This is a genomic window from Vibrio sp. Isolate34 (genome assembly GCF_022397915.1).
In the GTDB taxonomy this organism is placed as follows: domain Bacteria; phylum Pseudomonadota; class Gammaproteobacteria; order Enterobacterales; family Vibrionaceae; genus Vibrio.
In genome coordinates, this window is sequence record NZ_JAKEUO010000003.1 from 1 (window position 1) to 115,343 (window position 115,343).

Genomic DNA, 115,343 nt, shown 5'->3' on the forward strand with positions numbered 1-115,343 from the left:
GCTGCTTGCTGCCCTCTGTATGCGCCATTGTAGCACGTGTGTAGCCCTACTCGTAAGGGCCATGATGACTTGACGTCGTCCCCACCTTCCTCCGGTTTATCACCGGCAGTCTCCCTGGAGTTCCCGACATKACTCGCTGGCAAACAAGGATAAGGGTTGCGCTCGTTGCGGGACTTAACCCAACATTTCACAACACGAGCTGACGACAGCCATGCAGCACCTGTCTCAGAGCTCCCGAAGGCACACCTGCGTCTCCGCTGGCTTCTCTGGATGTCAAGAGTAGGTAAGGTTCTTCGCGTTGCATCGAATTAAACCACATGCTCCACCGCTTGTGCGGGCCCCCGTCAATTCATTTGAGTTTTAATCTTGCGACCGTACTCCCCAGGCGGTCTACTTAACGCGTTAGCTCCGAAAGCCACGGCTCAAGGCCACAACCTCCAAGTAGACATCGTTTACGGCGTGGACTACCAGGGTATCTAATCCTGTTTGCTCCCCACGCTTTCGCATCTGAGTGTCAGTGATGTCAAGAGTAGGTAAGGTTCTTCGCGTTGCATCGAATTAAACCACATGCTCCACCGCTTGTGCGGGCCCCCGTCAATTCATTTGAGTTTTAATCTTGCGACCGTACTCCCCAGGCGGTCTACTTAACGCGTTAGCTCCGAAAGCCACGGCTCAAGGCCACAACCTCCAAGTAGACATCGTTTACGGCGTGGACTACCAGGGTATCTAATCCTGTTTGCTCCCCACGCTTTCGCATCTGAGTGTCAGTATCTGTCCAGGGGGCCGCCTTCGCCACTGGTATTCCTTCAGATCTCTACGCATTTCACCGCTACACCTGAAATTCTACCCCCCTCTACAGTACTCTAGTTCACCAGTTTCAAATGCAGTTCCGAGGTTGAGCCCCGGGCTTTCACATCTGACTTAATGAACCACCTGCATGCGCTTTACGCCCAGTAATTCCGATTAACGCTCGCACCCTCCGTATTACCGCGGCTGCTGGCACGGAGTTAGCCGGTGCTTCTTCTGTTGCTAACGTCAAGAACTGCTGGTATTCCTTCAGATCTCTACGCATTTCACCGCTACACCTGAAATTCTACCCCCCTCTACAGYACTCTAGTTCACCAGTTTCAAATGCAGTTCCGAGGTTGAGCCCCGGGCTTTCACATCTGACTTAATGAACCACCTGCATGCGCTTTACGCCCAGTAATTCCGATTAACGCTCGCACCCTCCGTATTACCGCGGCTGCTGGCACGGAGTTAGCCGGTGCTTCTTCTGTTGCTAACGTCAAGATGCGCAGCTATTAACTACACACCCTTCCTCACAACTGAAAGTACTTTACAACCCGAAGGCCTTCTTCATACACGCGGCATGGCTGCATCAGGCTTTCGCCCATTGTGCAATATTCCCCACTGCTGCCTCCCGTAGGAGTCTGGACCGTGTCTCAGTTCCAGTGTGGCTGATCATCCTCTCAGACCAGCTAGGGATCGTCGCCTTGGTGAGCCATTACCTCACCAACTAGCTAATCCCACCTAGGCATATCTTGACGCGAGAGGCCCGAAGGTCCCCCTCTTTGGCCCGTAGGCATTATGCGGTATTAGCCATCGTTTCCAATGGTTATCCCCCACATCAAGGCAATTTCCTAGGCATTACTCACCCGTCCGCCGCTCGACGCCCATTAACGCACCCGAAGGATTGTTAGTGTCGTTTCCGCTCGACTTGCATGTGTTAGGCCTGCCGCCAGCGTTCAATCTGAGCCATGATCAAACTCTTCAATTTAAGATTTTGCCGACTCAACGAATACTGACTTCAAAACTATTNGGTGGTATTAGCCATCGTTTCCAATGGTTATCCCCCACATCAAGGCAATTTCCTAGGCATTACTCACCCGTCCGCCGCTCGACGCCCATTAACGCACCCGAAGGATTGTTAGTGTCGTTTCCGCTCGACTTGCATGTGTTAGGCCTGCCGCCAGCGTTCAATCTGAGCCATGATCAAACTCTTCAATTTAAAGTTTTGATTACCTAAATTAATAGGTGTGACTCAACGAATACTGACTTCAAAACTAATATTCATTCACCTATTCGAAAATAAACAAAGAACATGTAATTCTAAAGCTATTATCCCTCTCTTCTTAAATAAATAGGAACAGAAAGATAATGAATTGACTGTGCCAAGTCCTAAGACTTGATTGGTCACTCAGTTCATTGAAATCAATTTGTTACCGAAGTAACTGCCATTCCTGAGAATGACGTTTTGATATTCATCAACGAGTGCCCACACAGATTGATAGGTTTAAATTGTTAAAGAGCTTTGCTTGTCGAAACTTTCTTTTTACAAAGAAACCCTTGAAAGCGGACGTGAATTCTAGCGATTTAATCTTAAGTGTCAAACACTTTTTAAAATTAATTTTTTCGAACTTTCCGTCTTACTGATTACTGCTGAAGCCTTATGGCGTCTGCTGTGTCAGTGAGGCGGCATTATAGAGATCATCGAAAACATGGCAACCCCTTTTTTGATAAAAATTCAAAAAACTTGCTTAAGTGGCTACTTTTACGTCAAAAGGTTCTTTCGTCGCTCAAAGCTCATACAATAATGGGCATATTACTTAAAACTTTGCGATTAGATCTTTCGAAAAAGCCTCTATATCTAGCTCAATGCTCCATTTCTCACTCAGTTCTAGGATGTTATCTAGCGATTGCTGAACTGTTTTTATCGTCAATGTGTTGTTATCTAGGTCGTATACCTGTTTTTGTGTGGTGTAATAGAAGTAAAGGATGGTCAGCGCGTCTAGGTCACCTTGTTCAGCTTTGGGTTGAATACGCTTGAGCTTACGATAGATTTGATTATGGATTTGCTTAAGGTTCCATACATAAAGTGCTTCTTTGAAGTAATCATGCCCTTTTACACGACTCGCGATAAATGCATTCAAGGCGACTGATAAGATCACACCCAATACGTTCAAGTGGAAATTACCTGTCGATTCGCCAGCGATTGACTGTCCTGAACCAAATAAGTCAATCAGTATGGTTCCGAATACAATGGCGAACACGGCGAGTGAACCAACCAACGACACCAACAGCAGGTTCATCTTCTTTCTATATTCTTCTTTATTGATCTTCTGTAACTTCATCGACTACTTCCTTCTGCAAGCCACCTAATAATTTGCGCATACTATCTATGTAAACATTGGGTCGCTTCAACCCTTACCATCTTGTAATGTGGTCATTCTCTATTTAATACGCAGAGTTCTTCTGGTTGGCGCTATACGCAACTCTATTTGACTTCATTAATAGAAAAGAGTTACATACCGCCACAATTTTGGTTATTCATCAATTCATGTTGATAAAACTCGTTTCGCTTTATCACATACTGACAAGGTACATTCCATGCGTTCATTTGTATTACGCGCTCGCGCAGCCCCTACAGAGAGCAAACTTATCTTAGAAGGTGTTGGGCAAGATGCTCATACTGAGATTTTGGCTCATACTCTGATGAACACGATCTTCGTTGCTCAATCTCACCGTGAGAATGTCACCGTGCACCTTGTATTAGAAAGCACTAAAGACTTTTCACGTACGATTACATTCGATTCAAACGAGATCACCAACATTGGTGGCTTCCACGAGTCTGCACTGTTATCAGCGGTAGTAAGAGCGGTTGACGCTTCTCAAGGTATGAATAAAGAGCAGACGCGTCAGGTTGAACCGGGCATCACTGTTCGTACTATAAGTTTTGAAAAGCTGGTTAAAGAACTGGCTGAAGACCACCAGCTGTACATGATGGACAAGAAAGGCGACTTTATCCGTGATGCAGAGATTGCTGAAAACCCATGTTTCCTTCTAACTGACCACATTCCTATGCCGAAGAAGAGCTATAACAGCTTAAAGCGTCTGGGAACAGAGAAAATCAGTTTAGGTCCAAACATGCTGTTCGCTTCTCAGTGTGTCGTGTTGATCAACAATGAGCTTGATATTCGCGGCTTCTAACCTCCGAGCTAATTGTCTAAACACAAAGAGAGCTCAACAGTATGAGCTCTTTTTAATATCTATATCTTGTTATCAAACGGGTTATCTAGGAATCAGACCTGATTAACCAAAGATGAAGCTGTATAGGAAGCCTGCACCCATCGCCATGCTTAAGATAACGAATAAGAATGCTGCAATCATTTGGTTTTTGAAGATTGATTTAAGCAAGATAACTTCAGTCAAACTTGCACCCGCACTACCAATGATCAATGCCATTACCGAACCTAACGCCATACCTTTCTGAACTAGAGCAGCACTTAGTGGAATTACCGCTTCAGCACGAATGTACAGTGGAATACCAATCACAGCGGCTACAGGAATCGCATACCACATACCTTCACCAGCGTACTCGGCAATTAGGTCTGTAGGAATGAAGCCATAGATGAATGAACCAATCGCGATACCCGTCATTAGGTAAGGGAAAACTTGTTTGAAGTCTTTCCAAGTTGAGAACCAAATTCTCATCCAACGGCTAGGCTCTTTCTTCTCTACGATTTCAGCTGTTGCGCTTCCATCCGCTGAACAGCATGAAACGGTCACTTGTGGCTCTTCTTTTTTCGAATCACAGCAAGATGTTTCTTTTGCCATTACTGGTGCAGGTTCAGCACATGCACTTGTACCACATGAAGACTCTGCCTTCGCTGGCGCTGCTTTCTTAGGAGCAGAATCACCACAACTAATGCCACAGTTTGAAGCAGAACCTGTCGATTCATACGCTTCAGGTTTTACGTAGCGCTCAAAGCCCAGCTTCTCAAGTGCGTAACCTGCCACTACCGATACTGTCATTGCGACTAAGAAGTAGAACACAGTCACTTGCCAACCAAACGTAATCACGAACAAACCAATGATCACTGGGTTCAATAGTGGGCTACCAAATAGGAACACCATCATTGGCCCAAAACCCGCTCGTGCACGCAGCAACCCTTTTAAGAAAGGAATGGTCGAACATGAACAGAAAGGTGTAATTGCACCCAGTAGTGCAGCCACTACATACCCCTTACCGTTACGCGAGCTCAGAATCGATTGAATCTTTTCTGGCGTAAGAAACTCTTGCAGAATCCCAACAATGTAGCTGATCGCCAAGAAAAGGATGATTAGCTCTACTGCTAAGAAGGCGAACATATCAAGTGCGTCTTTTAGCATTGTTAACATTTCATTGCTCATAATTAACTCCAAACTGGATTGAAGGCCGGACTCTATGAGAAAAGTAACCAACCCTTAATTTCGAATATTCTCGAATTATAGAAATATCTCGTAACAGATCAATTTTTATTTCGATAAAAATCGAAATAATTTTCAAAGGGTTTATTTTTCAATGACTTAATAAATTACGGTCTTTACATTTGTATTTAGAGAATATTTCGACTAATATCGAAATTAAATCTTGAGGAGTTAATATGAACTTAGAAGTCGTAGCGAAAGCACTTAAAGAGTTGGGACACCCTATTCGCCTAACTATTTATAAGAGTGTCGTTAAAGCTGGCTACCAAGGCATTGCAGTTGGCGGCCTACAAGAAGAGCTAGGTATCCCTGGCTCCACCTTGTCTCACCACATTTCAAGCCTAGCGTCTGCAGGCCTCATCAGCCAAAGACGAGAAGGAAGAACCTTATTCTGCGTGGCAGAGTATGAATGCCTAGCAGGCGTGATTGATTTCTTACAAGACGAGTGTTGTGTGAACGAACAGTGCAATTAGTGCTTCTTTAGACGTAGAGCTGGTGTTGAAAATTTACTGCATGAGATCTTAATAGAGACCTTTCAGAATCTAGACAAAGCCCGAGATGCCAGCAATGTGATTAATTGATTGCGAGCGTAAGCCGAACGCCAACTGCGGCAAGTGTTAATCACTACATCGAACCCGTTATTCAAATAGAACAAAGCCAGCAATTGATGCTGGCTTTGTTGTTTTCATAATCTGAAAGTCAGTTGGCTTAAGCTAGCCTAGTGCTTGAGCGAACCAAGTGCATGTGCGGACTTAGCTACGCGGCTTCCGCTTTGACGACCGGTTGATAGCGCCCCGGTTTATGGTTCATCGCCAAAATCAAGTTGGTGACTATCGCGCCCAGTACAGACAACAGAACCAATGACACATCAACGATAAATAGTGACAGCACAACAATCGTGCAGTCTAGTGCCATCTGAACCTTACCTGCACGAATTCCAAAACGTTCTTGTAGGAACAACGCGAGAATATTGAAGCCACCCAAGCTCATCTTGTGACGGAAGATCACCAGCATACCGGTACCAATTAGTCCGCCGCCAAGTAATGCTGCATACAGTGCATGAATCTCGGCTATCTGAATCACATGATACAAATGATCCACGGCGAACGAAACAATCGAAACGGCAATAAAGGTGTTGATAGTAAAGCGCCACCCCATACGAGCGACCGACAAAATATAGAAAGGTAAGTTAAGTGCGAAGAACACTTGGCCAAAGCTCAAGTCCGTCACTTTGGTAATGAAGATAGCTAAACCAGCCGTGCCTCCCGTGAGCAAACCGACCTGATTGAAAAAGATAACGCCGAGTGATACCAATGCGCTACCTAAGATCAGCGCCAGTAAGTTTTCGCGAAGGTTATGATCTTTATCCATGTGAATGACTCTCCCTGAATCTTTTAACATCGCGTTTCAGTCAGTTGAAACGATTTACGCCCAAATTTACGATGTTTAGCAGATAAGTCGAGCGAACAGCCGATCTTGTGAGGTGATTAGTTTGTATATTAGTTTTTACAGTTTTGTGAAATATCTTAATAAAGCAACCAGTTACGAACATGAAATTAAGTATCCATTCTGAATTACACGCTTCTAACGTTGAATCGGTGAGCATAGCGTTTTCTTATTTATTGGTCATGTTTCATCCCTATTCCAGCAACGCATCAATCCATGGATAGGTCTATGCATAAAACGCATAGATTAAATCACAAATGGTCATTTGATACATATCTCACTCGTCATTATGATGCGCGACTTCTTACAACATATAGCGCATGTAAACACCTTATGTTTTCACAATCTCTTTTTGCCCAACTGGCCAGAATGACGTTATTCCTCGTCATTAGTTTGGTTATTGTGCATCACAGTCAGCCATTGATTGATCTCTTGGCTCAGCATGCCGTAAGCAGTGGTTGCCACCAGCAGTCAGGGCATGATCATTCTGGGCACGAACATCACCATGAGATGACTGACCAACACATGTCAGCGCAAGACCACTCACATCACCACCATTAATTTAAGAGTATTAGAATGAGCATTTTCCGTTTTCCTTTACTGGTATGGCTTGGGATCGGCACACTTATTATCAGTCTAGGGATCAGACAATCATTCGGCATTTTCATGATGCCAATTTCAGAGCATTTCGGCACGGGTCGAGAGTTTTTTAGCTTCGCTATTGCTCTACAAAACCTTTTGTTCGGTGTATTCCAACCTTTTGTTGGTATGGCCGCTGACAAGTGGGGAGCAAGACGCATCATTATTGCAGGCGCATGTGCTTACGGTTTGGGTTTACTTCTTACCTCAATTTCTACCGAATCAAGCATGCTTTACGTTTCACTAGGCGCATTGGTTGGCCTTGGACTAAGTGCAACAAGCTATGTGATTGTATTAGGCGCTGTCGCGAAAGTAGTACCCGCAGAGCATGCAGCTAAAGCATTCGGTTTAACCACAGCTGCCGGTTCATTTGGTATGTTCGCAGTGATTCCGGGCGCACAATACATGTTGAACGAATTTGACTGGCAGAGTGCGATGCAAGTGTTTGGCGTATTGTGTTGCTTGATGATCTCTTTTGCACTGTTCATGCGTGCGCCAAAATCGGCATCAAACAAACAGGCACAAGCAGAAGACAATCAAACATTGAAAGAAGCGTTGTCTGAAGCGTTCTCTAACAAGAGTTACTGGTTGATTCATGCAGGCTTCTTTGTGTGTGGTTTCCACGTGATGTTTATCGCAACGCACTTACCAAGTTATTTAGCAGATAAGAACTTGCCTGCGAGCAGCGCTGCGATGGCACTGGCTTATGTCGGTATCTTTAACATCTTCGGATCTTACTTCTGGGGTGTAATGGGCGATAGATTCAATAAGCGTCATGTGATGTCGGCACTGTACTTAGTTCGTACTGTGGTTATTGGCGCGTTTGTGACTCTGCCAGTAACGGAATCAACCGCAGCTATCTTTGGTGCAGCCATCGGCTTCTGTTGGCTAGGTACGGTTCCACTCACTTCAGGTTTAGTTCGCCAAATCTTTGGTGCTCGTTACCTATCTACTCTATATGGCTTGGTGTTCTTCACTCACCAAGTAGGTAGTTTCTTAGGCGCTTGGGTTGGTGGTCGTATTTACGATTACTACGGATCTTACGAGCCAATTTGGTGGTCAACGGTGGTATTGGCATTTGCAGCAGCGCTTATCCATTTACCAATCAATGACAAGCCGATTGAGCGCATCAAATTGGCAATGGCTTAACATTTAACGCTGACTCCCCCAGCAGCGAAAATCGATAAGCAATCCAATAAGAGAGTGGATATTGAAAGGAGCGCATCCTGAGATATTCACTCTCTTTTTTATTGGCCGTTGAAATCGACATTATAACTAGCGAAACTTGCATAAACCTCACTGAATAATAAGACTATTCCTGCCGTTTTACTTTATAGTATTCGTTCTTCCCTTTTGAACTTATTCGCAGGCTTATGGAATACCTAGATCAGACCGCCCTTATCGCGATGGCACTCATTTTTGTCGGCTCGTTTGTACAAACCGCAATCGGCTTTGGCTTGGCAATTGTGGCTGCCCCGTTGTTGTTTTTGGTCTCACCTGACTATGTACCCGCGCCTATCTGTCTTGTTGGTCTGTTCATTTCTGTATTCAACGCGTTTAAACACCGAGCAAACATCTCTATTGGCGGATTAAAAATCGCACTATTAGGCCGTATTCCGGGCTCACTGGCAGGCGGGGCTTTGTTGGTGATGGTTTCGACGAGTGTGCTGTCACTGTGGTTAGGCTTATTGGTAGTATTCGCCGTGATTGTTAGCTTACTTCCGTTTAGGTTAGAACCGACGCCTGCAAAAATGGGCATCGCGGGGTTCTTTTCAGGCTTCTTCGGTACCAGTTCAGGCATTGGTGGTCCACCTATGGCACTCCTTCTTCAACACCAAGATGCCAATCAACTTCGTGGCAACCTTTCTGCATTCTTTGTGTTTAGTTCTATCATTTCATTACTGGTACAGATCCCAATTGGCTTCTTCACCATGCACCATTTGATCATCACAATCCCGCTGCTTCCTGCCGCTTGGTTGGGTTACAAGGTGGCGCTATTGACGACGCAAAGCATTCCCAAAGAGAAGATACGTATAGGCTCTTTGTTACTATGTTCTATCAGCGGCTTTACTGCCATTTGGCAAGGCTTAGCTGGCTAATTCGAAGCAGAAGCTCGAAGCAGAAACATCGATAAAACAACAAACACAAATCCAAGACCAGACGATGAAAGGACGTTCTATGACATACGATGAGTTCAATGCATTCTGTGAATCACAAGCAGCCACCAGCTATGTGATGCAGTGGAATAACTCTCACGTTTGGAAAGTAGGTGGGAAGGTGTTTGCGATTGGAGGTTGGGGACCGAACGACGAGCCTGCATTTATCTTCAAAGCGTCGGATCAGAATTTCGACTTTCTAAAAGAAGAGCCTGGTTATAAACCTGCGCCCTACTTTGCTTCACGCGGTATGAAGTGGATTCAACTATTTGAGAGCACACCAAAAAGGGATGAGGAATTGAGATACTACCTCACTGAATCACACCGAATTGTGTCTTTAGGGCTAACCAAAAAGAAACAAGCAGAACTCGGGCTCAATCAATAGCCAGAAATTCTGCTTGTTAATAGGCCACCCAATACTAGATAACCTTTCAAAACTTAGGCTGCTATTAAAAGCTTAAATCGCTCTTAAAAACTTAGGCCGTTCTAAGGAACTTGGGCAATAAAGGCTCTATTTTTTGCGCAGGCACCAGTGGCACCAATAGATAGATTAAACCCGCAAAAGCAATAGACGCCGCTAAGTCTTCAGGGCGATGCATACCAAGCCAAACACGGCTATAGGCAACGCCGCCAGCCCATACCAACAAGCCACCCACTAAATAAAAGCGCTTCGCTTCTAAGAACAAGCCACCAAAGAACGCCAAACACACACCAACGAAAATCATGTGTCCAGACGGGAAAGAATAATCGGTTTCGCCAAGCCAGTGACGCATTCGCCACTCACTGACCTTATCTTGCACAGATTCAATCGCCACGTTCTTTTCTACCAATGGCAGCTCATAAAACAGCTCTGGCATTTCAATTACTTCTTGCGTAACCAAATACTCAGAGTAAGGACGCGGACTCTCTGTAGAATGCTTTAAGAAGGTCTTTGCAGCAAAGCTAAGCACCAACAAAATGCCTAGTTGCAGACCAAGGCTGACCAGTTTCGCTTTCGAAAACTTCATCGTGAGCACTACTAAAGACAAAACAGCGAGCGTTACCAAGAATCCTTGATTGCCTGCCGAGTAAGTCACGAAAGTCATGAAAGCGCCATAGAAAGGCAGAACCGCACTTCCAAGGTCGAAATCAGATCCAAAGATCAAAAAGGGTACGTGAGAATACAAACTTAGAACGAGCAGTAATAAGCCTTTGGATTTGTTAGAGAACAGAGAAGTCATGGCTAAGATCTTTTGGATAAAGTGGTCGATGTTATCGCAGCTTAGCATCGCCAATATCAATTTTATGTCAAAACGGTCAGTCAGCCGTTATGGTGTAACAATATTCAATTAATGCGGTGCTTGAGTATTGATTCGGTGAACCCTCACTTCACAATCAATAATCTTTACCATCCACTTCTGCGCATACCGACCGTAAAACCAACTAAAGACCAGCTGTACCTTACTAAACACAACGGTATTGTGTTCTGCTGATAAAGTGAACACTCACCAGATTATCAGGCCAGAATCTGAAAAACTTTGCTGTCAGTCCTTTAAATCCACTATTGAAAGGATTACCATCTGGTCTGCTTTCAAAGCAAAACAGATTATTAATTTTTATTCTCAGGGCGGGGCGAAATTCCCCACCGGCGGTATGTCCTTAGCAAAATCTAAAGATAAGCCCGCGAGCGCTCGATTTGTCGAGGTCAGCAGATCTGGTGAGATGCCAGAGCCGACGGTTATAGTCCGGATGAGAGAGAATGAAAACACACTCGTTTTAAGTTGGAAAGGCGTGCCCATTTATTGGGTCTATGCCTCCAACTCGAACGGGTGCATTTCGTTTTGGATAAAACCATAATGAACCGACTTGTAATGAGTCGGCTTTGTTGTGCTCGGTTGAGATCCCTCATACAGCCCTGATTCTGGTGATATTTTAGGAGTTTAACCATGAATCAGTCTTCACTACTTGCCGAATTTGGCGAACCAATCACTCGCGTTGAAAACGCACTGCAAGCTTTGCGCGAAGGTCGTGGCGTACTTTTACTCGATGATGAAGATCGCGAGAACGAAGGCGACATCATCTACTCAGTAGAACACCTAACGAATGCTCAAATGGCGCTTATGATCCGCGAATGCAGCGGCATTGTGTGCCTGTGTCTAACTGACGAGCAAGCAAACCAACTTGAACTTCCACCTATGGTTGTCGATAACAACAGCGCAAACCAAACTGCGTTTACCGTAACTATCGAAGCAAAAGTTGGCGTAACGACAGGTGTTTCTGCCGCTGACCGTGTAACAACGATCAAGACAGCTGCAAACCCAACAGCAAAGCCTACTGACCTTGCTCGCCCTGGCCACGTATTCCCACTGCGCGCTCGCAAAGGTGGTGTACTTGCTCGCCGCGGCCACACAGAAGGTACTGTGGATCTGATGCAAATGGCAGGTCTTCAGTCGGCAGGTGTACTGTGTGAAGTAACCAACCCAGACGGTACAATGGCAAAAGCGCCAGAGATCGTTGCTTTCGGTAAACTGCACAACATGCCTGTACTGACCATTGAAGATATGGTGATGTACCGCACTGAGTTCGACCTTAAGCTTGCATAACGTTTAGCCTTCAATGCTAAACACTTAGTAGTTAAGGCAACTACTGCGAAATGAACATTGAAAGGCCTCACTCTTACTGCTTTTTATAGTTAAAAGCATATAAGGGGTGAGGCCTTTTTAATTTCCGCAACTTAAAACGAACCAGAGATGGATCACCAAAGTGTCTGTACTTACCGAAACCTACCCAACCTAATCGCTAGAAAAGCGTAACCTCTCAAAAAATCCTGCAAAATATGAGAAACATTCACTCGAATGGTGAAGTCATGCACCATGATTGATCATCCATAATTAGACTAAAAACATAACTCAATGAAATATAACACTTATTTATTTTGGCACGGTGTCTGCACTACCACTAAGTAGATATACAAATATTAGGAGTTGAATATGTTTGTAGTTATTTCAGTGGGTTTATCCCTATTAGTACTTGCAGCCCTGTTTCATTTCTCAAGGAAGAGACAAACAGCGCTATCACACAGGTTTGAAACCTTAGTTCTGCTTAGGGAGTTATTGTTGTTATCACGCAAACACCGCGCGGCAACGCATTACGCTCTAGCATATAAATTGTCTAGCGACTCGATTCGTAAAGTAAATGAGATTTACGACAACATACTTGAGGTATCTGAGCTGCTTCAGTCTCATGTGTCGTTTGATAGTCGCCCTATGTATCGCATCTATCACCTTAAACTCATCGCCATGCACAGCGACTGGCAAAACCGTAGCTTGGTGCGTAACCAATCGATTCATGGCAAAACGATTCGTCACAGCATGTTCTTGATGGACGAAGTGATGATCATCTGGCTGATTCAATCTGAACGAGAAGACATGAGCCGTGAGTACCACATGAATTGGCAACAGATCTTGGATTGCATGGAGATCCTGACCAAGCTCAGAATGTGTATTCCTGATATGGAAAAGCCTGAGGAGTATTTGAGATTCAAATTCTACGCCTCTCAGACACACAGAAAACTCAACCAATTATCGATTATCTGCCCGATTAGTAGTGGGTCACCGGTTTGTACACGAGCGATGCATGCACTTACAGAGATCGCGTCAAGTAACGAAGCGACCCAACCGGCAGATAGCATGTACGAATTAACCAGTGATATCTCTAGCGTCGTGTCGCAAGTCTACGACCAAGTATTATCCGACATTACGAGAAGCTTGTATCAGCCTTTACCAGACATCAACGAAAAGGTGATAAATACTCGATTATCCGTACATCATTACATGTAAAGACTTCGTGAGAGGAGAGCGTGCTGGAACTCTGAATTATTGAGTTCAAATCCGATATCACCATTGATATCGGATTTTTGTATTTATGGGCTTTTAAATTTTTGTCGCTATGTATCATTGCCTATGAAGTTTCAAACATCACCAGACTTAATATCGCTAGCCCAAGCTTGTGCCGCAAAATCAATAAACTGACGAACAATCGGAAGCTGATAACTGCGAGACAAATACACCGCCCAAAGAACGCTGCTGGGCGAAACAAAATCATCCAATATTCGTTTCAATTTGCCGTTGGCGATCAGTGGATTGGCTAAGTCACAAGGTAAACGAACCACCCCTTTTCCATGCTGTGCCGCGCGAGTTAATACCCCAACATCGTTGGCCTTAATGGTGCCAGACACCTCAACCGAATAGTGCTGATTATCCTTAACGAAATCCCACTTAGAAACATTCAAGTGACGAAAACAATTGTGTTGTCTAAGCGCTTCGACCGTTTCAGGCTCACCATGTTTGTCCAAGTAGGCTTGCGAGGCACACACCACCGAATCAATTTCCATTAGCTTTCGTGCAATCAAACTATCGTCAGGTTGATCAGTATAACGAAGTGCAATATCGATCCTTTCATCCACCAGCTGAGTAAAACGGTCTGAAGCAAACAGCTCGACCGTGATATTAGGGTGGCGCTCAGTGAACTGTTCGACCACATCCAGCAGCATGTGCTGAGTTAAACCAATGGGTGCAGCAATTCGAATGGTTCCTGAAAGGTCATCGGTTTGATTGAGTGAAGTAACTTCTAGCTCAGCGGTTTCATAGAGGATTTTCTCACACCGCTGCAGAGCGATTTCCCCTGCCGATGTTAAGCTCACCTTTCGAGTCGTCCTATGTAATAGCCTCTGCTTCAACCACCCTTCTATCTCTTGAACATGACGTGAAACCTGTAACCGAGTCATGTCCAAATGCTCAGCCGCTTGAGTGAAACTGGCACAATTCGCAACTTCGACAAAGCTACGCATTGCCGTCAACCTATCCATCACGCTCTCCTTGAACTATTTCGCAGCTAATCGAATCTTATTAGATCACTATATAGATACAATCTACATCATTTTGCGATATTTATCGCAACCTAGTGAGCAATTAGACTGCAATGGCTGTCGAGAAAACGACTCAATAAATTAGATAATTGGAGAGACATTATGAAAATTGCAGTATTAGGCGCATCAGGTTGGATTGGTAGTCACATCGCTCAAGAGGCTCAATCTCGTGGTCACGACGTAGTTGCTATTGTAAGAGATGCAAGCCACGTGGAAACCCAAGGCATTGAAGTTCGTTCATTTGATTTACAAGATGAAGCCGCAAGTCTAGCAAACGCACTAGCCGGCGTTGATGCAGTCATTACTTCGATTGGCGGACGTGCTCTGGGTAATCACGACATCGTAAAAAACACTGCGACTAAATTGCTCGCAACATTACCAAGCATCGGTATCGAGCGCCTACTTTGGGTTGGCGGTGCAGGCTCATTAGAAGTAGCACCAAATGTACCGCTAGTGACCGTTCCTGATTTTCCAGCGGATTACAAAAACGAAGCGCTAGCACAAGGCGAAGCTCTTGAAGTGTTCAAGCAATCGAACAGCGAAGTGAACTGGACTTTTGTTAGCCCTGCAGCAGAAATATTCCCGGGTGAGAAACTATCGACCTACCGTACAGGTGGAGACCAACTACTCACCGACGAAGATGGCAACAGCAAAATTTCAGTGAGCGATTACGCTATCGCGATGATTGATGAGCTCGAAGCTGGCAAGTTCCCACGTCAGCGTATTGGTGTCGCTTACTAGTCAACTCATATATAAAAATTAAAAAAAGCCGCTTGTTCAAAACAGTGCGGCTTTCTCATCTTTATATTGAGCATTCCTTTAATCCAATGGCAGGTGACCTGTTTTCACTAGGATGACGGTTTCTTCTTCCACATAAGGGAAATGCTCGCTCATGTGAGGGCTACGCATCCATGTGTGTTTTGGATACTCGCCATGTTCATCTTTAAAAGTGCCCGACAACACAAAGATCTCTTCACCACCAAAGTGACGATGTGGCTGAAAGCGTTCGCCGACAGGCCACTTCACTAAAGCGACATGTTCGTGCTCAAACTCATGCAATGGCATGACTTGTAGGCCACCAATGCCCGGAAGCCATTCCGTTTCTAGTGTATTGATACGGACCTGAGTTAAGTCTCTCGCATCAAATTGATTAAGCTTAACCAAGATCGTACAGCCATTTTTGCTTGATGGGGAATGCGCACTACCCGGCGGATTACGGATATAAGTGCCAGCAGGGAAATCACCCGTTTCATCTGAGAACACGCCATCTAATACAAAGATCTCTTCACCTTGCGGATGCGGGTGCTCAGAAAACGAAGATTCAGGATCGTACTGCACCACGCTAGTCGTGTGACCCGATTCTTTCTCTTCTCTTTCAAGCGGCTTGCGCCAAACCCCTTTAGCAGGGCTTGCAATCCAGTCTAATGATTTGGTTTCAATAACCAGCTTTTTTGAAAAGTCCATGTTGAACATAATGACGACCTTACTCTTGTTATCGTTTTAATTATTCTTATTATCTTTCTCGCTTCTATTCTATGCGAATACTGACCGATGAGGCTACCTCTTAGCTAGTTGCCAATAAAGCCCCAACACATATTAAAATCTAGGCTTAATGAGTTGCGGCAAACACAATTAGCTCACGGGCATTTGCTCAAAGCGACCTTTTACGAAATCAATAAAGGTTCGAATTCGAATCGGTTGGTAGCGGTCTCGATGGTAAATCGCTGAAAAATCGACTTTAGGCACCACCCAATCATCAAACACTTCAACCAACTGCCCGCCGTTGAGTTCTTGTAAACAATAGATGGTTGGTACACGAATAATCCCATTCCCTGACTTCGCACCCTGTACCAATACTCGGCCATTTTTACATTGCAGCCTGCCCGTCACCTGCACATCGACCGTTTTCTTAGTGTCGTCCAACGCTTGAAAGCTCCACTTACGCACCGAGCCCGTTAAACAATCATGATGGATAAGATCCTTAGGGTGATTTGGCTTTCCTTTGCGAGCGAAATACTCAGGGCTCGCGAGTGTTCCCATCTCGATGTCTAATAGCTTTCTTGCGATAAAGCCCGCGTCTTCAAGGCTTCCCATACGAAAAGCGATATCGAAAGCATCTTCAATCAAGTCGACTCGGTTACTACTGAAATCAAGGCTAATGCTGATGTCTGGGTAGAGCTGCATGAACTCATTCACTAGATCCGCAATGATCACTTCACCCAAATAACCGCCGACACAGTTTACTTTTATGTCGCCGCGCACTTCTTCGACATCGTCCACAGCAGCAATCAAGGCTTGGTCTATATTATCTAAGGCTTGTTCGCATCTCGCGTACAGATCTTGCCCTGCGTGAGTCAACCTCAAGGTTCGAGTGGTGCGGATAAACAGCGTTACACCCATCTGCTTTTCTAAGCTACTTACTTGGCGTGACACATGAGAGCGTGACACATCAAGCTCCTCCGCCGCTTTAGTGAAGTTACCTAAACGAGCGATAAGCACGAAAGAACGAATATCAGACAGGTTAATTTGATTGAGCATAGTCGCCAGCTTACTTGTGAAATTTTAAGATAATGAAGCTATAGAGTTATGACGCTATAAAGCTATAAAGTGAACGCATTTATTGTTGCACTACAGCAACAGTGTTTCAAGTAAAGCGCTATATATCAACAATGCTATTTTCCTTAATATACCTCCATCGCAACGAAGCAAGGGAACAAGCACTTGATTCGAATGCACTTAAACAATACGTCGTAGCCAACCGACGCAATTAAAGTACAGAGGAAATAAAATGAAAAAACTAATCGTAATTACAGGTGCAAGCTCTGGTATTGGTGAAGCAATCGCTCGTCGTCTAAGCGATGAAGGCCACCCTCTGCTACTTCTAGCTCGTCGTGTTGACCGCCTTGAAGCGCTTAACCTACCAAACTCTCTATCTGTGAAAGTAGACGTAACAGACAAAGCGTCTTTTGATGCGGCAATCGCACAAGGTGAAGCGAAATTTGGCCCTGTAGACGCGCTTATCAACAACGCTGGTGCAATGCTTCTTGGTCAAATCGATACTCAAGACGCTCAAGAGTGGAAGACAATGTTCGATGTGAACGTGATTGGTCTTCTAAACGGCATGCAATCTGTACTTGCTCCTATGATGGAACGCAACACAGGTACTATCATCAACATCAGCTCAATTGCGGGTAAGAAAACATTCCCAAGCCACGCTGCTTACTGTGGTACTAAATTCGCGGTACACGCTATCTCTGAGAACGTTCGTGAAGAAGTAGCTGCTTCAAATGTTCGTGTTACGACTATCGCACCGGGTGCTGTTGAGACTGAACTTCTGTCTCACACAACATCTCAAGAGATCAAAGACGGTTACGATTCTTGGAAAGAAGACATGGGCGGTGTATTGGCAGCTGACGATATTGCACGCGCTGTATCATTCGCTTACCAACAACCACAGAACGTATGTATCCGTGAAATCGCTCTAGCACCGACTAAGCAACAGCCATAGGCCTTTGCTATCGCGACTAAATCAGCGATGAAATAAGCTATGAATTAAAAAAGCGCCACGACTTAACAAGTCGTGGCGCTTTTGTTTTTATTCAATCTAATTGCTAGCAATAAGCGAGATTAGAACTGAACGCGGTAAACTGATGTGCTACCACTTACTTCGTTGCCAACCGCAATAAAGTGGTTACCAGAGCGAGTGAAATACTTAATTGACTCTGGACCTAGGTCACCCGCTTTCGAGTTGTAAGTATCGTTGTCGCAATCACCGTCTTCATCAACCTTAGTGCACACTGGTTGTGTAAAGTCTCGATTGTTCAAGTAGCTGATGAAACTTGCGTTTTCAGGCTGTGTTACATCGTAAACCATGATGCCACCTTGGCGTTCAAGACCAATAAAGGCATAGTGCTTACCGTTAATCTCAGCCACTTCGATCGCTTCAGGTTCTACCCCTTTATCATCACTGCGATCGTCACCACTTTGGTTGTTATCATTGGTGCTATTGAAGTTTGCAGGATCTTGATCAAGAACGATTCGAGCAAAGTCATCACCGCTATCAAACACTAACTCACCAGACTCATCCCAAATAGAGAAAGAACGGCTACCGAATGCTTGAACCTTTTGATCAGCAGCAAGTGTTGCTTGTGGCTTAATCACTTTAAGACGAGCCAGTTGTTTGTTGTCTTTCAATGCACCAGCCAATGGGTGGTTAGCGTCAACTTCTAACTTCTTACCGCGCACTTCATCGACATAAGCGATACAAAAGTCTTTCTCTGTTGTGTAGTTTTCGGTGCCTTTATAGTCATCACCATCCCACTCAAAACCCTTATCATCACATACTTTTTGCGTCGTCTTGATGCCATACTCACGGCCATCGCCTTCATTCGCAGTTACGATGTAAGTGTTACCATCAACACTGTAGCTGGTGATGCTATCAGGCATGTAAAGCCCTTCTAACATTGCGTAGCTTTGCAGGTTGCCGATGTTTTTGTCTTTGTTCGATGCATCCAACTGAGCGGTATCCCAAGGCTTGCCGCCTAGTCCAAGAATCGCATCGACTTGTGCACTTGCTACGTCAATTGCTGCCAATGCATTGTTCTCTTGCAGGGCCACATAGAGTTTACCGTTATCAGAAAACGTCAGGTATTCAGGCTCCAAGTCTTGGGCAACGGTTGTATTAGGCGCCGAGATTCGAACCTTGTCGGTCAGTTCTGCATGGCGAGGCTGACCTTGATTGAATGCCTTGAAATCAATTTGAGTCACTTTTGCTTGTAAAGGACCATTAGCTAAATCAACCAGAGTCACCGAGCCTTCAGGATCAATGCTGTAATCTGCATTCGGCTCACCTTCGTTTGCTGATGCAATGTAACGGCCGTCTTTAGAAAAGCTCACCATGTCTGGTAATGCTCCAGCAATGTAAGTGGTGATCAGCTCTAGTGTGTCTGAGCGATACAGCGCAATAATGCCATTCTGTTGTTTGTCAGCATTTTCGATCGCGACAGCAACTAAGCCTTGATGAGTCGATACACTGTTCGCAGCACCGATATTAATACCCGAAGCCGCAGCGGCTGATTGAAGGTCGATAGAACCCTCAGATGTCGGTGTACTATCAGCGTTCATCGACAACACATCGACTTTCTGCGCTTGCGCGTTAACAACATAAAGCTTATCGGTACATGAATCGTAGCTGACGATTTCGGCTGCAGAAGTATCAAACGGAGCGTCAGCAATAGAGCTGCCCACCAAAGTAAGCCCACTTACCACCGCATCGCTCGCGATTGGCTGTTGGATGGATTGGCATTGAAGGCTAAAAGCATCAAGTGATGTTTGAGATGATGTTGTCGGCTTTGAAGTTGATTGAGAACAACCAACTAGAGCCGAGCTTACCGCGATAGGTAGTAATAAAGTCAGCTTATTAAATTTACGATTCATATATCCTCCATAATTTGAATCGCGATCATAGAGGCCGCTTATGACAATTATCTTTCCCTTTTATTAACAATAGGTGACGACAATCGGTTTCCTTTACCCATAACAACAGAGGATTGGAGTGAACATTCCATTAACAAGCAAGCAAAAAAAACGCCCAAGCTGGCTGGTGCTTGAGCGCCTTTAGTAAACTGAATAGGTGGATTAGAAGTTGTAACCACCACCGATCATGAATACCCATGGGTCGATATCAACGTCTGTTGAGTAGCTATTACCATTAACATCTTTATATTTTGCAGTTGTATCGATATCTGCATACCACACAGAAGCGTTCAGGAACCAGTCTTCATTGATCATGTAGTCGACGCCAATATTTGCTGCAAGGCCCCAAGAGTCATCAAGAGACAAATCACGTAAGTCAGCGTTTTTACCAGTTCCGTTAAACTCTTCGTCAAAGAAGAACGTGTAGTTGATACCAGCACCTACGTAAGGACGAATTTCACTATTTGCCTCACCAAAGTAGTACTGAACCATCAACGTCGGTGGAAGATGTTTAACATCAGCAATATCACCTAATCCACCCAAATTAGTAGATACAGTATGTGAAAAAGGAGTTGCTGCAAGAATTTCTAAACTGATGTTATCAGTAAACATGTAGCCAAATGTTAGACCAAGTTGAGTATTTGAATCTACAGATAGCTCTGAACCTGGTGAGTTTAGTACATCACCACTGCTGTCGTTTGGAGATACAATAGCCGCACCTGCACGGATGATGAAATCACCTTCTTTATGAGCAAGAACATTCGTTGACATAAGAGCCGCAATAACCGCAATACCACATACTGTTTTTTTCATTATAATTTCCTTTTGAGGGCTTAATTCTTTATTGGTGAATGAGTAATCATTTCTTATTTTGCGTGCAAGGTAGCATAGAATAACCCTACTTTATTGATGGAAATCAATTTGTGAAAAGTTGTGATTACTTATGTAAATTTATATCGACCCGATCACTTTATTCCTTCATTTTATTGACAGTTTTGTAATGCAACTTTTCCGTGCATCATTTTGTTAACTCTGCCCTTTCACTTTGATCTGATCTCTTTGGATCAAAATAGAGCAATCCAACATCCCGTACGCATCAATTTGGTGCAGTCTCGCAGAGTTCATTGTCACCTCGGTTAATATTCAATGAGTTACATTTGGCGTGGTGCTTGCAAGTCTATGTTCATAATCATAAATACATTGAGGTTCTGACTATGCAAGACACTCTAACAATCGTTCTGGCCGGCGGTGTTGGCTCTCGGCTTTCCCCTCTCACCGATAACCGCGCAAAACCTGCGGTACCCTTTGGTGGCAAATATCGAATCATCGATTTCACACTCGCGAACTGCCTTCACTCTGGGCTTCGCCAAATTCTGGTACTGACTCAGTACAAGTCTCACTCTTTGCAAAAACACTTACGTGATGGTTGGTCGGTGCTTAACCCCGAGCTCGGCGAATACATCACCAATGTTCCCCCGCAAATGCGCACAGGTGACAGCTGGTATAGCGGTACTGCCGATGCGATTTATCAAAACTTGTATCTGCTATCTCGCAGTGAAGCTAAGCATGTAGTGGTGTTATCTGGCGACCATATCTATCGCATGGATTACGCCCCAATGCTCAAGCAACATAAGCAGAATGAAGCTGACTTGACGGTCGCCTGTATGGAAGTGTCGATTGATGAGGCCAAAGAGTTTGGTGTGATGGAGATAGACGAGTCTCTACAAATCAATAACTTTACCGAGAAGCCACGTTACCCCGCGTGCGTACCCGGTAGACCGACCCGAAGTATGGCTTCAATGGGGATTTACATCTTTGATAAGGAAATACTGACTCAAGCATTACTTGCAGATGCAGAAGATCCAGACTCAAGCCACGATTTCGGTAAAGACATCATTCCAAAGTTAGTCGGTAACAACAGTGTTTACGCGTATAAGTTTGGTGACGAAGAAGGACGCGTAACTCAAGACGCTTACTGGAGAGATGTGGGTACGATCGACTCATATTACCAATCAAATATGGATCTGTTGAAACCGGCCTCGCCTATCGATTTGTACCAACCGGATTGGGCGATTCGCACCTATGATCCGCAACTGCCACCAGCACGAACCATCGCCTCTGTAGAAGGGAACCAAGGGATATTCATCAACTCGATGATCGCGAATGGGGTGGTGATTGAAGGGGGGTCGGCGCAAAACTCTATCTTCTTCCCTAAGGTCAAAGTCAGCAATGCCGCGATTGTAATTGATAGTATTCTGTTTGAAGATGTCGAGATCGGGCGAAACTGCCACATTCAAAACTGCATCATCGACAAGAACGTAAAAGTGCCAGATGGAACACAAATTGGCATAGATAGCCTTGCGGATGCCAAGCGCTTCCACATATCAAAGCAAGGCGTAATAGTGGTGCCCTCTTCTTACGAATTTAATGAGTAATCTTTGGCGTTGGAATCGCTTTTCTTTGAATATAAAAAGGCAGCGAGCTCACTGCCTTCTTATCTTTAGAAATAACCTTAACCGAAAGCTCAAGTTATCCGTCTTGAAATGAAATTTATAAAAACAGACTAGAATAAGTATTTGGAGTGATACCTAATTAGGGCGATAAAAAATAAGCAGAAGGAGTGATTTGGAGAAATACTTCAAAGATGAGGGATTTTTAAACACGTTTGAAATTCACGAAACATAATATGCGATCAGTTCATCGGACTTTCAAGGGACTAAGAGGAGATTATTTGATAACACTGAAGTGAATCACACATGTGCTATTTCGCTGTTGGTTAAACTATCCGATGTTTGCTACGTTTAAATGACACAGTCATTGGAAAGGTATGATTTATGAAAATAAACGTTCAAACACATCACGTATCAATTAACGACGACTCACGTAAAGACATCGAAGGTAAATTCGAAAAGATATCTAACCATTTTCCATCACTGATTAGCTGCGACATCATCATTACAAAAGAACATGGTCAACATCAGGTTGAAGTGTTCACCAACTACGAAGGTGTACGTGTAAGCGCAAAAGCTACAGATGACGTTATGTATCCAGCTATCGCTTCAGCACTCAAGAAACTTGAAGCGGGCCTAAGTAACCGTAAGGGACAATTAAAAGCAGACCTACACGAGAAACCAACAAGTACCAAGCCAGAGATTGCTTCGGACATCATCCAAGAGATGAAACTGGTATAATTACTCAAGTAGCTCAAGCTTACTAACGAATAGAAGCTTATAAAGAATTGCAAAGCCAGCACACGTTGCTGGCTTTTTCGATCTTGAGACTCAATCATCCCCTCTCATTACCAAATCGCTATTTCAGCTCAAATCCATATCGTCTTTAAGTCTCTAGTTGCTATAACAATCACGAATAGTATTTGATAGAGTTATCCGAAATCTAGATCAAAACGGAATATTTGTTATGAAGAAAGTCGCGTTGATACTTTTCCTAGCCACTCAATTAATGGCTTGTACCGAGGTTGGCAGTGAAGCTTGGTGTGCGGACATGAAAGAAAAGCCTAAAGGTGACTGGACGGCTAATGAAGCTGGCGATTTTGCCAAGCACTGTATTTTCTAAGCACGTTATCTTTTAGCTCTGCATTGAGCTTAATTAACACGCTCCATATAACACAATCAATGGAATAAGTGAGTTTGAATGAAACACCAACTAGACAATAACTGGAAGCACATCGAGTGGGTATTAACCGACGTCGATGACACGCTCACTTGGCAAGGTTCACTCCCTCCAGAAACCCTGATTGCGTTACAAAAGCTGAGAGATAGTGGAATCAAAGTGGTTGCGGTGACTGGCGCCTGTGCAGGTTGGTGTGATCATATTGCACAACTATGGCCTGTCGATGCCGTGCTTGGAGAGAACGGCGCCTTCTTATTAGAGAAACAAGATGCCGCATTACAGCTTTCATCGGAAACGCCGCTAGAACAAGTGCGCCAGACCCAAGCAAGGCTCAAACAACAAGTCGAGGAGATCTTGCTGAGTTACCCAGACCTATCCCTAACTTTGGACCAATCTTATCGCTTGTGTGAGGTCGCGATTGATATCGGACAGAATCGAAAGCCTGTTGATCCTGAAATAGTGCAAGCGGTACTCGAAAGAATACATGCTTTAGGTGCGCACGCGACAGCAAGTTCGATTCATATCAATGCTTGGTATGGCGAGCACTCTAAGAAAAACGCAGTGCACCGTTTCCTTACGAATAAAGGCTTATCACTTGAACAAATCCATAATCAAGCCTGCTATGTCGGTGACTCAATGAACGACCAACAGATGTTCGAGTCGTTACGTCTGACCGTTGGCGTGGCTAATATTAAGCACTATTGGGATAAGCTAGATCATCACCCAAATAAGGTTATGTCGCAGCCGGGTGGCTATGGGTTTGCAGAATTTGTCGATGCACTTCTGGCAGTAAAAAGCTAGACACTTAAAGGCTAACCTGCACTTCTAATAAGCTTTATGTCCGCTCAGATGACATAAAAAAACGACCGCTAGGTAGACCGAAGTACCTAGGGTCGTTTGAGCTTCAAAGTGCTAGATAAGCTCTCAACTTTCACACAAAACACATGTCACAAAAAACATAGTGCTCGCAACACTTCATTAGATCAGTTTGTTACGGATGTGGATCACCACAGCTTCTGCAACGATAACCACAGCAAAAATACTCACCAATACCATCGAAACCTTTTGCCATTCAAAAAGGTTTTGCGCATCGTTTAGCACCACACCAATACCACCAGCGCCCACCAAACCCAATACCGCAGATTCACGCACGTTGATGTCCCAACGGAACAATACGATGGAGTAGAACGCTGGCATCACTTGTGGCCAATACCCTTTCAGCAGAATACTCATCCACGAAGCACCCGTTGCGCGTAAAGCTTCAATAGGCCCCATGTTCACTTCGGCAATGGCTTCCGCTAACAGCTTCCCTACAAAGCCGATACTGCGAATTGCAATTGCCATGATGCCTGCGAGAACACCGGGGCCAAACAGTGCGATAAACAGCAGTGCCCAAACCAATGAATTCACTGAACGTGAAGACACGAGGAAGAATTGAGCGACCCAGTTCAACGCTTTATTAGGTGTAATGTTTGGTGCGTTTAACAACGCTAAAGGAATCGCAAATACCAAAGTAAACAGTGTTCCTAACGTCGCGATGTGTAAGGTTTCAATCATCGCCGCGTGGATCGATTCTGGATAGAAGCCGTAGTCCATTGGCACCATTCGCTCGAACATATCCGCAAACTGAGCAGGCGCGTCATAAAGAAATTCAGGAATCACTTCTACCGTCTGCCAAGACCACACGATGGCACACACAAGGCTGAGGTAAACGGCGAATCGAGCCACACGTTCGTTGGGTGTAAAGCGCTGCCACTCTCTATCGATAGATGCAGTTGTCATTAGAAGATTCTCCTAACAATGTTGGAAAGAAATTCACCGACAAGAATCAGTGCGATAATGGTGATCAAAATAGCGGCGACGAAGTCGTAGTCGAAACGTTGGAAGGCAGAGAAAAGTGTCCCGCCAAGGCCGCCCGCACCTACGATGCCTACCATGGTTGAGTTACGTAGGTTGGAATCCAACTGGTAGCTTGCAAAGCCAATAAAACGCGTAAATACCTGTGGCATAACGGCATACAAAATCACACTAGTAAAACTAGCGCCTGTCGCTTTAATTGCTTCAACCGGTTTAAAAGAGATCTCTTCAATCGCTTCGGCGAAAAGCTTCGCAATGAAACCAATCGATGCAAACACCAAGGTCAAAATCCCAGCCAGCGCCCCAAAGCCCACCGCTTTCACAAACAAGATAGCGATAATCACTGGGTGAAAAGAACGGCACAAGGCAATAAAACCACGTATAGGCGTTGATACGATTGACGGCATCATGTTTCTCGCAGCAAGCAAGCCTAAAAATAGCGAGATAACGATGCCGAAGAAACTTGAGATAATCGCGATCTGTAAGCTCTCTGCTAAACCACTTAACAACAAACTGGTACGCGAAAAATCAGGCGGAAACATTCTAGATAGTAATCGCTCACTTTCACCAAAGCCGATGATCAAACGGTCAAACGTCAGCCCTAATGTCGACAAGCTGTAGAACAGGTAAGCAATAATGCCAGCGATGATCGCACGGTTCGTCCATGACACCTTGAATGGGGTTTCATGGCTCGTTGGCGATGTGTTTGATGAAACGCTTGACGATGAGCTTGGGTTTAATCCAGCCATGACTCACCCCCATATATAATTTTCAGATCTTCCTCTGAAATGCCTTCAGGGCTGCCATCGTAATGCACCTTGCCATTGCACATACCGATGATGCGTTTGGCATAACGCTTGGCTAAGTTCACATCATGGATATTCACCAACACCGGGATGTTTTTCTGTTCAGCGAAGGTTTCCATTAACTCCATGATCTCAACCGCAGTTTTCGGGTCAAGTGATGAGGTAGGTTCGTCAGCAAGAAGAATATATGGGTCTTGCATTACTGCACGAGCGATACCAACACGCTGCCTCTGACCGCCAGATAAGCTGTCGGCACGTTGGTTGGCAAAGTCTTGCAGACCAACAAATTCCAGCAACTCAAAAGCCTTTGCTAAGTCTTGTGCTGAATAATTACGACGCCAAGCATTCCAAGCGGTCATGTAACCTAAACGTCCACTCAACACGTTTTCGATAACCGTTAAACGCTCTACCAAGTTGTACTCTTGAAATACCATGCCGATATGACGGCGCTGTTTACGAAGTGCTTGGCCTTTTAGTTGAGTCAGGTCGGCACCATCAAATATGATCTCACCTTGGCTTGGGTCATTAAGGCGGTTGATACAACGCAGAAGTGTACTTTTACCGGTACCCGACGGGCCAATAATCGCGATGATGCCAGGCTCGTCGATATCAATATTAATGCCTTTAAGGATTGGCTTGCCTGCCACATATTCATGAAATAGGTTGTTGATCTTTATTCCGTCATAGCTTGCTACGGCCATACTGCATTTCCTTGTGCGAATTTTAGAATGATCTATGCCCTACCCGCTAGGGCATAGATACTTAATTGAAGTAAGTGTTCTGGGAGACCTAAGCTTAATATGAAGCCAAAGTCTTCTTTGGAACTAAGAATTAGCCGTTGTTTACTTGCTTTGCTAGCTCAGCGGCTTTTTTCTTTGCACGTTTAGCGGCGTCTTTTTCAGCCAGTTTTTTTAAACCTGCTTTGGTGTAAGCCGTGCCTGTCGCGTGGGCGATATCACGAATCACATCCCACTCTTCTTTGTAGCTGATTGGCGAGAAACGGTCTGCACCTTTGAATGATGCACTCATCTCTGGTGTGAAGCGGTAGCTGAAGAAAGCTTCGTTGATCTTCTCAACTAGCTCTGGTTTTAGGTTGTAAGCGTAACCGAAAGCAGACGTTGGGAAGCGTGGGCTACGGTAGATGATCTTGAGTTCAGAATCATCAACACGACCTGCTGCCACCATACGGTCGTACACGTCAGATGCCACAGGTGCTGCATCATAGTCTCCGTTGAAGACACCTAGGATAGATTGGTCATGCTTACCTGAGTAAAGCACTTTGTAGTCTTCATCTGGTACTAACCCTTTAGCTGGAAATAACGCACGAGGAGCTAGGTTGCCAGAGTTTGATGATGCAGAAGTGTGTGCAACCTTTTTGCCTTTTAGATCAGCCATGGTGTTGATGCCACTGTCTTTACGCACAATGGTGATCAGATTGTAGCCTTGGAAACCAGACTCATCGCCTTTCACTGCAATTGGAACGTAACCCGCTAGGTTAACCGCGTAGCCAGTTGGGCCCGTAGAGAAACCAGCTACGTGCAAACGACCAGAACGCATCGCTTCTACTTGTGCAGAGTTCGAGTGCACCGTGTAGTAAATCACTCGCTTACCTGTAATTTTACTTAGGTGAGCTTGGAAGTCGGCAAACGCATCTTTGTATAGCGCAGGGTCTTCTACTGGTGTGTAGGTGAACACAAGCGTACTTGGGTCATTCCACTCATCTGGATTCTTTGGCGAATCTGCCACCAAATCTTGGTTTTCATCACAGTATCGATCGTCTAACACACCACGGCTAGAGCAGTCGCTTGCCATAGCCATTGAAGGAAGTAGTAATGAGCTAGCGATTAACAGTCCTTTAACACTGATTTTCATATTCAAACCTTACTTTTACTTATTGTTGAAAGTCACCGTCACTATTGCAGCCTTTGTGCCATATTTTTATTCATTTAAATTCAACAACTTAAATAAACAACCAAATTCAACAATCTATTTTGAGTCATTCATGTCCAACCCAGATGCTTGTATTTGGGTCATTTATGTCCCATCGATTTTGTGGTAAAAAAAGAGCCCGAAGGCTCTTTGGTTCACTGCTTTTTCTCTTATTATTCTTCAATAATCCAGATAACTTAGGCGTCGCTATCCATGCAGTTTGCGTAGTAAGTTACCGTTGCTGGCCAGTCACTGAATACGCCCATCACACCTACATCTTGTGCCAACACATCGAGCATTTTCATCATGTCGCCATCATTGTTGATGCCATCTTTCACGCTCTTGTAGTACCAACCGCCGCCTTGCGCTAGTGGGCCTGAACGCTCCAGAGTCCATGCGATAATGTCGAGGTCTGCATCTTTAGCGAGCTTAGCGTAATTAGATGCAACCAGTTCGTTATTCTCATCTAAATCAACCAGAGCAAACAGAGGTGGCGCGATGATGTTTACACCCGCATCGTGCAGCTCTTTCATGTTCTCAACAGAAGCGACAAAGTCCGCTTGCTCGTATACACGGTCATCAAGATACACGGCTTGTTTACCGAATTTTGGGGCTGCTTTGATCCAGTACTTCACGTCATCCAGGTTGAACGATTGCAAGTAAGCCTCTGAAGGTGCAAAGCCCGCTTCTTTTAATTCATCCACCAACTTTTGCGCGTACATCTCTTGGCTGAAACCATTGAAAGGCATTTCAACCGCTGCCGATTTCAATTCAGGAGTCACCTTTACGCCGTGCTCTTTAAACAGCGCCGCACTTTCTGCGTGTGTCATCAACGTCCCGCTCTGGCTGTATAGATCCGTTCGCCAACCCGGAGTACCGTTCATGTACTCTTCGACTGTGGTTGCTTTCGGGTTCGCCCCATCCATTTTTCCTTTTAACGTCTTAAACTCCGCCAGCGTGAAATCGGAAGTACGACACTCAACCTGAGCATCTTCACCTGTCGCAGGGTTCGCAGGTTTAAATGGAACTGAACATTTCTTAACAAGCTCTGGGTGAGCCAATACATCGGTCGTGGTGTGCAGGTCACTTTGAGAATGTCGACACACCAATTCCTTATCTTTAGTGAAAGTGACATCACACTCTACGACACCGGCTCCCATCTGAATCGCCGCTAAGTAAGATTCTTTAGTGTGCTCGGGAAACTGCATTGCAGCTCCACGATGCCCAATAGAAAAATCACTACGATGAAAAGGCCCTTCGCTACAACTGAGCAGCTTGGTTTTCAAAGGGCTCTCGTCCATATTGTTGACTAAAAAGAGGGGACGAGGTCCTAGGTTTGCTGACTCTGTCGCCGCCCATGCTGTCATTGAGCTAACGCCGAGTATCAGAGCAATCGAACCTTTCAGTATTTGCTTCATGTTTGTATCTCCTTGCAACAAGCAATTATTTTTCTAATTTCCTTAATCCGGTCATTTCTATTTTTCTGAGATGACCTCATGTGGGCTGATGCCACAATGTTGGGATTGCACGCTTTGTGCCAAATATTAAAACTCTTTTATTACAATCACTTGAAAAGGTTAGTCATTCGACTAAATGATAAATGGGTCATTGTTGTCTTGTGCTTTTTCTTCCGCTTTGTCTTTTGGTTTATGTTTGCTCTTTGCTCCTCAAGAACCAAGTTAATGAATTAGGCTTTAAAGCTCTCTTTATCCAACTGGTGTTTCTTCATTTTTCGATAAAGCGTTTTTCGGGGCAGATTCAGCTTGCTTGATACCTCATTGATATTGCCTGCGCTCTCTATCAAGGCTTCGGTTAATACATTTCTCTCGTACTGCTCCATCTGCTTTTCAAAGGCGAAATCTTCCCCAGTCGATTCACAAATTGGCGATTGCAGATCAAAGCCATCGCCGACAATACCGAGTACAAATCGGTCGGCAACATTACGTAACTCACGTACGTTTCCAGGCCATTCATGTCGGCATAGCTGCTGAATTTGTTCCGGATAAATCGTCGAAGGACGTGTCTTGTATTTGTGGCTTGCTTGAATCACAAAGTGGCGGAACAATACCTGAATGTCCTCTTTGCGTTGGCGCAGTGGCGGGAGGGTAAGGCTGGCAATATTTAAGCGATAGAAGAGATCGGCTCTAAATTCACCGGATTCACTGAGGCTTGCGAGGTCAGCTTTACTGGCAGCGACGACTACAATATCGACAGGTATCAATTCATTGCCACCAACACGCTCGATCACTCGTTCTTGAATCACACGTAGCAACTTAATCTGCACTGCAATCGGCATGCTTTCAATTTCATCAAGGAAAAGAGTGCCACCATTGGCTTGTTCTATTTTGCCGATGCGTTTCTTATTGGCACTGGTAAACGAGCCCGCTTCATGACCAAACAGCTCACTCTCAATAATGCTCTCTGTCATGCCACCACTGTTTATTGCGACAAACGGCTTTGCCTTACGACGGCTAAATTGATGTAAGGCGCGAGCAATCACCTCTTTGCCCGTTCCAGTCTCGCCGTTAATGATGGTGTCGACGCCAGTATGAGAGAGCGCAAGCACTTGCTTACGTATGGTGGCCATCGCTTTGGATTGCCCGATAACCACAGATTCAATCGGTAGTTCTGTATCCTGTGCGTCGTCTAACGTTGCAGGGCTGTTGTGCTGACACTGTGCCAACGCCAAGTCGAGCTTTTCTACCAACTCACTGGCATTGAGGGGTTTCTCCAGAAAGTCGAACGCACCCAACTTCATCGCCTCGATTGCCATAGGAATATCACCATGCCCGCTCATCAGTAATACCGGAACATTGGCTGCGCGATGTTGGATTGAGCTCAACAACGTAAGCCCGTCGACTTGTGGCATTCGCACATCACACAACACCACCGACAGACTGTTTGCTTTGAGGGATTTTAGGCCAAGGTTTGGGTCGGTAAAGCTAGTGACACGGAAACCCTCGAGTTCCAACATTTCACTCACGGCTTCAACGACGTCGGTTTCATCGTCGATAAGAACTATGTGTTTTTCTGAAGTCATGAGTTTGTGCCTTTTGGTAGAGTGACGATAAAAGTGGTGCCTTGGTGTTCAACCGATTCGACGTGAATCGAGCCACCAAAGTCTTTAATTATGTTGAATGCGATAGACAAGCCGAGGCCGAGTCCTTTGCCTGTGGTCTTGCGGGTATAAAACGGATCAAACAGGTAAGGAATGTCTTCTTCGGGTATCCCTAATCCATTATCTTTAACTGATATCTGAATGGAGTTCAGGTGCTCTTGAGTGGAGATGTTAAGCTGAGGTTGATCTCTATGTTCAACTGCATCCAGCGCATTGCTGATCAAATTCACCAGCACCTGCTCTAAGCGAATGCTGTTAGCTCGCACCAATTGGTCGCATTGTGGGGAATAGTGAATTAACACTCTACTTTGTCGAGTTTCAAAGAGATCTATCGCATCGCCAATCACCGTATCCAACTCAACATTATCAATTTTGCCGTCACTCTTGCGTGAGAAGGCTTTCAAGTGACGTGTAATCGCAGCCACTTTATCTAATAGGATCTCGATCTTTTTCAGGTTCTCTTCTGCTCTGTCTGGCCTTTGCTTACCTAACCATAATTGAGCACTTCGAACGTGACTGTTTACTGCGGTCAGAGGTTGATTGATCTCGTGCGTGATCCCGACACTTAATTGCCCTAACGCGGCCAGTTTTCCGGCTTGAATGAGCTCATCCTGAGTAACACGTAGCTTGGCCTCAGCTAAGGTGCGTTCTTCCACCTCAGCCTCCAATTTGCGGTTGGTTTGCTTGACCACTTTGGCTGTAGTTTGAAATACCTTTAGGTACTTAGCCATTTGCGTCACTTCATCTTTGCCACGAATCGCGACTTCGGTATCTAAATGGCCTGTAGAAATCGCGAACATGTTGTCTTTAAGCTGTAATAGCCTTTCTAAAATACTCTTGCGCACATAGAACCATGAAATAGCTGCAGCGGCTAAAACACTAAAAAGAGAGAGAAAAAGTGATAAACGTTGGTTGGATTGCAAAGAGTGTTGCGCCTGCTGAATCGACTGATCAATATTGCGGTTCACTTGGCTGGTGTTGCGTTCGATTTGCACCGTTAACTGATTCAAATGCTCACGGCTGTTTTGTAAGAAATACTGCTCTTGATAAAGGTGATCGAGCGCTTTGTTTTTCAGCCCATACAAGCTGCTATCACTTGAAGCTAGGTTGTAAATTACGGTGAGCTGATGGTCCAGTGTTGGAAATTCACTTCTTAGATCGCCACTTACCCAAAGCTGCCACCACTCTTCTCCAACCTGCTCTAATCGTAAGCTGGTGTAATCCAGCTCATTAAAGCTCGAGTCGTTATACAGTTTTTCTACCAAGCCTAATTGGTAGTACAGCAGGGACTTTAATTGCGTGTATTGAACCTGCTCTTTGGCTGAATCAGGCAAGCTATCGAGGGAATCACTGGCTTGCTGCAATAAGGGATAAAAACCTTCGAGTAGATTACGAAGTTCTTGGTTGAGCTGCTCTGATTCAATCTCACTTTGGTACAACAGACTGAGGCTATTGTTAACTTGGGCGATAAGATCTTTAAAATAGGAGTGGTAATCGGTGAATTTCACCATAACGCTATTCATGACTGAAATAGCATCTTCAATTTTGAGCATCGCTTGTTTGCGCTCTAAATTGGATTCGGCATCACTGAGTTGCGATGAGGTTGTGATAATGACACGCACCATGTCATTGAGGCGAGCCGCGTTATCTAAAGCGGGGATTTCACTCTCTTTTAGCTCAACAAGGCGTTGATTTAGGTTATCAAAGGTGAAACTGGAGACTACCGAGAGGAAGATGGTAGTCATCGATAACATGGCTAACGCCAGCACCAAACGCAACTCTATGCCTTTCCAGCCAAACCACTTACGACGCGGAATCTTGATCGGAAATGGACGTTCAAAACTGTCCTTGTTGTCTACCACCTCTGAGACACGACTACTCACTCGCCCCACCTTCTTCTCATCAAAAACAAACAGTAAAGGTCAATGATTCAATCAGTTAGGTGGTTAGCCTGACTTAAAGCCACTTCAAATAGTTTTAGTGAAACTATGAAAGCAAGAGTAATCATTAACATTTCACATAAAACACCATAACAATTATTTTATAAACCCCAGACTGTCTATTTTGAGAGAGAAGAAAGTGACTTCACCGACAGAAACGTGATTACTTTATCAATAGAAAAAATCGCATAGGCTTTCACCTATGCGATTTCATTAGTATTACGTCAATTTAATGGTCGAGACTCAACGAGTTAAAGAATGATCATCCCATCTCGATAAGTCAGTGCTGGCGAAACGTCTTGACCAAGTAATACAGGGCCGTCGAGGTCGACAATCTCAGATTGTACGGCGATAGGCAGCGCAGCACGCATGGCAAGTGAAGTGCCAAGCATACAGCCCGACATCAGAGTAAAGCCAAGCCTTTGCGCTTCTTCGGCTAGTGCTAATGCTTCTGTCAAACCACCTGTTTTATCAAGCTTGATGTTGACCATTTCATACTTGCCCAACAACGAAGACAGTTGAGAAGTGGTATGGCAGCTTTCATCAGCACACAGTGGGATAGGATGCTTGATGTGTGCCAGCGAGGCATCATGCTGTTGTGGTAAAGGTTGCTCGATCATCGCGATATCAAGCTCAGTCAGTTGATTGAACAATTCTTCGAGATTCAATCCAGTCCACGCTTCATTAGCATCCAGTACAATTTTAACACCTGGTGCAGCTTCTCGGACAGCGCGCACGCGTTCTACCACTTGCTCACCATCAAGCTTCACTTTTAAGAGTTTCGCACCGTTTGCCACATAATCTCGAGCTTGAGTTGCCATCGCTGCTGGTGTGCCAATCGAGACTGTCATAGCAGTAACAATCTTCGTTGGTAACTCGAACAAGCTATTAGGAAAGTTCTGGTCGTTCTGCTGCGCTTCAAAATCCCAAAGCGCACAATCGACCGCATTTCGCGCTGCCCCTCCGGTCAATAAAGACTGAAGATGATCTCTCAACTCAGCGGGATCGGTAATGCCTCGTTCAAACATGGCTTCAAGTGCGCTAGACGCTTGTTGGATTTGCGCCAATACAGACTCTGATGACTCGCCATACCTTGGGTAAGGTGTGCACTCTCCCTGAGCTTGTTTGCCATCATGTTCAATGTAAACACGAACAACGTGACACTCAGTTCGGCTGCCTCGAGAGATGCGAAAAGGCGTTTGCATCGCGATAGTAATAGGTTCTGCTGTAATCTTCATAATTTCACTCGGTTGATGTTCGCTTTAACAAATGGAAACTTAGAAATGATGAAGTCGTTAAAGTGAATGTCGCAAATGATCAGTAATGTGTTGTACACCAAAACGCACAGGGTCCGTCACTGGTACTTGATAAAGTGTGGTCCATTCTTGGCACAATGCCTCAGCATCTTCAATGCTAATCGCCGATGTGTTCAGGCAGATACCCACCAGCTTCACATCTGGATTTGTTAATCGCGCGGCTTGTAAGTTAGCGTCAATCGTCTGTTCTATCGTTGGTAATTTAGCATGCGGAAGGTTGCGAATATGTGGTCGCCCCACTTCATGACATAACACCAAAGCATCAGCTTGCGCGCCATGCAACAAACCCAAACTCACACCTGCAAAAGAAGGGTTAAACAATGAACCCTGCCCCTCAATAATGTCCCATTCGTGGTCGGTAAAATCGGGGCTGATCGCTTCAACCGCGCCAGAAATGAAATCCGCCACCACAGCATCAATTGAAATACCGCTGCCTTCAATCAAGATACCTGTCTGCCCTGTCGCTTTAAACTGAGCAGAGGTTCCCGCTTCTTTAAGCGACTTTTCAATCGCTAACGCCGAAAACATCTTGCCTACAGAGCAATCGGTACCGACCGTAAGAAGGCGCTTACCTTGACGAGGCTTACCATTACCAACCTGAAGAACACCATCAAAATGGCGTACATCATGAAGCTTAGTCAATCCTCGCTGCTGCATGTCAGCAAGCGGTGAAAATTCGCTCAAGCGTTGGTGCATGCCGGATGCAATCTCAAATCCCATTTCTGCAGCGGCTAATATCGTAGGTTGCCATGAGTCAGGAATAACGCCGCCCGGGTTTGCAGTGCCAATCACGAGCGTTTTCACCCCCTGCGCTTGTGCCTGTTGTAAGGTCATATCCGCCAAGCCAAGAGAAACTGTCTGTTCTGTTAAACGTAATTGGCCGAGGCAGATTTCTGGTCGCCATTGGTGAATACCACGAGCAGTTTTTGCAGCCAATGGGTCAGTAACATCCCCAAGAAAAAGAAGGTAAGGTTGAGCGATAGACATGAGCATTCCTAATTAATAAGTCCTTGTATGGATTTACTTTAATTAAGAATTTGAGCACTGCCGAATGCCTATTTATCGCGTGCCTATAACATGATGTTATGGGTAGCTGATGTTATCGGTAGTGATCGGAGACAGTAAAACTATCAGCTAACTGCTCTTAGCTAATAACATGAGTGCCGCAGTGCTGAAATGAACTGTTTGGCCGCAATCGACTGTGGTGTATGTTCAGCGCATAGAGTCGATACTGAGAAAGGAATAGCTGGCTGCAGTGGCAATACACAAACTGAATTGTCATTTTGGTACTGTTTTGCCGTCCACGGATCAACAATCGCAAAGCCTGCTTGATGCTTGACCAGTTCCGCCGCAGCGCTGTATCCGCGTACCGATATCGGATGATGATAATGCTCATCTCGCGCAATCAAGCTTTGATGGAGCAGCAAACCCAGTGGGTCACGACTATCAAGTCCAATGATTGGCAACGGGTAATTGATCAGGTCATCAAGGGTTAACTCTGTCGGTAGATTCTCTACGGTGTTGGATGGAACCAGAACCTTAAGTGATTCAGTTAATAGCGTTTCAGACAATATTGCTGGCGGTGCTTCGTCTCCAAATGCAATAGCAATATCGAGCTCATGTTTTAACAACCCAGCGCACAGTTCGTCGCGATTAGCAGTCAACAACTCAAAAGAGATCTCTTGTTTATTGGAATATTGCTCGCGAGACATTTGGGCAATCACCGGAGTCAGCAATTTGGTCGCCAGAATTGGCGGCGCACCAATACGTAAATGCTGATGACCTTGCTTCACTTTATTAGTCAAAGACCGAAATTGGCCTAGTTGTTGGTAGACCTTCTCCGCTTCTGGTAACAAGGTTTTCGCTTCAACCGTTGGTACTAATCGACCTTTGACACGCTCGAACAAGCCAAACCCCAACTGCTGCTCGGTGTGCGCCAAAATACGCGTCACATTAGGCTGGGACACATGTAAGCTGCGTGCAGCTCCAGATACGGTTCCGGTCTGCATAATGGCGTAAAAGACTTCCAGTTGTCTTAGGTTCAAATTGATGTCCTTTGGTTCACCGAACAGGTTTAGGGCTTGGATTCAGTTGTATTTACTAAGCTGTCTATCTATCAACTTAGCGATCTACATGAATTTGGCTATCTACGTGCATTTATTTTAGTAACTCAGCTATCGTAGGTTGAAGAACCTCAGCCCAAGCTTGGTAAGCTTTAGCATTCAAATGCAAGTCATCGCATGAGTACTCGTTCGACAAAAGCTTGTTAGGTGACAATACTGAATTCACATCTAAGAACACAATGCCTTGCTGAGCACAGTACTCACTTATTTTGCTATTGAGCAGTTCCACCGAAGGGTTCAAGCTTTGCAGTTTAGACCCTACATAAAGCGTTGATTGCACCAAGATGCGAATATCGTTTTCTTGCCACACCTTAAGCATATCAATGTAGTTCTGGTAGATATGGTCGACATCATAACCCTGCGCTAAATCGTTTATCCCTGCCATAAAGCACACCAGCTTTGGCTTCACGTTCAACGTGGTATCAATGCGGCGCAACATGCCTGATGTGGTATCACCAGCCAAGCCGCGGTTAACCATAGAAATATCACGGAAAATATCCGCCCACGGAGCCCATTCAGTGATCGAATCACCAAACATGACTAAGTCTGCATTCGGAGAAAAGTGACGATGATTATCTGATGTCATGATGTAACGGCTCATGCTGTGGCCTCGCTGCTGAATCTCAGACTGAAGAGCAACCGCCTTGAGGATTTCACTGTCCGGTGTGGTGCTATCGAATTGAGCTAGTAACCCTTCAATATGAGGCTTAAAAGGACTGAGACGTGTGCTCAATTGATGATGTTCTTTAAGGGAAGATAACCTCTCTAACAATACGTACAGAGAGCGGTTTTGGCCAACTTCTTGGAATAACTGATATAGATCGAGGACAGGGTGTTGTTGTAGCGCGGCAAGTAATTTCTTGTCTTCCATGGTGTTATCTAACCCTTCAATTATCTGGTAATGAACTCAAGATAATATCCGATTGCGTACGGGATAGATAACACTAGAAGTAGAGATTTACTTTTCTTTGATTAGCAGGTGATTACGGTTATCACGACTTTTCTTAATCAGCTCGTTGCTCTCATCCATTTCATCAGATTTAGCAAGACGATCGTAAAGTAACACATTCACTGTTGCAGCTAAGTTCATGCAGCCAACTGTTGGAACGTACACAACGTGATCCGCTCTATCGGCAACATCTTGAGAAATAGACCCATCTTCAGGGCCAAAGATATAGATAGCGTTTTCTGGGTGTTTAAAACGCGGCAGTGGCGTGGCACCTTCTGCGAGTTCTACACACACGATCTTAGTTTCTGGATCAAGATTGTCTAAAAACGACTCAACACCAGTCAACGGGATGGTACGCGCTGCACTCTTGGTATCGGTGTGAAATTTTGCGGCTTTTTCGTAGCGTTGCCCTGTGTATTTAACTTCGTCGACTTGGTAACAACCAGCCGCACGCATAACAGCGCCAACGTTTGTCGGGCTCTTTGGGTTAGTTAAACCAATAGTCACATGGCTTTTATTCATGAATCTTTCTCACTTAACGAATAGACATAGCAGGGTGCTACAAAGCGTCGCATTCTAACAAAGCAGCGTCGAATTCAAAAGCATCGATACAAACTCACTTTTTCGCTCTTAAGCCTCTAGTTGCAAGGCTTATCACCCAAAAAATCTAACCGCCATCATGTTTATAAAACAAAATCATTTCTGGATAACAATTCAACAACAAGTCCATTTACATTTTAAAACCACATTAATAATGTGTTGAAAATTGCATGAGACAATCACACAGGAAACGTGACATGACCCTAACCATCAAAAACCGCCTTTATATTCTCTCTTTCATTCCACTGCTTTTGATGGCACTTGGGATGATGAGCGTGACGTATATGAAGAGCACCGAGCTAACCGCACAACAAGTAGAATCGACGCGTAGCAATATGATGGCGATGAAAGAAAAGGAACTCAAAGCGTATCTGCAAATGGCCCAATCTTCTATCAGTCCGTTCTTGGACAGAGGTGCAACATTAGAAGAAGCCTTACCTACGTTAAGAACACTCGAATATGGCGAGTCTGGCTACATCTTTGGCTACGACTCTAAAGGCGTTCGAGTAGTGGTTGGGCAAAACAACGATGGCATTGGTAAAAATTACTATGACCTGCAAGACAAGAAAGGCAATTATCTGATTCGTGACCTCATCAAGAACTCGAAGCTTGGAGAATTCACCACTTACTACTTTCCAAAACTTGGTCAGTCTGAAGCCCTACCTAAACTCAGCTACTCAATATTCATCCCACAATGGGATTTGATGCTAGGCACGGGTTTTTACACTGACGATATTGATGCGGTCATCGCAGAAATGAAAGAGAGCTCGAATGCTGCACTGCAAAGCTCATTGACTGCCATCGCTATATTCTGTGGCTTCATCGCTCTTGTGGTTGCCATGTTTGCAGTCGCAGTGAACCGCACAATTATGAAGCCACTTGAGCAGTTTGACCGTTCAATCAGCGCGTTTGCGAGTGGTGAAGCCGATTTAACCGCTCGAATGGAAACCTTCAAAGCACCCGAGTTCACTAAGCTCAGCGAGAACTTCAATGCATTTGTTGCCAGCCTGCAAACCATCATTCGCAGCGTAAGTGATGTGGGCCAGCAAGTGGTAGCCGAAACGTCTAGCATGTCTTCTCGTGCAGCGCAGGTCGACGAAATTGCCACAGGCCAACGTGAAGAAACTGAACAAGTTGCAACAGCGATGACTGAGATGACCACAACCGCGCAAGAGATCTCAAGCAATGCTAGCCAAGCAGCGGATTCAGCGAAGCTTGCCGAAGGCAACGCGAAAGAAGCGCAGCAAATAGTAAACGCAGCTGCAGATTCGGTGGCAGGCCTAGCGAGCGAAGTATCAGAAGCCAACACCGTGGTATCACGTTTAGAAGGCGATGTTCAGAACATCTCCTCTTCATTGGCGGTTATCCAAGACATTGCGGAGCAAACTAACCTACTTGCACTGAATGCCGCTATTGAGGCTGCTCGTGCAGGTGAACAAGGTCGTGGTTTTGCAGTCGTTGCAGATGAGGTTCGTAAGCTGGCAAGCCGAACTCAAGAGAGCACAGGCGATATTCACAAGATGATTGAGCAACTAAAAGCCGCTTCAGACGCTGCGGTAAAAGCGATGGATTCAAGTCAAAACCGCAGTGCTCAAACCGTGGAAGAAGCAAACGCTGCTGCCGCTGCACTGGCGAAGATCCAAGAGTCGATCGATACCATCATGGACATGAACTCGCTTATTGCGACGGCAACAGAACAGCAAAACATTGTCGGCCAAGAGATATCTCAACGCATTGTCGTGATATCCGATCAAAGCTCGCAGTCAGCAGCATTAGCAAATCAAAACCGCACAGGTAGCCAAAACCTAAACAGTCGTGCGAATGAGCTTTACCACTTGGTGGACCGTTTCACGGTTTAATACTTAACAGGTAAAAACGACTGAACATAAATCAAAATGGGCTCTAGAATCTTTGTTCTGAAGCCCATTTTTTTATCCGTATTATCGTGCCAGATAGAACTAGTCTAGTTGCTCAGACAAAAAATCGACTAACAGGCGAACCTTTGAAGATAGGTTACGATTCTGCGGGTAAAGCGCCCAGATCCCCTCTTTATCGTCTCGGTAATCGGATAACACTTCGACCAACTCACCAGAATCAAGATCTTCGCTTACGTAGTATTCCGGTAGCTGCACTAAGCCGATGCTCTGCTTTGCCGCATCCAATAAAGCTAAACCACTATTACACTTAATGCGCCCATTAACACGAACCGACCGAGGGCGACCATTTTCTTTAAAGCGCCAGTGCTCAAAGCCACCGACCAAGCATTGGTGATGGCTTAACTCAGAAAGCGTATGCGGCTCGCCATAACTCTCAACATATTCAGGGCTTGCACACACGTAGAGTTGTCGTTGGGAGAGCTTCTTTGCCACAAGGCTTGAATCTTCTAAGCGGCCAAGGCGAATCGCCACATCAACGCCAGAATCGATAAGGTCGAGCTTTTGGTTGGTCAGCATTAGCTCTAGCTCGACTTGCGGATGAAGCTTTAAGAATTGGTGAAGTATCGGTGCGAGTTGGCGTTCGCCATAGGTCACGGGTGCAGTCACCTTCAGCAAACCTTTCGGTGTGGATTGCATCTGCGTTACAGCTAACTCCGCAATTTCTAAGCCCTCGACCAACAACTTACACTGCTGATAATAGAGCTGCCCGGCTTCGGTAAGAGACACCTTACGAGTCGTTCGATTAAGGAGTTTTACCGCGAGGCGTTCTTCAAGGTTAGCCACCCTACGACTGATTTGAGCCACTGACGTAGCGAGCTTCTGCGCCGCACCAGTAAAGCTCTCACGCTCTGCTACTGCAACAAACTCACTTACCCCTTCCCAATTGGCCATGCCTTTACCTTATATTGAACGATGGTTACCCATACAGTGTATTGAAGTTACAAATTGCTGTCACCTTGCTTGATATGCTTTGCGTATAAGTCTTCGACACATTATTTACCGTCTACGCATCTAATTCGTTACCGCTTAACACTTCATTAGTTGCTCGCATTACTTGAGCTACTTCACTTCCCCTCTGTTGATTGGATGTGAATTCAGCAACACTTTGCGTTAGTGGTTTGATGTTTTCCATCAAAGGTTAACTTTCGGCGACTAAAATTCTCTCTGATTTAGACTTATTTGCCGCTGATACGCGCAAATACTGGAGAAGTGTTAGAAATAACACCATAATGTAGGGCTCTAAAATAAGTAGGTAAGAACATGAAAATTTGTGGTGTTGAAATCAAAGGTAACGATGCAGTCATCTGTCTTCTTTCTCTGTCAGACGGCGTATTTAACATTCCTGATTGCCGAGTTTCTAAGGTTGCGATTAGCGACGCAAACGACACACAGAATATGAAAGACTTTCAATTCTCTTTTGCAAAGTTAATGGAAGATTACCAAGTAGAAAAAGTTGTAATTCGCCAACGTCAAACTAAAGGCAAATTTGCTGGCGGTGGTTTCGGCTTCAAACTTGAAGCAGCAATTCAGCTTATCGACGGCCTAGACGTAACCGTTGTATCTCCAGCTGAAATCAAAGAAAGCCTTAAGCGTAACCCTCTTATGATGAAGTTCAAAGAGACTGGCCTTAAGCAATACCAAGAAGCACCGTTTACAACGGCTTACGCTTGTTTGATGAAGCGCTAATCATCAATCGCTAGCGAAAAATTGAGCAAAAAAAGAGAGCCTGCATTATCAGGCTCTTTTTTGTTTTAACGATTTAAAGCCGCTTGTCTTCGCAACTTCACCAACTCTGGCTTCTTCACCACCAGATAAACCGCGGCGGCAGACAACGCAAAGCCCATTGCACCGTAGATATCGAATGATTCACCGAAGATAAGCCAAGCTTGAATCGCGGTTGTCGGAGGAACGAGATAGAACACCGATGCAACACTTGAAGATGCTCCGTGTTCCACCATGTAAAGTAACAACAGTATTGCGACACAAGATAGAACGACCACCAGCCAAATCAGCGTTAACGTAAATTCCACTGTCCAGTTCACTTGCATCGTTTCGTAACGCATCGCGAAAGGCAAAAACAACGCTGCAGAAGCCAAGTATTGCACTATCGCACCGCCCACCATATCAGTCCCCTTACAGAACCGCTTTTGATATAAAGTGCCGCAGGTAATGCCTACCAGTGATACTAAACATAACAGTGTCGCCAGGCCTTTTTGGTCATCCGATTGCCATTCAATATTACCCACTAACACTAAGCTAATACCCGCAAAACCAAGCGCTAAGCCAAGCCATTGCGCGAAGTTAAAACGTTGCGAGGTACAACTGACCATGATCAGCGCGGTAAGTATCGGTTGCAAGCCCACCAGTAAAGAACTCAATCCAGCAGGCATCCCCATATCAATCGCTAGATAGGTACCACCAAGGTAGAAACCGTGAATCAAAATACCAACCACACAAGCATGGAAAAATGCTCGACCACGAGGGATACGACGTTTAAGGATTGCAATCAAAACCAAGAACAGCGCCACGTTGGCCACCATCCTAAGTGAAAGTAACGTCGCGGGTTCGGCGTATTCCACGCCAAGGCGTGCGCCAACAAAGCCTGACGACCACAATATTACAAACACGAACGGAATCATTTTAATCAGCATTACAAACCTCTGGTCAACTCTTCATCAATGCTGTTACCTTAGTTGGGTACAGATAACTAATAAAGATACAGATATAACACTTTAAATGGTTACAGATTGAGTGTGAGCAACGAGGGAGAACAACGTGGAAGCAGAAGTCAGCGGCAATAAATATCTCGCCACCGAACAGCATATTAAAGCTCAGATCGATAAAGGGCTCTTTCACCCAGATGACCGCCTTCCCTCAATCCGCCAATTAAGTGAACAATTGGGTGTCAGCAAAAATACCGTGATTCGAGCCTATCAAGAGTTGGAAGCGACGGGCTGGGTGTATTCCGTTCCCAAGTCGGGTTATCGCGTTAAAGCACCGAACACCACAAGTTGGGATGCACCCAGCCAACCACAAAAAGTTGACCTCTTGTCTGTCACCAAATCGGTACTCTCTCGCCCGAAAGGTCGCATGAAGCTGCTTGCCGGCTCTGCTCACCCGAACATCAATAACCCTGCCATTCGAAGCTTATACGCCGAGATCGGTCGCCATAGCCGTTTACAAGCTCAGTTGCCCGGTTATTACCAATTGCCCCCCGGCGACGAGCAATTAGTAAAACAATTGTTAAAGATCACACATGATCTGGGCGTACCCGCAGGATCGAAAGAGATTGCGATTACTCACGGTGCACAACAGGCGATCAGCTTAGCGTTACGAGCATTAACCAAACCGGGTGACATCGTGGCGGTAGAGTCACCGTGTTACTTTGGTAACTTACTGTTACTCGAGTCGCTTGGTTTACAAGCCCTTGAAATACCAAGCAGTGTCAGCCACGGAATCGATATTCCTTCACTACAAAGCGCCCTAAATAAATGGGAAGTAAAAACGCTACTTTTGACACCCAACTTTACCAACCCGACAGGCTCAAGAATGCCTTTAGCCAATCGAAAAGCGCTGCTGGAAATAACCGGAGCTTTGCCGATTATCGAAGACGATGTGTTCGGTAGCTTGACGTTTGATGCACCTATTGCGAGCTTGAAAGAGCTGGATGACCAAGATCGAGTGATCTACGTGAACTCACTATCCAAGACTTTGGACTCTCGCTTACGTGTCGGTTGGTTACTTTCTGGTCGCTATCAACCCTTGGTCGAGAAGTATCTGCTTTGCGATAACATGGGCAGCTCGAACCTCATGCAATCTGCAGTCGGCCAATTCCTCACAACGGGCAAGTATCGCAGCCATTTATCTAAAATGAAACGGCTCTATCAAACCAACCAAAAACAGTTTCAAAGCCTATTAATACAAGCATTAGATAGTTACCCACATCTTGTCGGGCGCTACCACCTATCAAAACCGGAAGGCTCATTTCTCAACTGGATAACGCTACCAGAATCGGTCGACAGCTACGCCATCTATCAAGATTGCTTGAAACATAAACTGGGCATCTTACCCGGCACGGTATTTGGCACACACGACCAATACAAACACTGCCTGCGCTTCACTGTCGCCAACATCGAAGAGAGCAAAGATTGGAAAGAAGGGATAGTGACGTTGGCTAATTTGATCGCGAAGCATGCACGTTAACTGCTTAGCCAAAACAAACTAGATCCTAAATACAACAAAGCCCCACTCATCCGAGCGGGGCTTTCATCATTCTTACTATTTAATTAGTTAAATGCGATTAACCTTCCCAAGCAAACTGTTCGAATACTTTGTCTACGGGTGTTTGAGCAACGTGGTTTACGTAGTTACTGATCACTTTCTGTGACAGGCCAAGAATCACTTCTAATACTTGTTGTTGGCCGTAACCCGCTGCGAAGAATGCTTCCATTTCGTTTGCTGGCACATTGCCGCGATTACGAACCATGCTTAGTGTGAAGTCGTGCAGAGCTTGCAGCTTTTCTGTTGGCATTGCGGTGCGATTACGCAGTGCTTCAGTAATTGCCGGATCAACCTTCATTGAGTGTGCAATGCCAGTGTGCGCAGGTACGCAGTAGTGGCATTCGTGTTCAACGTTAATGGTTTGCCAAACAACCGTAAGCTCTTCAGCATCGAAAGATGAGTCACTAAACGCCTGATGAAGCTGAGTGTAAGCTTTAAGCGTGTTTGGGGATTCAGCCAACACACCAAACAAGCCTGGAACTCGCCCCATCTGTTTTTTAGCGCCTTCAAGAATAGGTTTGCTCTGCGCGGGTGCTGATTCTATTGAGTGAATTTTGAAGTTGCTCATTGTTTTATCCCTATCAATTTATGATTTTAAAGTTATTCAATTACGGAGCAATTAATTACTGTTCTCCGTTAGTGTGACAACAATATAGAACAAATTAGAACGATCGTTCAAGTGTTATTTTGAACATATGTTCAAGTTTTACATTGAAGCATGACGAATATCTTTTGCTCATAACAAGAAAGCCCATCAAGTGAAACCTGATGGGCTTTCATTCATCTAAGATTTTATTTTAAGCAACTACCAGTATTCAGCATGAGCCAAAGCTTCAACACAGCTAGACTGTTCGCTCGCCACTTTGATTTCACCGCCAGTCAGCGATTGAGCGATCCAACCGTGAGGGTAGCTCAACTCGAATGGTGCTGGGATCTGCTCAGTAGTGATTTGCTCAAAACCTACTTTTGAATAGTAACTAGGATCACCGTATGTCACAGCAAGCTCGACACCCTGTTCCTTTAGAGTCTGTAAGCCGAAGTTAATCAGCTTTTGGCCGATCCCACGCTTTTGAACTTGAGTGCTCACCGCTACTGGAGAGAGCAAGTAAGCCTTAGTTTCGTCATCAAATGAAAGCGGAGTAAAAATAATCGCGCCTACAATTGTGCTTCCTAATTCACGAGTATCATCTTCCGCGACAAAACAAAGTAGCTCTGTTGGATCTGTGGTCGTTAAAAGATCCTTGGCAAGCTTACCTACTGTTTTACCCTCGTTCTCGCCTTCTGAATCAGTAAAGGTTTGAGTAAAAAGTTGCGTGATCGTTTCGATCTCACTTGAATCATGTTGTCTAAATTTCATAGTGCTCTTCACTTACTGTGCTTTCTTCAACACAAAGAAGTGATAATCAAAATCACGCTTTGCTGAACCTTGAGAACCTTCCACAAGTTCGCTGTTATTGAAGAATTGTTTAATTTCATTGTCGCAATCTGCGAGCGCTTTTGAGTTTGGCATCGTCGCTTTCAAAGACTCGACTTGCTTTTGTAAAGGCTGATAATAGGCAAGCCAGCCTGCATCGCTCATCGCAAATTCACCCAATACTTGGTAACCCGCCGCATTTGCATGCTTGATACGTTCAGCTACCGTCGTCATATCTGGGTACTCTTTTTGCCAGAACGCTTTGATTGATTCACTTGGGGTATCTGTGTTCCAGACCAAATCATTCACAACCAAGGTGCCATCATCGATGAGTAGCTTCCGCCAGTGCATTAATGCCTTCTGAACACCCATGATGTAAGCGCTGCCTTCTGACCAGATCAGGTCGAACGACTTAGCTTCAAACGGTAAATCCATCATGCTTGCGCACACGGTTTGAACATTACTTTCTAATCCAGATGCTTGTGCTTGCTGAGTTAGAATGTCCAAACTCGGTTGATCATTGTCGACCGCAATAATGTGTACGTCGGCTTGGTGCTTTTTGATAGCGTTCGCTAACACATTGGTCGCGATGCCTTTGCCACAACCTATCTCAAGTACACGCTTTGGAGAAATAGGAACTTGTGCTAGTGCCGCTAAAGTATCTTCAGCCGTTCCAGGCCCTAAACGCTCTAAGCCCTCAAAGATGGTGCCAAAATCGGCCATATATTGCTCATGTTCGTTCATGTCTTTCGATAGCCACTTCAATCTTAGAGCCTGTTTTTCATCGAAGCCTTGTTTAATTAACCAATCGATGTGTGCATCTGGCGCAAGCTTATCCATCGACTCATGCCACTCGTCTAGACCACCTTCACCTAGCATTGCTGCTAGTAGGTCGCGTGATCGTTGCTTTTGAACGAGCTCTTCGTCTAACTGCTTAAGACGATTTTCCAGTAAGCTGCGCTCTATCTTTGCATCTAGACAAGCTTGGCACTCTTTGAGCGTCAGCCCACCCGCTTGCAGTTGCTGCAACAAGCGAACACGCTGTAGCTCCTTTTCAGAATAAAGACGATAACCATTACTCTGGCGTTGAGCCTCAATCAAACCTAGCTTGCCGTAATACAACAATGTGGAACGACTCAGCCCAACTAATTCGGCCAGTTCAGAGATACGATACATGCACTTCCCCTCTCATTTCGGTAGCAAAGATAAACTATGAAGCTATAGTCAGGTCAACAAACTTTTAGACATTTATTTCGTCTTTTCCTTCTTTACCTTCAAATTGGTAAAGCTCTCTGAGCGTGTCTTTTAACCATAGAACGATTAGTCATCGACATTGTCTGAACGGGATTCAAGAAAAGGAGAGGTTATTAAACTTGATGAATTGAAAACAATTGACTCATAAACATACTTCTTTCTAATCGAATATTTCTGACTGCTAGATCATTCAACAATGAATAAACGTTAACTAAAGCAACAAATACAATCACCAAGAAAATGCGTCAAACGATCACAGATAATACTCCGAAATACCTTTGTAAGTTTTTTAGAAAAATTCAAAAATAATTAGAGTTTAACCCCTAACTTTACTGAGTAATTTGTTAGGCTTGGTAACAAATATTTACAATCCAACAAAAAATTAATTGGATACTTTGAGGTTGCTTTCTTGAATATGAAATTATTCGGCAGTTCTTTGATTCTTTCAGGAACTGCATTAGGGGCTGGCATGCTTGCTATTCCCATGGTGTTGGCCCAATTTGGCTTCATGATCAGCTCAGTGCTGATGCTACTTATCTTTATCGGCACCACTTACTCTGCACTCCTACTGGCAGAGGCGTGTACCAAAACTAAAGACAACAGTGGCATGAGCAGTGTTGCTTACCTCACTCTGGGCAGCAAAGGTAAACACTTTATCAATGCACTCTTTTACCTGCTTCTAGTGTGCATGCTCATCGCTTATATCTTGGGTGTGGGTGACATCATCCATAAGCTACTGCTCGATGTCGGCGTGAACATCTCTGCATCTGCTGCTTATACAGTTTTCAGCCTGTTTATGGGTGTGGTTGTGGTAGCGGGTAAGTCTTATATCGACAAGTTGAACCGTGGTCTATTCATCATGATGGTGGTGATGCTGTTTATTGTTATCGCTTCTCTGTTTAGCAATATCCGTCTTGATTACCTAATTCAAACTAGCCAATACACGGCCAATGACGTGGTGCAATACAGCGCGGTTATCTTTACCAGCTTTGCCTCTATGGTGGTGATCCCGTCACTGGTTATCTACAACCGTGAAGCGACTCAAAAGCAGATCCGTAATATGATTCTGTTGGGCTCTGTGATTCCGTTCGTGTGCTACCTCACTTGGTTGTTCGCGATTATCGGAAACCTTGGCACAGACGCGATCAGCCAATTCCACAACATTTCAGAGTTGATCTCTGCGTTTAGCGGACAATCTGCTTGGTTAAAAGTAGTGATTGCTTTGTTCTCTGCACTGGCATTGGTGACTTCTTTCCTCGGCGTGTCCATGGCGCTGTATGACCAAAACAAAGACGCGGTAACCAACAACAAGTTAATGGCTTACGCTCTGACCTTTGTACTGCCTCTGGTATTGGCTGAGTTGTTTGCTAGCCAATTCGTCAGCATGCTCGACTATGCAGGCATGGTGTTGGTGTTCTTAGCTATCTGGGGACCACTCGCGATGGTAGTTAAAGTTCGTAGACCAGACTTCCCTCACCTACAAACCGAGGGTAGCTACACAGCAGCTGGCGGCGACACAGCACTTGTTGCTACCTTTGGCTTTGGTGCGTTAATTTTCGTGTCTTGGTTTATGGGTTAGAGTTTCTGGGCTAGCCCGAGCGTCTGTAAAAAAGCCCGTGTATCCTGTGATTCGCGGGCTTTTTAGTTTTGCTAATCAGATTGATTTGAACGCTTATGGCTAGCTCTTAAACGTGCTCGCAATCTCTTTCAATGAAGCCGCCAGTTCAGCTTGTTCTTTGGCGGTTGCTGCAATTTGAGTTGCGCCTGTGGTCGACTCTGTCGATTTCTGCTCAACCGCCATCACGTTTTGCGCGATATCTTGAGTTACGACGGCTTGCTCTTCTGTCGCTGTAGCGATCTGTTCGGTCATGCTAAATATCTCGCTTACCGATGCGGAGATTCCTTGTAAGGTGTGCTCGACCTCTTTTGAATCCTCAACTGCTTTAGACGACATCTTCTGGCTGTTATCAATCACATTAAACGCCGTTTGAACATCAGACTGTAGCGAGCTGATAAAGCCTTCAATTTCAGCTGTCGATTGCTGAGTACGTTGTGCTAGCGTGCGAACTTCATCAGCCACTACCGCGAATCCACGGCCTTGCTCACCCGCTCGTGCCGCTTCAATTGCCGCGTTCAATGCCAGTAGGTTGGTTTGTTCTGCTACCGACTTAATCACATCAATCACACTGTTAATGTTATTGCTGCTCTCGTGTAGATGCGTGATTTTTTCCGCTAGGTCATTAATTTCAGAAGCCAGTTTTTCGATAGAGTGGTAAGAGTTTTGAACCGTACTCAAACCTTCTTGCGACTGCTCATCGACCAGTTTAGCGGAGCTTGCTGTCTGCTGAGTTTTAGCGGCCACTTCATTTACCGTTGCTGATAACTCTTCTGTCGCCGTCGCAACTAAGCCAATTTGGTCTTGTTGTTGAACCAGCGTACTCGAGTTGTAATGACAAGTTTGCGAGGTTTCTTCAGCGGCTGAAGCCAAAGTCAGGCTCGACTGAGACAGGTTGTCGATAACGTTTGAAAACTTCTCTAGGGTTTCGTTCAGTGCCGAAGAGATCTGGCCAAGTTCGCTGTTACCAGCGTACTTAGCACGAACCGTAAGATCGTTGTCATTACGAACTTTAGACAACATCACTGTCAGGTCTTTCACTCTCATCGTCAGGTCGCTGATCGCCTTAAAGCTGACAAAGGTTGCGAACAACGTAATCAAAGCAAACAGACCAATACTCATCATCATCACAGACTGCGCTTCTGACATCTTTTTCTCGGTCAGCGCAATCAGTGATTCAGCTAGGTGATTTTCAGTTTTCTTTAGCTGAACAATACGAGCAGTAGATTGAGAGAACCAGTACACAGGGTCAACATCAAAGCCGCTCATCTTAGATTCAGCCAAACTACGAAGCTTTTCCACTTCTGCTACAGAGCGGTCATTTAACTGCTGCTCAAAGAAACGAACGTTCGCTGGGTTGCTCAACACTTCAAAGTTAGAGAAATAGGTATTTTGCTGTGTCACCAAAGAGATGAATCTAACCAACATACCTGGGCCGAACTCATTTCTAGAAAAGGTGTTGTTGAGAACCGCACGCTCAATACCAGCGCGCTCTTTACCTTGCAGGAAATTATAGTAAGCGATAGTTTCTTTAGTGATGATGGCATCAGAACTCAGCTCTGCAATTAAGGCAGAAACACTGAGTAACTTAGCATTCAGTTTGGTGTAGTAACCCAATGCCTCTGAAAGCGAGATAGATTGAGAGTCCACTCGATTTCGAATCGTCGTGATCTGATTAAGGCTCTGGCTTATCTCTGTATTCAGGCGATTGATCTGTGGCAGATTGATATTGGCAGACTGCCAGTAATCATTTCTTTGGTTACGACGGTTGTCGGCATTGGTTCTCTGCGCGGCTAATTCACTGACAAACTTGGTTCCTTGAGAACCAATAAAGCCAGCTGTCATGCCTCGCTCTTTTTGTAACTCATGCACTAACTCACTGTACACAACCGAAAGGCGCGTCAGTTTATTCAATGAGGACATTTCAGTCTTTGTTTCTACGCCTTTTGAAATCGCAGAAACGCTAAGCCATAGAAATCCCAAGATCGGTAAAATAAGCAAAGCGATGATTTTTTGCTTAAAAGACATATCGGTTAATTTCATTATCATTTCCCTAGCAGCTAACAAATATTTCTCGGTCATCTAGCTCAGTACATTTCCAGACGGATGTGCATTTACTGTGACCGTATAATTATTCAACTTAATTAATATAGTTCAATTTCCATACCACACAGTTCAGCGTGCGCTGAAAGCAACATTTCACCTTACAGAATTCATTGACTTATTTATAAAACCGTTAGCTATGCTACTTTAGAAAACACAAAAAACGTGCAACAACATTTTTCTGACACAAGCGACTGAAAAATCAAAGTTTTTCATACCCCTAAAGAGGTGTGCACAAACCATTTAGCTGCTCAGTTGTCGCTATATATTCAGCACTAACTATGTATAATGCCGTGCTCAAAAAGTTACGAATTCAATTAATGTAGAAGCATAATTAGAGGTTTTTATGGACTGTCCCGCTTGCGAAGAACACATTGGATGGGAATGGGTAGAAGAAGCAGCAATCGAACCTAATGAAGAATTCGATTGCCCAGAGTGCGAAGAAACGCTGATGTACACTATCGATGAAGGCACCTATTACGGCGCGCAGCATAAAACCGTCGAAGTCGTCGACGACTAGTCTTACTTAGACATTAGATAATGATACCAGAATAAAAACTGCCAAACCTTGTCTATTAATTGCATTCAATCGAGCACCTTATGCACCAACAAGTTGCAAGGAAGACAATTAAGTTGAGCAAAACACACCTTTACTAGAACGAACGTTCAGCATAAAATATTGAACATATGTTCAGATTAATGAAGTAGATGTTATGGCCAAGACCGCGAAGTTCGATAGACAAGACGTAGTAGATAAAGCAACGAACCTATATTGGGAAAAGGGCTTTCACGCGACTTCTATGCGTAACCTGCAAGACGTGATTGATATGCGTCCGGGTAGCATCTACGCGACGTTTGGCAGCAAAGAAGGTTTGTTTAAAGAGACGCTTGCTCGCTATACCGAACTTGGCATTCTCAACCTGAACTGCTTTCGCAGCGAAACAGACTCACCAATCAAGGCGCTTGAAAGCTTCGTAAAACGTGCAGTAGTTGAATCTAAAAAAAGTGCGCCAAATGGCATGTGTATGTTGGCTAAGACGGTAGCTGAGTTGACTGACGAGCACGCCGAATTATTAGAAGAGGCGAAGAGATCTCTTAAGATCATGGAAGGTGAGTTCGCTAAGCTGATTACCGAAGCTCAAGAGCTTGGTGAAATAAGCAAAGAGCGTGAACCGACTCAACTTGCTCGACATGTTCAAGTTCAGATCGCAGGCTTGCGTACCTACGCGAAAACCTGTGACGACATCGATTTGCTTAACTCTATGGTTGAAGACGTATTTAAGTATCATCCTTTTTAAAAGCTCAACTTGTTTTAGAGGCCATACAAAAAGACTCCACTGTTAGCCAAAGGCTAGAGCGGAGTCTTTTTAGTTTGAGTCTAGTTAACTTTATAGATGATTAACTTTAAAGTTTAAGGGTTACACCTTTCGCATGATCAACGCCTGCGCATTGAGCATCGCTTCTTTAGTGCTGACATCTAAGATTTTCACATTCGCAAAGCGCTCAACTTCCTTAATCGCCACATCGTGAGCGAAGATCACCAACCTCGCCCTTTCAATATCTTTCTGTGTAATGCGATTACCTATTCCGTTGGCACCTTGGGTCTCAACCTTTATCCGAACTCCAAGGTGATGGGCCGCCTTTTCTAAAGACTTAGCCGCCAAGAAAGTATGAGCAACACCTGATGGGCATGAAGTAATTGCCAACACATCCGCTTGCCCTTCTTCTGTTACCGAACCACCGGCAGACTGATAAGAAAGTTCGTCACCTTCTACCACATTTTTTTTCAGCAGTATCACGATCAAAGCCGTGGTGAGCGCTCCCGCCAGTGTGCCAATGATGTAGCCAATTTTTCCGTCAACCACAGGCAGAACAATCCAACCGCCCCATGGTGCATGGTTCACTACATGGAACATAAAGCCAACAACGTTACCGACAATGCCACCAGCAACAACCGCAGGCAGAACGCGTGCAGGGTCGGCAGCAGCAAATGGGATCGCACCTTCACTGATGCCGATCATTCCCATGATCCCTGCGGCTTTGCCCGCTTCGCGTTCGTCGCGTTTAAACTTCTTCGGCGATATAAAAGTCGCCAGAGCCATACCGAGTGGTGGCGTACAAATCGCAATGCCAACGCCACCCATCAACCAAGGTTGGGTATTTACCTGAGTTTGAGCAAACAGTGTAGCGACCTTATTGATTGGTCCCCCCATATCAAAGGCGGTCATCGCGCCTAAAATACTACCGAGCACCATTTTTCCTGAGCCTGCCATCCCCGTGAGCATTTGGTTCATCTCTAGCATCACTTGGGCTATCGGGGAACCAATCACCCACATCACCGCCCCGCAAGTGACGAAGGTGCCGACTAGTGGATATATGAAGATAGAGCTTAACGAGCTCATACTGTCTGGCAGCTTGATCTTCTTTAGTAGGTTCACCACAAAACCCGCAAAGAAACCGACCACAATCGCGCCTAGAAAGCCGGTGTTGTATTGATTCACCGCAACCCAAGAACCAATCATACCGGGCGCCAAACCCGGTTTGTCGGCCATTGAATAGGCGATGTACCCGCCTAATACGGCAGTAAACAGGGTTAAGCCTGCGATGCCCATCTGTGCGATGTCAGCTAGAACGCCACTCTCTGGTACTGCGCCGTGACCCGACATCATCACCGACAAAGACAACAACACGCCGCCCGCGACTACGAATGGGATCATGTGCGAAGTGCCGTATAACAAATGTTCTTTGAGTCTATTGAGAGATTGTGCCCAAGGACTGAGCGGCTCGACATACACTTCATGATGGCTAGAGGCATAGCTATCGAAGGAGTCCGAATTGGCTTCGAGAAACAACTCTTGAGCCTCCTCAACCGACTCGGCTGCCTTTAATTTTGTAACAAAGCCATCTTCGATCAATTTGGTCGAGATCTGAGCCAGTACCTCGATATGATGGTCATCATTGTTGTCAGGTGAAGCGAGCATAAAGAACACATCAGACAGTTCACCGCCATCAGCACCATAATCAATGCCCGTTCGGCTAATGCCTACCGCGACAGCAGGTTTAGCAACGGCAGTGCTTTTCGCATGTGGAATCGCAATACCATCATCAAAACCCGTATTACCAATGGCCTCACGCTTCCAGATATCATCAAGGAATTCACTTTTATTGGAGAGCTTACCGGCACGATCGAGTAACTCGACAAGCTCTTCAAAAACCGCCTGTTTGGAGTCTGCTTTCAAATCTAAGCAGATAATCTCGGGCTCGATAATGTTAGTGATATCCATGGTTTACTCTGCCTCGCCTGATTTCAGACTGAAGTAATTAGGTTCTTCCGACCTAAATTAAAATTCGATGTTAATAGGATGAAAAGATTAGCGGTGTGCCGGCGATCATCATATAGGACGAAAGGTGCATTAACTGGATTATTGTAACCAAGAACTCAGAGTGTGACGTTCACCTTAGAATAAAAAACGGCAATCCATAAAATCCACAGAACCCATAAACAAACCGCCCCTCCTCTATGCGAGCTTTCCATACTGGATTTCCCACGCAAGATAGCTCTTACAAAATAGCTTGTGAAAGGTAGCTTATGTAACGTAACAGGGACGAGATTAAGCCGAGAATAATAATGAGAATTGTAGCGGTAACTGCGTGCCCTACAGGCATTGCGCACACCTATATGGCAGCTGATGCTCTAAATAAAACAGCCCCTAAATTCAACGTTTCAATCAAGGTTGAAACACAAGGAGCCATGGGTATTGAAAACTTACTGACTRCACAGGACATTACCCTCGCAGACAGGGTATTGATCGTCTCTGATATCGACATTGAACAGCCAAACCGCTTCGACCCAGCGAAAACCCTATTCATTCCTATGGAAGAGGTATTGTTGAGTGCCGATAAAGTCTTTATTAAGCATTGTCGCACCTAGACCTTTCATGAACGAGTATCAGATCACCTTCTTCGTTGACGATCCTGCCGCGAACTCACACGTCGCGCAGCCACTTAGCCGCTTGGCAAAGAAGTTCAAAAGTACCATCCGTATTATCAACATCACTCAAAACCGAATGGCCGATCTCTCCAAGTCTGTCGCGATGTTACAAGTAGGTTTGCTTCGTGGCGACTTGTGTCAGATAACCGCAGTAGGGATTGATGCCGAGCTGGCCTGTTTCGTTCTTAAAGACGTGATTGCTGAGCATTACGCCATGGTCGGCTCACAAGTGAACCATGAGTTTTCGAATGACTTAATCCAGCGCATGCCACAGATATGCCCACCTTGTGACATCAAGTGGCACCATGCCAAAGCACAAACTCAACTGACCAAGTTTGAATGTCTAAAAGGGCTTGCTCATCTCGTGTATCCAGAAGATCCGGATGAGCTGATTCTTGCGTTTATTAAACGAGAAGAACGCTCGTCTACGTGTGTATCCCCAGGTATTGCTTTGCCACATGTGATGTTTGAATCGACCCAAGATCTCTCGATTGCGGTCATCGTCAGTGACGACCCTATTGATTGGGCATCACGTATTGGTGAAGTACACGTTGCCATCGCTTTGGTCCTGCCTACCAAGCCACAGCGAGAGCACATTGTGGCGGCCACTAACCTAACCAGAAACCTGCTTCACGATCAGGTCAATGAGCGTTTACAAAAGACCCGAAGCAGCGTCGACCTACAAGCTCTGCTCATGTACATCTCTTCACGTCTGATTTAAAACGACTTAACTAGAAAATATAGCTTACCTAAATAGAACCGCGGTATTCGGTTGGGGTTCTTCCTGTACGGTTTTTAAATACTCGGCAGAAGTAGTTCACATCTTTAAAGCCGCAACGTACCGACACTTCATTGAGCTTGAAGTTGTACTTCTTAAGCATGAACTTGGCACGGTCGACTCGGACACGAGTGATGTACTCGGCCAGCGTCATGTGGCCTTGTTGGCGGAACATTCGTGACAAATGGTTAGATGAAATACTAAAGCGTGAGGCAATGCTGTCACGGGTGATGTGACGGTGGAAGTTCTCTTGAATGTAAATACAAATGCCCTGATACACATCCTGAACTCGGCTGTGAGATTTCTCGACGGGCGCATCTAACATGGTCTTACTGTATTGCAGCAGCGCTTGTAGTAGCAGTTCATCCATCGGCTGCTTGTTACTCTCGCGCGCTAACGAGCTAAGCGCCTCTAGAATGTTATCTATCGCAAAACCAGAGCGAGTCTGAATACTGTGCTTTTGAATGTCGTAAAAGCTCTCTTCCCCTTTGCGCTTGCTCACCAAGCTTAAACCAAGCTGACGACGACCAAACAGCATGCTCAGCACTGAGCAGTCAGTATCCCAATTCGGCTTATTCCAACAGTTCGGTGGAATGAAAATCGCATCCCCTGCTTTGGCGATAACGTTGGTGATCTTGCGATCATGACTCTCCATTTCATTTATATACTCTCCGTCTAGTACCAGCTCTAAACGTGGAAAGTTCACCTGATAACTGCATGCTGAAGGCGTATGAAAATCTCCCGCAAACCAGATGTTGTGAAACGGTTCTCGCTCGTTTAATACCGACGAGATTAGGTCATGAAATATCATTTATTCGAACTCTTATGGGCAGCAATAAGGCTACGGGAATAGATATACTCCTTAGTGAAACATAGCGCTATTGAGCAAAATCACAATTTGAGATCTAGGTTACAAAAATCCAGTAGTGGAAATAAATCTCCAGTCAAAAACCTGATATAGCACATTGTTCCTTCGATAACTCTACACGCCGAACCCCTTGCAAATAAAAGCCTCAAGCAGGCTCAACCTATGTCAATAGAGGCCGAAAAACGCGCCACTAAACGATCAAAATCACACTCCACTTATAACGCAACAATCATCCAGTAAATGCGTTTTTTCTTCACTACAGAAGGCAAGTAATCAATTTCAGAATACCCCTAACAAAATAAAAAAGAGTAGGGGTTCATTATGATCACAACATTGATCAATCAAGATTTGATTAAGCTTTCGCTTAACGCCAATTCCAAAGAAGACGTATTTAAAGAGCTGATAGACGTGCTGTACGCACAAGGCAGAATCTCAGACAAAGCACAGTTTCTTGCCGACATTAAGGCTCGTGAAGAACAAGGTAATACCGGATTTGAAGAAGGTATTGCTCTGCCACATGCGAAAAGCGCTGCGGTGATCAAACCCGCGGTTGTTATCGGCGTCCATCAACAGGGCATCGAGTACGGCGCCGATGACGGTCAGCCATCAAAACTGTTCTTCATGATTGCCTCTCCCGATGGCGGTGATAATCACCACATCGAAGTACTTGCAGAGCTTTCTTCAAAACTGATTGAAGAAGGCTTTATTGAAAGCTTTATGAATGCTCAATCTGAACAAGAAGCATTAGAACTACTGCTTACCAAGCCTGAGCCTTCAGAAGCGGAAAACAACGTTGAGAAACAAGGCTTCATCATTGGTGTGACAGGCTGCCCAGCTGGCGTTGCACACACTTATTTGGCAGCTGAAGCGCTAGAGAAAGGCGCGGCGGCTCTTGGCTACAACATCAAGGTCGAAACTAACGGCTCTATTGGTGTTAAAAACAACCCCACTCAAGAAGAGATAAAACGTGCCGACGCGATTGTCGTCGCTTGTGATAAGCAGGTCGACATGGCTCGCTTTGCTGGCAAACGCGTTATCTGCACCAACGTAAAAGCACCTATCAAAGACGCGCAAGGCTTGATTAAGCAAGCGCTCAACGCACCAAGTTATCAAGCGGAGCAAGCTCCAACCAACCAATCTGTTGCCGAAAAAGCATCACAAGCGCGCTCGGATCTTTACCGTTACTTGATGAATGGCGTATCACACATGATCCCATTCGTAGTGACGGGCGGCCTTTTGATTGCCCTAGCGCTAGCGATTGGCGGTGAGCCAAGTGAATCTGGCATGGCGATTCCTGCTGGCAGCATGTGGAACCAAATCCTAGAAGTGGGCGTGGTTGCCTTCACCCTGATGATCCCAATCTTGGCCGGCTACATTGCTTACGCGATCGCTGACCGCCCTGCCCTAACTCCTGGTTTAATTGGCGGTTGGATTGCGAACAACGGTTCTTTCTACGGTGCTGACGCAGGTACAGGCTTCATTGGCGCAATCATCGCAGGTCTATTAGTAGGTTACTTCGTTAAATGGATTACCTCGTTTAACTACCACAAATTCGTTCAACCGCTTGTGCCTATCATGATCGCTCCGATCACTGGCTCTCTATTCATCGCAGGTCTGTTCATCTTCGTAATTGGAGCTCCAATTGCTGGATTGATGGATGCTCTTACTGCGCTGCTAACCAGCATGAGCACAGGTAACGTGGTTCTACTTGGCATCGTATTGGGTGGCATGGCTGGCTTTGATATGGGTGGCCCGTTCAACAAGGTGGCGTTCCTATTCTCGGTCGGCATGATTGCCAGCGGTCAAACTCAATTCATGGGTGCGATGGCGTGTGCAATTCCTGTGGCTCCACTAGGCATGGCTATCGCAACCAGACTTGGCCGTAAGTTCGACTTGTTTGAATCTTCTGAGATTGAAGCAGGTAAAGCAGCAGGCGCAATGGGCTTGGTGGGTATCTCTGAAGGTGCGATTCCTTTCGCCGCTCAAGACCCAATGTCAGTTATCCCTGCCAACGTGCTTGGCTCAATGACTGCTGCGGTAATGGCGTTCTCATTCGGTATCACCAACAGCGTGGCTCACGGTGGACCTGTGGTCGCTCTACTAAGCGCAATGAACTACCCAATGCTAGCACTTCTGTGCATGGCATCAGGTGCGGGCGTAACTGCGGTTACTTGTATCGCGCTTAAAAATCTACGCAAAGCCAAGCTAACGACAGCAGCGGCTTAAGCCATTTCAACTCCAATGGCTTGAGCCCTTCGACCCTACTGTTTTTAGTAGCTAATAGTTTTTTAGGAACGAATAGAGCTCAAGCCATGTTTCCCTTCATGGTGATTTCGATGTCTGATTTTTCTTTAGCGAACGACTCGTTCGTACAACGTTTTTTCTACCCTATGACTAATGTGATTCAAAACTACGCATGGGGTAGCCCTTCTTCGTTTAGCCAACTGTTTGGTATTGATAACCAGTCTGGTGAGCCACAAGCGGAAATCTGGATGGGCGCTCACCCGAATGGTTGCTCAATGGTGAACGACAACGGGCAGCAGACCACATTAGCGAGCTTGATCTCTAAGAACCTAAACCTGTTTTTAAGCGAGAAAGTCGCGAGTCGTTTTGGCGAACTGCCGTATCTGTTCAAGGTGTTGGCGGCAGAGAAAGCACTGTCTGTTCAAGTTCACCCGAACAAACAACAAGCCGAATCTGGCTATGCACTAGAAGAGCAACAAGGTATTCCAATGACGGCGGGTAACCGTAACTACAAGGATCCCAACCACAAGCCAGAACTGGTGTATGCCCTAACCGACTACACGGCGATGAATGGCTTTAGGTCGATCAGTGAGATCCTTGAGCACTTCCATTACCTCGATATTCCAGAGCTTCATTCGATGGTTAACGACCTCGCGGGCGATCAAACACCCAATGGCTTAGCCTGCTTTTTTGCGAGCTTACTGTCTCTGGAAGGTGAGCAAAAAGGCATGGCGCTTACCCTATTGATCATGAAGGCCAAGCTTTCTGATAAACGTGTATTCCAATTGATTTCAGAACTGGAAGATCAATACCCAGGTGATGTCGGCCTATTTGCTCCGCTGTTATTGAACGTAATTACCCTAAAGCCTGGGCAAGCGATGTATTTAGATGCAGAGACACCTCACGCTTACATCAAGGGCACAGGTCTAGAGATCATGGCGAACTCAGATAATGTGCTGCGCGCCGGATTAACGCCTAAGTACATGGACGTGAATGAGCTGGTTTCTTGTACTCGATTTAATGAAAAGCCTGCGGATAGATTACTGCTCAGCCCGATTGAGCAAGGTGATGTGATGGAATACCAAATCCCTGTCGAGGATTTTAAGTTCTCTATCGTGCAAAATTCGCATCAACGCCAGATCACGACCGAAGGTGCCGAGATCCTATTACCGCTCGACGAGTCTATGGTGCTCACTCATCAATGTGGTGAAACCTGCGTGATAGAGAAAGGCCATTCGGTATTCGTTCCGGCTTATGCTGAGAGTTACAAACTGGATTGCGCTGGACGCGTAGCGCGCGCTTACAGCTAACTTTCTAACAACTCACAACACACTCTTCATGCCCTGCTTTTGCGGGGCATTTTTGTTTCTACAGCTTTTGTGTTCCTAGATCTTTTTGTCCCTACAGCTCTTTTATTCCTACAGAAAGTTATTTCAACACCGGAATACACCATCAAATATGACCCATCTCACACTGGATGAATGATGTAAATCACACTTAATTTTGCTGGATACAAATGTACAGTGAAGGGCTTTTATTTGCTATTTCGCGAATCGGGTTAATCCATTAATTTTAATTCAAGAACTTCAAGAGTGAATGAGTTAATAAATGATCACACAGCTAACTAACGTCAACTTAATTAATAACAACCTTAAAGCGAATAATAAAAAAGAACTGTTTGAAGAATTGGCAAGCATGTTATTTGAGAACAACCGACTCAGCAGTAAAGAAGCCTTCTTGGCAGACATTGAAATTCGTGAATCTCAAAGCATCACCTCAATGGACGGCATCGCTTACCCACACTCAAAAAGCAAGGCTGTAACTGAGCCTGCCATTGCTGTCGGCGTTAAGCGAGAAGGCATTGAGTATGGCGATGAAGACGGCATTAATCCAACCGTGTTTTTTATGATTGCTTCACCAGACAACGGTGCTGACCATCATATTTATGTACTACAAGAACTATTTGGGAAATTCAGTGATGAATTTGTCCAAAATATCCATAACGCAAAAGATGAACATCAAATCCTTAATATTTTAATTAATTCATAAGGCGTAGACAATTATGAGCACCCTAGCAAATCAAGCTACGAATACCAGTAGCAATTCTAATAATAAAAACAGTAGTAGCGACTTTAAAAAAATCCTTAGTACCATGAAAGGCCACCTGCTTTTCGGAACCTCACACATGCTGCCTTTCATCGTAGCTGGCGGTGTTCTATTGGCCTTAGCGGTAATGGCATCAGGCAAAGGTGCAGTACCAGCAGAAGGTTTGCTGGCAGACATCTCTAATATCGGTATCAAGGGCCTTGTTCTTTTCCCAATCATTCTTGGCGGCTTTATTGGTTACTCAATTGCAGATAAACCAGCACTGGCACCTGCGATGATTTCTTCAGGCATCATGGCTGACATGGGCGGCGGCTTCCTTGGTTGTATCGTGGCAGGCTTTATCGCTGGTGGCGTGGTGTTCCAACTTAAGAAGATCCCACTTTCTACCAACATGACCGCGCTAGGTGCTTACTTCATCTATCCGCTTCTAGGCACGTTAATCTCTGCCGGCATCGTACTGTGGGGTATCGGCGAGCCAATCAAACTGTTCATGTCTTCAATGAACGAGTTCCTAGCTTCAATGGCTGGCGCATCTAAGATGGTTCTGGGCACAATCCTTGGTGGTATGACGGCGTTTGATATGGGCGGCCCTATCAACAAAGTAGCTACCCTATTTGCTCAAACTCAAGTAGACACACAACCGTGGCTAATGGGCGGCGTAGGCATCGCGATTTGTACACCACCTCTAGGCATGGCATTGGCAACGTTCCTATTCAAAAACAAGTTCTCTAAACAAGAACAAGAAGCAGGTAAAGCGGCTGCAATCATGGGCTCTATCGGTATCTCTGAAGGAGCTATCCCATTCGCAGCGAACGACCCAATGCGCGTGCTTCCTTCAATCGTTGCCGGCGGTATCGTGGGTTGTGTATTCGGTTTCATGACAGACGTTCTACTGCACGCACCGTGGGGCGGCCTAATCACTGCACCTGTATCAAGCAACATCCCAATGTACGTTGTGGGTATTGCACTTGGCTCTCTAACCACAGCGGTTATCGTTGGCTTCTGGAAACCAGTCGCGGTTGAAACGGAAGAAGACATGGTTGAAGCAGCGCCAGTTCAAGCTCAAACAGCACCTGTAGCTGGCGAAGGCGAGTACGACATCGTCGCCGTAACTTGTTGCCCTTCTGGTGTTGCACACACCTTCATGGCAGCGAAAGCACTAGAGAAAGCAGGCTTAGCGGCAGGCCTTAAGATTAAGGTAGAAACACAAGGTCAAAATGGTATTCAAAACCGTATCACCGACCTAGATGTCGCAAACGCAAAACTGGTTATCTTGGCTCACGATATTCAAGTGAAAGACGCTCACCGCTTTGCAAACGTAAACGTGATTGAATGCTCTACTAAGGAAGCGATGAAGAAAGCCACAGACATGGTGACTATCTAAACCCTGAAACAAGTTAGAAGATAAAATTACTACCCCTAGTAACTAAAATCCCCATTCGTTTTGTCAGCGAATGGGGATTTGTTTATTCTTAATTCAACCAACAACATCCTTCTCGATACAAGTCATCTGTATCCCTGTCGCTTAGATGAAAAAATATTACGTTATGTTGTTGAACACGGTTCTTTTTCAGGGGTGAGACTTTCTTTTAACTGTTTGGAGGACATCGGGTAGCCAAGATAATAGCCTTGGGCCTGTTCACAATTTAACGTTTTTAAAATTGACAGTTGTTGGGCATTTTCAACCCCTTCAGCCACCACATGAATGCCAAACCCTCGCGCGATATCAATGATACCGGACGTTATGGCCCTTGAACGGTAATCGTCTTCTAGCCTATTGATGTAGCTGCGATCGACTTTGATTTCATCTACATCCAACTTGCTAAATATACCAAAAGAAGTGTAGCCAACACCAAAGTCATCTATCGAAAAGGACACACCATGTTTTTTTAATTTTTGAACAGCTGTTGCACACTGGTCTATATCTTTCAAAATGGCAGTTTCAGTGATTTCAAGACATAGCAAGCGAGCAAAATCAGGATCCTTTTGTAGATAATTATCCAGATACTTCATGTCATCAACGCTATTTAGCTCTACCGCTGAAATATTAACCGAGACACTATTAAGCTCATTTCCTAGCAAGCCATTAGCCCTAAGTTGTGACGCAGTCTTCTCTAGAACTAACGCAGTCAAATCACGACAAAAATGATTCTCTTCTGCTAGCGCGACAAAGATATCCGGTGAAACGACACCATAGCGCTCATGCGTCCAACGAGACAACACTTCCACGCCAGCGACAAATTTATTTTCAATGTTGTATTTAGGCTGAAACACAATATCAATCGCTTTGTCATCAATCGCTTTACGTAATTCTTGCACCATCTCTTGACGTTGACGTTCAAGCTCAGTGAGTTTTGGGTCATGAAACTCAATCGTATTCTTGCTTTTTTTTGCTTCAGTTAAGGCGTGGATTGCTGATGCCATAAGTTGCTTGGCATTATTTCCATCAGAGGGGAATAGAGCAGCGCCAATACAACAAGTGGCGTTGATATCATAACGATAAGCACATTGGTTAAATCTACGATGTACGAGAGCAATGTAGGATTCAATATCTTCCTTATCATCGAGTTTGACTAAACATGCGAAACCATCGGAATGTACCCGTGACGAAAGTGGTTGATGCTCAATAGGAAGTTCAATCGATCGGGCGATGTCTTTTAAAAATAAATTCGTATTTTCGAACCCAATCTGGTCAGCGACAGATTTGAAGTTATCAATGTCAAGTAAGAAGAGGACATAATGGTCACTGGCCTGGGATTTTTTTAGCCTTTTGTTTAAATATCGATAAAAAACGGATGGGCTATGAAGCCCAGTAACACTATCAAGATCGTTAGCGCTCTCTAAATCTCGATTATTTTTCCGAACCATTACCCATAACAAAGCAGACGTTAGAATGATAAATACCAGGCCTTTGACTGTCTGTGCTAAGGCGTGTTCTCGCAAGTCATTTGATAGTGATTCAACCGCGAGATCAGAAAATAAAACCCATAAAGATGACAGTATTAAGTAACTGAATACTATGTTGGCCGGATATCTTTTTGTCTTGTTCATCGTTAGCTGCTATCTCTCAGTCTAATGTGTCATGACTTATATATTATAAATTGCTCATAACGTAGCACCAACATAAATCGCAATCTACCGCTCGCGTTTTTATTTTTAACTTTTGTTTACCGATTTTCGTCATCACTCTGCGCGACGAAAACCTTTTAAGGCTAAAACATGGCAAGAACAATTTGTGTGAATATTAGCTCTTAGCCAAACTAAGAGCTGCCAATCGCTTTTGTTGATGTCGAGTAACTGTCATATGACTCTTCAATCACAATTGTATTTCGTCCTTTAAGCTTTGCTTGATAAAGCGCCCTATCAGCGTGATCGACACAGTCTTTCCACTTTTCATTTTCTGATAGCAAGCTAATACCAAAACTAGACGTAATTGTTAGAGTTGATTGTTGTTCAAGTTTGATCTTCTGAATTGCTGAGCGTAATTTCTCTGAAAGGGCTACACACCAGCTGCCAATATTCTTGAAACAATCGCTCGCAATAAGTGCCTTCGCTTTCGATCTTACCGTTGGTCAGCTCGATATCGACATTCTGACAAGGGTTGGTTGATGGCCAGTCCACCAGCTGAATATCGAGCCTGATAAAAGAATATTTTTTATAGAAGGATGGCAGGCGAGAAAAGTTTCTAAACTTTTAAGCTGCTGACTCACCGCAGCTTGCGTAACACAAAGCTCTCGCGCAGCCGCGCCAATAGAACCGAGGCGGGCAACAGCTTCAAACGCAACAAGTGCACGTAGAGGAGGTAACATGGCTTCACCTGATTGAAATAAAAGTGAAAAATACTTCAGGCAGGTTTCAGTTTTTTGCGCTTACGGTTACAGATTAATGACGAAGGGACGTTGATCAGAGATTTATGATCAACGTCCCTTTTCTTTATTTCAAACTTTTAATGATGTGCCAGAAGCTCAATTACTCTTTGATGTAGAGATCTTTAGAGTAGATACGCCCTTCTACATTGTTCTTAGCAAAACCACCGACACTTGGTCGCACTAGACGGGCCTGCATGTAGTAGTAGATTGGTGCGATCGGCATGTCTTCTGCCAGTAACTGCTCTGCTTGGTCATAGAAACCTTGGCGGTCTTGTTCGCTGGTTGCAGCTAAGGCGCTGTCCATTGCTGCGTCGTACTTGTCATTGCTATAGCGAGCAAAGTTACCCGAAGAGCCTGAACGCAACAAGCTCAAGAAAGTCGATGCTTCGTTGTAATCGCCACACCAAGAGGCGCGCATCACATCAAAATCACCTTGGCGACGAGACACCAAGTAAGACTTCCACTCTTGGTTTTCAAGCTCAACTTGTGCGCCTAAGTTGCCTTTCAGCATTGATGCAATCGCCACTGCTATGGACTTGTTCGACTCACTGGTGTTGTAAAGCAGTTTGAAATCCAATGGGTTAGATGCATCGTAACCCGCTTCTTTTAGTAACTCTTTTGCTTTTTGATCGCGTTCTTTCTGAGTCCACGTGCTGTATTCAGGTTGTGTCGCATCAAAGCCAGCCGTGTACTCATGAGCAAAGGTATAAGCAGGCAAGTTACCCACCTGAGTCACACCATTGGTGATAACGTCACGCATCATAGAATAAGAGACAGCTTTACGTACTCGCGCATCATCAAAAGGTGGTCGCGTAGTATTGAATGCGTAGTAGTAAGTACACAGCAAAGGCACCGCGGTAAACGCATCTTGGTATTTGGTTTTAAGTTGCTGCGCCATATGTGTCGGCACGTCCGAAGTAATATCGACCTCGCCCACTGCATAGCGGTTAATCGAGGCATTCTGGTTCTCAAACGGAATATATGTCACTTCGGTTAGGTACGTATTTGAACTGTCCCAGTATTTCGGGTTCTTCTTCAATTCAATGCGCTCATTCACCACCCACTCGTCTAGTACGAATGCACCATTACCGACAAATTGCTTAGGATCGCTCCACGGCTTGTCGCTACTTTCTAGGGCTGACTTATGCACTGGCATCATGGATGTGTGGCCCGTCATCGCCACAAAGTAAGGCACTTTACTATCGAGTTCGAACTTCACCGTGTGTTTATCAACAGCCGACACGCCTAGCTCTTCAATCGGCTTCTTACCTTCTGCCACATCAGCAATATTGTTGATTTTGGTGAGCTTTAGATACCACACATTTGGCGATGCCGTTTTAGGGTCTACCGCTCGTCTTATCGCATACACGAAATCATCAGCCGTCACCAGATCGCCATTCGACCATTGCGCGTCTTTACGCAGGTGGAAGACAAAGGTCTGGTTGTCTTCGGTTTCCCAAGATTCCGCCACACCTGGAGTAATGTTGCCATCGCGATCTTGAATCACTAAGCCTTCAAACAGGTCACGCAGAATGTGCATTTCTGGAAGGCCTTCAGCCTTTGCAGGGTCAAGAGTCGCCGCTTCTGCATCATTCGCGCGCACCAAGTGTTGTTCTTTCGCCAGAGAAGTTCCCGCTGGCAATGTGTCAGCAACGGCAGTCACTGAGATAAAAGGGGTCAATAGAGATGAAATGAGTAACGCCGTTGAGTGTTTCTTAAAATCCATATGTTTTTGCTCTCCTAGCCTATCTTTGAAGCAAGTAATAAAATTAACAATGCGACTGTTGACGAGTTTTAATGCTTTCGTTTATCTAAGTAGTTTTTGTAATCGTTAATACTTGATAGTACTTGATCAATCAGGAGATAAAGGTGAGTTTAATTCCAAGAACGGAAAGAGCTGCATTTTCAATAAAGCCGCTGCCATATGGAAAGTCGGTACTAGGCGCACCCTTGCTCTATTTCCCCGCGCAAGTAGAAAGCGAATCTCGAGGCCTAATCATAGCAGGCACACACGGTGATGAAACCGCGTCTATCGCAGGTTTATCTTGTGCGCTAAGAAGCCTGCCAGCCGCCAACTTACGACACGATGTGATCTTGTCGATGAACCCAGATGGTAATCAGTTAGGCACACGCGCCAACGCTAACCAAGTCGATTTGAACCGCGCATTCCCGACGCAAAACTGGACAGAAGACGGCACCGTCTATCGCTGGAGTTCCCACACACCAGTCAGAGATGTAAAGGTAAAAACTGGGCAAGTCGACCAACTTGAACCGGAAGTACAGTCGCTCATCAAGCTCATTGAGCAGCGCAAGCCCAAATTCGTCATCTCTTTCCACGAACCACTCGCCATGGTCGATGATCCAACCCAATCGGAACTTGCCACTTGGCTAGGTAAGCAATTCAACCTGCCGCTCGTTGAAGACGTGGACTACGAAACCCCAGGCTCATTCGGCACGTGGTGCCAAGAAAGAAACCTACCGTGTATTACGGTAGAGCTACCACCGGTTTCTGCGGACCTGACTATCGAGCAGTATTTAGATGCGCTTGTGGCTGTGTTGGGGTGTGAGAAGGTTGGTTAGACAAACTCGTTTTTGGACAAAAGCGAGTTAGGTAGTTTACTCGCCACCTAACTAGAGTATGGACAACAATCGTTTCAGAGAATTGAATATTAACCATTAATGAATAACTAAAAGTAAGGCAAATGATTGAACTGGACGTCCAACGAGGATAAGGAGAAGCGCTACCTAATACAGCCTATACAAGACAATTCACTCTTTCCTTAATAGAACATCAAACTTTGTAGCTAACACCGTTTGACCTTTCTCATTTCTATATAATGTCACATAAATGCTTAATCACCTTACTGGGCGATAGCTTTGCTGTTTTGGTGGTAACTCCTCACTTTTCAATTAGCTGCTGTACCTGCATTAATTCGTCTCTTAACTTGTCGATAATCTGAATGAGTTTGCAGACACAATTTGTAAGTTGTGATCATCTTACCGTCGTATCCAATGAGGTGCTTTTTGAAATAAGTGGCTGGGGTCTAGTTACCTATGTCACAAGTATCGCGGCAACCAAATAGGTCTAGTGATTAATCATCCCTTAAGCGCCATAGCGATATCAAAATGGAGCATCAACTAGAGCAAATTGTGATATCCCGCACTGCAAGTGTGGGATCTATGTCGCACTGGCAGAGTATTCCTCGTGTTTGATTGCTCTAAAGATGATTGCAACCAATTGACTATAATAAAAATAGGCGTATATATTCCCGAAATATAACCTGTTTGGAGAATAACATGTCGATAGAAAGCGTTGTTGGTTGGGCTAACAAGCTAAAGAAGAATCTCTGGTGGCGTCACGCTCTTAGATTAGCAGCAAATAAAGGCGAGCTTGATGACGGTGATTTGCAATTACTCTTTGCTCTTTCTAAAGAAGAAGCAGGTTTGCAACCGCAAAGTGATGCTTATGCGGCCAGCATAGCTTCGCTGGATCTAGCTGGCTTTGGCGAAGAAAAGCATCCAGTAAAATTGGCGTGTATTAGCAATGTTGCTAATGTTTCAGCACTTGCTCCGAACAAATCTATTGCATTTGAAAGCGAAGGACTGACCGCAGTCTATGGTGATAATGGTTCGGGTAAATCTAGCTATGCAAAGATTTTAAAGAACGCCTGTCTTACTCGCGGTAGTACTCCAAAAATTCTCTCGAACATCTACGAGGCACAAACCGGTGAGCCTTCTGCTGACATTTCTCTTTTGATTGGCGAGGACAAGCACGACATTCCATGGCTTCTCTCTGGAAACTCACATGAAGATTTAAAATCGATTCGAATTTTTGACAACACCTCGGCGACACATTACATCTCTGACGAGGACTCAATTGATTACAAGCCTGCGGGGATGAAATTATTGTCTCAGCTAATGAGGGCTTGTGATTATGTAAGAGCCGCAAACGAGTCAGAGAAAAGACCATATAACGTTGCGGTTCCGTTACCTCAATGTAGACCTGGAGGTAAAACAGCAGCGTTTGTATCTGGCTTGTCTGGAGACACAAAATCAGAGGCCGTTGATGCCATTTGTCTGAGTAAAGAAGAAGATGAATCAATCCCAGTATTAAAATCAGAGCTTGTTAAGCTGCAGACCAGTACACCTGAGCAGCTTAGAAAAGGGTTTAGTGATCGTAGAAAAGAGCTAACCCCTCTTAGTTCCTACTTCAATCAACTAAGAGCTAAACTCGATGAAAAGCAGTTTGAGACGATAAAACTCAATTACGATGACTATCAAACCAAACAGGCCGCAGCAGAGTTAGCTCGCAAGCAGGCAATTGAAGGTCACGAACTATCAGGTATTTGCTCACCTGAGTGGAGAGAGATGTGGAATCACGTACAGACATTCGTACTAAAGCATAATGCGGAATTATCGTTCCCAGCTGCAGAGGGTGAAGCTTGCCCTACTTGCTTGCAACCTGTCTCGGCAGCATCTGCCGAAAAACTAAAGCAATTTAACGACTATCTACAAGATAAAACTCAGATGGAAGCCGGCAAGGCCAAAGTTAAATTTGATAGTTCAATTGCAGCTCTAAAGCTACTGTCATTCGACCTCAAACCTTATGAATTTATTCTAGGCAAGGTGGCTGAGTTTAATCCAGAAATCAGTAAGAGCTTTATCGCACTGGAAGACTCGTTCAAGGCCCTCTGTTCGAATCTTACAAAACAAGTACCAGACTTCTCTATTGTTCCAATTGATTACAAAGCGCTAGATTGGATCAATGGGCAAATTATCTCTTTAAAGGTCAAAGAGGATGCAGTTAAAACCAATGAGGGGTTAACTAAGCAGATTGTTACTGCGTCACAGGCTATTAACGAACTTGATGACAGAAAGCTGTTTACATTATCTAAGCAAAACATTCTCCACGAGATTGAGCGCCTGAGGATGATTGATCTATATAACGCAGTCACTCAATCTTGCTTATCAACAACCATAACCACTCAAACAAATAACATTGCCCAAATGGGTGCTATTGGCGAGCTTAGCAAAGTGTTTGAGGCTGAGTTGAAAAAACTTGAGTTTAGAAACTTCGATGTAGGCACTGAAACTCGCGGCTCTCGCGGCAAGCAAATGTTGAAGTTTAGTATGACAGGCAAGCGGAACAACATTTCTGACATCGCCAGTGAAGGCGAGCAAAAGTGCGTTGCTTTGGCTGGATTCATGGCTGAACTTATTGTTGATGACCGAAAATCAGCGATTGTTTTTGATGACCCAATTAACTCTCTCGATCATAAGTGGCGAAGAAAGTTTGCTACCCGCATCGCAGAGGAAGCACAAAGCCGTCAGGTCATTGTGTTTACCCATGATATGTCATTTTTAGTCATGCTCGGAGAGGCAACTAAAAAGGCCAATTCGAAGTACTCGGCTATTTCAATTGTAAAACGTGGGAAGCTTGCTGGGTTCCCTACATCTGAGCCGCCGTGGGATGTTAAATCAACAGGCGATCGAGTCAAAGATCTAAACAAGATAATGGTTCCTTTGAAGCAGCTTGAAGATGCCGGAGATATTGATGGCTACGAAGCTATGGCCAAGTTAACGTATAACAAGATGCGTGAAACATGGGAAAGGCTTGTTGAGGAATGGCTATTCAAAAAGGTCGTTGAAAGATTTGGTCGAAGTGTAAAAACACAAAGCCTTAAGGACGTTGTCGAAAAGGGGGGGATCACTCCAGAAGACTATGCTGCCATAGAAGAAGGTATGTCGAAGTGCAGTACTTTTATGTATGGACATGACCAAGCGCCTGAGCTGAATGAAGGCGTACCTGGCTATGCGGAAGTTGCAGATGATTTCGAGAAGCTAAAGGCTTACTTTGCTGTTCTAAAAGCACGCAGAACTAAAAAATAGCGCTTAAATGATAAAAAGCTCACTTTGCGATAGGTGGGCTTTTTTTATATTCATCGCGGATTAGCGGGAACTAAAAACAAAAACGGTAGTAAGTGATATGGTTTAGTCGCCAAACAAAAATCATACACAAACTACCTTTTCCATGCCGAATCATACTTTCCTATCTTCACTCTGGGAAAGCTTCCAAATCGACTTCTTGGCCCACACAATAATGATACAGAGGAAGTTGGGCTCTGTACGACTTTAACTCAAAATTAGGTATTTTTAAGTTAGGTGAGCATTACTTTTTGACAACATTCTTGCCAGGAGAGACACAGGGTTGTTCAACTATCTTTGATAGTATAATGAATACGCTTCATGCTTTTCACTTTGTGTGGCCAGTTTTTCTTTAAAGCAAAAAATTTTGTATAGAACTCATCAATCAGAGCCTTCTGAACTTCTTTATTATCTTCGCTGTTTTCAAGTTTTTTTAATTGATCAGAGAGCGAAGTTAAAGTTTCGATCTCTTCATCCACTACGATTTTTTTAAAACTCGCATAGTTTGATACATGGGTACTGTAAAGTGATTCGAGATTAGAACCACAATCAATACATTGATATTCACTCCTATTTAACCCTTGATTGGTAATGTAATTGCTCAACCCATCAAGCGACGTATCTAAGTCCTCATAGAACTTTTTGTTCCTTTTATAGGACCCAAGCACCCAACCGATTAGGATTCCGCCAATAGCCCAAGCAGCGTTACTCAAGACTCCCATCAAAAAACCATTCCAATCCATAATAGATACTCATAAATAATGTTAAAATATACAGTATGTTAAATCAGATGCTCGTAGAACACATTATGAATATTGCTTTCGAAAGACGGAACAATGTAAAACTTTTTTCGCGAGCATCGATAGACTGCAGGGGATTAACAAATTTAGCCTAATAGTTAGAAGAAAAGATAATCCAAATTACGATGTTTAATGCTGGCTTTGGTTCTGCTCTGGCTCACTTTGGGGCAAAAACAATCTAGCCCCTAATGACTCACCGACGTCGAAAACAGGTTAATAATTACCACACCTGCCAAAATCAAAGCGATACCGATGACTGCGTAGATATCGAGCTTTTGTCCGTAAACTAGCCAAGACAGTGCTGCGACCAGCACTATCCCTGCCCCACACCAAATCGCATACGCCACACCCAAAGACATGGTTTGCACCGTTAGAGACAATAGATAGAAAGCACAACCGTAGCCAATTAATACTGCGGCAGTGGCGGGTAGAGAAGTAAACTGCTGCGTTTTAGGTAATAGAGAAGTGGCAACAACTTCAAGCACGATGGCGAGTGATAGCATTACAGGAGGTGGGAGAGAAAAAAGCATGTTCAAACCTACAAATAGAAAATAGGCGGCAAGCTTATGCTCTATTTGTTTCCAGCAAATGTCCCTTCTACTTAGCTACGGTTTAGAGTCTCGATAGATTCTCTTAGCAACACCTTTCCTTTCACTAGCCCTTCAAACTCTATCAATTATTACACATGGGTAATAATCATTTTCCATTTGAGGGGATTATCAAAACCTATGACCGCACATATACTAGCCCCAACAAAACGAGAGAGCGGAAACAATTAAGCTCGACTACTCTTAACGAGTTGAACTTAATTGCAAAGTTATCCGCTGTACTGACATATAAAGGAAGCATCCAATGACTATCGAAATCAAACTTGGTCAAACTCATATCCAATCCAAAGCTATGGTTGCTTGGAAAGCGGGCGAGCCACTAAAGCGTGAAACGGTTGACGTTGAACTGCCAAAGGCTGGCGAAGTACTTGTTCGTATCGTTGCTACTGGTGTTTGTCACACTGACGCATTCACTCTTTCAGGTGACGATCCAGAAGGTATCTTCCCTTCTATCCTTGGTCACGAAGGTGGCGGTATCGTTGAAATGGTTGGCGAAGGCGTAACAAGCGTTGAAGTTGGCGACCACGTTATCCCACTTTACACAGCAGAGTGTGGCGAATGTAAATTCTGTAAGTCTGGTAAAACTAACCTTTGCCAAGCGGTTCGCGAAACTCAAGGTAAAGGCCTAATGCCAGATGGCACAAGCCGTTTCTCTATCAACGGTGAGCCAATCTTCCACTACATGGGTTGTTCTACTTTCTCTGAGTACACTGTACTTCCAGAAATCTCACTAGCGAAAGTAGCTAAAGAAGCACCTCTTGAGGAAGTTTGTCTTCTAGGCTGTGGCGTAACCACAGGTATGGGTGCGGTACTGAACACAGCTAAAGTTGAAAAAGGCGACACAGTTGCTGTGTTCGGCCTAGGCGGTATCGGTCTTTCTGCAATCATCGGTGCTCGTATGGCTGGTGCAAGCAAAATCATCGGTGTTGATATCAATGAGAGCAAATTCGAGCTAGCGAAACAACTTGGCGCGACTGACTGCATCAACCCAATGAAATTCGACAAGCCAATTCAAGACGTAATCGTTGAGATGACAGACGGTGGTGTTGATTACTCATTCGAATGTATCGGTAACGTAAACGTGATGCGTCAAGCTCTTGAATGTTGTCACAAAGGTTGGGGCGAATCTGTAATCATCGGTGTTGCAGGCGCAGGTCAAGAGATCTCAACTCGTCCGTTCCAACTAGTAACAGGTCGTGTATGGCGTGGTTCTGCTTTCGGTGGTGTTAAAGGCCGCTCTGAGCTTCCAGAAATCGTAAACCGTTACATGGCGGGTGAGTTTGGTCTTCAAGAGTTCATCACTCACACAATGAGCCTTGACGAAGTAAACGACGCATTCGACCTAATGCACAAAGGTGAATCTATCCGTACTGTGTTACACATGGACAGATAATTCTCCTTGGTCTCGGCACCTAGGTGTCGAGACCACAGTTCTGATTTAAACATCAGAGCGAAACTGTCTTCACCACCTCCTGCCCGGTGGGTGGTGAAACCTTTAGCTTAAGCTATAGAAAATCAAATACATTAATTCCGAAACCATCAACCTACGGAGCACAATAAATGACAATCGAAAACATTAGCCAAGCAAAGGTTGCTGGTGGTTGGCACAAACAATACACCCACTTTTCTGCAACGCTTGACTGCGATATGCGTTTCGCGATTTTCTTGCCACCCAATGCAAGCAAAGAAAACCCAGTTCCTGTTTTATATTGGTTATCAGGCCTAACCTGTACCGATGAAAACTTTATGCAAAAAGCCGGCGCATTTAAAGCTGCGGCTGAGCAAGGCATCGCTATTGTTGCACCAGATACAAGCCCACGTGGTGAGAACGTTGCTGACAATGAAAGCTACGACTTAGGCCAAGGTGCAGGCTTCTACGTGAATGCTACTCAAGCGCCATGGGACAGCCATTACCACATGTACGATTACGTGGTAACAGAGCTTCCTGCACTGATTGAGTCTTTCTTCCCTGTGACATCAGTGAAATCAATTTCTGGTCACAGCATGGGTGGACACGGTGCCCTAACGATTGGTATCAAGAACGAAGATAGCTACCGTTCTATCTCTGCATTTAGCCCAATCAGTAACCCAATGCAATGTCCTTGGGGCCAAAAAGCATTTAACCAATATCTAGGCTTAGATATTGAAGAGTGGAAGCAGTACGACGCCTCTGAGCTTCTAAAAACCAAAGGCACTAAACTGCCAATGTTGGTAGACCAAGGCGAAGCAGACAACTTCCTAATTGAGCAGCTAAAGCCTGAGCAATTGGTGGAAGCGGCTAGGGTAACCAATGCCGATTTAGAGCTACGTATGCAGCCAGGTTACGACCACAGCTACTACTTCATCTCTAGCTTTATTGATGAGCACATTGAGTTCCACGCTGCTTACCTGAACAAGTAATCACCGTTATTTAGCCCACACCTTGCAACCGTAAGGTGTGGTTTTTGTTCCTGTTATTTGCTTACACTCATCAATCCAAACCGAGGGGTGTTAGCAGAAAGTAGTGAACCAAGATTTAAAACAAAAAGTTATGAACAGTGCGTCAATTCGTTCAAATTTCCTAACAGAGTGGTGCCGCCTTCACTTATTCATACTCTTACAATCGACAAATCAAACCTGTTACCATAGCACCTTCAACATCACCTATTTTGAAGGTTGCTATGAAAGCAATTAAGACTCTTTTCTTCCTGATGGTTTTGGCTTGCGGCCTGTTTACGGCTTGGTTGTTTATTCCAATTCCTGCAACGATGGACAAGCAAACGCTTGATGTTCCATTAACGGAACCGTTCAAGCTTGTGGCGTATCGCAGCAACCCAAATGACGCGAGCAAACCATTCACTTATCACTACTACGTGATATCCGATGCCGTTGGTGTCGATGACATGGACCCGTTTTTGATTACGACCGATCAGTTTGTGAAGGTTGGCGACTTCGACGAGAACACATTCAACCTTACGGTTAACGGCAAGATTGAGAGCTACACCAACGATTTGTGGATCAAAAAAACCGACGGCAAGCTTCAACACTGGTATGTCAGCGTTGATGCGAACTACGTTCGTTAGATACGAACTCAAATAACCCCAACTTTAAAACTGCGCTCTGGTTTCCAAGCGCAGTTTTTGTTTCTCGCCTACCACTTTCCCAAGCAATCTCCCTATCACCGGCTTTTCGGGTGTTATAACCTCTATATCTGTTATAAGCTCGCCCTATAAAAGGCTCTCAATAAATCAAAACAATAAAGGATCACCCGTGGAATTTACGCTCGACAAATTTAACGGCATCATCATCGACCCGCTGACTGCGCCACACGATGCCGACTCATTCCACGCTGAGCTCAGCGAAATCACCGAGTTTTCAAAGCAAAATAACAAAGGCATTATTTGGATTAGCTTGCCTATTTCACTGTCGCATCTTATCCCAGTAGCAACTGAACTCGACTTTGTGTTCCACAATTGCCTAGAAGACGAGATTACACTGATCCACAAATCCGAAATCGTCGAGTTTATACCTTTCATCCCAACCCACACCTTGGGAGCTGGAGCTCTGATCACCAACGAACACAACCAAGTGCTGATGATCAAAGAGCACGGTATGACAGGCTACAAATTACCTGGTGGCCACATTGAACTTGGCGAGGGTATTGAAGAGTCTGTGGTTAGAGAAACCTTTGAAGAGACGGGCATAGAAGCTAAGTTCGTTTCAGTGGTTGGCATGGCAACGCGCCACCCATATCAGTTTGGCAAATCGAACCTCTACTTTGTTTGTCACCTTGTCGCTCAGACTCAAGAGATTGCGATTCAAGACACGGATGAAATTGCAGAAGCCAAATGGGTAGATGTAGATGAGTTCATCAACAACGCTGAGAACTACCCGTTCAACCGTCAAATGGTCGCGTCTTTAGTTGGCAAACAAGGATTGGAGCTGACTCAACTAGAAGGCAACTATGGCCCGAACCATAAGCCAGAGGTCTTCTTTTCGAAAAGCTAGAATACTTCAAACATAAAAACGCCCAACTCTAATGAATTGGGCGTTTTGGTTTTACTTTCACTTTTTATTTTTCTTGATCAAGCCGACTGCGTTGTTAGTTATTCTTTGTATCCATGATTCATTCCCATACTTTTAGAACGAACCTGTATTAGAAGAAGCCTAACGGATTAGTATCGTAGCTGATCAGCAGGTTCTTCGTGTTTTGGTAGTGATCGAGCATCATCTTATGTGTCTCACGGCCGATGCCCGACTTCTTGTAACCACCAAACGCCGCGTGTGCTGGGTAAGCGTGGTAGCAGTTCACCCAAATACGCCCCGCTTCAATGTTGCGTCCCATGCGGTACGCGAGGTTTGCATCACGAGTCCAAACGCCAGCGCCCAAGCCATATTCGGTATCGTTGGCAATTTCCAACGCTTCGGCTTCGTCTTTAAAGGTGGTTACTGCGATAACAGGGCCGAAGATCTCCTCTTGGAAGACACGCATCTTGTTGTTGCCTTCGAGCATAGTTGGTTGGATATAGTAACCATTACCCAGATCATCCGGTTGCTGCGCGATTTCCCCACCAGTTAGCACTTTCGCGCCTTCTTGGCGGCCAATCTCTAGGTAGCTTAGAATCTTATCGAACTGCTCTTGAGAGGCTTGTGCGCCAACCTGAGTGTCAGTATCTAATGGGTTACCTTGCTTGATGGTTTGAGCGCGCTCGACAACTTTGGTGATGAACTTGTCGTAGACCGATTCGTGGATCAACACACGCGATGGACAGGTACACACCTCACCTTGGTTAAAGAACGCCAGCAGCATGCCTTCTACACACTTATCTAGGTACTCATCTTCATAATCAAAAATGTCTGGGAAGTAGATGTTTGGAGACTTACCGCCAAGCTCAACGGTTGATGGAATCAAGCTTTCAGCCGCACATTTCAAAATATGGTGGCCGACTTCTGTTGAGCCAGTAAACGCCAATTTAGCCAAGCGGTCACTAGTTGCTAACGCTTGACCTGCTTCGCTACCAAAACCATTCACGATGTTGACCACACCTGCAGGCAGGAGATCCGCTATCTTCTCCATCATCACCAAAATCGATGTTGGTGTTTGCTCAGCTGGCTTCATCACCACACAACAGCCTGCTGCCAGTGCGGGGGCCAATTTCCAAGCCGCCATTAAAATCGGGAAATTCCAAGGAATGATCTGCCCTACTACGCCAATTGGCTCTGGGAAGTGGTAGCTTGCAGTGTTTGAATCGAGCTCGGCTGCGCTGCCTTCTTGCGCTCGAATACAACCCGCAAAGTAACGGAAGTGATCGACAACCAACGGAATGTCTGCCGCCAGAGTTTCACGAACTGGTTTGCCGTTTTCCCACGTTTCAGCGACTGCGATCTCTTCTAGGTTCGCTTCAATGCGGTCAGCAATTTTAAGTAGGATGTTCGAACGCTCTGTCACACTGGTCGCAGCCCAACTCGCACGAGCTGCATGCGCCGCATCGAGTGCTAAGCTAATGTCCGCCTCGGTTGAGCGCGCCACTTGGCAATACACCTGACCATTCACGGGAGACGTATTATCAAAATACTCGCCGCTGACAGGCTTCACCCACTCGCCACCAATAAAATTATCGTATTGGGCTTTAAAGTTCACTACTGCGTTGTCACTACCCGGCTGTGCGTAAATCATAATTAGATCCTTCTTAGATGTGTTGTTCGTTATTGAGCGAGAGCTGTCTTATTTTTGTGGCTACTTCTCTTGAGAAAAGAACTCATGACAAGACGCCTATGTTTATGCTTTCTGTTTAAAACACTGATAATTCGTGTTTTCTTCACAACAAGAACAACGCAAATCACACGCCACAACCTTAAAACTTGTTGTTAATAAATTGTAAAACTATGATTACCAAACATTTACAATCCAAAGTGAGTTGGCATTGAACGGCCGTATGGAAACCAATCCAGTGTTCAACTGTTCCAATTTGGTACACTCTCACTGTTACGACATGGAACAGTCATGCACCTTCAACAAGCAAACACCTCAGATTGGCTTTCGTCCTCTTGGCACCGCAGCACCGAAGCGGGGCTGAAACAGAGACGTCTTCCCGAAGATATTCGCCTGCCACAATCAATTCTCAAGCAGCGACGTCATCAATCATCGAGCTTGATTCAAATCGTCGAGCGCAATGCACTGCCTCTGTTTAACCAGATGTTTGCACGTACCGACAGTCGTTTGATCTTGACCGACATTGAAGGGGTGATTCTGGCTAGTTGGGGACAAGAGAGATTCAAGGAAAAGCTGACTTCGATTGCACTCAGCTCTGGAGCGTGTTGGCAGGAACAACTCAAAGGGACCAACGCCATTGGCACGGCGATCGTGGAAGCTAAACCTGTAACCATCATTGGTGAGCAGCACTTCATCCACCAGCATCGATTTATCAGTTGTTCAGCAAGCCCAGTGTTTGATCATCAAGGGCAAATGGTTGGCGTATTGGACATTACCAGTGAGCAGCAGCAACACGATAGTTCGGTGCAACTGCTCGTTCAAAACATGGTTCAGCTTGTTGAGAATCAGTTATTGAGCCATATACCACAAGGCACGACTCGCATTGATCTCGCATGTGAGAAATCGCTACTTCATAGTGGTTGGCAAGGGATTGTGATAGCCAATGAAGCAGGTGAGGTAGTCGCGCATAATCAGGTCGCTTCACAACTTTTAGATCAAACCTCGATCGTCGGTGAGAGTATCGACACCCTCTTCAACCGAACTTCAATAGATGCGCCCTTTGTGTTTGAAAAACAGCACCTAAAACGCCCAACAGCCAAGCGCACACGCTCTATTTCAGCGTCGTGTGATTTACACCATGGTGAACAACAGATAGAGCACGCTTGGCAACAGGCCAATAAGGTTCTCGATAAAGGCATTAGCCTATTAATCCTTGGTGAAACAGGTGTCGGAAAGGGCGAGTTTGTTAAGGCGTTACACAAGCAAAGCCAGCTTAAATCGTCGCCCTTAGTCGCAGTGAATTGTGGTGCACTACCGAAAGATCTTATCGAATCTGAACTGTTTGGCTACGCACCGGGGGCTTTTACTGGCGCGAGCCACAAAGGATTCCAAGGCAAGATCCGCCAAGCAGATAAGGGAATTCTGTTTCTAGATGAGATCGCCGACATGCCATTAGAGGCTCAATGTCGATTGCTGCATGTTCTGCAAGACAAATCCGTGGTGCCTGTAGGTTCCAATCAGAGCTATCAAGTCGATTGTCAGATCATCGCCGCAACACATAAAAACCTTGAGCAGCTAGTCGCAACTGGTGAGTTTCGACAAGATTTGTACTATCGCCTAAATGGCTTGGCGTTTACCTTACCAAGCCTGCAACAGAGACAAGATAAACACGCTTTAATCGAAAACATTCACCGTAAATACGCTGAAGATGAGCAAACAATCTGCCCGCATTTGATGGGGTTGCTATGCGCCTATTCATGGCCGGGTAATATCCGCGAGTTAGACAACCTACTTAAAGTCGCCACTTTACTGGCAAACGACGAACCACAACTCACACTCGAGCATGTGCCCAGCCATCTAGCTCAACACCTCACGTCGTTAGCGCATGATAATCACCACCAATCGACAACCTCTAATGCCATAAAAGGTACAGCGAGTAACGATTTAAGAAGCACCGTTGAAGAAACCTTGTTGCAAACTTATCAAGCCAACCAAGGCAACATCAGTAAGACGTCACGCATACTTGGTATCAGCCGTAATACGATTTATCGAAAACTAAAAAGCTTAGGCATTCTCTAATAATGAAAACAGGAGATCATAACCTGCCCTTTCATTATCGAAAATAAAACTCACTTCCAGTGAGACGTTTTGCCCTCTGATTCGTAATGCTTGAAAACGAAAGAGGGCTCAGATGCAAACAATCAACATAGTGTGGCTAAAGCGTGATTTAAGACTCACCGACCACGCACCTTTACAACACGCTTTATCAGGTCAACACCCAACGATATTGCTCTACATTTTCGAACCAATGCTGCTAAACAATGCCCACTATTCTGAGCGACATTGGCGGTTTGTTTGGCAGTCGCTGCAATGCATGAACCAGTCGCTGAAAGAGTATGGACATCAGGTCTCAATACTTCATGGCAGTGCGGTGGACTGCTTCGAAGTGATCCAATCTCGTTACCACATTAAAAACGTCTTCTCTCATCAAGAGATAGGATTAAATTGCACTTTTGAGCGTGACAGAGAACTCTCTGCTTGGTTTACAGATCACAACATCCCATGGCAAGAGTTCGCACAAGGCGCTGTCGTAAGAGGGTCGAAAGACAGAATCGGTTGGGACAAGCACTGGAACAATGTCATGCGTGCTCCCATAGAAGAAAATCAGTTAACGACAGAATCACTACATACCCTTGATGCACAGGAGCTTAAATTCGCAATCGAGCCTCCACCAGCTTGGTTAACCAAAGTTAAAGGCATACAAACGGGTGGAAGCGCACTGGCATGGGCAACATTAAATGACTTCTTTGAGCGCCGTGGTCGCGATTACTATCGCAGCATCTCAAGCCCAGAAGCTTCACGACATGCCTGTACACGTCTATCCCCATATTTGGCTTGGGGCAATATATCGCTGCGTGAGGTTTATCAACACCTGTTGGGGCACTGGCAAGTCGCAGGGTTTCGTCGCAGCTTGATTGCGCTCTCATCAAGGCTTCACTGGCACTGTCATTTCATGCAGAAGTTTGAATCGGAATGCGCGATGGAATATCGCTGTATCAATCACGCCTACGAAGCACTCTTGCAAAAAGAGACGGTAAAAGATCCGACACATCTTCAGGCATGGAAGATGGGGATGACAGGTGTGCCATTGGTCGATGCCTGTATGCGCTGCCTGCATCATACGGGGTACATTAATTTCCGCATGCGCTCAATGCTGGTGAGCTTTCTCACTCACCATATGAACATGGACTGGCGTGATGGTGTCACACACTTAGCGCAACTGTTCCTCGATTTTGAACCCGGCATTCATTACCCACAGTTTCAAATGCAAGCTGGGGTAACGGGCATCAACACCATCCGAATTTACAACCCAACAAAGCAAGCCCTAGAACACGATTCCGATGGGGACTTCATCCGAAAATGGGTACCCGAACTTTCAGACATACCCACTCCACTTCTGTTTGAGCCGTGGAAGATGACGCCTATGGAAATGATGATGCATGAGCTTGAACCAGATTCCCCTTACTTTAATCCGCTCGTCGATCTCGAAGTTAGCGCCAAGGAAGCACGAGTGCGTTTATGGTCGTGGCGAAAGCTAACGGAAGTGAAACAAGAACGAAGTCGTATTTTGGCTCGACATGTCAGGCCGTCGAAAAAGAAGCCTAATCAGAGTCCAACTCGACAAGTTGATTGAGCACCTCTTTGTCTAACACTGGATGATGCTTGCTTGCGAGGATCAAAACAATATCCACCGAAGGCAGTGGTGGCATGTCATCGAGGATTTTCAAATCCGGAGTCACACTGAGCTTGCCCATCGCACCGATCGCTAATCCTGCTTTTACGATTGCCCGCTGCGCTGAAGCCGTATTGCTACAAGCCAACAGTTGATAAGGCGTACCCTGCTTGGTTAAGCCATTCACGGCCGCGGCGTGGTACTTACAATCGGTTTGGAACAGAGCTAATGGCACAGGCTTGGAATCATCAAACGTATAATCAGGGCTGCTTATCCAAACGCCCACATCATGAGTGAGCCAGTATCCCTCTTCACTGTCAGGCGCTCGGGTGACAATCGCGGCATCAAGCCTGCCATCATCTAACCATTCTCTTAGGGTAATGCTTGGTAAGCTGAACACTTGAATGGAACACGTAGGTTCTGCCTTCTGCAACAGGCGAATCACTTTCGGCAAAATAGTGTCGTTATAATCTTCAGGGCAACCCAACCTCAGAGGCTGCTTGTCTTCATAACGCTTTACTTGTTTAAGCGCAGTATTATGGAGTGCGACCAACTGCTCCGCATGAGAACGCAGCGCCAAGCCCGCCTCAGTAAGCACTAAGTTACGACCTTCTTTTTGAAAAAGAGTCACGTTAAGCTCTTCTTCTAACTTACGCATCTGCGCACTGAATGCTGACTGGGTGCGATTAATCTGTTTCGCGGCACGAGTGAAACTGCTGGTTTCCACGAACGCGAGAAAGCCTCGCAAAGCATCAATATCCATATTGAAATCACCACCCATCGTTTTTATTAATGTCTGTCATCAAAATTATCCGTTAGTGCGCCGCAATACAATCCCCTAAGCTCAAATGCATACCCACCAAACGCAAGGAAGCATCTATGCAGCTTTATATCGCAAACCAGAACTACTCAACTTGGTCACTTCGCGCATGGCTCATATTCGACCATTACAACCTCGACGCAGAGATTGTTAAGCTCAAGCTGTTCACCTCAGATTTTTACGACACGTTAGCGAAAGTGACACCGACAGCCAAAGTCCCGACCCTAGTTGATGGTGATGTTGCGGTGTGGGATTCATTGGCGATTCTCGAATATGTTAACGATGCCTATCTGGACGGTGCGGCATGGCCAACTTCCGTCGCAGAGCGCGCTCTCGCCCGCGCAATCTCGGCAGAAATGCACTCTGGTTTTTTCAACATCAGAAATGAGTTACCAATGAACTGCCGAGCCAAAAGAAAGCTCACGCTGAGTGATGGTGCACTGAAAGACATCGCTCGCATCGACGCAATATGGTCTGCACAAATGGAACAATACCCAGAGGGATGGTTGTTCGGTGAATGGTCGATCGCCGATGCGATGTTTGCACCTGTGGCGCTACGCGTCGAAACCTATGGCATCCAGCTTTCGGAAAAAGCCCAGCAGTATCAACAACGCGTGCTCAACAGCCTATCAATACAAAAATGGCTAGCAGAGGCGAGCTTAGAAACTGATGTGGTTGAAGAAGACGAGGCGGGAGAGCCTGTGTAAAACACCGCTCCCTTTCAAGGCTCACGACTCTGTGAGCCTTTCTATAAACCACAATAATGTAGTCGATTGTGATCACCGAATCACAATGTGCAGACCTGATTGTTTATATTCAACTAAATTCAAATTATTAAGATAAACATCATGTTACGAGCAACCATCGCATTACTCAGCGTGACCAGTTTCGCTGTATCTGCCAATGTCATCCTTCCCTCTGGAGAAGACTGGATCAATCATGCTTCTGAAGGGCTTGCACCTTATTGGATGATGTCGAGTGCTCAAGGAGAACCGATAGGTAACTTCCCCACTTTCCGCTGTGATGATGGAACATTGCTTGATGTGACCAATGTTTGTCCTGAATTAGACCGAGGCTGGATCACGCCGCACTTTGGCAAAGAGTTCACACGGATGAAGTCACGTCAAACTTATGCCTATGGCGTGCTCTACCACCTGACTGGCGATAAGCAGGCATTAGCGCTCGCTAAGCAAGGGGCTTACTACCTCATTGAACACCTAGAAGATCAGCAGAATGGCGGCTTCATCAGCTTCACTAGAGACGGCAAAGCAGGATTGGAGTGGCAACAACGGACGGCTCAAGATCAGGCGTATGCACTGGTTGGATTGGCGATGTACTACTATCTCACCCAAGACAAACAGGTAGAGGAAACGCTCATTGCCCAACAAGCTTTTATCTTTGATAAATATCGACTTAACGACAACAGAGGCCTAGCGTGGGTGCTTGCCGATGGTGAAGATGGCAAAGCCACACGACGTGAATTGGTCGCGCAACTTGATCAGATTAACGGTTACATGCTGTTAGTTGCTCCTCTACTGAAAGAGCCTGCCAAATCAAAATGGCTTGATGATCTTAATTGGCTCACACAAGCCATGATTAATAACTACCACTCTGATGGTGAACAACGCTTCTACGGGGCTATTCACGATAAAGCAGCGATGATGCCCAATGCCAATCACAACGATTTTGGACACACCATCAAGGCCTATTGGATGACTTACCTGACAGGCCAAACATTGAAGAATTCTGAATGGTCGCAGTTTGGCATCAAAGGGATGAAACACACTTTAGAGCAAGCTCAATACCAAAAAGAGTTTGTGAGCGTATCTCAATACTTTGGCGAAGAACTTCAACAAGCGTGGCAAGGACAAGAGATTACGGGCTGGCAAAGCAGACCAAACACAAATTGGGCTTCATCATGGGAGTGGGCAGAGCTCGACCAAGCCGCAATGACGGTATCGCTAGTCGATGGTTCAATGAAAGAAGTTCTGCAATACACGCTACCGACGTTTCATGATGTGTGGGTTGATCACCAGTACGGTGGTGTAGGGCTTGAACCTAAGCGCACCAAGGCTTTTCATTGGGGCAATGGCTACCATCAGTTTGAGCATGCGTTGATTGGCTATTTATATGCTCGACAAAAGGAAGGTAAACCCGCTGTACTTCACTACGCAAGGCCAACCAACAACGAGATGCCAATGGAACCGTATTACTATCAAGGCGATGTGCTTAAGCTGGAGATCACTGGAGATGGCACGCAGGCAGTCAGCTTCAATAACATTCGACCTTAGCGTGAGTTGTTTGCTCTGAATGAGCTTTGGGTGCGAGGAATATGCCCAAACAAAAGCCGCTGTTGATCAGCGGCTATTTTGATGGAGTGAACTGAGCTTAGTCGTCCAACCCTTTAATTGGGCTCATCGAGTGATAAACGGCCTCCACATCACCGGCAATCGACAACAACTTCAAATCATCGATGAAGAAACGGCTGGTCATTGTGTGCTTACCACCATTGATAAAGATTTCGATCACTGACTTATCGACATAAACTTCGATGGTTTGCTTGGTACTCAACCTCGGTGCTTTTCTCACTGAGCCAAACTCTTCCGCGTAGAGTTGAGACATCTTACTGCGATCAAGCATGAACTCCGATTCCGTGGCGCTGAACACGATGTTATCGCCCGCAGCGTTAGCAAGCGTTAACTCAAACTCGTCCGTTTCCGTTTCAAGCTGAACCATGAAGCTGGTTGTATCCAGTTCAACAAAGCTCTCAACCGCAACGGCTTCGCCTTGTAACGCTTTCAATTCAGGTAAAGCCGATTGCACCAGATAACCATCTTGGATGTGAAGCTCGCGTGGTAGCGACAACATGCCCGCCCACTGATGCTCATTAGATGGTGTATCAATCTCAGGCAGACCAATCCAAGCAATCAGAATGCGGCGACCTTTATCATCTAAGTAAGTCTGTGGTGCATAGAAATCGAAGCCATAATCTGGCTGCGCAATATCTTGATGGTTTTCCAGTTCTACCGAATCTAGATTTAAGCGGTCACCGACAATATAAGCCACCGAATAGATGTTTTTGAAATCGTATGGGTTTTCGCTAGACACACCTTGTGGAGAAAACAACATCACCGACTGATTCTCTATTTCAAAGAAATCTGGGCATTCCCACATATAGCCAAGGTTGTTGTAACGAGTTTGAATTGGGCCTTTGTGCTGCCAACCCATCAGATCTCGGCTGCGATATAGCGCCATTGAGCCAGTCTCTTGAGGCGTTTGAGCACCGACAACCATCAGGTAATCGTCGCCCTGTTTCCACACTTTTGGGTCGCGGAAATGTTCCGTGTAGTGATCGTTTTCGATAACCACGCCGTGCTTCTCTATTTTGCCGTCAGCAGACATCTTCGCAAAACACTGAGTTGGGACTCGTTCCCAGTTTTCATCACGCTTGTTACCCGTAAAGAATAACAATGCATTGTCATTTTCAACCAATGCTCCACCAGAGTAAACACCGTGAGAATCGTAATCTTGGTCTGGGTGCAGGCCAATGCCGTGGTCTTCAAAATGAACGAAGTCTGTGGTAGAAAGGTGGTACCAGTACTTCATACCATGGACTGGGCCAACTGGCGTCCATTGGTAAAATAGATGGTGCTCACCATTAAAGAAACACAGGCCATTCGGATCATTGAGCAGACCAAATTTAGGCGCAATATGGTAGCTCGGATAGCCAGCGTCTTGTTTACGAAGCTTTGTCATAGCATCAATGCTGTCTTGGGAAATCTCTTCTATACGACGATATCTTTGCTCTACCGTCCAGTTCGAGTTCAAACTCATACACTCTCCTCGACGACATTCGTATTTGAAGCGTCTTTTTGAGTAAACTGAGTGAGCGCCTCTTGCGTTGGAAGTGCGGTCATCGCACCTTTTTGCGTGGTTGCCAGTGCACCGCAACCATTCGCCCACTGGATTGCAGAATCAACGACTTGTTGATTATTCCACTCTTCATGTTGAGAAAGCTTTGCCAACAAACCGCCAACAAAAGCATCGCCTGCACCCGTGGTATCCACTGGCGTCACTGAGCGACCTGAAATCAACACTCCTTGGTTTTCAAATACTCGCCAAACGCCTTTCGCGCCCTGCGTAACCAGAACAAGCGTGTTGTTAAGATCTGCAATATGAGCCAAGCCTTGTTCCATCGACGTTGAATCGGTTAAGAAATCCAGTTCTTCTTCTGAGAATTTAACCACATCAGCCAATTCAACCGCTTTCATGACCACAGCCTTAATTTCAGATGGGTTTTGCCACACTTCATCACGAAGGTTGGGATCGAAGCTGATGTAACCGCCCGCGGCTTTCATGCGTCGGATGGCTTCAAAGGTACTGCTTCGGCTTGGTTCATTAGCCAAAGAGATTGAGCAGACGTGTAGCCACTCGTTTTTCTTAAATTCGGGAATGTCTTCAACAGACATAAATTGGTCGGCACTTGGCTTAACCATAAACGTAAAACTGCGCTCGCCTTGGTCATCAAGATCAACCACCACGGTTGATGTGCGTTGTTCAGGGTCCTTCACCAAACGCTCGGTATTCACACCTTCCTTTTGCAGAGTCACTTCCATAAAAGTGCCAAACGGGTCGTTACCCACTCGGCCGAAAAATGCGCTTTTGCCTAAAAGGCGAGAAATCGCTACCGCGACATTGGCAGGCGCACCGCCCGGACATTTCAATAATGTCGCGTCAGTCTCCGGAATGAGGTCGACGACGGCGTCTCCAGTTACCCAAACTTGATTCATCTTTCTTACCTTAAAACTCAAAATCATGACAACCGAAAGCGATGGCAATCGAAAGCAGTAGCAACCAAAAGCAAGGTGACACTTCACGCTGTCATGTAAAAATATAAAAAGGCTAGCTAAGCCAAATCACCTAGCTAGCACCCCAAAGCTTAGGAAATGAAGTGAAAAGGGGGGCTTCACTTCTAGGGAGAAACGTTAAGCTGTTGCTTTAATGTTTTGCTTGCTGCTCTCACGCAGACCTAAAACAACGGTCAGTGCAAAAGCAGTCACGAACGCGATAATCATACCTACCACGTAGTAGCCAATTTTTTCTGGTGATATTGAGATGATGCCAGGAATACCCGCGGCACCCAGTGCTTGTGCTTTCACATTGAACATGGTGATAAATGCGCTTGAAACCGCAGCTGCACAAACCGCAGCAATGAATGGGTAGCGAAGCTTCAAGTTCACACCGAACATTGCAGGCTCAGTAATACCAAGCAAACCGGTCACACCAGAAGGAATCGCGATACCTTTCATTTTCTTATCTTTACTCATGAAACCAACCGCCAGTGCCGCTGCACCTTGAGACACGTTAGACATCGCGGCGATAGGGAAGATGAACGTACCGCCAGTCGTTGCTATATCCGCAAGCAGCTGAGTTTCAATAGCAATAAAGCTATGGTGCATACCAGTAATAACGAACGGCGCATAAATCAAACCAAACACCGCACCACCAATAAAGCCAGCGCTGTTGTATAGCCAGTTAAGACCATCACCCAGTAGGAAGCCGATATCACGTGTAAATGGACCCACAACCGTGAATGTCAGTAAGCCAGTCACGAAAATGGCCAGTAGCGGCGTTAACAAGTTATCCAGAACCGAAGGAATAACTTTACGTAGGCCAAGCTCAACTTTCGCTAGAATAAACGCAGAAACAAGAACGGGCAGTACTGAACCTTGATAACCCACTTTCTCGATTTCGAAGCCTAGAATGTTCCAAACTGGAATGCTGCCCGACACTGATGCGCCACCGAAGCCCCAGCCGTTAAGCAAGTCTGGGTGAACCATCAACATACCTAAAGCCGCACCAAGGTATGGGTTACCACCAAACTTCTTACTCGCTGAAAATGCTAATAAAATAGGTAAGTACACAAAAGGGGCATTAGCAAATGTATTGATCATGTTTGCTAAGTCGGTCAAACCCGGATTAGCGTCAATTAAAGATTTGCCATCAATGAACAAGCCTTGAGCCGTCAATAGATTGTAGATACCCATCAACAAACCACCAGCAACAATTGCCGGAATGATTGGTACAAAGATATCAGACAGACCTTTCACCGCGCGTTGCAGAATATTTTGGTTATCAGCACCTGCAGACGCCACATCGTTGGTCGACATTTCCGTCATTTCAGTCAGCTTAGCCAACTCGGCATAAACTTGGTTTACGATGCCTGAGCCAAAGATGATCTGATATTGACCTGCTACTTTAAACTGGCCCTTAACCCCTTCTAGGTTATCAATCGCCTGTTCATCAATTTTATCTTGGTCTGCAACCGCAAGACGCAGACGAGTCGCACAGTGTGCGAGTGCGGTGATATTACTTTTACCACCTAATAGAGAAAGCAGCTCTTTTGCTATTTTTGGATAATTCATTACATACCCCATTGGATTATCATTTGAGCTTTTGAATTTTCGGGAACGTTTGCAAAACAAATTTTTGCCTAGAAATAACAAATGATCAAAGATAACGGCTCAATACTGTGAGAATGATCTTCAAATTATCTCCCTAGGATAAGAAGACAGGGTTAAAATCTCCCAATAACAGGTAAATTTGATGCTCTGTTTGCAAACAATCCCAAAACTAAAATTACAATTGGATAATGAATAATGGCTAGTCTTCATGATGTCGCTCGTCTCGCTGGAGTTTCCAAGTCGACGGTCTCAAGAGTAATCAACGATGAGTATGGCGTAAAAGACGCAACCAAGGTGAAGGTACGTAAAGCGGTTGAAGAATGTGGCTATCTCCCAAACCAAGTCGCTAAAGACTTAAAGTCTCAAAAAACCAACCTGGTTGGCGTGATTGTTCCTAGGGTTTCTTCCCACGCCACCTCTCAGGGTGTCGATGGTTTAACCGCCGTCTTAGAGCAAGCGGGCAAGCATGTTTTATTAGCGAGCACACACCAAACACACCATAAAGAACTTGAATATATTCAGATATTTAACCAAAAACGCGTTGAAGGTATCATCCTGTACGCGACCCACCTCGACAACAAATTAGTCAAAGCGATTCAAAGATCTGCTGTGCCGGTGGTATTGGTGGGTCAAGACGGGTCAATGTTTAACATCCCAAGCATTGTGCACGACGACACTCGCGTAGGGTTTGAAGCGGGCAACCGCCTCATAGCGAAAGGTTGTAATCATATGGGATTCATCGGCGTGCAAGGCGATGATATTGCGGTTGATAAGATGAGATCGGAAGGCTTCGCTCAATCGCTTCAATTTAACGACCTCACACTGCAATTTCACGCCCGTGGCGACTTCACCATAGAGTCAGGTTACCAACTGGCTAAACAGTCTCTAAGAGAGCACACCAAGCTCGATGGCCTGTTCTGCGCAACTGACCGTATCGCAATCGGTGCGATCAGAGCCATTCAGGAAGCTGGACTCATTCCAGGAAAGGATGTCTTGGTACTCGGCGTGGGTGATGATGAACTCGCTTCAGTATGCACACCAACGCTGTCTACGTTTAACTATGCGTTTGATAAAGCGGGAGAAAATGGAGCCAAGCTGCTGCTCGACCGTATTGAGAAAAAAGGCTTTGAAATGAGTAAGATGGTGTTGACCTTCACCACTATTGACCGAGAGTCTTGCTAGCAATTTATTTCAGAGATCAGGTTATCCCAAGATAAAAAAATGCCAACCTTCGAGTTGAAACGATAAGGTTGGCATTTGATGATGCGACTATCACATCATGATTAACACTCTCTATCTAAACGATATATCAGGTAATTAGAACCAAGTTTCCATTTGCAGTGCAAACAGAACCTCGCCGCCCTCTCCCATCGTTGCAGCATCTGCCTCAGTGCTGATCGAGTAACCATTCAGGTCTTCACTCCAATCCACATAGCTCACAGCGAAACGCAGTTCTGGTCGGTCAAAGAAACCAGTGCTAGTTGAAAGCTTCAGTGTTGGTGCCACTGTCGCTTTGTAGAAACCGCCGCTCGCTTGCTCTGTCGAGTTGTCTAAATCCATGTATTGCAATGAACCTTCGTAAACCATCTCAAAGTTCTCTGTGAACTCTTGAGCCAATCGAACGTTTAAAGAAGCCCATGTGAACTCGTCATTCTTCTTCAAACGGTCTTGGCTATGCTCTGCCATTAATGCAGGCGCTAAGCGCCAGTTGTCGCCAATGCGAGTGACACCGTAGCTAAACAGGCGAACGGCTTTCGCGTCATCCAGTAGATCACCATTTGAACCGATGCCTTTTAGCTCTGCGCCTAGGCCGCTACCCACTAACATACCCGTTTTAGAGAAGCCTTCGCTCAGACCAAAGAAGTTGTCTCCATGGTACGCAAACATGGCGTGTACACCGCTTTCAGCTGCGCCATTTAAGCGGCTATCGTTGTCTGCTGAGGTCATGCCACTCAACATCACTTGCCATTGGCCAATGCGGTTATTCATGGTTGCAATGTAGTTTTCTACATCTGTTGATGAGCTATCAATTTCGCCAAAATCTCGGCCATAAATTGAGAAATTCGCTTTCCAGTTATCGCTCATCTGAACATCGTAAACGCCCGCACCAGTACCTGATAAGAAGACAATATCCGAATCGAAAAAGTGAATATCAAAGTTGTCGCGATCGAATCGTTTACCCGCCCAAAACGTTGCTTGAGAAAACGCTTCAGATTCAGAGAACATGCTCAAGCGGTTCAGTTCTGAATACACTTGTCGTACATTCAACTGGCTTTCACTGGCTGTCCATTCGTTATTTGTTTCAGTACTGTCGGCTAACATGATACGAAACAAGGCACTAGAGCCATCATCCGCAAAACGCTTATGAATCAAGTTCGCTTCAACGTAATGATCATCTTCCACACCAAGTCGTCCAATAGGCGCACCAATCGCACCCGCCGCTGTCATGTAAGGACCAGTACCTGTCGCGCCGTTTAGGTCGTCGTTGATCAATAACCCAGAGCGTGCATAGCCGTGAAACTCAAACGAAGAAGCCTTTTCATTGGCTTCGGTAGAAACCTGCTCCGTTTGTGCAACTCTTTGTTCTAATTCATTAATACGTTGCTCTAATGCTGCAACGTCTTCACTTGCTAATACCGATGTAGTCATTAGCCCCATTGTTACAGCAACCGCTAAAGTGTGTAGTTTCATTCTTATGTTCTCACGTTAATTGTTTTGGATTATTTGCAAACGTTCCCAAAATAATTCGTAAGCGCATTTCGGCTTATACTTTTGATGTACAAGCTCTATATCGAAGAAGAAATAGAAATCAGTCGTGTTGATTACTTCACTTTTGTATCTGGGTGGATGATAGATCGATATTTTCGGGAACGTTACCGAAAATGCATAATTCTGATAACTTTGTCACAAGTGAAATTGATTAATGGGCGAAAAATAGTGTCTCGCGCACATTGAAAGCTTTAGCAAGGTAGTCGATAGACTTCAGTGAATAGCGCACAAAACGTGACACCGCACGCAATAGCAACCCACTTTAACTGATGGATAGCTCCATTATCGAAAGTGAGGGCGGTTTTGTTCGATCTCATAAATGACGACGGAATGGTAAAAGCGAAGATGAGAATGAACTCACATGGTCATAAAAACGACCAATAAAAAGCTAAATTGAACGGGAGTGCTCAACTTAGCTTTAAATGGCTCAATGAATGCTTTCTAGCGCGTGATAACGCCAGAGTGTTAGAGGTTATTTGATTGGATAATGTCGCTCTAAGAACGCAATCACATGGGGTACGTACTTATCGGTATCAAATATCGGAGCACTATGGCCAACACCTTCCTCGATAAATAGCTGATTCTCAATGCCGTATTTGTCCAAAACATCTTTGAGGATCTGGCTTTGCGCTAAAGGCACTCGCTTATCCAGTGTTCCATGGAACTGAATGTAAGGCGGAGCATCACTGTTTATATAGCTGGTCGTTGAAGCTTGTGTCGCGAGCTCTGGCACTTCACTTGGAATATCACCTAAGAAGCGAGACACCGACGATTTCTTGCTAGTCGGTCTGTTACCTTTATTGCCAAGCTCCAGCAGATCCGTTGGGCCAAAAAAGCTCACCACACCTGCAACTTGGTAATTTGGTTTCGAGTAAAAGCTAATATCTCCGTAGGTATTGCTCGCACCCACTAATCCCGCTAAATGACCACCAGCAGAACGCCCCATCATTACCAAGCTGTCAGCAGCAAGGTTGTACTTACTCGCATTGTCATGGAGGTAGTTAATGGCATCATTAATGTCTTCGACAGGTTTCGGGAAAGTCGCTTCGCCGCTTAAACGATAATCGACCGAAGCCAACGCATAGCCTTCACTTAACACAGAGTTAAGTAACAGCGGGTTTTTGGTTGGAATATCGTCTTTAGTACCACGCTTCCATGCCCCACCATGAACCCAAACGAGCAACGGGTATTTTCCGTCAGTGTTCGCTTGTGTTGTAGGAAGGTAGAGATCAAGCTTGATCTCTCGCGTTTCGACAGTCTTAAACAAGATGTCTTTTTCTACTGTGTAGACCGCATTAGCATTAGCATTAGCATTAGCAGCCGATAATCCAACGAATGAGAGCAGTAGTAATTTTGTTGTTTTTTTCATTACGAACCTCTTATCTAGAATGACGCTTCTGCCGCTAACCAGTAACGACGACCGTCTTCAACGTAACCAAATTCTTCGTAGTCCGTTTGCTCGTCAAATAGGTTGTAGATACCCGCCATCAGTTTCAGGTTCTTTTGTACATGCCAGTTTGCACCTAGATCGACATAAGTGACTGATGGTGCTTCATACTGTGTTCTTGAACTCGTTGTTGTCGGTTCAGACTCTTTGCCTCGGTATGTCACGCGCATCCAAGATTGAATATCATCACGCATTTGCCAATCTGCATTAGCAGTAATCAAATGCTCAGGAATTTGCGTTAGCGGCTTACCTTCATCTTCACCAGATTGCTTCTCAGTGTGAGTATAGGTGTAGGTTGAGCCTACCGAAATCGTTTCGGTAATGCCTTTGTTGATCGAATACTCTGCGCCGTAAGTAATCGCATCTTCAATGTTCACGTACGTTGAATCACAACCGCGTCGACCACAGTTCGTGCTTAGCTCTTTCTTGTCAATCTTGTCTTTGAAGTCACTGTAGAAAACGGTGATGTTCGAGCTTAAATCGGCATCGCCAACAAAGTACACACCCATTTCACTGTTTACCGAGGTCTCGGCTTTTAGGTCAGGATTTCCGTACACAGAACAATCGCCACCACAGCTTTCTTGTGCCCAGCCCGCTTCCATCTCGGTTAAACCCGGAGCTCGATAGCCCGTAGAAACGCCGCCTTTCACTGTCCAATATGAATCGACACTCCAAACACCATAAACGCGAGGGCTTAGGTGAGAATCGAACACATCATTTTGATCAAATCGTAATCCTGTTGTTAGCGCAAAAGAGTCGGTGATGTACCACTCGTCTTCCGCAAACAGAGACCATTGGTTGTTTTTAAATACGTAATCTTCGCCTGAATCTGTCAGTTCTTGACGCGTATAGTTGAAGCCAATCGTCAGGTAGTGTGCCTCAAGTACAGGCATAGACCATTGTGAGTTCAGAGTCAGGTTTTCAACTTCCATTTCTCCGCCTTCATTCTCAACCGTTTCATTGTTGATGTATGAAGTGCCCGATCCCCAGTCGTAACTGCCTGAGTGAGACAAGCCCAATGATTGACGATTATTCACACGCTCAGAATCTGAGGTTTTCGATTTGCCATCCGTCGTCACACGTTCTTGATCGTGATAGGTGTAATCAAACGAGAAGGTGTCGTCATCTGTCGGCGTCAAATGAAGCGCGCCACGGTAGCTCTCTAATGTTTTGCCACCATACCCGTAAAGAATCTCATCTTCTTTACGCTCTTGATATAAGCCAGAGAAAGAAGCACTCAACAGACCATCAATAAGGGGGCCCGCTAGATGCACTTGGCTTTGGTATGAATTACCCGAATCTGAATTCTCTTGCAGCGTAGTTTCACCGCGCACACTGCCATGCCACTCTTGGTAATCTTTACGAGTGATAATGTTGATCACACCACCGATCGCGTCTGAGCCGTAAAGCGTCGACATCGGGCCACGTACGACTTCAACTCGCTCAATCGCACTTAGAGGTGGTAGCCAATCTTGTTCAAAGCCACCACTGCTGTTTTGTTGTGTTTCACGGCCAGATTGCTTGCGTCCATCGACTAAGATCGCCGTGTATTCTGCAGGCATACCACGTATTGAAATGTCTTGGCTCGAACCACCACCAGTCACGATCACACCGGGTACATCACGCAGCGCGTCTGTCAGATCTTTATACGATCGGTTTTCCAACTGCTCACGAGTAATCACGCTGATCGATGCCGGCGCTTCGGTGACAACCTGCTCATAACCCGCCGCTGTCACAACCATGGTTTCCATTGTCGTAACTTCTGTCGTTGAGGCTTGAGAATCAACTTGGTTTGCTTGTTCGTTAGCAAAGCCCATTACAGGGAATACAAAACACGCAGCAGCTATAGATTTAGAAAGGGGGGAACGAGTAAACGTTTGAATAGTGTTCATCTTGGCTCTACTTAAATTGAGATTGCATTTAATAATCATTCTCAATTAAAGCAGCGTAAATCATTCGCTTCAAGCATATTGCTATCGCCAAAATAGAATATCGCTATCCGTCAGACGGATAATCACCTTTAACTTATGCTTGATATGAAACTGATGATGTAGCGAATAACGCCCCTCAAATCACTCACATTGCGGCGTTTTCTTAATTAAAATTCAGTTATCTTTAGAGTGTCTATCTTTTAAGAGTGCCTACTTTTTAAGAACAAGTGCCTGCTAGGAGTATGTATCTTTGCCTACATAGAGATCTTTGAAGATTTCACGCACCCATTCACACATCGGGTCATCATGAAATCGCTTGTGCCAATACAAGTAAACTTCTTGAAAGCTCAAGTGGAGTTCCTCTGGCACTTCTCTGGTGATCAGACGGGGATCATGACACGCAGCTTCCGCAAAAGGCGTTGGAAGGTGGAAGATGATGTCGGTTTCAGCAGCAATACTTGGCGCCGAGCTGAAGTTGCTCAACTGCACTGGCGCAGACAAACGCTGCTTCTTGTTGGCTAAACCAAGTTCTTGGTATTTGTGTTCAAAAGAAAGTCTTTTCTCACCTTGCAGTGATACTTGACCAAAATCGTATTCAGCTAGCTTCTGTGGCGTCAGCTCTTCATTGGCCAATGGGTGCTCTCGGCTCATCAACAAACGGAACGTTCGCTTCGCCACTGTCATACGATAGATATTTTGCTCGGCAGAAGGTGGTTGGTGCGAGGACAATGCAAAATGCACATCACCCGCCACTAAAGCTTCAAAGTGACGCTTCGGCGCAGAATCTAAACTCACGATCATGTTCGGCGCTTCTTTGCGGATCTTAGCGATCACCTTCGGCATCAAGGTGTTAATTTGAGGTAGCAAACCATAGAACTTGACCGTGCTATCAACCTTACTTGGGTCGAACGACTGCTTATGAACCAGCTTTTCGAGGTTAGTAATAACGGTGTTGATATCGTCTTTGATCGACTCTGCTTTTGGGGTCAGCTCATAGCCATATTTCTTACGTACTAACAGTTCATCATCAAAGAAGATACGCATTTTCTGCAAAGTACGGCTTACCGAAGACTGGCTCATGTTCAGAGACATAGCAGTATTGGAAACGTGTTTTTCTTCGAGTAAGTGCTTAAGTACGAAAAGAAGATTGAGGTCTATCTGAGAGAGGTTCATGAGCGTGCCGCTAAAATGTTAAGAGCATCGTTAAGACGTTACACAATGCTCAAAACCGCGGCACTGCATATCAATGTTTAGAGTGAAAGTATGAATCCAACAGTCAGCCATCGATCTCTAAAGCTCAGCTGGAGTGAGCTTTAGAAGGATGAAATATTGAATGTGCTACTTTCTTTTACCCTGTTCAACTAGCTTCTCATTCCATGCCGTATTACCGTCACGTTTCGAGACATCGTACTCTGCACAGAACTGGGATATGGTCATGTTGTTGTCGCCAGTCGCTAATTTCAGTGCCAGCTGAACTTGTTGAAGCTTGCTTTGCAGACGCAGGATCTGACCAGCATTTGGGCTTTTCTCTTTGGCATACTTTAAGGCTGCATGTTTACGCTCTGCCGCGCCAGCTCTACGATCCGCTTCTGATAACAGATACTTTAGTTGCGCGACACTCTTGCCCTTCTTAAAAGCAGGATCAAGCAACTCAACGCAGTCATCAAAAGATGGATCTATAACGTAGGGATCAACTTTATGAGCTTGTTGGCGCATCCACTCTAGTGCGAGTTCTTCATCTGACATATTCGAATCTTTACCAAAGAAATAGCCGTATATGGTATCGCTCAATAGCAAACCGCTGCAACAAAAAATTAAGCTACAGTGTCACATTTAATTTCAAGAAAATTGCAATTTTTTAAAAGACTCCTCTTTTCACTATCACTTACTCAAACCAAATGATCGGAATAAAGTGATACTTCGTAGATATGTCATGGTTCAGTTTGTGAACAAGTCGCCGAAAACAACAGTCATAAGAAGAGAAGATATGAAAGAAATGACCCTTTCAAGGCAAGATATCCAAGCAATGGATCAACGTGAGCGCGCTCGTTTAATTAACTCCTTATCGGGGTTCAAAAGCGCCAACCTTATTGGAACCTGTGATAAACAAGGGCTAGAAAATCTTGCTGTGGTAAGTTCTGTGGTTCATCTAGGGTCAAATCCCCCCTTGTTTGGCTTCATCGTCCGACCTGCAGAAAGTCGTCGTCATACATTAGAGAACATCCTGGAAACTAAACACTTCACTATCAACAGCATCGGTGCGGGCTTTGTTCAAAAAGCCCATCAAACTTCCGCTCGTTATCCCAAATCAATCTCAGAGTTTAACGCAGTCGGTCTCACGCCCTATTACGATAATGCGTTCCCTGCTCCGTTTGTCTTGGAAAGTTCTCTGAAAATAGGCTTAGCTTTCAAAGAACAAATCACAATTGAAAGTAACCAAACTCAAATGTTGATTGGTGAAGTTGTTACAATTCACGCGCCAAAGCGTGCTGTGATGCCGGACGGCTACTTAGACTTAGAAGCGTTGGATTTAGTCACAATTTCAGGGTTAGACAGTTATCATGTTACGCAGAGGCTACATCGTTTAAGCTATGCCAAACCAAATCGGTCACTATTTCCACTGACCCACGAAGGTAACCCAACCTCATGGGAGGCTTTCGAACACAATCTCACTCATTTTGTTCGGTAATTTACTGATAAAGGTGCTAACTTTCCCAACTTAACTCTGTGCATCACACAACAGAGCTAAACTACATCTATTTCCAAGGACCCATTTGAAGTTAACCCACTTTAAATACAAAACGCGCAAAGGCCCAGACTACCGACACGGCGATCAGGTGTCTTTCATGGACATCAAACAGACCTTCGGTATGGGCAGTATTCGTGTGGGCGCTTGGGTAACCAAAGAAGAGAAAGATTTAGCCGCGAACTTGATATTCGATTCACTGGCAGACTTGGCTTATATTTTGGCTCTGCCACCAGAAGCGATAGGCCTGCGTGGCACATTAGGTTTGGCGTTCGGCAGTGGCGGCAGAAAGGGCGTGCAGGCACACTATGCGCCCAACCAAAGAGAGTTAGCACTCGCCAAGAACGCAGGTGCTGGCGCGCTTGCCCATGAATTTTGGCATGCGTTTGACCACTATATTGCCGAAAAAGCGTTTGAGATTGGCGATACCTCTGGCCCCCAGAAACACATCTTATTCGCTACTGACTGTTGGCTGCACGATAGAAAGGTGCGACCTCATCCATTAAACGAGAGTCTGATGTCGCTGTTCGACACCACATTGCTCAGCGAGAACAATTTGGATAAACACGATTACGTGGCTCGAAGCGTGATTGCCGACAAAGCAACCTCTGCCCGTTACTTCTCATTGCCAACAGAGATGATGGCTCGCGCTTTTGAATCTGCGATTGAATCCTGCTCAGATATCGAAAACGCTTACCTAGTTGACGGCACCACCAAGCCAGACATGTTCCCTCTCTATCCAGATCTCGCACATCGAGACGAAATCTACAATGCGATGCAAGGCTATTTTGCACCGCTAGGCCGCTCTTTGAGCAAGTAGCTCTTTAAGTAAGTAACGTTTTGAACAGCTAGAACAATAGATGACCCAATCTTCAAAACTGTTTATAGTCGACACAAACTTCAACACACATGATTCAGAGGCAGTAATGATCCGTTGGCCATCTTTAGTAAAACTCGACGGCGATGATGAGCTTATTTACGTCGCATCCGAGAACGATTTTCAGGCAGAATGCTCAGACATGATCTTGGGTGAAGATGATTACCTCATCGATTCTGAAGGTGACAGCTACGCACTTCAATCGAACTCAAATCAATTGTCTCTAGCAAAACGACCTGAGCAGTATTCAGTAGAAAGCGTGACTAAGCTGATACGAAATCACGAGTTCCAGAAAGCTGAAGTGTGCTTGATGAAAATTCACTTCCTAACGATTGAAGAAGCGATTCAGTCCTTGGCTTTTGAGCCACGTTAATAGCTCCCCTGAAAGCTAATAATCGAAACCTGTTAAAACAAAAACAGCGCCAATTTAGGCGCTGTTTTTCGTTGTTGTCTTGGCTATTTCAAATAAGAGCTAATAGATTAAGCGATAAAAATCTGAGCCAGTGCGTAGCCTAAGCAACATGCGCCGACGACACCGATTAAACCAACCGACATGAATGAGTGGTTGAAGTACCACTTACCAATCTTGGTTGTGCCCGACACATCGAAGTTCACCGTTGCGATGTCAGATGGGTAGTTCGGGATGAAGAAGTAGCCGTACACCGCTGGCATCAAGCCGATAAGCAGTACTGGGTCTAGTCCTAAGCCAAGACCCACAGGTAGCATCATACGTGCAGTCGCCGCTTGCGAGTTAACCACAACCGATACAATGAATAGCGCTAGTGCGAACGTCCATGGGTAGTTGGTTACCATTTCCACGATGCCCGATTTGAACTGAGGCATTGCGTATTGGAAGTAAGTATCCGACATCCAAGCGATACCGAAGATAGCAATCGCCGCCACCATACCCGATTTGAATACCACACCATTTGGCACATCTCGCGGGTCAGTTTTGGTCGCCAGCAAGATGATACCGCCAAAGCAGAGCATCATCATTTGGATGATCACCGACATCTTTATTGGCTTGTCGCCGTCTACGATGGTTCTGATTTCTGGCACCATCGCTACAATAACTATCACGACAATTGAAAGTAGGAAGATCAAGACTGCATTACGCGCTGAGCTTGGAAGTACTTCATCTAAAGAGGTCGCAGTCGTGCTTTCAATGCGCTTTTTCCACTCAGGATCTTTCAAGCGCTCTTGATAATCAGGATCGTCGTTCAGTTCTTTACCGCGTTTCAAGCTGTACAAAGAAAGTAACAGCGTACCAAACAAAGTTGCAGGCACCGTTACTAATAGAATCGAAAGCAAAGTAATGGAATGCTGAATATCTGAAAGTTGTGCGAGGTAATACACCACCGCCGCCGAGATTGGCGATGCGGTAATCGCAAGTTGAGATGCAACTGAAGCCGCAGCCATTGGGCGCTCAGGACGAATCCCGTTCTTCAATGCCACATCACCGATGATAGGCATGATGGAATACACCGCGTGGCCAGTACCCAACAGGAAAGTCATCGAATAAGTCACAAACGGGGCGATCAAGGTGACGCGTTTCGGGTTCTTTCTCAGTACCCTTTCCGCAACTTGCAGCATGTATTTCAAGCCTCCCGCCGCTTCTAAAATCGAAGCACAAGTCACAACAGCGAGGATGATCAACATGACGGTGACAGGTGGAGACGTTGGTGGCATCTTGAAGACAAACACCTCGATAACCAAACCAATACCAGAAACAACACCTAAGCCAATACCACCATACCGAGACCCGATATAAAGTACGACTAATAAAAATAGAAACTCAAAATACAACATAAGCAACCCTGCTAAAAATATGGACTAATGATATTTTGTCTCTAAGCACAGCCATTTACTTATTGCTTGGTCACACTATCATTGAAGGCTACCGCAAATTGTTTTTTATAAGATTATGGTCACGCTAACAAGCCTGTAAGTTTATGAAATGTAATAGTAAAACAAACACCCGACCTCGATTTGTTATGTATAACAGTCATAATTGTATCTGTTAGATCTCGATGACCTATAAAAGATTAGGCTCATAACTGAACGATATCATTCCAACCAAAACCAATCACATTTCAAGTCATTCAGAAGCATATTACCGAGACAATTCAGCATATTTTTACTGAACACTGACTCGCCTATCCCAAAACACTGTGTCAAAATACCCGCCCTTACGATGACAACACATTAAGAACCACAGATATGAATTTTCAAGCTGCTATTTTTGATATGGATGGACTGCTGCTCGACACCGAGCGACTTTGTATGCAGGTATTTGAAGAAGCATGTCACGCGCAAGGTGTTCCGTTTTTGCAGGATGTTTACATAGGCATCATTGGCTGTAACGCAAAAACCATCGAACAGATTTTTCGAAATGGCTACGGTGAAAACCTAGACTACCCAGCACTGAATAACGAATGGCGCACACGCTACAGTGCGATCGTTAAAAACCAAGCGATCCCGGTAAAAGACGGCGTGATCGAGCTGCTTGAATGGCTCAAATCAAACGACATTCCAATCGCGGTGGCGACCTCGACTCAGCTTGATATTGCAAAAAAGAAGCTTGAGTTGGCTGGCCTAGATTCTTACTTCACCTCGTTAAGCACAGGCTGCGAAGTAACTCACGGTAAGCCTCATCCAGAGATCTACCTGCTAGCGGCAGAACGCCTAGGTGTTGCGCCTGAAACTTGCTTGGCGTTTGAAGATTCAAACAACGGCATTCGCGCTTCTATGGCAGCCAACATGATCAGCTTCCAGATCCCTGATTTGGTTGAGCCTTGCGAAGAAGTAAAAGCGCTTGGACACACTATCAGCCCTTCTCTACACGATGTGTTAGCACAGCTTCAACAAGCCGCTGCTTAAGTTCTGATTACCGTTGATAACGCTTTTACCTGTCTCGTCCTAAAATACATAAACAAGCCTCTCTATTAAGCCGACTCACAAAGTCGGTTTTTTGTGGGTACTCCTTTTATAAAAGATAAAAACTCGCGCTTGAAACTGTTACAGTCGATGTGGGATATATGCTACGTAATAAGCAAGATTGCTAACGTCTACATAGGGAGAAAGAGACGCGTGAAGGAAAAGTTTGAAGACCAACTGCTTGATTTTGCACAACGAGAAATGACACAAGATGCAGCGCACGACATTAGCCACATTAAGCGCGTCGTTAAAACCGCTAAGGCTTTATGTGTTCAAGAACAGGCTAAGCTTGAAGTCGTTCTTCCCGCCGCTTATCTTCATGACTGCTTCACCTTCCCGAAGAACCACCCAGACAGAGCCAAAAGCTCGCAAATGGGAGCAGACAAGGCGATCTCTTTCCTTAAATCTATCGACTATCCTGCGTCCTATCTGGATGAAATCCATCATGCGATTGTCACGCACAGCTACAGCGCCAACATCACACCAGAAACTTTGGAAGCTCAAGTCGTCCAAGATGCTGATCGTCTCGATTCTCTTGGTGCGATTGGCATTGCTCGTTGCCTGTACGTGGGTCAGAGCTTTAATGCCGAACTCTATAACCATCAAGACCCGTTCGCTGAACATCGAGACTTGGACGACAAGCATTACAGCGTCGACCATTTCTACGTGAAGCTGTTTAAGCTCGCTGAAACCATGAATACAGAATCCGCCAAGTTAGAAGCCAACAAGCGCACTAACTATATGCGTGGCTTTCTTGAGCAGTTGAGTACGGAAGTTTAATGGTTTAGAAAAAGAGACACACGATAAGGAAGAGACAAGGATATGGAAATAAACCGCTTTAAAGCATCCGACGCCGACGAGATCGTCACTTGGTTCACATCCCTCGAAGACTACGTACTGTGGGGAGGACGAACCTTTGGTTGGCCGTTAGAAGCCTCTTCCATCATCGAACGTTCTCAAGAGCCCCATGTCGAGCTCTATACCTTTTCTGCATCTAAGTCATACTCTGAACCGAACGCCGACTCAAACACTAATGACTTGCTTGGCTTTATGGAATTTCAACGCATGTCAGACAATGAACTTCGTTTCTGCCGAGTTGCTATTCACCCAAACCAACGAGGCAAAGGGTTAGGACAATCGATGCTTGAAACGGCCTTAAAGGCGGCGAAAGAAATACCGAATGTCACCACCATCACCTTGGCCGTATTCAAGCAAAACCACGGCGCAAAACGCTGCTACGACAAAGCGGGCTTTGAGGTGGTCGACAAAGAGCCAAGCGTTAAAGAATTTAATGGTAAAACATGGCCCTTGTATCAGATGGAATTAAAGATCTCTTAATTGGCTTTCATTTGATTTGAAGACAACGGCTTAAGCTCCTTTTCATATAGAAATTAATCCCCATATCATAAAGAATCGCTTTAGTTTGGTACCTCCAATGACCCAAGAAAAATTCGACACCATTTACCAACGTGCCGCTCACCGTAAAGGCGGCGCAGCAGAGCTCGAAAAGATTGTTCGTGCGCCTCTTTCACAAGCCGAGTTATCACAAATCACCGACGACCGTTGGTTGGCAGCCTTTACAGAAAAGGTATTCCAGTGTGGTATTTCGTGGAATGTGGTGAGAAAGAAGTGGCCGCAATTTGAAGAAGTGTTCTTTGAGTTCGACATCGAAAAGATGCTGATGCTGCCGAATGAAATGTGGGAACAGAAAGCACAAGATCCACGTATTATTCGCCACCTCACCAAGGTGATGACCATCCCGGCTAATGCAATGATGATCCACAATGCCAAACGTGAAGCGGATTCCTTCTCACAAATGGTTGCCGACTGGCCATCAGAACGCATTACAGAACTGTGGGATTACCTGAAGAAACACGGCAAGCGCTTGGGCGGAAATACAGGTGCTTACACCTTGCGCCAAATGGGCAAAGACACATTCATCTTATCTTCGGACGTTGAGGCGCACCTGCGCAGTACCGATGTGGTTGATAGCGGTCGTAACACCAAACGAGCACAAGTCGCAGCAAGTAAGGCTTTCAACGAGTGGCAGCAGCAATCAGGTCGTACCCTGAGCGAAATAAGCCAGATCGTCGCCTACAGCTGTGGCGATAATCGCGTCTAGTTCAAGAAGAATGGCTTAAAGCTTTAGATTGCACACAGTTCACTGCAAACTAAATGTTATAAGTCATTAACAAATAAGCGTGCATCGCACTTTCATCCGGTGGCATTGTATAGATAAATGTATACAATATAGAGTAACACTCATGAATTATTCTCGACCAACCCAACTCGACTAAACAAGGGCCCTTATCTCTATGACAGCTCTCAAAAATTCTGTCTCCAAAGGTGTAAAAACAAAAGTAACAGGCCAGACTCAAGACGATGTTGTTTACTGCCATATCTTCGACGCGATACTAGAACAAAGGCTGCCACCAGCCACCAAATTAAGCGAAGAAGCGTTAGCAGAAATCTTTGGCGTTAGCCGCACTATCATTCGCCGAGCCTTGTTGCGTCTCTCTTTAGAACAAGTTGTGGTGATCCGTCCAAACCGAGGTGCCATGGTTGCTGCGCCAACGGTAGACGAAGCCAAACAGATATTTAAAGCGCGTGAAGTGATGGAGCTTGCTATCACCGAACTTGCAGTGAAAAACGCAACCAAAGCTCAAATCGAAGAGTGTAGAAAACTGGTCGCGAAAGAGAACTGCGCCTTCGACCAAGGTGACTATGGTTCTGGCTTACGTTTGTCTGGTGAGTTCCACATCAAACTGGCTGAAATGGCTGAGAACGCGCCACTGCTGGCTTTTCAACGCAGCTTGGTATCGCAAACTTCTCTGCTTATTGCCCAGTACGAAACCGGCAGCCACTCAAACTGCTCTCTAGATGAGCATGAAGGATTGCTTGATGCGATAGAGTCTGGAGATGAAGAGCAAGCCGTTGACCTAATGCGAGAGCATTTAAGCCACATTCGCTCTAAGCTAAACCTAGACAGCAGCACCGCATCGAGCGACCTGCATGTTGTGTTCTCAGATCTGCTTAAGAACAAGTCATAATCGCTTCTATAAGCTATTAATGACTAACTGCTAATAGTTTCTTGTTGGCAACTATCAGTTAACAACTTTTTGTTAACAAGACGGGAGAGAAGTAAGCCTCTGCGATTACTTCTCTTTTTTATACCCTCGCTATAATGATAGAAGCGAAGATCGACTCATTTCACCTCAACACACTCTCGTTTCTGAGCAGAATAGTGCTCTTAGCCTCTATAACATTTACTCCCTAATGCCAAAATTATTGTCTTTATTTTGTATACATAGCCATTAATTCATTCACACCAAAAAACTCAACACTTCCAATTTAAATCCAAACAAAACAAACAACTACATCCAAAATTAAATTGTACACAATCCACCAAAGTGCAATGTTGTTGCATTTTTGTAAATAAATAGTTGACCACAGGGTCAGGATGGATAATTATTGACCTAGAAGTCAAAAAGAATACACATGGAACAATGTCGATTTACAAGGAGGTCTCTTGATTACTTTTTTGCTCAATCAGGAAATAAGACGTGAAGACAATCTGTCACCTAACATGACAGTGCTCAACTACCTTCGTACCAAGGTTAATAAAACAGGTACCAAAGAAGGTTGTGGGTCTGGTGACTGTGGCGCATGTACCGTCGTTTTAGGTGAAGTGGTGGATGGACAGCTGCAATATCGTTCGGTGAACTCTTGCCTTACGTTCGTTTCAGCGCTGCACGGTAAACAGCTAATCACAGTAGAGGATCTACAAAACCGAGATAAGTCACTGCACCCTGTACAGAAAGCGGTGGTTGATTTTCACGGTTCACAATGTGGTTACTGCACGCCGGGCTTCATCATGTCGATGTTTGCGCTAGGCAAGAACAAACCCGATGCGAGCAAAGAAGATGTCATGGAATCACTGGCGGGTAACCTATGTCGCTGTACTGGCTACCGACCAATTGTTGATGCTGCGATGTCGCTTTCAACAGACCAACCTTTGATCGACCAATTCGCTGAACTTGAACGCAACACCATCAAGAAGCTAGAAGATATTCAAGACACTGAAGCTAACTTACGCCTTGGTCACCTTACCGCTTTTTCCCCGAAAAGCACCGATGAGCTGGCCAAGCTTTTTCAAGCGCATCCGAACGCGAAGTTGGTTGCTGGCGGCACGGATTTAGCGTTGGAAGTGACTCAATTCCATCGTGAGATTGAAACGCTAATCAGCGTAAACCTTGTTGAAGACATGAAGGTATGCGAAGAAACCGACACCGACTTAATCATTGGTGCCAACCTTCCAATCAGTGACTCTTACGCACTACTGAAAAAACACTACCCAGATTTTGGTGAGCTACTGCACCGCTTTGCTTCCCTGCAAGTACGTAACCAAGGCACCATTGGCGGTAATGTTGCCAATGCTTCACCTATCGGTGACACCCCTCCTCTGCTGATTGCCCTTAACGCAAAGATCAAACTTCGTTGTGGCGATGAGTCACGCACCATGCCGATTGAAGATTACTTCATCAGCTACAAGGTGACGGCGCAAAAAGAGAGTGAGTTCATTGAACAGATCATCATTCCCAAGCCAACTAACGACAGCTTCCGAGCATACAAACTGTCTAAACGTTTAGACGATGACATCTCTGCGGTATGTGGTGCGTTCGATATTCAAATTGAAGATGGCAAGGTTTCTTACGCTCGTATCGCCTTCGGTGGTATGGCTGCAACGCCTAAGCGAGCGGCGCGTTGTGAAAACACGTTATTAGGCAAACCGTGGACAGACGCTAATATTAAGTTAGCGATGCAGGAACTGTATAACGACTTTGAACCGCTATCCGATTTCCGTGCAAGCCAAGAATACCGTTCATTGTCGGCAGCAAATATGTTGCGTCGCTACTTCATTGAACAACAGAACAAAAACAACCAAATCGAAACAAGGGTAACGTCTTATGTCTAAATCAAATTCCTCTGTTCACAAGAGCAATGCGATGACCCACGAAGAGATGGTTACCATTGCAAAGCAAGACCTAAAAACTGGCGTAGGTAAAAGCGTTAAACACGACAGTGCAGCCAAGCAAGTCACGGGCGAAGCGGTATATATTGACGACCGCCTAGAGTTCCCAAATCAACTGCACGTATACGCACGCCTGAGCACTCAAGCGCACGCAAACATCACCAAGATAGATTTATCACCGTGTTACGAATTCGAAGGCGTGGCGATTGCCATTCAGGCCAAAGACGTTCCGGGTGAACTGGATATCGGTGCCATCCTACCGGGTGATCCACTGCTTGCAGACGGCAAAGTAGAATACTACGGCCAACCTGTGATTGCGGTAGCAGCCAACGATTTAGAAACCGCACGCAAAGCCGCACACGCTGCGATTATTGAATACGAAGAGCTTCCTGCCATTCTTGATGTGAAAGAAGCGCTGGCAAAAGAGCACTTCGTGACAGAAAGCCACACTCAACAACGTGGTGACTCGAAAGCCGCACTGGCAAAAGCAAAACACGTAATCTCTGGCGACCTAGAGATCGGCGGACAAGAACACTTCTACCTAGAAACCCAAATCAGTAGCGTAATGCCAACCGAAGACGGCGGCATGATCGTGTACACCTCGACTCAAAACCCGACCGAAGTTCAAAAGCTGGTTGCGGAAGTGATTGGCGTACCGATGCACAAAGTCGTGATTGATATGCGTCGTATGGGCGGTGGTTTCGGTGGTAAAGAGACTCAAGCAGCTTCTCCAGCGTGTATGGCCGCGGTAATTGCTCATCTCACAGGCCGACCTACCAAAATGCGCCTACTGCGTAACGAAGACATGCAGCAAACCGGTAAACGCCACCCGTTCTACAACCAATATACAGTCGGTTTTGACGACAATGGTGTGATTCAAGGTGCCGATATTACCGTTGCAGGTAACTGTGGTTACTCTCCAGACTTATCAAGCTCTATTGTCGACCGTGCGATGTTCCACTCAGACAACGCCTATTATCTAGGTGATGCAACTGTAGTGGGTCATCGATGCAAAACCAACACGGCATCGAATACCGCTTACCGTGGCTTTGGTGGCCCGCAAGGCATGATGACCATCGAACATATCATGGACGAGATTGCGCGTTACCTGAAAAAAGATCCTTTGGAAGTACGTAAGGCGAACTACTACGGCGAAGAAGGCCGTAACGTGACCCATTACTACCAAACCGTTGAAGACAACTTTTTACCTGAGATAACCGAACAGCTTGAACGCAGCAGTGACTATCACGCACGTCGTAAAGAAATCGCTGAGTTCAACAAGCAAAGCCCAATCTTGAAGAAAGGCCTTGCTATCACGCCAGTGAAATTCGGTATCTCGTTTACTGCGACTTTCTTGAACCAAGCAGGTGCGCTCATCCATATCTACACCGATGGCAGTATTCATTTGAATCACGGTGGTACGGAAATGGGGCAAGGCTTGAACATCAAAGTGGCACAAATCGTTGCACAGGAGTTCCAAGTCGATGTCGAACGTATCCAGATCACCGCTACAAACACAGACAAAGTTCCGAACACATCACCAACCGCAGCCTCATCGGGCGCCGACCTCAACGGTAAGGCCGCGCAAAACGCAGCAATAACCATTAAGCAGCGCCTGATAGACTTCGCTTCTTCGCACTTCAAAGTGTGGCCTGAAGAGGTGGTGTTTAAGAACGGCATGGTGCAGATCCGCGATGAGATCATGACCTTCGACTCATTCGTTGAGCTGGCATGGTTTAACCAAATTTCGCTATCGAGCACCGGCTTCTACCGCACTCCAAAGATCTATTACGATCACGAGAAAGCGCGCGGCCGCCCGTTCTACTACTACGCGTATGGTGCCTCTTGTTCAGAAGTTATCATCGACACCCTAACCGGCGAAAACAAGATTCTGCGTGTCGATATTCTGCATGACGTAGGCGCTTCATTGAACCCTGCGATTGATATCGGCCAAGTCGAAGGTGGCTTTGTGCAAGGTGTCGGTTGGTTAACGACGGAGGAGTTGGTTTGGAACCAACAAGGCCGCTTAATGACCAATGGCCCAGCGAGTTACAAAATCCCTGCGATTGCTGATATGCCGATTGATTTCAGAACGCACCTTTTGGAAAACCGCAGCAACCCAGAAGACACCGTCTTCAACTCGAAAGCCGTGGGTGAGCCCCCTTTCATGTTGGGTATGTCGGTATGGAGCGCACTGAAAGATGCGATTAGCTATGTCGCTGTCGATGGCGCGATTCCTAAGCTCAACACACCAGCAACGCCAGAGCGTATTCTGATGGCGATTCAGGAAGTCACTGAAACGGCTCCGACCTCGGTCGATGCTCAATCAGAAACGGCTTAAGGCTGATAGGTATCTAAGATACCAATAGGCAGCTAGGGAAGCAAAGAAGGGATTTAGGAGGACATATGTTTAAGGATAATTGGATTCACGAACTGGCAAAACTGGAAGAGAACTACGAGCCATGTGTCATGGTGACAGTACTTGAAGACAGAGGCTCAGTGCCGCGTGATGCGGGTACCAAGATGCTTGTCACTCGTGACCGAATCATTGCCACGATTGGTGGTGGTCACCTTGAACATGTGGCTACTAAAATGGCGCGTGAAATGCTGATTGCCAGCGAAAAATCACTCAAAGTGGAGCGCTTTAACCTAGGTGCTCGTTTAGGCCAGTGTTGTGGCGGAATGGCAACATTAAGCTTTGAACCGATTGGCACTCAACAGAACCACCTCGTGCTATTTGGCGCTGGTCATGTTGCCAAGGCGCTGCTGCACATTGTCGCAACCCTACCCTTCCGTGTGACCTGGATTGATGAACGTGAAGAAGTGTTCCCTGACACGCTTCCTCACGGTGTGAAACAGCTTGTCTCAGACGATCCAGTCGGCGAAGTGAAACACATGCCGCCGAACAGCTATTACCTAGTGATGACCCACAACCACCAGCTCGATTTCGATTTAACGAAAGCCATTATCGACCGTGAAGACAGCCGTTACTTCGGCATGATCGGCTCGCTTACTAAGCGTAAGAAGTTCGACTTCCGCTTAGAGCAACGTGGCTACAGCCAAGAACAAATCGAAACCATGATTTGCCCGATAGGCATTAGCGCCGTGAATGGCAAACATCCGGCTGAAATTGCGGTATCGGTTGCGGGTGAACTGATCGCACACTATCAAGGCCAAGCGCTTGAACAAAAGCGCCCGACCAAACAATATCGAAATCAGGATTTGACCGATCAACACAGTCAACCAAGCGATGTAGGCGAACCACCATTGGAAGAGAAGATCGCCTAATAAAAGTCGCAAAGCTTCAGTGGCCATAACGTCGCTGAAGTCATTAAAAGGAAGTAAACATGACAACGCAACGCAAAGCTTATCGCGCCAGTATTTTACACAGCGTAGCCGACCCAAAAGACGTCGGTATCGATAAGTCTTACGACTATTTTGAAGACGGTGTCTTAGTGGTTGAAAACGGCCACATCGTCGACTTAGGCCATGCCGATGAAGTATTGGCTCGCCAGCCTAAAACACTCGAAGTAAAAGAATACAAAGATAAGCTAATCACCTCTGGCTTTATTGATACGCACATCCACTACCCTCAAACGGGGATGATCGCGTCTTACGGTGAGCAGCTACTCGATTGGTTAGAGAACTACACCTTCCCAGAAGAAAAACGCTTCAAAAACCCAGTCTATGCACATAAAGTAGCAAAGCTATTCCTAGACGAATTAGCAAGCAACGGTACGACTACGGCACTGGTTTTTGGCACGGTGCACAAAGAGTCTGTTAACGTGTTCTTTGAAGAAGCGGAAAAGCGCAACCTACGTATGATCGCAGGCAAGGTATTGATGGATCGCAACGCGCCTGATTACCTCACCGACACCCCAGAATCTGGCTACGCTGACTCCAAAGAACTCATCGAGAAATGGCATAACCGCAGCCGTTTGCTCTATGCCGTGACACCTCGTTTCGCGCCAACCAGCACACCAGAGCAATTGGCCACCGTTGGTAAACTTCTTGAAGAGTACCCTGATGTATACATGCACACGCACCTCTCTGAAAACGAGAAAGAGATTGAATGGGTAAAAGAACTGTTCCCAGAGCGCGACAGCTATTTAGATGTGTATGACCACTATGGCCTACTGCACAAACGTTCGGTATTCGCCCATGGTATTCACTTGTCTGACTGCGAATGTAAGCGCCTAGCGGACACTGAATCTGCCATTGCTTTCTGTCCAACCTCAAATCTATTCTTAGGCTCAGGTTTATTCCGATTACCAGAAATGGAAGAGCACGGCATTCGCGTTGGTATGGGGACTGATGTCGGTGCAGGCACCAGCTTTTCGATTCTGCAAACCATGAGTGAAGCCTACAAGATCATGCAGCTTCAACATAAGAAGCTGCACCCAGCCAAATCGCTGTTCTTGGCAACATTAGGTGGCGCACGCTCCCTGCATTTAGAAGACAAGATCGGTAACTTAGAAGTCGGTAAAGAAGCCGATTTCGTGGTACTCGACTTACACGCCACACAATTGATGCGCTTTAGAATGGAGCAAGCAACCAAGCTTGAAGAGAAGCTATTTGTGCTAATGAGTTTGGGCGACGACAGAACCGTCAGCGAGACTTACATCTACGGCGAGAAAGCCTACGATGTGAACTTCAAAGACTACCAAAAGCTCGTTAGCTAGCCTTAAAACCGAGTAACAATCGCTAGACAGCGGCAGCCGTCGTTAATTAAAAATCCGTCCAGATTTATCTAGCCTTGAAAGACCAGTTGCTGATGCTGCTGGTCTTTTTTGTGCTTCATTCAAAGAAACATAAATTAACCGTTCACAAACAACGATCTTCGGTGACGCCAAGTCATTATATTGATAGGTTAATGTTTATACATCTCGACTCCACACTTCACTTTAGCGTCTCTCTAAAACATTCGTTTCTCAGCTAAATGGAAGCACTCAATCTAGAAAGGAATCCTATGTTCGAACAGGTCGTCAGCATTCTGTTTCCCGTTTTTGCTTTAGCCAGTGCTGGCTTTGCGGTCGGTCGTTGGCTCAAACCCGATTTCAAACCGATCAATCGCATCAACATGGATGTTTGTATTCCTGCTTTGGTGTTTGCATCGCTGACCACCATGCCCCTCGACACCGAGCAACTGCCACTCATCTCTGCCTCTTTGGTGGCGGTGTTAGTGCCAGCATTGTTAATGATTCCAATCTGTAAGATCTTTAAGCTCAACTTCAAAGCTTGGGCTCCGCCACACATGTTCCGCAACAGTGGCAACCTCGCGATTCCCCTGTTCACCTATACCTTTGGTGAGAGCGCATTGGCCCCTGCGGTATTACTGTTTGTGGTATCGGCGTGTGTGCACATTAGTGTCGGTTTGGCGCTACTAAGCGAAGGTAATCCGATCAAACAGATCCTCAAGATGCCGATTTTCTTAGCCGCCGCATTAGCGATGACGTTGAACCTGTCTGGCATTGCGGTGTGGAATCCAATCTACGAAGCCACTTCGCTGCTTGGGCAGGCAGCCGTGCCAATCATGCTGTTGTCGCTGGGATCGCAAATGGTCAACTTGAGGCTGAGCGGATTAAAAGTTGGCTTGTTGTGCACTACTCAATCGCTGTTTACTGGCGCCATCGCCTTTACCATCATCTACTTCTTTATCCCGCTGCCTACGCTACATCTACAAATGATGGTGCTGTTCACCATGTTGCCACCCGCCGTGATGAACTACTTGTTTGCAGAAAGGTTCAATGTCGAGCCACCTAAGGTCGCGTCTATGGTGTTGTTCGGCAACTTCCTGAGTGTTGTCACTTTGCCTATCTTACTGTCGTTCGCGCTGTCTTTGTCGAACTAATTATTTGCGCATTTATCTAATTTGAGCTCTGCGGTCACTTTCGTCAAACGCAACGCAATTGCGAAACAGACTAAGTAAGGACTCACATACCAGAAGATGCTTTCTAATGGCTGCTTCACCTGTGCTTCTCTGGTTTTAATGTATTGGTTCTTCTGTTTTTCATACTGACTCAGCATGCCACTCACCCACACGGCGTCGCTTTCCACCAGCGATACGCTAGGCGCAGGAACCGTGAAATCGGCGGCGTTGGGCAACAGAGTGAAATCGACATCTTTGAATGTGATAGCCGTGTTCAAATACCACAAACATGCCTCATGGTGCTGTCCATTAGCGTCTAAAGATGGCTGACCTGTGCAGATGTCGCTTCTTAATTTATCCAAGGAGAACTGTTGAATCGACTCTAAAATAGTGACGGCTCTGGTTTGTTCTGTCTCGACCCAATCACCGGCTACCGATGCCCGAATTTCAGACACCGCACCCAGCATGCCGATACCCGCTAGCAGAGGCCACAAATAGTCCATCAATTTCCATTTGCGTCGGCTCAAGTTGAAGCCACACCAGATTGGAATATGTAAGAGGAGCGTTAGCCCAAGGGATAGCAAAACGAAATTCAAGGAGCTAGAGAGCATGAGTTCGCTATCGAAGAAGTGCTTCATAATGAGTTACTTGCCTGTATGACAAAGAGTAATTTGATACTAGGTTCGATATTAGAAAAGAGTGTAAGGGGAAAGTAAAAACAGCACCAAGAATTGGCGTTGGCGCCTTGAGCGGTATCTCGGGGTCACCTACCACTACCAAATAGAATCAGCAGTATTGGTAAATTTAGCCCCAAGAACATTAAACAGGCATGCATACTCATTCAGCAAATAAAATGATATTTATGAATTCATATTATCCAAAAACAAAAAGCCCCGGTTATAGGAACCGGGGAAACAGGGTGGGATGAGTTTGGCGCGTGCCCGTAAACCAAACTCTCCCCAAGCCTCACCTAAGACTCATGCTCTTAGGTAAAGGATGCTGAGAACTGTTATTGAAAAGTACGGTTATTGAAGCGTAGCGCCTTGCTCTACCCAAGTGCCGATGAGTGCACGCTCTTCATCAGTCATTTGAGTCATGTTGCCGAGCGGCATCACCTTGGTTGTTACCGTTTGAGCAACAATTCTAGGGACGTTGGCTTTAATCTCTTCTGGCGTATCAAACATCACACCGCCTGGCGCGGCAGCAAAAGCAGCATGGCTAGGCGTTGATGAATGACACACAGAACAGCGCTCTTGAATGACTTTGTTGATGGTTTCAAAGCTGACGCCTGCGCTCGCAGATTGCGTTGCGTGTGCTGGAGCCTGTTGAGCATCAGTCGTTGCCGAAGCTGTGCTATTCGCAGCAATTTCTTCTGGATCCGATTCTGTCGTGCTCACTTGCACTTCTTGAACCACTGGCGCTTTCACAACCGGAGTCATCTGTTTTTTCGCGTAAGGTGAGGTAACAAACGCGAGAGTAATCATACCCAATGCCGCGACTGGCACTGTCCATGCAAATTTCTGACTACCATGGCGCGTGTTGAAGTAGTGACGCACTAAGATACTGAAGATCGCTAAGCCAGCAAGGATCAGCCAGTTGTATTCCGAGCCATAAGTGCTTGGGAAGTGGTTACTGATCATGATGAACAGCACTGGCAGTGTCATGTAGTTGTTGTGACGAGAGCGCAGTAAACCTTTCGCTGGTAATGCAGGATCCGGTTCGCGCTTCTCTTCAATCGCTTTCACCAAGTTACGCTGCGCAGGCATGATAACGCGGAATACGTTACCCACCATGATGGTACCAATGATGGCACCCACGTGGATGTAAGCACCACGACCACTGAATACTTGGGTTAGGCCATAGGTTGCAGCAACAAGCAGCACAAACAGCACAACGCCAAGCAACACGGGGGTTTTACCTAATGGCGAGTCACACAGTAAATCGTAGATAAACCAACCCGCAACGAATGAACCAATACCAATCGCGATTGCCGTTGTTGAATCAAGGCCAGAGCCCGGTGCAATCAGGTAAATTTCAGCGTTAAGGTAGTAAACCACACCCAGTAGACACACACCGGTGATCCACGTGAAGTAGGCTTCCCATTTGAACCAGTGCAGGTGCTCTGGCATTTCTGGTGGCGCAAGTTTGTACTTCTCTAGGTGATAAATACCACCGCCGTGAATCGCCCATAAGTCGCCTGAAAGGCCCGTTTTAGGGTTAACTCGGTTAAGGTTGTTCTCTAACCAAACAAAGTAAAATGATGCGCCTATCCACGCAACACCAACAATCATGTGAATCCAGCGAATCGCTAAATTCAACCACTCTGTAATATGCGGATCCATAATAAACTCCTGTATCACAACGCTTTAGCTAAGCGCTGCTCTTCCTTGTTGTCTTCCGTTGGCAGATCGTCCAAATGCAATGCCACTCGATCGTTCTCGAAATAAACTTCATCACAGTTGTGTCCTTCTCCGCCTCTATCGACGATCAAGAACTGGTCTTGATCGGTGAGCGCGAGAACTGGGTGATGCCACACCCCTTTGTGATAGTTCACTCCTTGACGGCCGTTGCTCAAGAAAGCTCGGCTATTGGCTAACGTTGGGTTATCGCCTTTTGGTGCAACAACAATTAAATAGGGTTGACCAAGTAATGGAACGAATGCCTGAGAGCCAAGTGGATGACGCTCTAACATTTCGATGGTCAGTGGGTAGCTCAACGGTGTGGCCTGGAAGATGCTGATGATCGCTTCTCCGTCTTGGTCTTGCACATCCGTTGTCGCTAGCTTGTGGTAGCGACGTGTTGATCCACTGTTGATCATGAAGAAATCACTATTATCGGACTCAATAACATCGCCAAACTCTGCAAAAGCCTGCTTGGTTAACGGTTCGATAGATAAACGACGTATTCCATTACTCATACTCATTTCCTTACCTATTTCGCTTTCGTACCAAATAGACGCAAACGGCTGATACCACCATCTGGGAATATGTTTGCACGTACGTGGGTAATCGCACCAAGGTCGTTTACCTCAGAAATGAATTCGTGAATCTCGTGCGCTTGCAGCTTTTGAGCAGGCAGCAGTTCACGCCAAAATAG

General features: G+C 45.4%; 98 protein-coding genes, 1 rRNA gene, 2 pseudogenes and 1 riboswitch (1 of these 102 running past the window's edge). Of the genes and pseudogenes, 50 read left to right on the top strand and 51 right to left on the bottom strand.

The window, feature by feature from the left end:
- Both L1D22_RS04585 and L1D22_RS04590 read right to left on the bottom strand, forming a co-directional pair.
- Positions 1-1,777, bottom strand: a 16S ribosomal RNA gene (locus L1D22_RS04585); the annotation flags it as partial.
- Between the two features lie 829 nt (positions 1,778-2,606).
- A complete protein-coding gene (locus L1D22_RS04590; protein ID WP_123305898.1) occupies positions 2,607-3,131 on the bottom strand; it encodes a DUF3087 family protein in 525 nt (174 codons plus the stop codon).
- Between the two features lie 256 nt (positions 3,132-3,387).
- Here L1D22_RS04590 and trmY point away from each other — a divergent pair, with 256 nt between their 5' ends.
- Positions 3,388-3,987: a tRNA (pseudouridine(54)-N(1))-methyltransferase TrmY gene (gene trmY / locus L1D22_RS04595; RefSeq protein WP_239828853.1), complete on the top strand. Its 600-nt coding sequence runs from the start codon at positions 3,388-3,390 to the stop codon at positions 3,985-3,987.
- A gap of 102 nt (positions 3,988-4,089) precedes the next feature.
- Here the strand turns inward: trmY and L1D22_RS04600 are convergent, their stop codons facing one another.
- The gene (locus L1D22_RS04600) at positions 4,090-5,190 is read right to left on the bottom strand and encodes a permease (protein ID WP_239828854.1); all 1,101 of its coding nucleotides are present in this window, start codon (positions 5,188-5,190) and stop codon (positions 4,090-4,092) included.
- A 233-nt stretch (positions 5,191-5,423) separates the two neighbouring features.
- Between L1D22_RS04600 and L1D22_RS04605 the strand changes: the two genes are divergently transcribed.
- A complete protein-coding gene (locus L1D22_RS04605; RefSeq protein ID WP_239828855.1) occupies positions 5,424-5,720 on the top strand; it encodes a metalloregulator ArsR/SmtB family transcription factor in 297 nt (98 codons plus the stop codon).
- A gap of 283 nt (positions 5,721-6,003) precedes the next feature.
- Here the strand turns inward: L1D22_RS04605 and L1D22_RS04610 are convergent, their stop codons facing one another.
- On the bottom strand, positions 6,004-6,618 hold the full coding sequence (locus L1D22_RS04610) for a YitT family protein (RefSeq protein WP_017065874.1): 615 nt from the start codon (positions 6,616-6,618) through the stop codon (positions 6,004-6,006).
- A gap of 408 nt (positions 6,619-7,026) precedes the next feature.
- On the opposite strand from L1D22_RS04610, the gene L1D22_RS04615 reads away from it, so the two are divergent.
- The 4 genes from L1D22_RS04615 (at position 7,027) to L1D22_RS04630 (ending at position 9,873) form a co-directional block, all read left to right on the top strand.
- Positions 7,027-7,254 carry a hypothetical protein gene (locus L1D22_RS04615; protein WP_076668359.1) on the top strand — a complete coding sequence of 76 codons (228 nt, stop codon included), beginning with the start codon at positions 7,027-7,029 and terminating at the stop codon, positions 7,252-7,254.
- Between the two features lie 15 nt (positions 7,255-7,269).
- Positions 7,270-8,481 carry an MFS transporter gene (locus L1D22_RS04620; RefSeq protein WP_239828856.1) on the top strand — a complete coding sequence of 404 codons (1,212 nt, stop codon included), beginning with the start codon at positions 7,270-7,272 and terminating at the stop codon, positions 8,479-8,481.
- A 224-nt stretch (positions 8,482-8,705) separates the two neighbouring features.
- Positions 8,706-9,431: a sulfite exporter TauE/SafE family protein gene (locus L1D22_RS04625; RefSeq protein WP_165905208.1), complete on the top strand. Its 726-nt coding sequence runs from the start codon at positions 8,706-8,708 to the stop codon at positions 9,429-9,431.
- Between the two features lie 79 nt (positions 9,432-9,510).
- Positions 9,511-9,873, top strand: coding sequence for an MmcQ/YjbR family DNA-binding protein (locus L1D22_RS04630; RefSeq protein WP_239828857.1), 363 nt, complete (start codon positions 9,511-9,513; stop codon positions 9,871-9,873).
- A 91-nt stretch (positions 9,874-9,964) separates the two neighbouring features.
- Here L1D22_RS04630 and L1D22_RS04635 read toward each other — a convergent pair whose 3' ends face one another.
- Positions 9,965-10,708 (bottom strand): phosphatase PAP2 family protein, encoded by a 744-nt coding sequence (locus L1D22_RS04635; protein ID WP_239829029.1) that lies wholly within the window; start codon positions 10,706-10,708, stop codon positions 9,965-9,967.
- Between the two features lie 373 nt (positions 10,709-11,081).
- Positions 11,082-11,232, top strand: a riboswitch (FMN riboswitch).
- 181 nt (positions 11,233-11,413) lie between these two features.
- On the opposite strand from L1D22_RS04635, the gene ribB reads away from it, so the two are divergent.
- Positions 11,414-12,070 carry a 3,4-dihydroxy-2-butanone-4-phosphate synthase gene (gene ribB, locus L1D22_RS04640; protein WP_017054827.1) on the top strand — a complete coding sequence of 219 codons (657 nt, stop codon included), beginning with the start codon at positions 11,414-11,416 and terminating at the stop codon, positions 12,068-12,070.
- A gap of 387 nt (positions 12,071-12,457) precedes the next feature.
- Positions 12,458-13,306: a hypothetical protein gene (locus tag L1D22_RS04645; protein ID WP_057623828.1), complete on the top strand. Its 849-nt coding sequence runs from the start codon at positions 12,458-12,460 to the stop codon at positions 13,304-13,306.
- A gap of 131 nt (positions 13,307-13,437) precedes the next feature.
- On the opposite strand, the gene L1D22_RS04650 is transcribed toward L1D22_RS04645, so the two are convergent.
- Positions 13,438-14,334: a LysR family transcriptional regulator gene (locus tag L1D22_RS04650; protein ID WP_239828858.1), complete on the bottom strand. Its 897-nt coding sequence runs from the start codon at positions 14,332-14,334 to the stop codon at positions 13,438-13,440.
- 162 nt (positions 14,335-14,496) lie between these two features.
- Between L1D22_RS04650 and L1D22_RS04655 the strand changes: the two genes are divergently transcribed.
- A complete protein-coding gene (locus L1D22_RS04655) occupies positions 14,497-15,135 on the top strand; it encodes an NAD(P)-dependent oxidoreductase (protein ID WP_239828859.1) in 639 nt (212 codons plus the stop codon).
- A 78-nt stretch (positions 15,136-15,213) separates the two neighbouring features.
- On the opposite strand, the gene L1D22_RS04660 is transcribed toward L1D22_RS04655, so the two are convergent.
- Together L1D22_RS04660 and L1D22_RS04665 are read right to left on the bottom strand one after the other, a co-directional pair.
- Complete coding sequence (locus L1D22_RS04660) at positions 15,214-15,867, bottom strand: cupin domain-containing protein (protein ID WP_239828860.1); 654 nt, start codon at positions 15,865-15,867, stop codon at positions 15,214-15,216.
- Between the two features lie 159 nt (positions 15,868-16,026).
- Positions 16,027-16,932, bottom strand: coding sequence for a LysR family transcriptional regulator (locus L1D22_RS04665; RefSeq protein WP_239828861.1), 906 nt, complete (start codon positions 16,930-16,932; stop codon positions 16,027-16,029).
- A 250-nt stretch (positions 16,933-17,182) separates the two neighbouring features.
- Between L1D22_RS04665 and L1D22_RS04670 the strand changes: the two genes are divergently transcribed.
- On the top strand, positions 17,183-17,902 hold the full coding sequence (locus tag L1D22_RS04670; protein ID WP_010433036.1) for an SDR family oxidoreductase: 720 nt from the start codon (positions 17,183-17,185) through the stop codon (positions 17,900-17,902).
- Positions 17,903-18,021: 119 nt separating this feature from the next.
- Here the strand turns inward: L1D22_RS04670 and L1D22_RS04675 are convergent, their stop codons facing one another.
- Together L1D22_RS04675 and ompW are read right to left on the bottom strand one after the other, a co-directional pair.
- The gene (locus tag L1D22_RS04675) at positions 18,022-19,830 is read right to left on the bottom strand and encodes a choice-of-anchor I family protein (RefSeq protein ID WP_239828862.1); all 1,809 of its coding nucleotides are present in this window, start codon (positions 19,828-19,830) and stop codon (positions 18,022-18,024) included.
- Positions 19,831-20,031: 201 nt separating this feature from the next.
- Entirely contained in the window at positions 20,032-20,682 is a 651-nt protein-coding gene (gene ompW, locus L1D22_RS04680) for an outer membrane protein OmpW (protein ID WP_239828863.1), read from the bottom strand.
- Between the two features lie 401 nt (positions 20,683-21,083).
- Between ompW and glgC the strand changes: the two genes are divergently transcribed.
- The 4 genes from glgC to L1D22_RS04700 all read left to right on the top strand — a co-directional run bounded on the left by glgC (position 21,084) and on the right by L1D22_RS04700 (position 24,300).
- The gene (gene glgC / locus L1D22_RS04685) at positions 21,084-22,304 is read left to right on the top strand and encodes a glucose-1-phosphate adenylyltransferase (protein ID WP_239828864.1); all 1,221 of its coding nucleotides are present in this window, start codon (positions 21,084-21,086) and stop codon (positions 22,302-22,304) included.
- A gap of 399 nt (positions 22,305-22,703) precedes the next feature.
- Complete coding sequence (gene raiA / locus L1D22_RS04690; RefSeq protein ID WP_239828865.1) at positions 22,704-23,060, top strand: ribosome-associated translation inhibitor RaiA; 357 nt, start codon at positions 22,704-22,706, stop codon at positions 23,058-23,060.
- A gap of 226 nt (positions 23,061-23,286) precedes the next feature.
- Positions 23,287-23,442, top strand: a complete 156-nt coding sequence (locus L1D22_RS04695) for a DUF3012 domain-containing protein (RefSeq protein WP_017631564.1) — start codon at positions 23,287-23,289, stop codon at positions 23,440-23,442.
- A 78-nt stretch (positions 23,443-23,520) separates the two neighbouring features.
- The gene (locus L1D22_RS04700; protein WP_239828866.1) at positions 23,521-24,300 is read left to right on the top strand and encodes an HAD-IIB family hydrolase; all 780 of its coding nucleotides are present in this window, start codon (positions 23,521-23,523) and stop codon (positions 24,298-24,300) included.
- Positions 24,301-24,477: 177 nt separating this feature from the next.
- On the opposite strand, the gene phnE (L1D22_RS04705) is transcribed toward L1D22_RS04700, so the two are convergent.
- The 12 genes from phnE (L1D22_RS04705) to L1D22_RS04760 form a co-directional block, all read right to left on the bottom strand.
- Positions 24,478-25,281, bottom strand: coding sequence for a phosphonate ABC transporter, permease protein PhnE (gene phnE, locus L1D22_RS04705; RefSeq protein ID WP_086714298.1), 804 nt, complete (start codon positions 25,279-25,281; stop codon positions 24,478-24,480).
- The gene (gene phnE / locus L1D22_RS04710; RefSeq protein ID WP_239828867.1) at positions 25,281-26,105 is read right to left on the bottom strand and encodes a phosphonate ABC transporter, permease protein PhnE; all 825 of its coding nucleotides are present in this window, start codon (positions 26,103-26,105) and stop codon (positions 25,281-25,283) included. The genes phnE (L1D22_RS04705) and phnE (L1D22_RS04710) overlap by 1 nt, the downstream gene beginning before the upstream one ends.
- Entirely contained in the window at positions 26,093-26,863 is a 771-nt protein-coding gene (phnC, locus tag L1D22_RS04715; protein WP_017631561.1) for a phosphonate ABC transporter ATP-binding protein, read from the bottom strand. The genes phnE (L1D22_RS04710) and phnC overlap by 13 nt, the downstream gene beginning before the upstream one ends.
- Positions 26,864-26,993: 130 nt before the next feature.
- Complete coding sequence (phnD, locus tag L1D22_RS04720) at positions 26,994-28,034, bottom strand: phosphate/phosphite/phosphonate ABC transporter substrate-binding protein (RefSeq protein WP_239828868.1); 1,041 nt, start codon at positions 28,032-28,034, stop codon at positions 26,994-26,996.
- Positions 28,035-28,288: 254 nt separating this feature from the next.
- On the bottom strand, positions 28,289-29,509 hold the full coding sequence (locus L1D22_RS04725) for a glycerophosphodiester phosphodiesterase family protein (RefSeq protein WP_239828869.1): 1,221 nt from the start codon (positions 29,507-29,509) through the stop codon (positions 28,289-28,291).
- Between the two features lie 269 nt (positions 29,510-29,778).
- Positions 29,779-31,131, bottom strand: a complete 1,353-nt coding sequence (locus tag L1D22_RS04730; RefSeq protein ID WP_239828870.1) for a sigma-54 dependent transcriptional regulator — start codon at positions 31,129-31,131, stop codon at positions 29,779-29,781.
- Complete coding sequence (locus tag L1D22_RS04735) at positions 31,128-33,101, bottom strand: ATP-binding protein (protein ID WP_239828871.1); 1,974 nt, start codon at positions 33,099-33,101, stop codon at positions 31,128-31,130. Before L1D22_RS04735 ends, L1D22_RS04730 begins: the two co-directional genes overlap by 4 nt.
- 299 nt (positions 33,102-33,400) lie before the next feature.
- A complete protein-coding gene (gene dgcA, locus L1D22_RS04740; RefSeq protein ID WP_239828872.1) occupies positions 33,401-34,387 on the bottom strand; it encodes an N-acetyl-D-Glu racemase DgcA in 987 nt (328 codons plus the stop codon).
- A gap of 57 nt (positions 34,388-34,444) precedes the next feature.
- On the bottom strand, positions 34,445-35,452 hold the full coding sequence (gene dgcN, locus L1D22_RS04745) for an N-acetyltransferase DgcN (RefSeq protein ID WP_239828873.1): 1,008 nt from the start codon (positions 35,450-35,452) through the stop codon (positions 34,445-34,447).
- 161 nt (positions 35,453-35,613) lie between these two features.
- On the bottom strand, positions 35,614-36,510 hold the full coding sequence (locus L1D22_RS04750) for a LysR family transcriptional regulator (RefSeq protein WP_239828874.1): 897 nt from the start codon (positions 36,508-36,510) through the stop codon (positions 35,614-35,616).
- Between the two features lie 112 nt (positions 36,511-36,622).
- Positions 36,623-37,459, bottom strand: coding sequence for an SGNH/GDSL hydrolase family protein (locus tag L1D22_RS04755; protein WP_239828875.1), 837 nt, complete (start codon positions 37,457-37,459; stop codon positions 36,623-36,625).
- A gap of 87 nt (positions 37,460-37,546) precedes the next feature.
- On the bottom strand, positions 37,547-38,059 hold the full coding sequence (locus tag L1D22_RS04760; RefSeq protein WP_017061674.1) for an RNA methyltransferase: 513 nt from the start codon (positions 38,057-38,059) through the stop codon (positions 37,547-37,549).
- A gap of 275 nt (positions 38,060-38,334) precedes the next feature.
- On the opposite strand from L1D22_RS04760, the gene L1D22_RS04765 reads away from it, so the two are divergent.
- Positions 38,335-39,996, top strand: coding sequence for a methyl-accepting chemotaxis protein (locus tag L1D22_RS04765; protein ID WP_239828876.1), 1,662 nt, complete (start codon positions 38,335-38,337; stop codon positions 39,994-39,996).
- A 99-nt stretch (positions 39,997-40,095) separates the two neighbouring features.
- On the opposite strand, the gene L1D22_RS04770 is transcribed toward L1D22_RS04765, so the two are convergent.
- Positions 40,096-40,965: a LysR family transcriptional regulator gene (locus L1D22_RS04770; protein ID WP_239828877.1), complete on the bottom strand. Its 870-nt coding sequence runs from the start codon at positions 40,963-40,965 to the stop codon at positions 40,096-40,098.
- A 369-nt stretch (positions 40,966-41,334) separates the two neighbouring features.
- On the opposite strand from L1D22_RS04770, the gene L1D22_RS04775 reads away from it, so the two are divergent.
- Positions 41,335-41,760, top strand: a complete 426-nt coding sequence (locus L1D22_RS04775) for a DUF3010 family protein (RefSeq protein ID WP_017061669.1) — start codon at positions 41,335-41,337, stop codon at positions 41,758-41,760.
- A gap of 65 nt (positions 41,761-41,825) precedes the next feature.
- Here L1D22_RS04775 and L1D22_RS04780 read toward each other — a convergent pair whose 3' ends face one another.
- Entirely contained in the window at positions 41,826-42,725 is a 900-nt protein-coding gene (locus L1D22_RS04780; protein WP_239828878.1) for a DMT family transporter, read from the bottom strand.
- A gap of 124 nt (positions 42,726-42,849) precedes the next feature.
- On the opposite strand from L1D22_RS04780, the gene L1D22_RS04785 reads away from it, so the two are divergent.
- Positions 42,850-44,277 carry a PLP-dependent aminotransferase family protein gene (locus L1D22_RS04785; protein ID WP_239828879.1) on the top strand — a complete coding sequence of 476 codons (1,428 nt, stop codon included), beginning with the start codon at positions 42,850-42,852 and terminating at the stop codon, positions 44,275-44,277.
- Positions 44,278-44,374: 97 nt separating this feature from the next.
- Here the strand turns inward: L1D22_RS04785 and L1D22_RS04790 are convergent, their stop codons facing one another.
- The 3 genes from L1D22_RS04790 to L1D22_RS04800 all read right to left on the bottom strand — a co-directional run bounded on the left by L1D22_RS04790 (position 44,375) and on the right by L1D22_RS04800 (position 46,945).
- Positions 44,375-44,923: a carboxymuconolactone decarboxylase family protein gene (locus L1D22_RS04790; protein WP_239828880.1), complete on the bottom strand. Its 549-nt coding sequence runs from the start codon at positions 44,921-44,923 to the stop codon at positions 44,375-44,377.
- 237 nt (positions 44,924-45,160) lie between these two features.
- The gene (locus tag L1D22_RS04795) at positions 45,161-45,724 is read right to left on the bottom strand and encodes an N-acetyltransferase (RefSeq protein ID WP_239828881.1); all 564 of its coding nucleotides are present in this window, start codon (positions 45,722-45,724) and stop codon (positions 45,161-45,163) included.
- Positions 45,725-46,945 (bottom strand): MerR family transcriptional regulator, encoded by a 1,221-nt coding sequence (locus L1D22_RS04800; protein ID WP_239828882.1) that lies wholly within the window; start codon positions 46,943-46,945, stop codon positions 45,725-45,727.
- Positions 46,946-47,438: 493 nt separating this feature from the next.
- Between L1D22_RS04800 and L1D22_RS04805 the strand changes: the two genes are divergently transcribed.
- Positions 47,439-48,602: an aromatic amino acid transport family protein gene (locus L1D22_RS04805; protein ID WP_239829030.1), complete on the top strand. Its 1,164-nt coding sequence runs from the start codon at positions 47,439-47,441 to the stop codon at positions 48,600-48,602.
- A gap of 99 nt (positions 48,603-48,701) precedes the next feature.
- Here the strand turns inward: L1D22_RS04805 and L1D22_RS04810 are convergent, their stop codons facing one another.
- The gene (locus L1D22_RS04810) at positions 48,702-50,681 is read right to left on the bottom strand and encodes a methyl-accepting chemotaxis protein (RefSeq protein ID WP_239828883.1); all 1,980 of its coding nucleotides are present in this window, start codon (positions 50,679-50,681) and stop codon (positions 48,702-48,704) included.
- 406 nt (positions 50,682-51,087) lie between these two features.
- Here L1D22_RS04810 and L1D22_RS04815 point away from each other — a divergent pair, with 406 nt between their 5' ends.
- Positions 51,088-51,261 (top strand): hypothetical protein, encoded by a 174-nt coding sequence (locus L1D22_RS04815; RefSeq protein WP_008216632.1) that lies wholly within the window; start codon positions 51,088-51,090, stop codon positions 51,259-51,261.
- 193 nt (positions 51,262-51,454) lie between these two features.
- Positions 51,455-52,039: a TetR/AcrR family transcriptional regulator gene (locus L1D22_RS04820; RefSeq protein WP_239828884.1), complete on the top strand. Its 585-nt coding sequence runs from the start codon at positions 51,455-51,457 to the stop codon at positions 52,037-52,039.
- A gap of 120 nt (positions 52,040-52,159) precedes the next feature.
- Here the strand turns inward: L1D22_RS04820 and L1D22_RS04825 are convergent, their stop codons facing one another.
- Positions 52,160-54,025: a fructose-specific PTS transporter subunit EIIC gene (locus L1D22_RS04825; protein WP_239828885.1), complete on the bottom strand. Its 1,866-nt coding sequence runs from the start codon at positions 54,023-54,025 to the stop codon at positions 52,160-52,162.
- 344 nt (positions 54,026-54,369) lie between these two features.
- On the opposite strand from L1D22_RS04825, the gene L1D22_RS04830 reads away from it, so the two are divergent.
- Both L1D22_RS04830 and L1D22_RS04835 read left to right on the top strand, forming a co-directional pair.
- The gene (locus tag L1D22_RS04830; protein ID WP_239828886.1) at positions 54,370-54,672 is read left to right on the top strand and encodes a fructose PTS transporter subunit IIB; all 303 of its coding nucleotides are present in this window, start codon (positions 54,370-54,372) and stop codon (positions 54,670-54,672) included.
- Between the two features lie 7 nt (positions 54,673-54,679).
- Positions 54,680-55,453, top strand: a complete 774-nt coding sequence (locus tag L1D22_RS04835) for a PTS sugar transporter subunit IIA (protein WP_239828887.1) — start codon at positions 54,680-54,682, stop codon at positions 55,451-55,453.
- 28 nt (positions 55,454-55,481) lie between these two features.
- On the opposite strand, the gene L1D22_RS04840 is transcribed toward L1D22_RS04835, so the two are convergent.
- The gene (locus L1D22_RS04840; RefSeq protein ID WP_060468969.1) at positions 55,482-56,321 is read right to left on the bottom strand and encodes an AraC family transcriptional regulator; all 840 of its coding nucleotides are present in this window, start codon (positions 56,319-56,321) and stop codon (positions 55,482-55,484) included.
- 378 nt (positions 56,322-56,699) lie between these two features.
- Between L1D22_RS04840 and L1D22_RS04845 the strand changes: the two genes are divergently transcribed.
- From L1D22_RS04845 to L1D22_RS04860, 4 genes are all read left to right on the top strand, one after another.
- Complete coding sequence (locus L1D22_RS04845) at positions 56,700-58,604, top strand: fructose-specific PTS transporter subunit EIIC (protein WP_239828888.1); 1,905 nt, start codon at positions 56,700-56,702, stop codon at positions 58,602-58,604.
- 110 nt (positions 58,605-58,714) lie between these two features.
- A complete protein-coding gene (manA, locus tag L1D22_RS04850) occupies positions 58,715-59,932 on the top strand; it encodes a mannose-6-phosphate isomerase, class I (protein WP_239828889.1) in 1,218 nt (405 codons plus the stop codon).
- A 298-nt stretch (positions 59,933-60,230) separates the two neighbouring features.
- Entirely contained in the window at positions 60,231-60,671 is a 441-nt protein-coding gene (locus tag L1D22_RS04855; RefSeq protein WP_239828890.1) for a PTS sugar transporter subunit IIA, read from the top strand.
- Positions 60,672-60,684: 13 nt separating this feature from the next.
- Positions 60,685-62,112, top strand: a complete 1,428-nt coding sequence (locus tag L1D22_RS04860) for a fructose-specific PTS transporter subunit EIIC (RefSeq protein ID WP_239828891.1) — start codon at positions 60,685-60,687, stop codon at positions 62,110-62,112.
- 161 nt (positions 62,113-62,273) lie between these two features.
- Here L1D22_RS04860 and L1D22_RS04865 read toward each other — a convergent pair whose 3' ends face one another.
- The 4 genes and pseudogenes from L1D22_RS04865 to L1D22_RS04880 all read right to left on the bottom strand — a co-directional run bounded on the left by L1D22_RS04865 (position 62,274) and on the right by L1D22_RS04880 (position 66,323).
- Positions 62,274-63,779 carry a bifunctional diguanylate cyclase/phosphodiesterase gene (locus L1D22_RS04865; protein ID WP_239828892.1) on the bottom strand — a complete coding sequence of 502 codons (1,506 nt, stop codon included), beginning with the start codon at positions 63,777-63,779 and terminating at the stop codon, positions 62,274-62,276.
- Between the two features lie 209 nt (positions 63,780-63,988).
- Positions 63,989-64,228: pseudogene (locus L1D22_RS04870) on the bottom strand (diguanylate cyclase); the annotation flags it as partial.
- 174 nt (positions 64,229-64,402) lie between these two features.
- Positions 64,403-64,537, bottom strand: a pseudogene (locus L1D22_RS22375) (LysR family transcriptional regulator); the annotation flags it as partial.
- Between the two features lie 160 nt (positions 64,538-64,697).
- The gene (locus tag L1D22_RS04880) at positions 64,698-66,323 is read right to left on the bottom strand and encodes an ABC transporter substrate-binding protein (RefSeq protein ID WP_171762523.1); all 1,626 of its coding nucleotides are present in this window, start codon (positions 66,321-66,323) and stop codon (positions 64,698-64,700) included.
- Positions 66,324-66,466: 143 nt separating this feature from the next.
- On the opposite strand from L1D22_RS04880, the gene mpaA reads away from it, so the two are divergent.
- Entirely contained in the window at positions 66,467-67,177 is a 711-nt protein-coding gene (gene mpaA / locus L1D22_RS04885) for a murein tripeptide amidase MpaA (protein ID WP_239828893.1), read from the top strand.
- A 717-nt stretch (positions 67,178-67,894) separates the two neighbouring features.
- Complete coding sequence (locus L1D22_RS04890; RefSeq protein ID WP_239828894.1) at positions 67,895-70,486, top strand: AAA family ATPase; 2,592 nt, start codon at positions 67,895-67,897, stop codon at positions 70,484-70,486.
- A gap of 323 nt (positions 70,487-70,809) precedes the next feature.
- Here L1D22_RS04890 and L1D22_RS04895 read toward each other — a convergent pair whose 3' ends face one another.
- Positions 70,810-71,265, bottom strand: coding sequence for a hypothetical protein (locus tag L1D22_RS04895; protein ID WP_239828895.1), 456 nt, complete (start codon positions 71,263-71,265; stop codon positions 70,810-70,812).
- A gap of 242 nt (positions 71,266-71,507) precedes the next feature.
- Positions 71,508-71,852, bottom strand: coding sequence for an SMR family transporter (locus tag L1D22_RS04900; protein WP_239828896.1), 345 nt, complete (start codon positions 71,850-71,852; stop codon positions 71,508-71,510).
- Between the two features lie 322 nt (positions 71,853-72,174).
- Here L1D22_RS04900 and L1D22_RS04905 point away from each other — a divergent pair, with 322 nt between their 5' ends.
- The 4 genes from L1D22_RS04905 (at position 72,175) to L1D22_RS04920 (ending at position 75,917) form a co-directional block, all read left to right on the top strand.
- The gene (locus L1D22_RS04905) at positions 72,175-73,323 is read left to right on the top strand and encodes an S-(hydroxymethyl)glutathione dehydrogenase/class III alcohol dehydrogenase (RefSeq protein ID WP_239828897.1); all 1,149 of its coding nucleotides are present in this window, start codon (positions 72,175-72,177) and stop codon (positions 73,321-73,323) included.
- 167 nt (positions 73,324-73,490) lie between these two features.
- A complete protein-coding gene (gene fghA / locus L1D22_RS04910) occupies positions 73,491-74,330 on the top strand; it encodes an S-formylglutathione hydrolase (protein WP_239828898.1) in 840 nt (279 codons plus the stop codon).
- Between the two features lie 260 nt (positions 74,331-74,590).
- On the top strand, positions 74,591-74,992 hold the full coding sequence (locus tag L1D22_RS04915) for a hypothetical protein (RefSeq protein WP_239828899.1): 402 nt from the start codon (positions 74,591-74,593) through the stop codon (positions 74,990-74,992).
- A 187-nt stretch (positions 74,993-75,179) separates the two neighbouring features.
- Complete coding sequence (locus L1D22_RS04920; RefSeq protein WP_239828900.1) at positions 75,180-75,917, top strand: NUDIX domain-containing protein; 738 nt, start codon at positions 75,180-75,182, stop codon at positions 75,915-75,917.
- A 148-nt stretch (positions 75,918-76,065) separates the two neighbouring features.
- On the opposite strand, the gene L1D22_RS04925 is transcribed toward L1D22_RS04920, so the two are convergent.
- The gene (locus L1D22_RS04925) at positions 76,066-77,586 is read right to left on the bottom strand and encodes an aldehyde dehydrogenase family protein (protein ID WP_171730946.1); all 1,521 of its coding nucleotides are present in this window, start codon (positions 77,584-77,586) and stop codon (positions 76,066-76,068) included.
- Between the two features lie 327 nt (positions 77,587-77,913).
- On the opposite strand from L1D22_RS04925, the gene L1D22_RS04930 reads away from it, so the two are divergent.
- A complete protein-coding gene (locus L1D22_RS04930) occupies positions 77,914-79,701 on the top strand; it encodes a sigma-54-dependent Fis family transcriptional regulator (protein WP_239828901.1) in 1,788 nt (595 codons plus the stop codon).
- Between the two features lie 112 nt (positions 79,702-79,813).
- Entirely contained in the window at positions 79,814-81,316 is a 1,503-nt protein-coding gene (locus L1D22_RS04935) for a deoxyribodipyrimidine photo-lyase (RefSeq protein WP_239828902.1), read from the top strand.
- Here L1D22_RS04935 and L1D22_RS04940 read toward each other — a convergent pair.
- Positions 81,285-82,136, bottom strand: coding sequence for a LysR family transcriptional regulator (locus tag L1D22_RS04940; RefSeq protein ID WP_239828903.1), 852 nt, complete (start codon positions 82,134-82,136; stop codon positions 81,285-81,287). The genes L1D22_RS04935 and L1D22_RS04940 overlap by 32 nt on opposite strands.
- Before the next feature lie 98 nt (positions 82,137-82,234).
- On the opposite strand from L1D22_RS04940, the gene L1D22_RS04945 reads away from it, so the two are divergent.
- Entirely contained in the window at positions 82,235-82,882 is a 648-nt protein-coding gene (locus L1D22_RS04945) for a glutathione S-transferase family protein (protein ID WP_239828904.1), read from the top strand.
- A gap of 141 nt (positions 82,883-83,023) precedes the next feature.
- Entirely contained in the window at positions 83,024-84,466 is a 1,443-nt protein-coding gene (locus L1D22_RS04950; RefSeq protein WP_239828905.1) for an N-acylglucosamine 2-epimerase, read from the top strand.
- A 97-nt stretch (positions 84,467-84,563) separates the two neighbouring features.
- Here L1D22_RS04950 and L1D22_RS04955 read toward each other — a convergent pair whose 3' ends face one another.
- From L1D22_RS04955 to L1D22_RS04965, 3 genes are all read right to left on the bottom strand, one after another.
- Entirely contained in the window at positions 84,564-86,009 is a 1,446-nt protein-coding gene (locus L1D22_RS04955) for a sucrose-6-phosphate hydrolase (protein ID WP_239828906.1), read from the bottom strand.
- A complete protein-coding gene (locus tag L1D22_RS04960; protein ID WP_239828907.1) occupies positions 86,006-86,965 on the bottom strand; it encodes an aminoimidazole riboside kinase in 960 nt (319 codons plus the stop codon). The genes L1D22_RS04955 and L1D22_RS04960 overlap by 4 nt, the downstream gene beginning before the upstream one ends.
- 195 nt (positions 86,966-87,160) lie before the next feature.
- Complete coding sequence (locus L1D22_RS04965) at positions 87,161-88,600, bottom strand: sucrose-specific PTS transporter subunit IIBC (RefSeq protein WP_102489883.1); 1,440 nt, start codon at positions 88,598-88,600, stop codon at positions 87,161-87,163.
- 234 nt (positions 88,601-88,834) lie between these two features.
- Here L1D22_RS04965 and L1D22_RS04970 point away from each other — a divergent pair, with 234 nt between their 5' ends.
- Positions 88,835-89,821 carry a LacI family DNA-binding transcriptional regulator gene (locus L1D22_RS04970; RefSeq protein ID WP_239828908.1) on the top strand — a complete coding sequence of 329 codons (987 nt, stop codon included), beginning with the start codon at positions 88,835-88,837 and terminating at the stop codon, positions 89,819-89,821.
- A gap of 135 nt (positions 89,822-89,956) precedes the next feature.
- Here the strand turns inward: L1D22_RS04970 and L1D22_RS04975 are convergent, their stop codons facing one another.
- The 5 genes from L1D22_RS04975 to L1D22_RS04995 all read right to left on the bottom strand — a co-directional run bounded on the left by L1D22_RS04975 (position 89,957) and on the right by L1D22_RS04995 (position 96,532).
- Positions 89,957-91,330 (bottom strand): carbohydrate porin, encoded by a 1,374-nt coding sequence (locus L1D22_RS04975; RefSeq protein WP_239828909.1) that lies wholly within the window; start codon positions 91,328-91,330, stop codon positions 89,957-89,959.
- 550 nt (positions 91,331-91,880) lie between these two features.
- Positions 91,881-92,777 (bottom strand): alpha/beta hydrolase, encoded by an 897-nt coding sequence (locus L1D22_RS04980; protein ID WP_239828910.1) that lies wholly within the window; start codon positions 92,775-92,777, stop codon positions 91,881-91,883.
- A 14-nt stretch (positions 92,778-92,791) separates the two neighbouring features.
- The gene (locus L1D22_RS04985) at positions 92,792-94,747 is read right to left on the bottom strand and encodes a TonB-dependent receptor (protein WP_239828911.1); all 1,956 of its coding nucleotides are present in this window, start codon (positions 94,745-94,747) and stop codon (positions 92,792-92,794) included.
- A 273-nt stretch (positions 94,748-95,020) separates the two neighbouring features.
- A complete protein-coding gene (locus tag L1D22_RS04990) occupies positions 95,021-95,959 on the bottom strand; it encodes a LysR family transcriptional regulator (RefSeq protein WP_239828912.1) in 939 nt (312 codons plus the stop codon).
- Between the two features lie 165 nt (positions 95,960-96,124).
- A complete protein-coding gene (locus L1D22_RS04995; RefSeq protein WP_239828913.1) occupies positions 96,125-96,532 on the bottom strand; it encodes a hypothetical protein in 408 nt (135 codons plus the stop codon).
- Between the two features lie 241 nt (positions 96,533-96,773).
- Here L1D22_RS04995 and L1D22_RS05000 point away from each other — a divergent pair, with 241 nt between their 5' ends.
- From L1D22_RS05000 to L1D22_RS05010, 3 genes are all read left to right on the top strand, one after another.
- Complete coding sequence (locus L1D22_RS05000) at positions 96,774-97,475, top strand: flavin reductase (protein WP_239828914.1); 702 nt, start codon at positions 96,774-96,776, stop codon at positions 97,473-97,475.
- A gap of 85 nt (positions 97,476-97,560) precedes the next feature.
- Positions 97,561-98,352 carry a CLCA_X family protein gene (locus tag L1D22_RS05005; RefSeq protein ID WP_239828915.1) on the top strand — a complete coding sequence of 264 codons (792 nt, stop codon included), beginning with the start codon at positions 97,561-97,563 and terminating at the stop codon, positions 98,350-98,352.
- A 106-nt stretch (positions 98,353-98,458) separates the two neighbouring features.
- Positions 98,459-98,782, top strand: a complete 324-nt coding sequence (locus L1D22_RS05010) for a DUF4144 domain-containing protein (RefSeq protein ID WP_239829032.1) — start codon at positions 98,459-98,461, stop codon at positions 98,780-98,782.
- 107 nt (positions 98,783-98,889) lie between these two features.
- Here the strand turns inward: L1D22_RS05010 and L1D22_RS05015 are convergent, their stop codons facing one another.
- Entirely contained in the window at positions 98,890-100,218 is a 1,329-nt protein-coding gene (locus L1D22_RS05015) for an anaerobic C4-dicarboxylate transporter (protein ID WP_239828916.1), read from the bottom strand.
- Positions 100,219-100,629: 411 nt separating this feature from the next.
- Between L1D22_RS05015 and L1D22_RS05020 the strand changes: the two genes are divergently transcribed.
- From L1D22_RS05020 to L1D22_RS05065, 10 genes are all read left to right on the top strand, one after another.
- Positions 100,630-101,289, top strand: coding sequence for an HAD family phosphatase (locus tag L1D22_RS05020; protein WP_239828917.1), 660 nt, complete (start codon positions 100,630-100,632; stop codon positions 101,287-101,289).
- A 210-nt stretch (positions 101,290-101,499) separates the two neighbouring features.
- A complete protein-coding gene (locus L1D22_RS05025; RefSeq protein WP_239828918.1) occupies positions 101,500-102,126 on the top strand; it encodes an HD domain-containing protein in 627 nt (208 codons plus the stop codon).
- Between the two features lie 42 nt (positions 102,127-102,168).
- Complete coding sequence (locus tag L1D22_RS05030; protein WP_123297033.1) at positions 102,169-102,684, top strand: N-acetyltransferase; 516 nt, start codon at positions 102,169-102,171, stop codon at positions 102,682-102,684.
- 97 nt (positions 102,685-102,781) lie between these two features.
- The gene (locus L1D22_RS05035; RefSeq protein WP_008221039.1) at positions 102,782-103,468 is read left to right on the top strand and encodes a DNA-3-methyladenine glycosylase I; all 687 of its coding nucleotides are present in this window, start codon (positions 102,782-102,784) and stop codon (positions 103,466-103,468) included.
- 193 nt (positions 103,469-103,661) lie between these two features.
- Positions 103,662-104,396: a GntR family transcriptional regulator gene (locus L1D22_RS05040; RefSeq protein ID WP_239828919.1), complete on the top strand. Its 735-nt coding sequence runs from the start codon at positions 103,662-103,664 to the stop codon at positions 104,394-104,396.
- A 479-nt stretch (positions 104,397-104,875) separates the two neighbouring features.
- Positions 104,876-106,321: a xanthine dehydrogenase small subunit gene (gene xdhA / locus L1D22_RS05045; protein ID WP_065676287.1), complete on the top strand. Its 1,446-nt coding sequence runs from the start codon at positions 104,876-104,878 to the stop codon at positions 106,319-106,321.
- On the top strand, positions 106,314-108,719 hold the full coding sequence (gene xdhB / locus L1D22_RS05050; protein WP_239828920.1) for a xanthine dehydrogenase molybdopterin binding subunit: 2,406 nt from the start codon (positions 106,314-106,316) through the stop codon (positions 108,717-108,719). Before xdhA ends, xdhB begins: the two co-directional genes overlap by 8 nt.
- Positions 108,720-108,784: 65 nt before the next feature.
- The gene (gene xdhC, locus L1D22_RS05055; protein WP_239828921.1) at positions 108,785-109,666 is read left to right on the top strand and encodes a xanthine dehydrogenase accessory protein XdhC; all 882 of its coding nucleotides are present in this window, start codon (positions 108,785-108,787) and stop codon (positions 109,664-109,666) included.
- Positions 109,667-109,725: 59 nt separating this feature from the next.
- Positions 109,726-111,060, top strand: coding sequence for a guanine deaminase (gene guaD / locus L1D22_RS05060; protein ID WP_239828922.1), 1,335 nt, complete (start codon positions 109,726-109,728; stop codon positions 111,058-111,060).
- Between the two features lie 287 nt (positions 111,061-111,347).
- Positions 111,348-112,229 carry an AEC family transporter gene (locus L1D22_RS05065; protein ID WP_239828923.1) on the top strand — a complete coding sequence of 294 codons (882 nt, stop codon included), beginning with the start codon at positions 111,348-111,350 and terminating at the stop codon, positions 112,227-112,229.
- Here L1D22_RS05065 and L1D22_RS05070 read toward each other — a convergent pair.
- From L1D22_RS05070 to alc, 4 genes are all read right to left on the bottom strand, one after another.
- Complete coding sequence (locus tag L1D22_RS05070; protein WP_239828924.1) at positions 112,226-112,750, bottom strand: hypothetical protein; 525 nt, start codon at positions 112,748-112,750, stop codon at positions 112,226-112,228. The genes L1D22_RS05065 and L1D22_RS05070 overlap by 4 nt on opposite strands.
- A gap of 522 nt (positions 112,751-113,272) precedes the next feature.
- Positions 113,273-114,589: a urate hydroxylase PuuD gene (locus tag L1D22_RS05075; protein WP_239828925.1), complete on the bottom strand. Its 1,317-nt coding sequence runs from the start codon at positions 114,587-114,589 to the stop codon at positions 113,273-113,275.
- 14 nt (positions 114,590-114,603) lie between these two features.
- Positions 114,604-115,164: an ureidoglycolate lyase gene (locus L1D22_RS05080; protein WP_239828926.1), complete on the bottom strand. Its 561-nt coding sequence runs from the start codon at positions 115,162-115,164 to the stop codon at positions 114,604-114,606.
- Between the two features lie 14 nt (positions 115,165-115,178).
- On the bottom strand, positions 115,179-115,343 hold the final stretch of the coding sequence (gene alc / locus L1D22_RS05085) for an allantoicase (protein WP_017069066.1). 822 nt of this gene lie beyond the right edge of the window; the window shows 165 of its 987 coding nt (coding positions 823-987); its start codon lies beyond the right edge, outside the window — the gene reads right to left on this strand; its stop codon occupies positions 115,179-115,181.

Bases quoted from the DNA above. Each gene is read 5' to 3' on its own strand.
- L1D22_RS04590 (WP_123305898.1), bottom strand. From the start codon at position 3,131: ATGAAGTTACAGAAGATCAATAAAGAAGAATATAGAAAGAAGATGAAC.
- trmY (WP_239828853.1), top strand. From the start codon at position 3,388: ATGCGTTCATTTGTATTACGCGCTCGCGCAGCCCCTACAGAGAGCAAA.
- L1D22_RS04600 (WP_239828854.1), bottom strand. From the start codon at position 5,190: ATGAGCAATGAAATGTTAACAATGCTAAAAGACGCACTTGATATGTTC.
- L1D22_RS04605 (WP_239828855.1), top strand. From the start codon at position 5,424: ATGAACTTAGAAGTCGTAGCGAAAGCACTTAAAGAGTTGGGACACCCT.
- L1D22_RS04610 (WP_017065874.1), bottom strand. From the start codon at position 6,618: ATGGATAAAGATCATAACCTTCGCGAAAACTTACTGGCGCTGATCTTA.
- L1D22_RS04615 (WP_076668359.1), top strand. From the start codon at position 7,027: ATGTTTTCACAATCTCTTTTTGCCCAACTGGCCAGAATGACGTTATTC.
- L1D22_RS04620 (WP_239828856.1), top strand. From the start codon at position 7,270: ATGAGCATTTTCCGTTTTCCTTTACTGGTATGGCTTGGGATCGGCACA.
- L1D22_RS04625 (WP_165905208.1), top strand. From the start codon at position 8,706: ATGGAATACCTAGATCAGACCGCCCTTATCGCGATGGCACTCATTTTT.
- L1D22_RS04630 (WP_239828857.1), top strand. From the start codon at position 9,511: ATGACATACGATGAGTTCAATGCATTCTGTGAATCACAAGCAGCCACC.
- L1D22_RS04635 (WP_239829029.1), bottom strand. From the start codon at position 10,708: ATGACTTCTCTGTTCTCTAACAAATCCAAAGGCTTATTACTGCTCGTT.
- ribB (WP_017054827.1), top strand. From the start codon at position 11,414: ATGAATCAGTCTTCACTACTTGCCGAATTTGGCGAACCAATCACTCGC.
- L1D22_RS04645 (WP_057623828.1), top strand. From the start codon at position 12,458: ATGTTTGTAGTTATTTCAGTGGGTTTATCCCTATTAGTACTTGCAGCC.
- L1D22_RS04650 (WP_239828858.1), bottom strand. From the start codon at position 14,334: ATGGATAGGTTGACGGCAATGCGTAGCTTTGTCGAAGTTGCGAATTGT.
- L1D22_RS04655 (WP_239828859.1), top strand. From the start codon at position 14,497: ATGAAAATTGCAGTATTAGGCGCATCAGGTTGGATTGGTAGTCACATC.
- L1D22_RS04660 (WP_239828860.1), bottom strand. From the start codon at position 15,867: ATGTTCAACATGGACTTTTCAAAAAAGCTGGTTATTGAAACCAAATCA.
- L1D22_RS04665 (WP_239828861.1), bottom strand. From the start codon at position 16,932: ATGCTCAATCAAATTAACCTGTCTGATATTCGTTCTTTCGTGCTTATC.
- L1D22_RS04670 (WP_010433036.1), top strand. From the start codon at position 17,183: ATGAAAAAACTAATCGTAATTACAGGTGCAAGCTCTGGTATTGGTGAA.
- L1D22_RS04675 (WP_239828862.1), bottom strand. From the start codon at position 19,830: ATGAATCGTAAATTTAATAAGCTGACTTTATTACTACCTATCGCGGTA.
- ompW (WP_239828863.1), bottom strand. From the start codon at position 20,682: ATGAAAAAAACAGTATGTGGTATTGCGGTTATTGCGGCTCTTATGTCA.
- glgC (WP_239828864.1), top strand. From the start codon at position 21,084: ATGCAAGACACTCTAACAATCGTTCTGGCCGGCGGTGTTGGCTCTCGG.
- raiA (WP_239828865.1), top strand. From the start codon at position 22,704: ATGAAAATAAACGTTCAAACACATCACGTATCAATTAACGACGACTCA.
- L1D22_RS04695 (WP_017631564.1), top strand. From the start codon at position 23,287: ATGAAGAAAGTCGCGTTGATACTTTTCCTAGCCACTCAATTAATGGCT.
- L1D22_RS04700 (WP_239828866.1), top strand. From the start codon at position 23,521: ATGAAACACCAACTAGACAATAACTGGAAGCACATCGAGTGGGTATTA.
- phnE (WP_086714298.1), bottom strand. From the start codon at position 25,281: ATGACAACTGCATCTATCGATAGAGAGTGGCAGCGCTTTACACCCAAC.
- phnE (WP_239828867.1), bottom strand. From the start codon at position 26,105: ATGGCTGGATTAAACCCAAGCTCATCGTCAAGCGTTTCATCAAACACA.
- phnC (WP_017631561.1), bottom strand. From the start codon at position 26,863: ATGGCCGTAGCAAGCTATGACGGAATAAAGATCAACAACCTATTTCAT.
- phnD (WP_239828868.1), bottom strand. From the start codon at position 28,034: ATGAAAATCAGTGTTAAAGGACTGTTAATCGCTAGCTCATTACTACTT.
- L1D22_RS04725 (WP_239828869.1), bottom strand. From the start codon at position 29,509: ATGAAGCAAATACTGAAAGGTTCGATTGCTCTGATACTCGGCGTTAGC.
- L1D22_RS04730 (WP_239828870.1), bottom strand. From the start codon at position 31,131: ATGACTTCAGAAAAACACATAGTTCTTATCGACGATGAAACCGACGTC.
- dgcA (WP_239828872.1), bottom strand. From the start codon at position 34,387: ATGAAGATTACAGCAGAACCTATTACTATCGCGATGCAAACGCCTTTT.
- dgcN (WP_239828873.1), bottom strand. From the start codon at position 35,452: ATGTCTATCGCTCAACCTTACCTTCTTTTTCTTGGGGATGTTACTGAC.
- L1D22_RS04755 (WP_239828875.1), bottom strand. From the start codon at position 37,459: ATGGAAGACAAGAAATTACTTGCCGCGCTACAACAACACCCTGTCCTC.
- L1D22_RS04760 (WP_017061674.1), bottom strand. From the start codon at position 38,059: ATGAATAAAAGCCATGTGACTATTGGTTTAACTAACCCAAAGAGCCCG.
- L1D22_RS04765 (WP_239828876.1), top strand. From the start codon at position 38,335: ATGACCCTAACCATCAAAAACCGCCTTTATATTCTCTCTTTCATTCCA.
- L1D22_RS04770 (WP_239828877.1), bottom strand. From the start codon at position 40,965: ATGGCCAATTGGGAAGGGGTAAGTGAGTTTGTTGCAGTAGCAGAGCGT.
- L1D22_RS04775 (WP_017061669.1), top strand. From the start codon at position 41,335: ATGAAAATTTGTGGTGTTGAAATCAAAGGTAACGATGCAGTCATCTGT.
- L1D22_RS04780 (WP_239828878.1), bottom strand. From the start codon at position 42,725: ATGCTGATTAAAATGATTCCGTTCGTGTTTGTAATATTGTGGTCGTCA.
- L1D22_RS04790 (WP_239828880.1), bottom strand. From the start codon at position 44,923: ATGAGCAACTTCAAAATTCACTCAATAGAATCAGCACCCGCGCAGAGC.
- L1D22_RS04800 (WP_239828882.1), bottom strand. From the start codon at position 46,945: ATGTATCGTATCTCTGAACTGGCCGAATTAGTTGGGCTGAGTCGTTCC.
- L1D22_RS04805 (WP_239829030.1), top strand. From the start codon at position 47,439: ATGAAATTATTCGGCAGTTCTTTGATTCTTTCAGGAACTGCATTAGGG.
- L1D22_RS04810 (WP_239828883.1), bottom strand. From the start codon at position 50,681: ATGAAATTAACCGATATGTCTTTTAAGCAAAAAATCATCGCTTTGCTT.
- L1D22_RS04815 (WP_008216632.1), top strand. From the start codon at position 51,088: ATGGACTGTCCCGCTTGCGAAGAACACATTGGATGGGAATGGGTAGAA.
- L1D22_RS04820 (WP_239828884.1), top strand. From the start codon at position 51,455: ATGGCCAAGACCGCGAAGTTCGATAGACAAGACGTAGTAGATAAAGCA.
- L1D22_RS04825 (WP_239828885.1), bottom strand. From the start codon at position 54,025: ATGGATATCACTAACATTATCGAGCCCGAGATTATCTGCTTAGATTTG.
- L1D22_RS04835 (WP_239828887.1), top strand. From the start codon at position 54,680: ATGAACGAGTATCAGATCACCTTCTTCGTTGACGATCCTGCCGCGAAC.
- L1D22_RS04840 (WP_060468969.1), bottom strand. From the start codon at position 56,321: ATGATATTTCATGACCTAATCTCGTCGGTATTAAACGAGCGAGAACCG.
- L1D22_RS04845 (WP_239828888.1), top strand. From the start codon at position 56,700: ATGATCACAACATTGATCAATCAAGATTTGATTAAGCTTTCGCTTAAC.
- manA (WP_239828889.1), top strand. From the start codon at position 58,715: ATGTCTGATTTTTCTTTAGCGAACGACTCGTTCGTACAACGTTTTTTC.
- L1D22_RS04855 (WP_239828890.1), top strand. From the start codon at position 60,231: ATGATCACACAGCTAACTAACGTCAACTTAATTAATAACAACCTTAAA.
- L1D22_RS04860 (WP_239828891.1), top strand. From the start codon at position 60,685: ATGAGCACCCTAGCAAATCAAGCTACGAATACCAGTAGCAATTCTAAT.
- L1D22_RS04865 (WP_239828892.1), bottom strand. From the start codon at position 63,779: ATGAACAAGACAAAAAGATATCCGGCCAACATAGTATTCAGTTACTTA.
- L1D22_RS04880 (WP_171762523.1), bottom strand. From the start codon at position 66,323: ATGGATTTTAAGAAACACTCAACGGCGTTACTCATTTCATCTCTATTG.
- L1D22_RS04890 (WP_239828894.1), top strand. From the start codon at position 67,895: ATGTCGATAGAAAGCGTTGTTGGTTGGGCTAACAAGCTAAAGAAGAAT.
- L1D22_RS04895 (WP_239828895.1), bottom strand. From the start codon at position 71,265: ATGGATTGGAATGGTTTTTTGATGGGAGTCTTGAGTAACGCTGCTTGG.
- L1D22_RS04900 (WP_239828896.1), bottom strand. From the start codon at position 71,852: ATGCTTTTTTCTCTCCCACCTCCTGTAATGCTATCACTCGCCATCGTG.
- L1D22_RS04905 (WP_239828897.1), top strand. From the start codon at position 72,175: ATGACTATCGAAATCAAACTTGGTCAAACTCATATCCAATCCAAAGCT.
- fghA (WP_239828898.1), top strand. From the start codon at position 73,491: ATGACAATCGAAAACATTAGCCAAGCAAAGGTTGCTGGTGGTTGGCAC.
- L1D22_RS04915 (WP_239828899.1), top strand. From the start codon at position 74,591: ATGAAAGCAATTAAGACTCTTTTCTTCCTGATGGTTTTGGCTTGCGGC.
- L1D22_RS04925 (WP_171730946.1), bottom strand. From the start codon at position 77,586: ATGATTTACGCACAGCCGGGTAGTGACAACGCAGTAGTGAACTTTAAA.
- L1D22_RS04930 (WP_239828901.1), top strand. From the start codon at position 77,914: ATGCACCTTCAACAAGCAAACACCTCAGATTGGCTTTCGTCCTCTTGG.
- L1D22_RS04935 (WP_239828902.1), top strand. From the start codon at position 79,814: ATGCAAACAATCAACATAGTGTGGCTAAAGCGTGATTTAAGACTCACC.
- L1D22_RS04940 (WP_239828903.1), bottom strand. From the start codon at position 82,136: ATGGGTGGTGATTTCAATATGGATATTGATGCTTTGCGAGGCTTTCTC.
- L1D22_RS04945 (WP_239828904.1), top strand. From the start codon at position 82,235: ATGCAGCTTTATATCGCAAACCAGAACTACTCAACTTGGTCACTTCGC.
- L1D22_RS04950 (WP_239828905.1), top strand. From the start codon at position 83,024: ATGTTACGAGCAACCATCGCATTACTCAGCGTGACCAGTTTCGCTGTA.
- L1D22_RS04955 (WP_239828906.1), bottom strand. From the start codon at position 86,009: ATGAGTTTGAACTCGAACTGGACGGTAGAGCAAAGATATCGTCGTATA.
- L1D22_RS04960 (WP_239828907.1), bottom strand. From the start codon at position 86,965: ATGAATCAAGTTTGGGTAACTGGAGACGCCGTCGTCGACCTCATTCCG.
- L1D22_RS04965 (WP_102489883.1), bottom strand. From the start codon at position 88,600: ATGAATTATCCAAAAATAGCAAAAGAGCTGCTTTCTCTATTAGGTGGT.
- L1D22_RS04970 (WP_239828908.1), top strand. From the start codon at position 88,835: ATGGCTAGTCTTCATGATGTCGCTCGTCTCGCTGGAGTTTCCAAGTCG.
- L1D22_RS04975 (WP_239828909.1), bottom strand. From the start codon at position 91,330: ATGAAACTACACACTTTAGCGGTTGCTGTAACAATGGGGCTAATGACT.
- L1D22_RS04980 (WP_239828910.1), bottom strand. From the start codon at position 92,777: ATGAAAAAAACAACAAAATTACTACTGCTCTCATTCGTTGGATTATCG.
- L1D22_RS04985 (WP_239828911.1), bottom strand. From the start codon at position 94,747: ATGAACACTATTCAAACGTTTACTCGTTCCCCCCTTTCTAAATCTATA.
- L1D22_RS04990 (WP_239828912.1), bottom strand. From the start codon at position 95,959: ATGAACCTCTCTCAGATAGACCTCAATCTTCTTTTCGTACTTAAGCAC.
- L1D22_RS04995 (WP_239828913.1), bottom strand. From the start codon at position 96,532: ATGTCAGATGAAGAACTCGCACTAGAGTGGATGCGCCAACAAGCTCAT.
- L1D22_RS05000 (WP_239828914.1), top strand. From the start codon at position 96,774: ATGAAAGAAATGACCCTTTCAAGGCAAGATATCCAAGCAATGGATCAA.
- L1D22_RS05010 (WP_239829032.1), top strand. From the start codon at position 98,459: ATGATCCGTTGGCCATCTTTAGTAAAACTCGACGGCGATGATGAGCTT.
- L1D22_RS05015 (WP_239828916.1), bottom strand. From the start codon at position 100,218: ATGTTGTATTTTGAGTTTCTATTTTTATTAGTCGTACTTTATATCGGG.
- L1D22_RS05020 (WP_239828917.1), top strand. From the start codon at position 100,630: ATGAATTTTCAAGCTGCTATTTTTGATATGGATGGACTGCTGCTCGAC.
- L1D22_RS05030 (WP_123297033.1), top strand. From the start codon at position 102,169: ATGGAAATAAACCGCTTTAAAGCATCCGACGCCGACGAGATCGTCACT.
- L1D22_RS05035 (WP_008221039.1), top strand. From the start codon at position 102,782: ATGACCCAAGAAAAATTCGACACCATTTACCAACGTGCCGCTCACCGT.
- L1D22_RS05040 (WP_239828919.1), top strand. From the start codon at position 103,662: ATGACAGCTCTCAAAAATTCTGTCTCCAAAGGTGTAAAAACAAAAGTA.
- xdhB (WP_239828920.1), top strand. From the start codon at position 106,314: ATGTCTAAATCAAATTCCTCTGTTCACAAGAGCAATGCGATGACCCAC.
- xdhC (WP_239828921.1), top strand. From the start codon at position 108,785: ATGTTTAAGGATAATTGGATTCACGAACTGGCAAAACTGGAAGAGAAC.
- guaD (WP_239828922.1), top strand. From the start codon at position 109,726: ATGACAACGCAACGCAAAGCTTATCGCGCCAGTATTTTACACAGCGTA.
- L1D22_RS05065 (WP_239828923.1), top strand. From the start codon at position 111,348: ATGTTCGAACAGGTCGTCAGCATTCTGTTTCCCGTTTTTGCTTTAGCC.
- L1D22_RS05070 (WP_239828924.1), bottom strand. From the start codon at position 112,750: ATGGACTATTTGTGGCCTCTGCTAGCGGGTATCGGCATGCTGGGTGCG.
- L1D22_RS05075 (WP_239828925.1), bottom strand. From the start codon at position 114,589: ATGGATCCGCATATTACAGAGTGGTTGAATTTAGCGATTCGCTGGATT.
- L1D22_RS05080 (WP_239828926.1), bottom strand. From the start codon at position 115,164: ATGAGTAATGGAATACGTCGTTTATCTATCGAACCGTTAACCAAGCAG.